Source organism: Saccharothrix obliqua (genome assembly GCF_019375475.1).
Lineage (GTDB): Bacteria > Actinomycetota > Actinomycetes > Mycobacteriales > Pseudonocardiaceae > Actinosynnema > Actinosynnema obliqua.
The window spans coordinates 115,344-229,832 of the sequence record NZ_JAHXGQ010000003.1; the positions used below are offsets into that span (position 1 = coordinate 115,344).

Annotated in this window: 107 protein-coding genes and 1 riboswitch (2 of these 108 running past the window's edge); of the genes, 71 read left to right on the forward strand and 36 right to left on the reverse strand. The window is 72.6% G+C overall.

Annotated elements, in window-relative coordinates:
* A protein-coding gene (locus tag KZQ38_RS10530; RefSeq protein WP_219440660.1) for an AzlC family ABC transporter permease crosses the window boundary here: on the forward strand, nt 1–459 show its 3' portion. 222 nt of this gene lie to the left of the window's left edge; only the last 459 of its 681 coding nucleotides appear in the window; its start codon lies beyond the left edge, outside the window; the stop codon is at nt 457–459.
* Nucleotides 456–764, forward strand: coding sequence for an AzlD domain-containing protein (locus tag KZQ38_RS10535; RefSeq protein WP_219440662.1), 309 nt, complete (start codon nt 456–458; stop codon nt 762–764). The genes KZQ38_RS10530 and KZQ38_RS10535 overlap by 4 nt, the downstream gene beginning before the upstream one ends.
* Here the strand turns inward: KZQ38_RS10535 and KZQ38_RS10540 are convergent.
* Complete coding sequence (locus KZQ38_RS10540) at nt 761–2,599, reverse strand: acyl-CoA dehydrogenase family protein (RefSeq protein ID WP_219440664.1); 1,839 nt, start codon at nt 2,597–2,599, stop codon at nt 761–763. The genes KZQ38_RS10535 and KZQ38_RS10540 overlap by 4 nt on opposite strands.
* A gap of 145 nt (nt 2,600–2,744) precedes the next feature.
* Here KZQ38_RS10540 and KZQ38_RS10545 point away from each other — a divergent pair, with 145 nt between their 5' ends.
* From KZQ38_RS10545 to KZQ38_RS10560, 4 genes are all read left to right on the forward strand, one after another.
* Nucleotides 2,745–4,136 carry an amino acid permease gene (locus KZQ38_RS10545; protein ID WP_219440673.1) on the forward strand — a complete coding sequence of 464 codons (1,392 nt, stop codon included), beginning with the start codon at nt 2,745–2,747 and terminating at the stop codon, nt 4,134–4,136.
* 72 nt (nt 4,137–4,208) lie between these two features.
* The gene (gene pdxT / locus KZQ38_RS10550; protein WP_219440675.1) at nt 4,209–4,814 is read left to right on the forward strand and encodes a pyridoxal 5'-phosphate synthase glutaminase subunit PdxT; all 606 of its coding nucleotides are present in this window, start codon (nt 4,209–4,211) and stop codon (nt 4,812–4,814) included.
* Nucleotides 4,815–4,832: 18 nt separating this feature from the next.
* Nucleotides 4,833–5,585: a YebC/PmpR family DNA-binding transcriptional regulator gene (locus tag KZQ38_RS10555; RefSeq protein ID WP_219440677.1), complete on the forward strand. Its 753-nt coding sequence runs from the start codon at nt 4,833–4,835 to the stop codon at nt 5,583–5,585.
* Nucleotides 5,586–6,080: 495 nt separating this feature from the next.
* Nucleotides 6,081–6,608, forward strand: a complete 528-nt coding sequence (locus KZQ38_RS10560) for a DUF4262 domain-containing protein (RefSeq protein ID WP_219440679.1) — start codon at nt 6,081–6,083, stop codon at nt 6,606–6,608.
* Between the two features lie 435 nt (nt 6,609–7,043).
* Here the strand turns inward: KZQ38_RS10560 and KZQ38_RS10565 are convergent, their stop codons facing one another.
* Entirely contained in the window at nt 7,044–7,577 is a 534-nt protein-coding gene (locus KZQ38_RS10565) for a TIGR03086 family metal-binding protein (RefSeq protein WP_219440681.1), read from the reverse strand.
* 178 nt (nt 7,578–7,755) lie between these two features.
* Between KZQ38_RS10565 and KZQ38_RS10570 the strand changes: the two genes are divergently transcribed.
* Entirely contained in the window at nt 7,756–9,231 is a 1,476-nt protein-coding gene (locus tag KZQ38_RS10570) for a peptide MFS transporter (protein WP_219440683.1), read from the forward strand.
* A gap of 698 nt (nt 9,232–9,929) precedes the next feature.
* On the opposite strand, the gene KZQ38_RS10575 is transcribed toward KZQ38_RS10570, so the two are convergent.
* On the reverse strand, nt 9,930–11,093 hold the full coding sequence (locus KZQ38_RS10575) for a cytochrome P450 (protein WP_219440684.1): 1,164 nt from the start codon (nt 11,091–11,093) through the stop codon (nt 9,930–9,932).
* A gap of 90 nt (nt 11,094–11,183) precedes the next feature.
* On the opposite strand from KZQ38_RS10575, the gene KZQ38_RS37595 reads away from it, so the two are divergent.
* Nucleotides 11,184–12,416 carry a helix-turn-helix domain-containing protein gene (locus tag KZQ38_RS37595; protein WP_257901183.1) on the forward strand — a complete coding sequence of 411 codons (1,233 nt, stop codon included), beginning with the start codon at nt 11,184–11,186 and terminating at the stop codon, nt 12,414–12,416.
* A 3-nt stretch (nt 12,417–12,419) separates the two neighbouring features.
* Here KZQ38_RS37595 and KZQ38_RS10590 read toward each other — a convergent pair whose 3' ends face one another.
* Together KZQ38_RS10590 and KZQ38_RS10595 are read right to left on the reverse strand one after the other, a co-directional pair.
* Nucleotides 12,420–12,839 carry an acyl-CoA thioesterase gene (locus tag KZQ38_RS10590; RefSeq protein ID WP_219440686.1) on the reverse strand — a complete coding sequence of 140 codons (420 nt, stop codon included), beginning with the start codon at nt 12,837–12,839 and terminating at the stop codon, nt 12,420–12,422.
* Nucleotides 12,840–12,916: 77 nt separating this feature from the next.
* A complete protein-coding gene (locus KZQ38_RS10595; RefSeq protein ID WP_219440688.1) occupies nt 12,917–13,507 on the reverse strand; it encodes a TetR/AcrR family transcriptional regulator in 591 nt (196 codons plus the stop codon).
* Between the two features lie 127 nt (nt 13,508–13,634).
* Between KZQ38_RS10595 and KZQ38_RS10600 the strand changes: the two genes are divergently transcribed.
* From KZQ38_RS10600 to KZQ38_RS10630, 7 genes are all read left to right on the forward strand, one after another.
* Nucleotides 13,635–14,222 carry a DUF5753 domain-containing protein gene (locus tag KZQ38_RS10600; RefSeq protein ID WP_219440690.1) on the forward strand — a complete coding sequence of 196 codons (588 nt, stop codon included), beginning with the start codon at nt 13,635–13,637 and terminating at the stop codon, nt 14,220–14,222.
* Nucleotides 14,223–14,259: 37 nt separating this feature from the next.
* Complete coding sequence (locus tag KZQ38_RS10605; RefSeq protein WP_308258338.1) at nt 14,260–15,453, forward strand: PQQ-dependent sugar dehydrogenase; 1,194 nt, start codon at nt 14,260–14,262, stop codon at nt 15,451–15,453.
* A 159-nt stretch (nt 15,454–15,612) separates the two neighbouring features.
* Entirely contained in the window at nt 15,613–16,851 is a 1,239-nt protein-coding gene (locus tag KZQ38_RS10610; protein ID WP_308258339.1) for a glutamate-cysteine ligase family protein, read from the forward strand.
* On the forward strand, nt 16,848–18,179 hold the full coding sequence (egtB, locus tag KZQ38_RS10615; RefSeq protein ID WP_219440695.1) for an ergothioneine biosynthesis protein EgtB: 1,332 nt from the start codon (nt 16,848–16,850) through the stop codon (nt 18,177–18,179). Before KZQ38_RS10610 ends, egtB begins: the two co-directional genes overlap by 4 nt.
* Nucleotide 18,180: 1 nt before the next feature.
* Entirely contained in the window at nt 18,181–18,942 is a 762-nt protein-coding gene (gene egtC / locus KZQ38_RS10620) for an ergothioneine biosynthesis protein EgtC (RefSeq protein ID WP_219441781.1), read from the forward strand.
* Entirely contained in the window at nt 18,939–19,913 is a 975-nt protein-coding gene (gene egtD / locus KZQ38_RS10625; protein ID WP_219440697.1) for an L-histidine N(alpha)-methyltransferase, read from the forward strand. Before egtC ends, egtD begins: the two co-directional genes overlap by 4 nt.
* 147 nt (nt 19,914–20,060) lie before the next feature.
* A complete protein-coding gene (locus KZQ38_RS10630; RefSeq protein WP_219441783.1) occupies nt 20,061–21,617 on the forward strand; it encodes an alpha/beta hydrolase in 1,557 nt (518 codons plus the stop codon).
* Here the strand turns inward: KZQ38_RS10630 and KZQ38_RS10635 are convergent.
* The gene (locus KZQ38_RS10635; RefSeq protein WP_219440699.1) at nt 21,551–22,699 is read right to left on the reverse strand and encodes a hypothetical protein; all 1,149 of its coding nucleotides are present in this window, start codon (nt 22,697–22,699) and stop codon (nt 21,551–21,553) included. The genes KZQ38_RS10630 and KZQ38_RS10635 overlap by 67 nt on opposite strands.
* A gap of 86 nt (nt 22,700–22,785) precedes the next feature.
* Entirely contained in the window at nt 22,786–25,599 is a 2,814-nt protein-coding gene (locus KZQ38_RS10640) for an aconitate hydratase (protein WP_308258340.1), read from the reverse strand.
* Between the two features lie 214 nt (nt 25,600–25,813).
* On the opposite strand from KZQ38_RS10640, the gene KZQ38_RS10645 reads away from it, so the two are divergent.
* A complete protein-coding gene (locus KZQ38_RS10645; RefSeq protein WP_308258341.1) occupies nt 25,814–26,497 on the forward strand; it encodes an ABC transporter ATP-binding protein in 684 nt (227 codons plus the stop codon).
* The gene (locus KZQ38_RS10650) at nt 26,494–27,141 is read left to right on the forward strand and encodes a hypothetical protein (RefSeq protein WP_219440705.1); all 648 of its coding nucleotides are present in this window, start codon (nt 26,494–26,496) and stop codon (nt 27,139–27,141) included. Before KZQ38_RS10645 ends, KZQ38_RS10650 begins: the two co-directional genes overlap by 4 nt.
* A gap of 222 nt (nt 27,142–27,363) precedes the next feature.
* On the opposite strand, the gene KZQ38_RS10655 is transcribed toward KZQ38_RS10650, so the two are convergent.
* The 3 genes from KZQ38_RS10655 to KZQ38_RS10665 form a co-directional block, all read right to left on the reverse strand.
* Nucleotides 27,364–28,782: an FAD-dependent monooxygenase gene (locus KZQ38_RS10655; RefSeq protein WP_219440707.1), complete on the reverse strand. Its 1,419-nt coding sequence runs from the start codon at nt 28,780–28,782 to the stop codon at nt 27,364–27,366.
* A 97-nt stretch (nt 28,783–28,879) separates the two neighbouring features.
* A complete protein-coding gene (locus KZQ38_RS10660) occupies nt 28,880–30,418 on the reverse strand; it encodes a flagellar basal body protein FliL (protein WP_219440709.1) in 1,539 nt (512 codons plus the stop codon).
* Nucleotides 30,415–30,774, reverse strand: coding sequence for a hypothetical protein (locus tag KZQ38_RS10665; protein ID WP_219440711.1), 360 nt, complete (start codon nt 30,772–30,774; stop codon nt 30,415–30,417). Before KZQ38_RS10665 ends, KZQ38_RS10660 begins: the two co-directional genes overlap by 4 nt.
* 131 nt (nt 30,775–30,905) lie before the next feature.
* Here KZQ38_RS10665 and KZQ38_RS10670 point away from each other — a divergent pair, with 131 nt between their 5' ends.
* The 8 genes from KZQ38_RS10670 (at nt 30,906) to KZQ38_RS10705 (ending at nt 39,297) form a co-directional block, all read left to right on the forward strand.
* Entirely contained in the window at nt 30,906–31,679 is a 774-nt protein-coding gene (locus KZQ38_RS10670) for an SIR2 family NAD-dependent protein deacylase (RefSeq protein WP_219440713.1), read from the forward strand.
* A 58-nt stretch (nt 31,680–31,737) separates the two neighbouring features.
* Complete coding sequence (locus KZQ38_RS10675) at nt 31,738–33,267, forward strand: AMP-binding protein (protein WP_219440714.1); 1,530 nt, start codon at nt 31,738–31,740, stop codon at nt 33,265–33,267.
* Nucleotides 33,268–33,416: 149 nt separating this feature from the next.
* The gene (locus KZQ38_RS10680; RefSeq protein ID WP_219440716.1) at nt 33,417–34,724 is read left to right on the forward strand and encodes an NlpC/P60 family protein; all 1,308 of its coding nucleotides are present in this window, start codon (nt 33,417–33,419) and stop codon (nt 34,722–34,724) included.
* Nucleotides 34,725–35,052: 328 nt separating this feature from the next.
* A complete protein-coding gene (gene mobA, locus KZQ38_RS10685) occupies nt 35,053–35,631 on the forward strand; it encodes a molybdenum cofactor guanylyltransferase (protein WP_219440718.1) in 579 nt (192 codons plus the stop codon).
* An 80-nt stretch (nt 35,632–35,711) separates the two neighbouring features.
* Nucleotides 35,712–36,743 (forward strand): AAA family ATPase, encoded by a 1,032-nt coding sequence (locus KZQ38_RS10690; RefSeq protein ID WP_219440720.1) that lies wholly within the window; start codon nt 35,712–35,714, stop codon nt 36,741–36,743.
* Nucleotides 36,740–37,687, forward strand: a complete 948-nt coding sequence (locus KZQ38_RS10695; RefSeq protein ID WP_219440722.1) for a DUF58 domain-containing protein — start codon at nt 36,740–36,742, stop codon at nt 37,685–37,687. Before KZQ38_RS10690 ends, KZQ38_RS10695 begins: the two co-directional genes overlap by 4 nt.
* Entirely contained in the window at nt 37,684–38,649 is a 966-nt protein-coding gene (locus KZQ38_RS10700) for a VWA domain-containing protein (RefSeq protein ID WP_219440724.1), read from the forward strand. The genes KZQ38_RS10695 and KZQ38_RS10700 overlap by 4 nt, the downstream gene beginning before the upstream one ends.
* A 75-nt stretch (nt 38,650–38,724) precedes the next feature.
* Entirely contained in the window at nt 38,725–39,297 is a 573-nt protein-coding gene (locus KZQ38_RS10705) for a DUF5655 domain-containing protein (RefSeq protein ID WP_219440726.1), read from the forward strand.
* Nucleotides 39,298–39,305: 8 nt separating this feature from the next.
* Here KZQ38_RS10705 and KZQ38_RS10710 read toward each other — a convergent pair whose 3' ends face one another.
* The 3 genes from KZQ38_RS10710 to KZQ38_RS10720 form a co-directional block, all read right to left on the reverse strand.
* Nucleotides 39,306–40,190 (reverse strand): TAXI family TRAP transporter solute-binding subunit, encoded by an 885-nt coding sequence (locus tag KZQ38_RS10710; RefSeq protein WP_219441786.1) that lies wholly within the window; start codon nt 40,188–40,190, stop codon nt 39,306–39,308.
* A gap of 74 nt (nt 40,191–40,264) precedes the next feature.
* Nucleotides 40,265–41,623 (reverse strand): sensor histidine kinase, encoded by a 1,359-nt coding sequence (locus KZQ38_RS10715; protein ID WP_219440727.1) that lies wholly within the window; start codon nt 41,621–41,623, stop codon nt 40,265–40,267.
* The gene (locus KZQ38_RS10720; protein ID WP_219440729.1) at nt 41,624–42,280 is read right to left on the reverse strand and encodes a response regulator transcription factor; all 657 of its coding nucleotides are present in this window, start codon (nt 42,278–42,280) and stop codon (nt 41,624–41,626) included.
* A 60-nt stretch (nt 42,281–42,340) separates the two neighbouring features.
* On the opposite strand from KZQ38_RS10720, the gene KZQ38_RS10725 reads away from it, so the two are divergent.
* Nucleotides 42,341–43,078 carry an ANTAR domain-containing response regulator gene (locus KZQ38_RS10725; protein ID WP_308258342.1) on the forward strand — a complete coding sequence of 246 codons (738 nt, stop codon included), beginning with the start codon at nt 42,341–42,343 and terminating at the stop codon, nt 43,076–43,078.
* A gap of 386 nt (nt 43,079–43,464) precedes the next feature.
* On the opposite strand, the gene KZQ38_RS10730 is transcribed toward KZQ38_RS10725, so the two are convergent.
* The gene (locus KZQ38_RS10730; protein ID WP_372452223.1) at nt 43,465–43,842 is read right to left on the reverse strand and encodes a YchJ family protein; all 378 of its coding nucleotides are present in this window, start codon (nt 43,840–43,842) and stop codon (nt 43,465–43,467) included.
* On the reverse strand, nt 43,842–44,021 hold the full coding sequence (locus tag KZQ38_RS10735) for a hypothetical protein (protein ID WP_219440735.1): 180 nt from the start codon (nt 44,019–44,021) through the stop codon (nt 43,842–43,844). Before KZQ38_RS10735 ends, KZQ38_RS10730 begins: the two co-directional genes overlap by 1 nt.
* Nucleotides 44,022–44,054: 33 nt before the next feature.
* Between KZQ38_RS10735 and cutA the strand changes: the two genes are divergently transcribed.
* From cutA to KZQ38_RS10775, 8 genes are all read left to right on the forward strand, one after another.
* Nucleotides 44,055–44,375 (forward strand): divalent-cation tolerance protein CutA, encoded by a 321-nt coding sequence (gene cutA, locus KZQ38_RS10740; protein WP_219440737.1) that lies wholly within the window; start codon nt 44,055–44,057, stop codon nt 44,373–44,375.
* Between the two features lie 72 nt (nt 44,376–44,447).
* Entirely contained in the window at nt 44,448–45,152 is a 705-nt protein-coding gene (gene fabG, locus KZQ38_RS10745; protein WP_219440739.1) for a beta-ketoacyl-ACP reductase, read from the forward strand.
* A gap of 34 nt (nt 45,153–45,186) precedes the next feature.
* A complete protein-coding gene (gene fabI, locus KZQ38_RS10750; RefSeq protein WP_219440741.1) occupies nt 45,187–45,954 on the forward strand; it encodes an enoyl-ACP reductase FabI in 768 nt (255 codons plus the stop codon).
* 79 nt (nt 45,955–46,033) lie between these two features.
* Nucleotides 46,034–47,050, forward strand: coding sequence for a ferrochelatase (locus tag KZQ38_RS10755; RefSeq protein ID WP_219440743.1), 1,017 nt, complete (start codon nt 46,034–46,036; stop codon nt 47,048–47,050).
* A complete protein-coding gene (locus KZQ38_RS36995) occupies nt 47,047–47,520 on the forward strand; it encodes a YcxB family protein (RefSeq protein ID WP_219440745.1) in 474 nt (157 codons plus the stop codon). The genes KZQ38_RS10755 and KZQ38_RS36995 overlap by 4 nt, the downstream gene beginning before the upstream one ends.
* A gap of 29 nt (nt 47,521–47,549) precedes the next feature.
* Complete coding sequence (locus tag KZQ38_RS10765) at nt 47,550–48,347, forward strand: Rv1486c family protein (RefSeq protein ID WP_219440747.1); 798 nt, start codon at nt 47,550–47,552, stop codon at nt 48,345–48,347.
* Between the two features lie 240 nt (nt 48,348–48,587).
* Complete coding sequence (locus tag KZQ38_RS10770; protein ID WP_219440749.1) at nt 48,588–49,973, forward strand: sigma 54-interacting transcriptional regulator; 1,386 nt, start codon at nt 48,588–48,590, stop codon at nt 49,971–49,973.
* A complete protein-coding gene (locus KZQ38_RS10775; protein WP_219440751.1) occupies nt 49,970–51,898 on the forward strand; it encodes a vWA domain-containing protein in 1,929 nt (642 codons plus the stop codon). The genes KZQ38_RS10770 and KZQ38_RS10775 overlap by 4 nt, the downstream gene beginning before the upstream one ends.
* Here the strand turns inward: KZQ38_RS10775 and ctaD are convergent.
* Nucleotides 51,895–53,658, reverse strand: coding sequence for an aa3-type cytochrome oxidase subunit I (gene ctaD, locus KZQ38_RS10780; protein ID WP_219440753.1), 1,764 nt, complete (start codon nt 53,656–53,658; stop codon nt 51,895–51,897). The two genes, KZQ38_RS10775 and ctaD, sit on opposite strands and share 4 nt — an antisense overlap.
* 837 nt (nt 53,659–54,495) lie before the next feature.
* Here ctaD and mshC point away from each other — a divergent pair.
* Nucleotides 54,496–55,734 (forward strand): cysteine--1-D-myo-inosityl 2-amino-2-deoxy-alpha-D-glucopyranoside ligase, encoded by a 1,239-nt coding sequence (mshC, locus tag KZQ38_RS10785; RefSeq protein ID WP_219440755.1) that lies wholly within the window; start codon nt 54,496–54,498, stop codon nt 55,732–55,734.
* Between the two features lie 43 nt (nt 55,735–55,777).
* Here the strand turns inward: mshC and KZQ38_RS10790 are convergent, their stop codons facing one another.
* Nucleotides 55,778–57,583 carry a S8 family peptidase gene (locus tag KZQ38_RS10790; protein ID WP_219440757.1) on the reverse strand — a complete coding sequence of 602 codons (1,806 nt, stop codon included), beginning with the start codon at nt 57,581–57,583 and terminating at the stop codon, nt 55,778–55,780.
* A gap of 222 nt (nt 57,584–57,805) precedes the next feature.
* Nucleotides 57,806–58,294: a GbsR/MarR family transcriptional regulator gene (locus tag KZQ38_RS10795; RefSeq protein WP_219440759.1), complete on the reverse strand. Its 489-nt coding sequence runs from the start codon at nt 58,292–58,294 to the stop codon at nt 57,806–57,808.
* A gap of 92 nt (nt 58,295–58,386) precedes the next feature.
* On the opposite strand from KZQ38_RS10795, the gene KZQ38_RS10800 reads away from it, so the two are divergent.
* Complete coding sequence (locus tag KZQ38_RS10800; protein WP_219440762.1) at nt 58,387–59,274, forward strand: ABC transporter ATP-binding protein; 888 nt, start codon at nt 58,387–58,389, stop codon at nt 59,272–59,274.
* Nucleotides 59,271–60,872, forward strand: a complete 1,602-nt coding sequence (locus KZQ38_RS10805) for an ABC transporter permease (protein WP_219440764.1) — start codon at nt 59,271–59,273, stop codon at nt 60,870–60,872. The genes KZQ38_RS10800 and KZQ38_RS10805 overlap by 4 nt, the downstream gene beginning before the upstream one ends.
* Here KZQ38_RS10805 and KZQ38_RS10810 read toward each other — a convergent pair.
* Nucleotides 60,869–61,987, reverse strand: coding sequence for an MFS transporter (locus KZQ38_RS10810; protein WP_219440766.1), 1,119 nt, complete (start codon nt 61,985–61,987; stop codon nt 60,869–60,871). The genes KZQ38_RS10805 and KZQ38_RS10810 overlap by 4 nt on opposite strands.
* 46 nt (nt 61,988–62,033) lie before the next feature.
* Nucleotides 62,034–62,930 (reverse strand): PAC2 family protein, encoded by an 897-nt coding sequence (locus KZQ38_RS10815; protein ID WP_219440768.1) that lies wholly within the window; start codon nt 62,928–62,930, stop codon nt 62,034–62,036.
* A gap of 219 nt (nt 62,931–63,149) precedes the next feature.
* Between KZQ38_RS10815 and KZQ38_RS10820 the strand changes: the two genes are divergently transcribed.
* Nucleotides 63,150–63,803, forward strand: a complete 654-nt coding sequence (locus tag KZQ38_RS10820; protein ID WP_308258343.1) for an HAD family hydrolase — start codon at nt 63,150–63,152, stop codon at nt 63,801–63,803.
* A gap of 36 nt (nt 63,804–63,839) precedes the next feature.
* Here the strand turns inward: KZQ38_RS10820 and KZQ38_RS10825 are convergent, their stop codons facing one another.
* From KZQ38_RS10825 to KZQ38_RS10840, 4 genes are all read right to left on the reverse strand, one after another.
* Nucleotides 63,840–64,610 carry a CbtA family protein gene (locus tag KZQ38_RS10825; RefSeq protein ID WP_219440772.1) on the reverse strand — a complete coding sequence of 257 codons (771 nt, stop codon included), beginning with the start codon at nt 64,608–64,610 and terminating at the stop codon, nt 63,840–63,842.
* Nucleotides 64,611–64,621: 11 nt separating this feature from the next.
* Nucleotides 64,622–64,807: a CbtB domain-containing protein gene (locus tag KZQ38_RS10830; protein WP_219440774.1), complete on the reverse strand. Its 186-nt coding sequence runs from the start codon at nt 64,805–64,807 to the stop codon at nt 64,622–64,624.
* 32 nt (nt 64,808–64,839) lie between these two features.
* A riboswitch (cobalamin riboswitch) is annotated at nt 64,840–65,015 on the reverse strand.
* A gap of 63 nt (nt 65,016–65,078) precedes the next feature.
* Nucleotides 65,079–65,744: a (2Fe-2S)-binding protein gene (locus tag KZQ38_RS10835; RefSeq protein ID WP_219440776.1), complete on the reverse strand. Its 666-nt coding sequence runs from the start codon at nt 65,742–65,744 to the stop codon at nt 65,079–65,081.
* 19 nt (nt 65,745–65,763) lie between these two features.
* Nucleotides 65,764–66,945: a GNAT family N-acetyltransferase gene (locus KZQ38_RS10840; RefSeq protein ID WP_219440778.1), complete on the reverse strand. Its 1,182-nt coding sequence runs from the start codon at nt 66,943–66,945 to the stop codon at nt 65,764–65,766.
* Nucleotides 66,946–67,023: 78 nt separating this feature from the next.
* On the opposite strand from KZQ38_RS10840, the gene KZQ38_RS10845 reads away from it, so the two are divergent.
* Together KZQ38_RS10845 and KZQ38_RS10850 are read left to right on the forward strand one after the other, a co-directional pair.
* Nucleotides 67,024–67,461, forward strand: coding sequence for a GNAT family N-acetyltransferase (locus KZQ38_RS10845; RefSeq protein ID WP_219440780.1), 438 nt, complete (start codon nt 67,024–67,026; stop codon nt 67,459–67,461).
* A 59-nt stretch (nt 67,462–67,520) separates the two neighbouring features.
* Nucleotides 67,521–67,784 carry a phosphoribosyl-ATP diphosphatase gene (locus KZQ38_RS10850; protein ID WP_219440783.1) on the forward strand — a complete coding sequence of 88 codons (264 nt, stop codon included), beginning with the start codon at nt 67,521–67,523 and terminating at the stop codon, nt 67,782–67,784.
* Nucleotides 67,785–68,165: 381 nt separating this feature from the next.
* Here the strand turns inward: KZQ38_RS10850 and KZQ38_RS10855 are convergent, their stop codons facing one another.
* On the reverse strand, nt 68,166–69,035 hold the full coding sequence (locus KZQ38_RS10855) for a RecB family exonuclease (protein WP_219440785.1): 870 nt from the start codon (nt 69,033–69,035) through the stop codon (nt 68,166–68,168).
* A gap of 90 nt (nt 69,036–69,125) precedes the next feature.
* Between KZQ38_RS10855 and KZQ38_RS10860 the strand changes: the two genes are divergently transcribed.
* Nucleotides 69,126–70,256: a site-2 protease family protein gene (locus tag KZQ38_RS10860; RefSeq protein WP_219440787.1), complete on the forward strand. Its 1,131-nt coding sequence runs from the start codon at nt 69,126–69,128 to the stop codon at nt 70,254–70,256.
* Here the strand turns inward: KZQ38_RS10860 and KZQ38_RS10865 are convergent.
* Both KZQ38_RS10865 and KZQ38_RS37000 read right to left on the reverse strand, forming a co-directional pair.
* Complete coding sequence (locus tag KZQ38_RS10865) at nt 70,231–70,881, reverse strand: response regulator (RefSeq protein ID WP_219440789.1); 651 nt, start codon at nt 70,879–70,881, stop codon at nt 70,231–70,233. The genes KZQ38_RS10860 and KZQ38_RS10865 overlap by 26 nt on opposite strands.
* Nucleotides 70,878–71,981: a sensor histidine kinase gene (locus KZQ38_RS37000; protein WP_219440791.1), complete on the reverse strand. Its 1,104-nt coding sequence runs from the start codon at nt 71,979–71,981 to the stop codon at nt 70,878–70,880. The genes KZQ38_RS10865 and KZQ38_RS37000 overlap by 4 nt, the downstream gene beginning before the upstream one ends.
* 108 nt (nt 71,982–72,089) lie before the next feature.
* Between KZQ38_RS37000 and KZQ38_RS10875 the strand changes: the two genes are divergently transcribed.
* The 3 genes from KZQ38_RS10875 (at nt 72,090) to KZQ38_RS10885 (ending at nt 73,738) form a co-directional block, all read left to right on the forward strand.
* A complete protein-coding gene (locus KZQ38_RS10875) occupies nt 72,090–72,647 on the forward strand; it encodes a hypothetical protein (RefSeq protein ID WP_219440793.1) in 558 nt (185 codons plus the stop codon).
* Entirely contained in the window at nt 72,640–72,840 is a 201-nt protein-coding gene (locus KZQ38_RS10880; protein ID WP_219440795.1) for a hypothetical protein, read from the forward strand. Before KZQ38_RS10875 ends, KZQ38_RS10880 begins: the two co-directional genes overlap by 8 nt.
* 70 nt (nt 72,841–72,910) lie before the next feature.
* The gene (locus KZQ38_RS10885) at nt 72,911–73,738 is read left to right on the forward strand and encodes a tRNA (adenine-N1)-methyltransferase (RefSeq protein ID WP_219440797.1); all 828 of its coding nucleotides are present in this window, start codon (nt 72,911–72,913) and stop codon (nt 73,736–73,738) included.
* A 45-nt stretch (nt 73,739–73,783) separates the two neighbouring features.
* Here the strand turns inward: KZQ38_RS10885 and KZQ38_RS10890 are convergent, their stop codons facing one another.
* Nucleotides 73,784–74,590 carry a hypothetical protein gene (locus KZQ38_RS10890; RefSeq protein ID WP_219440799.1) on the reverse strand — a complete coding sequence of 269 codons (807 nt, stop codon included), beginning with the start codon at nt 74,588–74,590 and terminating at the stop codon, nt 73,784–73,786.
* A gap of 230 nt (nt 74,591–74,820) precedes the next feature.
* Here KZQ38_RS10890 and arc point away from each other — a divergent pair, with 230 nt between their 5' ends.
* Nucleotides 74,821–76,617, forward strand: coding sequence for a proteasome ATPase (gene arc / locus KZQ38_RS10895; RefSeq protein WP_219440801.1), 1,797 nt, complete (start codon nt 74,821–74,823; stop codon nt 76,615–76,617).
* A 406-nt stretch (nt 76,618–77,023) separates the two neighbouring features.
* Here arc and KZQ38_RS10900 read toward each other — a convergent pair whose 3' ends face one another.
* Nucleotides 77,024–77,665: a response regulator gene (locus KZQ38_RS10900; protein WP_219440803.1), complete on the reverse strand. Its 642-nt coding sequence runs from the start codon at nt 77,663–77,665 to the stop codon at nt 77,024–77,026.
* Nucleotides 77,665–78,774 (reverse strand): sensor histidine kinase, encoded by a 1,110-nt coding sequence (locus KZQ38_RS10905; RefSeq protein WP_219440805.1) that lies wholly within the window; start codon nt 78,772–78,774, stop codon nt 77,665–77,667. The genes KZQ38_RS10900 and KZQ38_RS10905 overlap by 1 nt, the downstream gene beginning before the upstream one ends.
* A 119-nt stretch (nt 78,775–78,893) precedes the next feature.
* On the opposite strand from KZQ38_RS10905, the gene KZQ38_RS10910 reads away from it, so the two are divergent.
* From KZQ38_RS10910 to KZQ38_RS10925, 4 genes are all read left to right on the forward strand, one after another.
* Nucleotides 78,894–79,799, forward strand: a complete 906-nt coding sequence (locus KZQ38_RS10910) for an ABC transporter ATP-binding protein (RefSeq protein ID WP_308258344.1) — start codon at nt 78,894–78,896, stop codon at nt 79,797–79,799.
* A complete protein-coding gene (locus KZQ38_RS37005) occupies nt 79,796–80,563 on the forward strand; it encodes an ABC transporter permease (RefSeq protein WP_219440809.1) in 768 nt (255 codons plus the stop codon). Before KZQ38_RS10910 ends, KZQ38_RS37005 begins: the two co-directional genes overlap by 4 nt.
* Nucleotides 80,564–80,664: 101 nt before the next feature.
* Nucleotides 80,665–81,732 carry a glycoside hydrolase family 5 protein gene (locus tag KZQ38_RS10920; protein WP_219440811.1) on the forward strand — a complete coding sequence of 356 codons (1,068 nt, stop codon included), beginning with the start codon at nt 80,665–80,667 and terminating at the stop codon, nt 81,730–81,732.
* Between the two features lie 129 nt (nt 81,733–81,861).
* Nucleotides 81,862–82,773, forward strand: a complete 912-nt coding sequence (locus tag KZQ38_RS10925; protein ID WP_219440813.1) for an aldo/keto reductase — start codon at nt 81,862–81,864, stop codon at nt 82,771–82,773.
* Here KZQ38_RS10925 and KZQ38_RS10930 read toward each other — a convergent pair.
* Together KZQ38_RS10930 and KZQ38_RS10935 are read right to left on the reverse strand one after the other, a co-directional pair.
* Nucleotides 82,745–83,035, reverse strand: coding sequence for a DUF6191 domain-containing protein (locus tag KZQ38_RS10930; RefSeq protein ID WP_257901274.1), 291 nt, complete (start codon nt 83,033–83,035; stop codon nt 82,745–82,747). The genes KZQ38_RS10925 and KZQ38_RS10930 overlap by 29 nt on opposite strands.
* Entirely contained in the window at nt 83,032–83,526 is a 495-nt protein-coding gene (locus KZQ38_RS10935; RefSeq protein ID WP_219440817.1) for an NUDIX domain-containing protein, read from the reverse strand. Before KZQ38_RS10935 ends, KZQ38_RS10930 begins: the two co-directional genes overlap by 4 nt.
* Nucleotides 83,527–83,642: 116 nt before the next feature.
* On the opposite strand from KZQ38_RS10935, the gene KZQ38_RS10940 reads away from it, so the two are divergent.
* The 5 genes from KZQ38_RS10940 to prcA all read left to right on the forward strand — a co-directional run bounded on the left by KZQ38_RS10940 (nt 83,643) and on the right by prcA (nt 89,638).
* The gene (locus KZQ38_RS10940; protein WP_219440819.1) at nt 83,643–86,117 is read left to right on the forward strand and encodes an FtsX-like permease family protein; all 2,475 of its coding nucleotides are present in this window, start codon (nt 83,643–83,645) and stop codon (nt 86,115–86,117) included.
* Nucleotides 86,118–86,169: 52 nt separating this feature from the next.
* Nucleotides 86,170–87,663 (forward strand): depupylase/deamidase Dop, encoded by a 1,494-nt coding sequence (dop, locus tag KZQ38_RS10945; RefSeq protein WP_219440821.1) that lies wholly within the window; start codon nt 86,170–86,172, stop codon nt 87,661–87,663.
* Between the two features lie 85 nt (nt 87,664–87,748).
* Entirely contained in the window at nt 87,749–87,943 is a 195-nt protein-coding gene (locus KZQ38_RS10950; protein WP_219440823.1) for a ubiquitin-like protein Pup, read from the forward strand.
* A 34-nt stretch (nt 87,944–87,977) separates the two neighbouring features.
* The gene (gene prcB / locus KZQ38_RS10955) at nt 87,978–88,829 is read left to right on the forward strand and encodes a proteasome subunit beta (RefSeq protein WP_219440825.1); all 852 of its coding nucleotides are present in this window, start codon (nt 87,978–87,980) and stop codon (nt 88,827–88,829) included.
* A 32-nt stretch (nt 88,830–88,861) separates the two neighbouring features.
* Nucleotides 88,862–89,638 carry a proteasome subunit alpha gene (gene prcA, locus KZQ38_RS10960; protein WP_219440827.1) on the forward strand — a complete coding sequence of 259 codons (777 nt, stop codon included), beginning with the start codon at nt 88,862–88,864 and terminating at the stop codon, nt 89,636–89,638.
* A gap of 147 nt (nt 89,639–89,785) precedes the next feature.
* On the opposite strand, the gene KZQ38_RS10965 is transcribed toward prcA, so the two are convergent.
* Together KZQ38_RS10965 and KZQ38_RS10970 are read right to left on the reverse strand one after the other, a co-directional pair.
* Nucleotides 89,786–90,682 carry a bifunctional helix-turn-helix transcriptional regulator/GNAT family N-acetyltransferase gene (locus KZQ38_RS10965; RefSeq protein ID WP_219440829.1) on the reverse strand — a complete coding sequence of 299 codons (897 nt, stop codon included), beginning with the start codon at nt 90,680–90,682 and terminating at the stop codon, nt 89,786–89,788.
* Nucleotides 90,683–90,699: 17 nt separating this feature from the next.
* Nucleotides 90,700–92,124 (reverse strand): bifunctional phosphatase PAP2/diacylglycerol kinase family protein, encoded by a 1,425-nt coding sequence (locus tag KZQ38_RS10970; protein WP_372452224.1) that lies wholly within the window; start codon nt 92,122–92,124, stop codon nt 90,700–90,702.
* A gap of 80 nt (nt 92,125–92,204) precedes the next feature.
* Between KZQ38_RS10970 and pafA the strand changes: the two genes are divergently transcribed.
* From pafA to KZQ38_RS11025, 11 genes are all read left to right on the forward strand, one after another.
* Nucleotides 92,205–93,563, forward strand: coding sequence for a Pup--protein ligase (pafA, locus tag KZQ38_RS10975; RefSeq protein ID WP_219440831.1), 1,359 nt, complete (start codon nt 92,205–92,207; stop codon nt 93,561–93,563).
* A 49-nt stretch (nt 93,564–93,612) separates the two neighbouring features.
* Entirely contained in the window at nt 93,613–94,650 is a 1,038-nt protein-coding gene (locus KZQ38_RS10980) for a WD40/YVTN/BNR-like repeat-containing protein (protein WP_219440833.1), read from the forward strand.
* 247 nt (nt 94,651–94,897) lie between these two features.
* Complete coding sequence (locus KZQ38_RS10985) at nt 94,898–95,881, forward strand: helix-turn-helix transcriptional regulator (RefSeq protein WP_219440835.1); 984 nt, start codon at nt 94,898–94,900, stop codon at nt 95,879–95,881.
* Complete coding sequence (locus tag KZQ38_RS10990; RefSeq protein ID WP_219440837.1) at nt 95,878–96,858, forward strand: helix-turn-helix transcriptional regulator; 981 nt, start codon at nt 95,878–95,880, stop codon at nt 96,856–96,858. The genes KZQ38_RS10985 and KZQ38_RS10990 overlap by 4 nt, the downstream gene beginning before the upstream one ends.
* An 18-nt stretch (nt 96,859–96,876) precedes the next feature.
* Nucleotides 96,877–97,143, forward strand: coding sequence for a bacteriophage holin (locus tag KZQ38_RS10995; protein WP_219440839.1), 267 nt, complete (start codon nt 96,877–96,879; stop codon nt 97,141–97,143).
* Nucleotides 97,136–97,483 carry a Sec-independent protein translocase subunit TatA gene (tatA, locus tag KZQ38_RS11000; RefSeq protein WP_219440841.1) on the forward strand — a complete coding sequence of 116 codons (348 nt, stop codon included), beginning with the start codon at nt 97,136–97,138 and terminating at the stop codon, nt 97,481–97,483. Before KZQ38_RS10995 ends, tatA begins: the two co-directional genes overlap by 8 nt.
* Nucleotides 97,484–97,518: 35 nt before the next feature.
* A complete protein-coding gene (gene tatC, locus KZQ38_RS11005; RefSeq protein WP_372452225.1) occupies nt 97,519–98,499 on the forward strand; it encodes a twin-arginine translocase subunit TatC in 981 nt (326 codons plus the stop codon).
* Nucleotides 98,496–99,368 (forward strand): diacylglycerol/lipid kinase family protein, encoded by an 873-nt coding sequence (locus tag KZQ38_RS11010; RefSeq protein ID WP_219440842.1) that lies wholly within the window; start codon nt 98,496–98,498, stop codon nt 99,366–99,368. Before tatC ends, KZQ38_RS11010 begins: the two co-directional genes overlap by 4 nt.
* Nucleotides 99,369–99,421: 53 nt before the next feature.
* Entirely contained in the window at nt 99,422–102,184 is a 2,763-nt protein-coding gene (locus tag KZQ38_RS11015) for a DEAD/DEAH box helicase (RefSeq protein WP_219440844.1), read from the forward strand.
* A gap of 103 nt (nt 102,185–102,287) precedes the next feature.
* A complete protein-coding gene (locus KZQ38_RS11020; protein WP_219440846.1) occupies nt 102,288–102,977 on the forward strand; it encodes a DUF4333 domain-containing protein in 690 nt (229 codons plus the stop codon).
* 107 nt (nt 102,978–103,084) lie between these two features.
* Nucleotides 103,085–104,293, forward strand: coding sequence for a GNAT family N-acetyltransferase (locus tag KZQ38_RS11025; RefSeq protein ID WP_219440848.1), 1,209 nt, complete (start codon nt 103,085–103,087; stop codon nt 104,291–104,293).
* A gap of 1,314 nt (nt 104,294–105,607) precedes the next feature.
* Here KZQ38_RS11025 and KZQ38_RS11030 read toward each other — a convergent pair.
* On the reverse strand, nt 105,608–106,546 hold the full coding sequence (locus tag KZQ38_RS11030; protein ID WP_219440850.1) for a 5'-3' exonuclease: 939 nt from the start codon (nt 106,544–106,546) through the stop codon (nt 105,608–105,610).
* Nucleotides 106,547–106,663: 117 nt separating this feature from the next.
* Here KZQ38_RS11030 and KZQ38_RS11035 point away from each other — a divergent pair, with 117 nt between their 5' ends.
* The 3 genes from KZQ38_RS11035 (at nt 106,664) to KZQ38_RS11045 (ending at nt 109,120) form a co-directional block, all read left to right on the forward strand.
* The gene (locus KZQ38_RS11035; RefSeq protein ID WP_219440852.1) at nt 106,664–107,794 is read left to right on the forward strand and encodes a M24 family metallopeptidase; all 1,131 of its coding nucleotides are present in this window, start codon (nt 106,664–106,666) and stop codon (nt 107,792–107,794) included.
* Nucleotides 107,791–108,240 (forward strand): Lrp/AsnC family transcriptional regulator, encoded by a 450-nt coding sequence (locus KZQ38_RS11040; RefSeq protein ID WP_219440854.1) that lies wholly within the window; start codon nt 107,791–107,793, stop codon nt 108,238–108,240. Before KZQ38_RS11035 ends, KZQ38_RS11040 begins: the two co-directional genes overlap by 4 nt.
* A 421-nt stretch (nt 108,241–108,661) precedes the next feature.
* The gene (locus tag KZQ38_RS11045; RefSeq protein ID WP_219440856.1) at nt 108,662–109,120 is read left to right on the forward strand and encodes a hypothetical protein; all 459 of its coding nucleotides are present in this window, start codon (nt 108,662–108,664) and stop codon (nt 109,118–109,120) included.
* Between the two features lie 273 nt (nt 109,121–109,393).
* On the opposite strand, the gene KZQ38_RS11050 is transcribed toward KZQ38_RS11045, so the two are convergent.
* The gene (locus KZQ38_RS11050; RefSeq protein ID WP_219440858.1) at nt 109,394–110,146 is read right to left on the reverse strand and encodes an aminotransferase class IV; all 753 of its coding nucleotides are present in this window, start codon (nt 110,144–110,146) and stop codon (nt 109,394–109,396) included.
* Nucleotides 110,147–110,223: 77 nt separating this feature from the next.
* Between KZQ38_RS11050 and KZQ38_RS11055 the strand changes: the two genes are divergently transcribed.
* The 3 genes from KZQ38_RS11055 to KZQ38_RS11065 form a co-directional block, all read left to right on the forward strand.
* Nucleotides 110,224–111,177 carry a GlxA family transcriptional regulator gene (locus tag KZQ38_RS11055; RefSeq protein ID WP_219440859.1) on the forward strand — a complete coding sequence of 318 codons (954 nt, stop codon included), beginning with the start codon at nt 110,224–110,226 and terminating at the stop codon, nt 111,175–111,177.
* A gap of 13 nt (nt 111,178–111,190) precedes the next feature.
* A complete protein-coding gene (locus KZQ38_RS11060) occupies nt 111,191–111,814 on the forward strand; it encodes a DJ-1/PfpI family protein (RefSeq protein WP_219440861.1) in 624 nt (207 codons plus the stop codon).
* 137 nt (nt 111,815–111,951) lie between these two features.
* On the forward strand, nt 111,952–114,489 hold the 5' portion of the coding sequence (locus KZQ38_RS11065; protein WP_219440864.1) for a tetratricopeptide repeat protein. Its footprint extends 666 nt past the window's final position; only the first 2,538 of its 3,204 coding nucleotides appear in the window; the start codon lies at nt 111,952–111,954; the stop codon falls past the right edge of the window.

The window sequence follows — 114,489 nt, forward strand, 5'->3', positions numbered from 1 at the left end:
TTGGCCGGGCTCGTGCTGAACGCCCGCCACCTGCCGTTCGGGCTCGCGGTCGGCGACGTGCTGGGTCGCGGGCTGCTCGCCCGCGTGGTCGGCAGCCACCTCCTGATCGACGAGACGGTCGCGTTCGCCATCGCCGAGCGCGACCCGGCACGGGCGCGGGCCGCCTACTGGTCGTGCGGCGTGGCGTTGTTCGCCGCGTGGAACGTGGCCGTGGTCGCCGGCGCGCTGGTCGGCCAGGCGATCGGCGACCCGGGCGCGTTCGGCCTGGACGCGGCGTTCCCCGCGGCCCTGCTCGCGCTCACGCTGCCCGCCCTCAAGGACCGCCGCACCCGCGACGCCGCCCTGCTCGGGTCGGCGATCGCGCTGGCCGCCACGCCGTTCCTGCCGCCCGGCGTGCCCGTGCTGCTCGCGCTCGGCGGCCTGGTCGCGGCCCTGCGCCGGACGGAGGCCCGGACGTGACGCTGACCGCCGTGCTGGTGCTCGCCGCGGGCACCTACGCGTTCCGGCTCGCCGGGCCGCTGCTGCGCGACCGGCTCCGGCTGCCGGACCGGGCCGGTGAGCTGATGTCGACGTCGGCGACCGTCCTGCTGGTCGCGCTCGTGGCGACCGCCTCGCTCACCAAGGGGCAGGGCTTCGCCGGGTGGGCGTTGCCGATCGGCGTGCTGGTCGGCGGCGTCGCGGCGTGGCGCAAGGCGCCGTTCGTGCTGGTCGTCGTCCTGGCCGCGGCGACCACCGCGGCACTCCGCTTCGCCGGGCTGCCCTAGCCGAGGATCGGCGCGGCCAGCCGGCTCTCCGGCACGCCGAACGCGTCCACCAGCCGCCGGGCGTGGGGCCGCAGCTCGGCGCACAGCTCGTTCACCGCCTGGGTGACCGCCTTCGACCGCGCGGGCGTGAGGCGGCCGTGCTCCAGGAACCACGCCCGGTCCGCCTCGATCACGCTCAACGCGTACAGGTCGCACACCTTGTCCAGCAACGCGGTCGTCGCCTCGTCGCCGCACCGGTCCACAGCCGCGACGAACGCCTCCAGCACCACCCGGTCCACATGCGTCCGCGCCGCGTGCAGCAGGTGGTCCTGCGCGGCGTTGAACACGTCGAACGCGTTCGCCTCCGTCGCCGCCCGCAACCGCCGCGCCAGGCCCTCCAGCACGTGCCGCTCGCGGTCCTCGAACTGGCGCAACTGCCAACCCCGGTCCCGCAACGCGTCCGAACTGCCGCCGACCAACCGGTCCACGATGGCCCGCGCGGCGGTCCGCTCGATCACCACGCCGACGAACTGGTCGGCCACGAAGCGCGCCATGCCCCACGGGTCCAGATCACCCACGTGGTCCCGGTAGCTGGTCAGCAGTCCTTTCGCGACCAACTGGAGGAGGACGGTGTTGTCGCCCTCGAACGTCGTGAAGACATCCGTGTCCGCCTTCAGGTCCGCCAACAGGTTCTCGGAGAGGTACCCCGCGCCACCGCACGCCTCCCGGCACGCCTGGATCGTCGCCGTCGCGTGCCACGTGGACACCGCCTTCAAGCCGGCGGCACGTGATTCCAGCTCCCGCTGCGCCCGGTCGTCGGACACGTCGTGCAGCGCGGACACCAGCTCCTCCTGGGCGAAGTGCAACGCGTAGGACGTCGCCAACGCGGGCAGCAACCGCCGCTGGTGGGCCAGGTAGTCCAGGACGACGACCTCCTCGCCGCTGCCGGGCCGCGTGAACTGCCGCCGCGCGAGCCCGTACCGGATCGCGATGGTCAACGCCCGCTTGGTCGCGCTGCCCGCACCGCCGGCCACGCTGATCCGGCCACGCACCAACGTCCCGAGCATCGTGAAGAACCGCCGCCCGTCACCCTCGACGGGGCTGGAGTACCGGCCGTCCTCGGACACCGCCCCGTAGCGGTCGAGCAGCGCCGAGCGCGGCACCCGCACGTGGTCGAACCACAGCCGCCCGTTGTCCACGCCGTTGAGCCCCGCCTTGGGGCCGCAGTTCTCGATCCGCACGCCCGGCAGGGGCGCACCCGACTCGTCGCGGATCGGCACCAGCAACGCGTGCACCCCGTAGGACCGCCCACCGGTGACCAACTGCGCGAACACCACCGCCATCCGCCCGTCACGGGCCGCGTTGCCGATGTAGTCCTTGCGCGCCTCGTCGTCCGGCGTGTGCACGACGAACTCCCGCGTCTCCGGGTCGTACGTCGCCGTCGTCCGCAGGCGCTGCACGTCCGAGCCGTGCCCGGTCTCCGTCATCGCGAAGCACCCCGGCAGCTCCAGGCTCATGATCGCCCGCAGGTAGCGGTCGTGGTGCTCCCGCGTGCCCAACGCCTGCACGGCGCCGCCGAACAGGCCCCACTGCACACCGGCCTTCACCATCAACGACAGGTCGCCGAAGCCCAACGCCTCGAACGCGACCACCGACCCGCCGATGTCGGCCCGACCGCCGTACTCGACCGGGAAGCCGATCCGGGAGTACCCGCCCGCGGCCAGCACCCCGAGCTGTTCGAACACCTCCGCCCGGTCCGGCGCGCGCTCCGCCGGCAGCTTCGCCAGCAGGTCGATCGAGGATCGGCGCAACTCGGCCCAGCGGCCGTCGAGCAGGTCACGGAGTGCGTCAGCCATGACCATGCCTAACACAAGCGCGGCCGAGCCACCTTTCGGTGTCACACCCCGCGCGCAAACCCGAACCGCGTGTGACACTCATAACATCAAATCTTCCTCAAGCATGAAACGCGGGCAAACCCACAACCACTAACGTTCGGCCACCATGAATGAGCAGAGGGCAACGGAGCCGGACGCCGACGGCTACACCAAAGCGCTCACGAAGCGCCAAGTGCAGATGATCGCCATCGGCGGCGCGATCGGTGTCGGGTTGTTCCTGGGCGCGGGTGGGCGGCTCGCGCAGGCCGGACCGTCACTCGTCCTCGCCTATGCCGCGTGCGGTGTGGCCGCTTTCTTCGTGATGCGCGCGCTGGGCGAGTTGGTGCTGCACCGGCCGACCGCGGGCAGTTTCGTCGAATACGCGCGCGAGTTCATCGGACCGTGGGCCGGTTTCACCTCCGGGTGGATGTACTGGGTGAACTGGGCGATGACCGGCATCGCCGAGATCACGGCAGTGGCCATCTACGTGCACCGATGGCTGCCGGACCTGCCCCAGTGGGTGACCGCCCTGGTCGCGCTCGGCGCGCTGGTCACCATCAACCTCCTGTCGGTGAAGCTGTTCGGCGAACTGGAATTCTGGTTCAGCGTGGTGAAGGTCACGGCCATCGTCGTGTTCCTGTTCACCGGTCTCGCCCTGGTGATCGGCAGCGCGGACATCTCCGGTCACCAAGCGGGCGTGCACAACCTGTTCGACAACGGCGGTGTGTTCCCGGTCGGGATCGGTATCGCCCTGATGACGCTCCAGGCAGTCGTCTTCGCCTACTCCGCCATCGAACTCGTCGGCATCGCCGCCGGTGAAACGGCCAATCCGCGCGAAGTGCTGCCGAAGGCCATCAACGGCGTCGTGTACCGCATCGGCATCTTCTACGTCGGTTCCGTCCTGCTGCTCGCGATGCTGTTGCCGTGGCACCTCTACAGCGGTGCCGAGAGCCCATTCGTCACGGTGTTCTCGGCGCTCGGCATCGGTGGTGTCGGTGACGTCATGAACGCGGTCGTCCTCACCGCCGCGCTGTCCTCGTGCAACTCCGGCCTCTACTCCACGGGCCGCATCCTGCGCTCCCTCGCGCAGAAGGGCGAGGCTCCCGCGTTCGCCGGTCGGATGAACTCCCGGCACGTCCCGTACGGCGGCATCCTGTTCACGTCCGTCGCCTACCTGGCCGGCGTGGTGCTGAACTACATCGTGCCCAAGGAGGCGTTCGACATCGCGATCGCGATCGCTTCCCTGGGTGTCGTCGCGACGTGGGCGACCCTCATCGTCTGCCAGCTCAGGCTGCGGCAGGCCGCGCTGCGCGGCGAACTCACCAGGCCCGCTTACCGGATGCCCGGCGCGCCTTACACGGGTTACGCGACGCTCGGGTTCCTCGCCCTGGTCATCGTGCTGATGGCGTTCGCGGGCACCGCCGAGCGCATCGCGTTCTGGTCCATCCCCGTACTGGCCGTCGTGCTGTTCGCGGGCTGGCGAGCCGTCCGCCCGCACCCGTCCCGAGTGGGCCGCTGACCACCGCACGGCACCGGCAGCAGCACCGTTCACCTACGCTGATGGGGTAATTCACCAGGGAGGAAACGAGCTGTGTCCGTCGTAGGTGTCCTCGCCCTCCAGGGCGACGTCCGTGAGCACCTCGTGGCGCTGGCCGAGGCCGATGTGCTGGCCCGCCCGATCCGCCGCCCCGAGGAACTGGCCGAGGTGGACGGCGTCGTGCTGCCGGGTGGCGAGTCGACGGCGATCAGCCGGCTGCTCGCGACGTTCGAGCTGCTGGAGCCGCTGCGTGCCCGGATCAAGGAGGGGATGCCCACCTACGGCTCGTGCGCCGGCATGATCCTGCTCGCCGACCGGGTCCTCGACGGGCGGCCCGACCAGCACCAGCTGGGCGGGCTGGACATCGTCGTGCGGCGCAACGCGTTCGGCCGGCAGGTGGACTCGTTCGAGGCGGAGCTGGACTTCACCGGGGTGGGAGACGTGCACGCGGTGTTCATCCGCGCCCCGTGGGTGGAAAGCGCGGGGGAGGGCGTGGAAGTGCTCGCCAAGGTCCCCGAATCCGCCGAAGCGGGGGACGCCGCCGGTAGGATCGTCGCGGTTCGGCAGGGGCACGTGCTCGCCACCTCGTTCCACCCGGAACTGACCGGCGACGGGCGCGTGCACCGCCATTTCGTGGACATGGTCCGTGCCGCGGGCTGAGCACCAGACGGAGGAGAAATGAGCGGCCACTCAAAGTGGGCGACCACCAAGCACAAGAAGGCCGCAATCGACGCCAAACGCGGCAAGCTGTTCGCGCGGCTCATCAAGAACATCGAGGTCGCGGCCCGCACCGGCGGGAGCGACCCGGACGGCAACCCCACCCTGTACGACGCCATCCAGAAGGCGCGCAAGAACTCCGTGCCCCTGGACAACATCGAGCGCGCCCGCAAGCGCGGCGGTGGTGAGGAAGCCGGCGGCGCCGACTGGCAGACCATCATGTACGAGGGCTACGGACCCAACGGCGTGGCCGTGCTGGTCGAGTGCCTGACCGACAACCGCAACCGCGCGGCCTCCGAGGTCCGCACCGCGATGACCCGCAACGGCGGCAGCATGGCCGACCCGGGCTCGGTCTCCTACATGTTCACCCGCAAGGGCGTGGTGATCGTGCCGAAGGGCGACCTGGCCGAGGACGACGTCCTCATGGCCGTCCTGGACGCCGGCGCGGAAGAGGTCAACGACCTGGGCGAGAGCTACGAGGTGGTCAGCGAGGCAGGCGACCTGGTAGCAGTCCGCAAGGCCCTCCAGGACGCGGGTTACGACTACGAGAGCGCGGAAGCCAACTTCCTCCCGTCGGTCTCCGTCCAACTGGAAGCCGAGGGCGCCCGGAAGATCTTCAAGCTGATCGACGCGCTGGAAGACTGCGACGACGTGCAGAACGTCTACGCCAACTTCGACGTCTCGGACGAGGTCATGGCGGAAGTAGACGCCTAACCCGGCGCTGGAGCGCCTACCCGATGCCGGAGCGCCTAACCCGGCGCCAACCCGGCGCCGGAGCGGCAAAGCCGGTACCCGAAGCGGTGCCGGCGCTCGGACCGGTGCCGGTACCCGAACCGGTGCCGGCGCTCGAACCGGTGCCGGCGCCCGGACCGGTGCCGGCACCGAAGCTGGTGCCGGCGCTCAGCTTCGGCCAGGTGCCTCAAGTCCGGCGGGCGGGGTCGGACGGACGTTGGGGAATGGTCCATGCGGCCACGCCGCACACCCCACCCCGCTGCGTGTCATCCCCGTATGGCCTGCGCGCCAGCGAACCGCGCTCGTTCCCAGGGCGCAAACACGCACTTCGTTTGCGCCCTGGGAACGAGGGTGGTTGTCTTGACCAGGCCATACGGGGATGACACGCAGCCCGCCTTTGATCGTCATCCTTGGCGGCCTGCCAAGCGGCGAGCGTCCGTCCTTGCACCGCCCCACCCGACCCCCACCCCCCACCCCATGCACAATGGCCCGGTGTCGAGTCCCGCGCTGAACCCCCAGGAATCGAACCTCCGAGACTGGCTGTTCGACCAGGCCGAACGCCACGGCCACGCGGTCGTCACCGTCCCCGAGGACGCCGAGGGCGCGGGTTACTCCTTCTCCGTGGGCGCGTGGCGGAGATTCGGCGTGGCGGAGGCGGTGGTGCTCGGCCTGCCGACCGAGATGGCGCAGGTCCTCATCCGGGCCTACGTGGACCGCGCCAGCCGGGGCGAGCGCTTCCTCCCGGGCAAGCTCTACCACGACTTCTTCGACGGGGTCCCGATCACCTTCGAGCGGGTCTTCAAGGGCTTCTACCCGGAGTTCTTCGGCAGCGCCTTCCTCCTCTACGGCAAGGGCGACTTCCCGGCCGTGCAGATCATCATCCCGACCGCCGACGGCCAGTGGCCGTGGCACCCGAACGCGCCCGCCGGTTTCGCGGACTGGCAACTGGTGCTCACCGAGAGCGGCCTGCCGGAGAGCTGGACGCCGGGGCACAACGGGCCTTGAGCCGCAGGTCGGCCCGCCGAGGTTGTCCGGCGATCGTTGTCAGCCCGAACACCGTCGACACCGGACAACCGGACCGCGCTATCAAGTAGTGGTGCGAGCGTCGGGGGACTTCGCACAGCCGCAAGGGGGAGCACGTCCCGTTCTCGTGAAGGCGGGGAGCTTCGCGGGGACGGGACGTGCCGGCTTGGCCGCGGGACGCGCCCCGTCCGCGGTCAAGGAACAGGTCGCAGGGGGGACCTCGGATGGGTCCCCCCTGCGACAAAACCGCTGGGTTCTCCTGCGACAAATCGGGGTACAGCGCAGAAGCGCCCAGCAGCCACCCGGCACCACAACCCCAGCACCACAACGCCCCAGCACCACTGACAGACCTGACCGCGGAAGCACCCGCCCCCTACCGCAGCACCCCCACCCACCTTGACCAACACACCCACACGATCACGGCTGACGCCCGAGCATCCCGACCAACCGGTCCTGCGCGGAGGCGTCGTCGGGCACCGCCACCGGCGGACCGAACACCCCGCTCCCCGAGAACGAGTCGAAACGCTCTTCGGCGTACCGCAGCAGCGTCGCGGCGAGATCCGGGTCGAGCCGCTCATCGGCGCCGATGGCCCGCGCCAGGTCCCACGCGTGCACGCCGAGGTCGAGCGTCATCTGCCACCCGTACTCGACGGCCGGCGTCTTCCCCCAACTCAGGTCCACGTGGCGCAGCAGCGCGTTCGGCGCGATCCACGCCTCCCGCGCCGCCGCCGCGGCCAGGACCCACGACCGCAGCGGGTCGCCGCCGAGCTGGTCACCGTCGAACCGGTCGCCGACCTGCGCCAGGGTGCAGCCCGCCAACAACTCGGGCGCCCAGAGCTGCTCGCGCACCAGGTGGTCGACCAGGTCGTGGACGGACCACCCCGCGCAGGGTGTGGACGAGTCCCACTGGTCGGGGCGCACGAGGCGCACCCGGGTGTCGAACTCCGTCATCGCGCGTCCGTGCGCCTCGATCAAATCCACCTCACGAGTGCATCAAACCTCGCACCGGGCCGCACCCCGAGCGTGTGCGGTCGGCCACATGCCCGCCGTGAATTTCATCCAGTACACCCGTACGGCGTAACGTGACCCGGCACGCCGCGGGTGACATCGTTGACACCAGGAGGAACCAGTGAGCGCCACGAGCGCGGCTTCCGCCCCCCAACGGGGGTTCTTCGGGCATCCCCGAGGGCTGTCCACGCTGTTCTTCGCCGAGTTGTGGGAGCGTTTCTCCTACTACGGGATGAAGGCGATCCTCGCCTACTACCTGTACCGCTCGACGGCCGAAGGCGCGCTGGGCCTCGACAAGAGCTTCGCCCTGTCGCTGGTGGCGATCTACGGCGCGGCCGTCTACATGTCCGGCGTGGCGGGCGGCTGGCTGGCCGACCGGGTGCTCGGCGGGCAGCGCTCCGTCTTCTACGGCGGCGTGCTGATCATGTTCGGCCACATCGCGCTCGCGCTGCCGATCGGCCTCACCGGCGTCTACACCGGTCTGCTGCTGATCGTCCTCGGCACCGGCCTGCTCAAGCCGAACATCTCGACCGTCGTCGGCGGGCTGTACGCGCAGGACGACACGCGCCGCGACGCCGGGTTCACGATCTTCTACATGGGCATCAACCTCGGTGGCTTCTTCTCGCCGCTGGTGTGCGGGTGGCTCGGCGAGGAGGTCGACTGGCACTTCGGGTTCGGCGCGGCGGCGGTGGGCATGGCGCTCGGCCTGGTCGCCTACCGCTTCGGGCGGCGCAACCTGGGTGACTCGGCGGCCGTGCCGCCGAACCCGCTGCCCGCCGAGGAGCGCGGGCGCGTGCTCGGCCGGATCACGGCGGTCACCCTCGGCATCGTCGTCGTGGTGGGGGTGCTCGTCGCCACCGGCGTGATCGGCGCAGAGGGCGTGATCAACCTGATCAGCATCGCGTCCGTGCTGCTGCCCATCGGCTACTTCGTCGTGATGATGCGCAGCCCGAAGACCACGAAGGTGGAGCGGTCGCGGCTGACGGCGTACATCCCGCTGTTCATCGCCGCCGCGATGTTCTGGCTGCTGTTCGAGCAGAGCGCGACGGTCATCGCGGCGTTCGCGGACACCCGGCTCGACCGGCACTTCCTCGGCCTGGACATCCCGCCGTCGTTCATCCAGTCGATCAACCCGGTGATGATCATCCTGTTCGCGCCGCTGTTCGCGCTGCTGTGGGTGAAGCTCGGGAAGCGGCAGCCGACGACGCCGCGCAAGTTCGGCATCTCGCTGCTGCTGGTCGGCCTGTCGTACGTGCTGCTGATGATCGCCAGCGGCGGCGACCCGGAGGTGCGTGCCGCGTTCCTGTGGATCATCGTCATGTACGCGGTGATGACGTCGGGCGAGCTGCTGCTCTCCCCGGTCGGCCTCTCGGTGACCACCAAGCTCGCGCCGCGGGCGTTCGCCTCGCAGACGATGGGCCTGTGGTTCCTCGCGTCCGCCGCCGGCCAGGGCATCGGCGCGATCGTCGTCCGCTTCTACAGCGACGAGAACGCCCAGGCGTACTTCGGCGTGCTCGGCGGCCTCTCGATCGTGCTCGGCGTGCTGCTCGTGCTGGGCGCGAACCGGATTCGCGCGCTGATGCACGGCGTGGACTAGCACCTGCTCGGGAAGCGCGGTCGACCCGCCACGGCGGCGGTGCGGCGGCTCGACCGCGCTGTGCCCCACAGGATGCCGGACGTTCCTGTGGTTCACCTGATGGTTTCGCCGGTTCAAGCCATGGTTTCCACCATCGGGTGATCTCCGGTGGCGACCGGGAACCGGGCAGCCCCGCGACGGCCGCCGCCGCACCCGACCCGCCGCCCGCAGGTCCGGGAACCTGCCGGAACAACCCGCGCAACGCCGCCGCGCCCTCCACGCGCGAGGTTCGCGCCCAGGCAGTAGTGGATGCCCGCGGAGAACGACAGGTGCTCGCGCCCCGCGGGTCGTCCCGGCCGGAACCGGTGCGGGTCACGGCGTTGCCGATCAGGTTCACCGTCGTCTCGAAACCGGCCACCAGCAGCAGTTCCGTGGTCGCGTCCACGGGTGACAGCTCGCCCGCGGGCAGGACGCCGAACCGGGGGTCGCGCAGCAGCGAGTCGCAGAGCCGGTGGAACGCCATCAGGTGGAGACCCATCCGGCTCCTCACCACGTGCCCGGATGGCCTCGTACTCCGGGTAGGGGTCGCGATCGGGGCTCATCCCGAACAGCCTCGCGGCGGGGTCGCCGAGTAACGCCTGCGCCCGGACGGTGGTCCGGGCCAGGAACAACAGCGTTGCGTTCTTCAGGGACATGCGCCCACGTTGGCGGGCGAGGGCTCAGGAAGACAACCGGACCGGCAGCGCGGCCAGTCGCCACGTCCCCCCGTCCGGCGCGTGCTCGGGCGTGCCCGCCAACGCCATACCCGGGAACCGCTCCAGCAACGCCGCCAGCGCGACCTCCACCTGCATCCGCGCGAACCCGGCGCCCAGGCAGAAGTGGGGCCCGAACGAGTAGCCGAGGTGGCCGCCCTCCCGGCGGCGCAGGTCCAGCCGGTCCGGGTCGGTGAACACCCGCGGGTCCCGGTTGGCCGACACCAGCGCGGTGATCACCGGTTCGCCGGGCCGGATCACGTGGTCGGCGAACGGCACGTCCTCGGTGGCGTAACGCGGTGCGGTGAGCAGCTGCGGCCCGACCCAGCGGGTCAGCTCCTCCACCGCGCGCGGCAGCAGCGCCGGGTCCGCGCGCAGCGCCGCGAGCTGCTCCGGGTGCGTCAGCAGTGCTTCCACGGCGTTGGCGAGGAGGTTCGTCGGGGTCTGGCCGGCCAGCACCAGGTGCCACACGAGGGTCACCAGCTCCGTCTCGTCGGCGACCTCCTCGGCGTCGAGGAGAACGCTGATGAGGTCGTCGGCGGGGTCGGTCCGGCGGCGCGCCACGGCGGCCAGCGCGCCCTCGACGACACCGGGGATGGCGGCCGTGAGCCGTTGCCCGAACCCTCCCGCCACGGCGGCGCCGTACTCGTGCCACCGCGGGCGGTCGGCGTCCGGGATGCCGACCAGCGCGCAGATCACCTCCATGGGCAGCGGGCGGGCGAAGCGGGCCAGGAGGTCGACCTCGCCCGCGGACGGCAGCTCGGCGAGCAGCGCGTCCACGATCCGCTCGACGTGGGGGCGGAAGTCGGCGGCGCGGCGGGCGGTGAACGCCGGCGCGGCCCGCCGTCGTCGGGCGGTGTGCTCGGGGCCGTCCATCTCGGACATGGTGCGCATGTACTTCAGGCAGTGCTCGGGGATGCCGGGCGGGCGGCGGAAGGTCGCGGCGTTGACCTCGAACCGCGCGTCGCCGAGGACGGCTTTCACGTCGTCGTAGCGGGTGACCACCCACGCGTCGGGCATTCCGGGCACGCGCATCCGCGCCAGTCGGCTCTCCTCGCGTGCCTTGCCGTAGGCGGTGAACGGGTCGAACAGGACGGCCGGGTCGGTGGGGTCGATCACGGGCAGGTTCACGCGGTGCTCCAGATGTTCTGTCCAGATGTTCTTATCATCTGAGTGTGGACGTTATCGTTGATCGAGGTCGGCCGGCAAGGGCGGAGAGGGATGGCGCGCAGGGCGGAAACGCAGGAACGCAACCGGGTCCGGGTGTTGGCGGCGGCGCGCGAGGAGTTCGCCGAGCGCGGGTTCCGGGATGCCAAGGTCGACGCGATCGCCGAGCGGGTCGGGCTCACCAGGGGCGCGGTGTACTCGAACTTCCCCGGCAAGCGGGCGCTCTACCTGGCAGTTCTCGCGGCCGAGGCGGAAGCGGCCCACCCTCCCGCCTCGTTGGGCACCGCCTCGCCGGGCACCGCCTCATCGGGCACCGCCTCATCGGGCATCGCCTCACGGAGCACCGCCTCGCCGGGCACCGCCTCACGGAGCACCGCCTCATTGAGCACCGCCTCATTGAGCACCGCCTCATCGAGCACCGCCTCATCGAGCACCGCCTCGCCGAGCACCCCCTCATCGAGCACGCCGGGCACCGCCCTGGGCGAGTTCGCCCTGGCGTGGCTCAGCGCCCAGGCGACCGACCCGTGGCTGGGTCGCGACCTCTTCCCGGAACTGGCCGCCGAAGACCTGCGCCGCCCCTACGAGCAGCTGCTCAAGCTGCAAGCCCTCCTGCTCGGCCTGGCCCTGGAACGCCTGACGCCCCACCCGAACCGCCCCGGCGACCCCCCCACGCGCTCGGTCCGCCAAGCGACCGCGATCCTGAGCGCCCTGCACGGCGCGCACCACGCGGCGGCCACCGCGCCGGGGTTCCTCCAGCCGTACGACGTGGTCAGCGCGTGCGAGCACCTGGCGACCCTGACCCTGAACGACTACTGGGCCCCGCCCGACGACACCGCGCCCGTCCGCACCGCCGACGAACCGTGGACACCGCCCGCGGCCACGGATCTGGTCACCAACTCGCCCTTCGTCGCCACCGACGGCGTGGTGGCGGTACTCGGGCTCAACCGCCTGGCCGTCGCCGAGGAGGCGATCCGGCGCGACGCGCCCACCACGGTCGTGATCGTCACCGGTCGGCCGGCGGAGCTGGGGCCGCTGGCCCGGCTCAGCGTCGCGGGCGTGTGCGGGCCGCTGCGCCGCGCCTTCCCGGCACACGCGCACCCCGCCGTCCGGGTGGTGTGCGACGAGACGGGCGCGTTCGCCCGCGCCGCGGGCGTCCCGGCGGTCAGCGACGAGACGGAGACCGCGGTCCGGGTCCGCGACGGGCGGATCGTCGCGCGGGCGGACGGGTTCGCCGCCTGCCACGCGGTGGCCGAGCCCAACGCGGCGCCCAACGCCGTGCCCCGCTGAGCCCTACCGGCCGCGCGTCGGCTGGAACAGCCGGCGGAAGTCCTCCGGGATGGGCGTGCCCCGCAACTCCGGCGTCCCGAACGCCACGTACCGGGTCCACGCGGCGGCGACCGGGACGCCGTTCACGTCCGCGTCGAAGCCCATGGTGAGCGTGGTGGTGCCGAGCGAGCGGACCCGGACGCCGATCCGCAGCAGGTCGTCGAACCGCGCGGGCTTGAGGTACCGGACGGACGTCTCGGCCACGACGAAGTCGATGCCGTGCTTCTCCAGCTCCTGGTAGGAGCCGAGCAGCGACCGCAGCGCCTCCACCATCGCCGCCTCGAAGAAGACGGGGTAGCGGGAGGCGTGCACGATCCCCTGGCGGTCGCAGTCGACCGGGCGCACCCGCACCCGGTGCACATGGGCAGGACGCGGGTCAGCCATGCCGGTGATCCTATGGCGTCACCCGGTCGTGTCCCGACCGGCGCACCGCAGTCACCCCGAACCGCCTACCAGCAAGATCAGCTCGACCGGCGGTGCCTGCGGACGGTCTCCTCCACGAGGTCGAGCACGGGTTCCAGGTCGTCGGCGGGCAGGCCCATCGCGAGGTGCGACACGAGCCCTTCGAGCACCAGTTCCAGGAAGGAGGTCAGCACGTCGATGTCCACGTCGTCACGCAGGTTGCCCGCTTCCCGCTGGCGCGCGAGGCGCTGCCGGGTGGCGTCGGTGAGCTGCCGCGACCGCTCGGCCCACCGGTTGCGGAACTCGGGGTCGGTGCGCAGCCGCCGGGACACCTCCAACCGCGTGCCGAGCCAGTCGGCGGGGTGCTCGGCGTCCGGTCCGGGCGCGGCCAGCAGGTCGCGCATCACCTGCACGAGACCCTGCCGCGCCACGACGTCGGCCATCCGCAGCGCCTCGTCCTCGGCGAGCGCGAGGAACAGCGACTCCTTGTCGCGGAAGTGGTGGAAGATCGCGCCCCTGGACAGGCCGGTAGCCTCTTCCAAGCGGCGCACGGTGGCGCCCTCGTAGCCGTGGCGTGCGAAACACGCGCGTGCACCGTCCAGGATCTGGCGGCGGCGGGCATCGAGGTGGTCCTGGCTCACCCTGGGCACCGGTCGATGTTGCCAGGGCCGGCGGTGGAAATCCAATCCGTACGTACGGATTGAGGACGTCCACTTTGGAGTGGTTCCGCCCGTTCCGGCTCGAAGTGGTGAGGGCGCGTCACTACGGTGGCGCACCGTGGAAGACATCGGTCCGGGCGCGCTCCCGCAGGTGGGCGGCGTGCGGCGGGGTATCGACCTGATCGACCTGGTGCGGCTCGCGCACTACGACCCCGCCGACCCGGAGGGCCCGGACGCGTTGAGCACCGCCGAGCGCCGGGCGACGGAGATCACGGCGTACGACACCCTCACCGTGCCCGCGCTGCTCCAGGCGCCCGCGTACGCGCGGTCGCTCGGCACGGACCCGGACCGGGCGGAGGTGTTGCGCCGCCACCTGCCGCCCGCGTGCGAGTTCTTCGTGCACGAGACGGTGCTGCACGCGTGGTCGGGCGACCCGGCGGTGCTCGCGGACCAGCTCCGCCGGCTCGGCGCCGGGCCCGCGGTGCGGCTGGTGCCGTTCGCGGCGGGCGGGCGGGCCGCGTTCCGGCGCTCGTTCACCCTGCTCTCGTTCGCGGTCGGCGGTCCGGCGGTGCACGTGGAGGCGTTGTCCGAGCGGCCCGAGGTGGTGGCGCGGTACCAGGCCGCGGTGGAGGTCCTGCGGGTGTGCGCGCTCGGGGTGGCCGAGTCGCGCGAGGTGTTCCAGCGGCGGGCGGAGCGCTTGGCGTGACGGGCGCACCACCCCTCCGACGACGGGGAGCGAACCAGTGACCAGGAACGCGCTGCGCGCGATCGCCGCGGTGACCGCGCTGGTCGTCCTCTCCGCGCCCGCCGCGGCCGGGCGGCAGCACACCGGCCTCTTCCGCGTGCCCGTGCCCGGCGAGGTCCGCGCGATCGCGGAGGACGTGGACATGCCGTGGGGCATCGCGTTCCTGCCGGACGGCTCGGCGCTGATGACCGAGCGGGACGCGATGACCGTCCGCCGGCTCACCCCGTCCGGCGGGCGCACCGACCTCGGCCGGGTGCCCGGCGCGGAGGGCACCGGCGGCGAGGACGGCGTGCTGGGCATCGAGGTGTCGCCGGACTTCGACCACGACCACCACGTGTTCGTCTACCTCACGGCGGCCGACGGCAACCGGCTCGTGCGGGCCACGCTGGAGGGCGAGTCGCTCACCGGCTGGACCACCCTGTTCTCCGGCGTGCCCAGGGGTCGCTACCACAACGGCGGCCGGCTCCGGTTCAGCCCGGACGGACGCCACCTGTTCGTGTCCACCGGAGACGTGCAGATCGACGCGTACGCGCAGGACCTGGACAACAACGCGGGCAAGATCCTGCGCCTCTACGCCGACGGCTCGATACCGGAGGACAACCCGTTCCCCGGCAAGGCGGTCTGGAGCTACGGGCACCGCAACGTGCAGGGCCTCGGCTTCGACTCGGCGGGCAGGCTGTGGGCGTCCGAGTTCGGCAACGCCGACCACGACGAGGTCAACCTGATCGAACCGGGCGGCAACTTCGGCTGGCCCGCCTGCCAGGGCACCACCGGCGACTGCGCGGGCACGGTGCTGCCGAAGCGGACGTGGTCCACGTCGGCGGCGTCGCCCAGCGGTCTGACGATCGTCGACGACCACGTCTTCGTGGCCACCCTGGTGGGCCAGCGCCTCTACCGGTTGCGGATCGACCCGCTGTCGAACCTGGTCGACGAGCGGGCGTTCTTCCAGGGGTGGTACGGGCGGCTGCGCACGGTCGAGGCGACCCCCGACGGCGACCTCTGGCTGGCCACGTCGAGCGACAAGGACGGCACACCGGGCAACGACCGGGTGCTGCACGTCGCCGTCCACCCGGACGACGACTGGTTCCGGTTGCCCGCCACCGGTTTCCCGGTGGGGACGGTCCCGGCCGTACACCGGCGCGGCAGCGGCAGGTGCGCGCACCCCCGGCCGGAGTGCGGTTCCGGCGGGTGAACGCCGGGGGGTCGTTCGCCCGAACGGCCCGTGACGTCGCCGCGGACGTGCGGTGACCACCGGATGTCGCTGATCCGTAAGGGTTTCAACTGGGTGCGACTGTCGGTCCCCCCGTGTAGCGTCGAAAAACGACGAGGATGATCACGGGGAGTGTGCACAGTGACTGCATTACGTAGTGCCCCGGCTCAGGGGCCGACCCCGGCGGTTTTCCGAGACCGTGCCGAAGCGGAGGCGTACGTCGCCTCCGTCTGCTTCAAGCACGGGCCTCCGCGACTGCTCGGTGTCGAACTCGAATGGACCGTCCACCACCGGGAAGACCCGGCGAAACCGCTCGACGCGAGCGCTCTCGCCGCGGCTCTGGGAAAACACGCACCACCGACCCTGGTGCCCGACAGCCCGCAACACCCGCTGCCGGGCGGCACGCCGCTCACCGTCGAACCGGGCGGCCAGGTCGAGATATCCACGCCGCCGAGCGGTTCGCTGACGGACCTGCTCAAGACCGTCGCGGCGGACATCGACCACCTCATCGGCCTGCTGGAACCCGCGGGCCTCGTGCTCGGGCACCGCGGCGCGGACCCGTTCCGCCCTCCCCGCCGGATGCTCCAGGTACCCCGCTACGCCGCCATGGAGCACGCCTTCGCGCCCGTCGGGCCCGAGGGCATCGCGATGATGTGCAGCACCGCCGGGCTCCAGGTGTGCCTGGACTTCGGCCACGAATCCGATCTGCCCGCCCGCTGGGCCGCCGTGCACGCGCTCGGGCCCGTGCTCAACGCGTTGTTCGCGAACTCGCCCGGCGTCGGCGGCAGGCGGACCGACTGGTCCAGCGCCCGGATGCGCACGCTCTTCGCCACCGACCCGGTGCGCACGCGGCCCGCGGCCGTGTGCGCGAACCCGGCGGAGGCGTGGGCGCGGCGCGTCGTCGACGCACCGGTGATCGTGGTGCGGAGACCGGGCAACAACTGGGTGCCGCCACGACCGCTCACGTTCGCGGAGTGGGTGGACGGCGGGCTGGGCGCCCGGCCGACCGCCGACGACCTCGACTACCACCTCACCCTCCAGTTCCCGCCGGTCCGACCGCGCGGGTACCTGGAGGTTCGGTACCTGGACACGCCGCCGGACGGTGGCTGGCTGCCGCCGGTCGTGCTGATGGCGGCGTTGTTCAGCGACCGGGCCGTGGTGGACGAGGTGCTGGCGGCCACCGAGCCCGCCGCGGGCCGCTGGCTCGCGGCGGCCCGCAACGGCCTGGCCGACCCGGTGCTCGCCCGCACGGCGCGTGCCGTGGTCGAGCTGGGTTGCGCGGCGCTGCGCAACACCGACCTGTCGGTCGGCCAGACCGACGCCATCGCGGAGGACCTGCACCGCACGCTCGCTGAGAAGACCGGAGGGGGCCGTTCATGACCGGCATCGACCACAACACGGGTACGGAGGAGATCCGGGACCGCGTCGCCGCCCAGCTCACCCGCGCCCGCGAGCGCAGCCGGGCGCTCACCGACGCCGTCGACGACCACGACCTGGTGCGCCAGCACTCGAAGCTGATGTCGCCGCTGGTCTGGGACCTCGCGCACATCGGCAACCAGGAAGAGCTGTGGCTGGTGCGCGACGTGGGCGGGCGTGAGCCCGTGCGGCAGGACATCGACGAGCTGTACGACGCGTTCAAGCACGCCCGGTCCGCGCGGCCGGAGCTGCCGCTGCTCGGACCGGCGGAGGCCCGCGGTTACGTGGGCGAGGTCCGGGAGAAGGTGTTCGACGTCCTGGAGACGAGCCCGCTGGAGGGCCGTCGCCTGCTCGACGGCGGGTTCGCGTTCGGCATGATCGTGCAGCACGAGCAGCAGCACGACGAGACGATGCTCGCCACGCACCAGCTCCGCGTGGGACCGCCCGTGCTGCACGCGCCACCGCCGCCGCCCGGCGGACCGACCGGTCCCGCCGAGGTGCTGGTGCCCGGTGGGCCGTTCACCATGGGCACGTCCACGGAGGCGTGGGCGCTGGACAACGAGCGGCCGGCGCACCAGGAGCACACCGCGCCGTTCTTCATCGACACCACGCCGGTGACCAACGGCGCGTACGCGAACTTCATCGCCGACGGCGGCTACGCGGACGCGCGCTGGTGGTCCGCCGCGGGGTGGGCGCACGTGCGGGAGGCGGGGCTGGTCGCGCCCCGCTTCTGGGAGCGCGACGGGGACCGGTGGGCGCGCACCGCGTTCGGCGTGACCGCGCCGATCGACCCGGAGCAGCCCGTGGTGCACGTCAGCTACTACGAGGCCGAGGCGTACGCGAAGTGGGCGGGCAAGCGGCTGCCGACCGAGGTGGAGTGGGAGAAGGCCGCCCGCTTCGACCCGGTGTCGGGCCGGTCGCGGCGTTACCCGTGGGGCGACGAGGACCCCACGGAGGCGCACGCCAACCTCAACCAGCGGCACCTGTCGCCCGCGCCCGTGGGCGCGTACCCGGCGGGCGCGTCGCCGTTGGGCGTGCACCAGCTCATCGGCGACGTGTGGGAGTGGACCAGTTCCGACTTCCACGGTTACCACGGGTTCGAGGTGTTCCCGTACGCCGAGTATTCGCAGGTGTTCTTCGGCCCGGAGTACAAGGTGCTGCGTGGTGGGTCGTTCGGCAGCGACCAGGCGGCGGTGCGGGCCACGTTCCGCAACTGGGACTACCCGATCCGGCGGCAGATCTTCGCCGGGTTCCGCTGCGCGCGGGACGCGTCCCCGGGTGAATCGGCCTGACGTGTGCCGCCACCTGGGTTACCTGGGCCCCGCCCTGCCCGTGTCCGCCCTCGTGTACGACGCGCCGCACTCGTTGGTGCGGCAGTCGTACGCGCCGGCGGACATGCGGGGCGGCGGCACGGTCAACGTGGACGGCTACGGCGTGGGGTGGTACCCCGCGCCGGGCGGTCCCGCGCTGCGCTACCGGCGGACCGGGACGCTGTGGTCGGACGAGAACCTGGCGGCGCTCAGCCGGGTCCTCGTGTCCGGCGCGGTGCTCGCGGCCGTCCGCTCCGCCACCGTCGGGATGCCGGTGGTGGAGACGGCGTGCGCCCCGTTCACCGACGGGACGTGGCTGTTCAGCCACAACGGCCGGGTCACCGACTGGCCGGGCTCGGTGGCCGACCTCGCGAAGTCGTTGCCGGTCACCGACCTGCTGACGCTGGACGCGCCGACCGACACCGCCCTGCTGTGGGCGTTGGTGCGGGCGCGGCTGGCCGCGGGGCCACCCGCCGACGCCGTCGCGTCGGTGGTGTCCGAAGTGGCCGCCGCCGCGCCCGGCTCGCGGCTGAACCTGTTGCTCACCAACGGCTCCGTGCTCGTCGGCACGACCTGGACGCACTCGCTGTGGGTGCGTTCCGGCGACGGCGCGGTGACCGTGTCCTCCGAACCGCTGGACGACGACCCGCGCTGGCGGGAGATACCCGACGGGCACGTCGTCACGGCGGCGCTCGGCCCGGACAACGCGACCACAGTGGACGTTCGACCGATAGGACGATCATGACCGAGCCAGTGCTGGACGTGCACCTGACGCCGGAGGACGCGGCGATCGCCCTCCGCGCCGAGGCGCGGGCGGGGTTGACCGCGCGGCCGAAGTGGCTGTCGCCGAAGTGGTTCTACGACGCCGCGGGCAGCGAGCTGTTCGAGGAGATCACCCGCCTGCCGGAGTATTACCCGACCCGTGCCGAGCGGGAGATCCTGGACGCGCGTGCGGCCGAGATCGCCGCGACGACCGGCGCGCACGCCCTGGTGGAGCTGGGCTCCGGCTCGTCGGAGAAGACGCGGCTGCTCTTGGACGCCCTGCGCGCGCACGGTTCCCTGCGCGAGTTCGTGCCGCTGGACGTGTCGTCCAGCGCGCTCACCGAGGCGGCGCGGCAGATCCTCGCCGACTACCCCGGCCTGCGCGTGCACGGCGTGGTCGGCGACTTCACCGAGCACCTGGGGCTGCTGCCCGGCGCGTCGCCACGCGTGGTGGCGTTCCTCGGCGGCACGATCGGGAACCTGATCCCGGAGGAGCGCGACAAGTTCTTCGCCTCGGTGCGGGACGTGCTGGAGCCGGGGGAGTGGCTGCTGCTCGGCACCGACCTGGTGAAGGACCCCGAGGTGCTGGTGCGCGCCTACGACGACGCGCGTGGCGTCACGGCGGAGTTCAACCGCAACGTGCTGCGGGTGGTGAACCGGGAGCTGGGCGCGGACTTCGACCCGCTCGCGTTCCGGCACGTGGCGTTGTGGAACGCCGAGCACGAGTGGATCGAGATGCGGTTGCGGGCGGTCCGCCCGGTGCGGGCGCACGTGGCCGCGCTCGACCTGGACGTCGAGTTCGCCGAAGGGGAGGAGCTGCGGACCGAGGTGTCGGCGAAGTTCCGCCGGGACGGCGTGGAGCGCGAGCTGGCCGCCGCCGGGTTCGAACTCCACCACTGGTGGACGGACTCGGCCGGGCGATTCGCGTTGTCACTCGCCCGAGTCGTTGGCTGACTCTGCGTGTAGGAGTCATCCAAACTGCGGATGTTTTCCACTCCTTCGGGTGGGACTCTCGCGTTGACGGCACCGTGTCGAGGGGCGGTGCTGGAAACGTGAGGAGCACCAGCCGTGAAGTCTGCGAGCAGAGCGCTGGTCGTCGCGATGGTCCTGGGCACCGCCGTGTCCGGCCTCGCGGCGACCGGCACCGCCGCCGCCCGGCACGACCGGGGAGCCGCACCGGTGCGGTGGGAGAAGTGCGCCGAGGACGTGCTGGGCCTGGTCCCCGTCGAGCTGCGGGACCGGGTCACCTGCGCGAACCACCCCGTGCCGCTGGACCACCGCGAACCACGCGGCGAGAAGATCACCATCGCGATGTTGAAGCTGCCCGCGACCGATCCGGCCAACCGGATCGGCTCGCTGTTCCTGAACCCCGGTGGCCCCGGTGGTCCCGGGCTCTACCACCCCGTGCGCGCCGGCTCGTTCCTCCAGCCGGAGGTCCTGCGGCGGTTCGACCTGATCGGGTTCGACCCGCGCGGCGTCGCCCGCAGCGCGCCGCTGCGGTGCTTCCGGACCCAGGAGGAGGCCGACGAGGTCAACGGCCGGATCCTGCCGCTGCCGCTGACCAGGGCCGAGATCCGCGGCACCATGGACGCCACCGAGGACTACACCGACGCGTGCCGCCGCAACGCGGGTCCGCTGCTCAAGCACATCTCCACCGAGGACGTGGCACGCGACCTCGACCTGTTCCGCGCGGGCGTGGGCGACAAGAGCCTCAACTTCGTCGGCTTCTCCTACGGCACGCTGCTCGGCGCGACCTACGCCAACCTGTTCCCGGAGCGGTCGCGCGCGCTCGTGCTGGACGGCAACGTCGACCCGGCGCTGCGCACCTCCGACGGCCCGGAGTACGACCGGCAGCGCGCGCAGGGCTTCGAGCTGGCGCTCGACGCGTTCCTGAAGCGCTGCGACACCGAGGGCGAGAAGTGCGCCTTCAGCGACGGCGACCCGCGCGCGAAGTTCGACGCGACCCGCGACGCGCTGCGCGGGGGACCGGTGACGTTGCCGTCCGGTGAGGTGGTGACCCTGGCGGACTTCAGCAGCCGGGTCGGTGGCGCCCTGTACTCACCGGCCGTGTTCAAGGCGCTCGCGGCCTGGTTGCGGGCCGTCCACGACGCGGCGCTCCCGTCCGCCGCGACGCGGGCCGGCGCGCCGGTGCTCGACGTGCCGTCGGCGACCAAGCGCGGCCTGGCCGACATGCGCGTGGGGATCGCGCCCGCCGCGGAGTACGTGGACGACGACGCGTACTTCGGCGTGAACTGCTCCGACAAGCCGTTCCCGCGCAACCCGGAGCGGTACCCGGCGGTGGCCGCGCGGTGGGAGCGCGAATCACCCACGTTCGGCCGCGGTCAGGCGACGGCGGACCTGCTGACCTGCGCGTCGTGGCCGGTGCCGCACCCCGACAGGTACGCGGGCCCGTGGCACAAGCGCACGCCGAACCCGGTGGTGGTCGTGGGCAACTACTACGACCCGGCGACGCAGTACCGGTTCGCGCAGCGGATGGCCCGCCAACTGGGCAACGCGCGGCTCCTCTCGGTGGACTCGTTCGGGCACTGCGTCCTCGGTGACAGCGCGGGCGTGGACACCGCGGTCACCGACTACCTGGTGAACCTCAGGGTCCCGGCGGACGGGCAGGTCTTCCAGCCCGACGTCCAGCCGTTCTGAGCGGCGGTGCGGCCGTCGCGCACCCACGCGACGGCCGCACCGGCCACCACCACCGGTTCCGGGCGGCCCGGCAGGTACCAGGCGGCGGCCAGGTGAGCGGCGGCGACCGCGAGCACCAGCAGGTCACGTGTCCGCCAGGCCCACAGCGCCAGCCCCATCGCGACGACGACCGCCAACACGCGCGACATGTGCACCTCGGCGGTCATCGTGACCGCGACGGCGGTCACCGCGCTCATCTCGTGGTTCTCCAGCGTGAACTCCGCGTAGGGGAACCAGCCGAACGCATCGGGCGGGTTCAGCGGGCGCGCGTCCAGCGTGGCCGTCACCAGCCCCAGGCCCGTCGCCAGCAACGGGAACCACGCGCCGGGCCGGTGCGCGTGCCGGTCGTGCGCGGCCAGCAGCAGGGCGGCGGCCAACGCCACCAGGACCGGGAACGGCTGCGGCTCGAACCACGCCGCCACCCCGAACACGGCCGTCGCGGCGGCCAGCCGGGGACTCCGCCACGCGCCCGCGAGCGCGGTCAGCACGACGACCCCGGCCGGCGGCCCCTGTTCCCACACCGCGCTCAGCAGGCCGACCGCGACCAGCGCCGCCCACTCACGCCGCCGGCCCAGCAGCACCGCCGCGCCGGCGAGCAGCACGGCGGCCACCGCGTAGGGCAGCACGACCGGCAGGTCCGGCGCACGGGTGAAGTCGTCGGCGCTCGCCCACGCCGGCTCGGTCGTGCGGTACGCCGGGGCCTCCGGCCGCCACGCCCGGAACGGCCGGTCCGCCAACCAGAGCGAACCGAGCCACCCCACCAGGACGACCAGGCCCGCCGTCAGCAGCGGGAACCACGCGCCGGGCCGGCGTGCGTGCAGGTCGTGCGCGGCCAGCACCACCGCGCCCGCGAACGCCACCGCGGCGGGCAGCGGCGACACCCCGTAGACCACCGCGACGGCGAACACCGCGTCCGCCGCGACCAGCCGCGCGTCCCGCAGCAGCCAGGCCGCGCCGAGCAGCGCCACGACGCCCACCAGCGGCCCGTACTCCCACAACTCGGCCAGCAGGCCCGATAACACCAACGGCAGCCAAGCCACCACCGACTCACCCCTCGCGGATCCGGCGACAGACGGGCGAAGGGCCGCCCACCGGGGTGGTGGGCGGCCCTTTCGCGTTCGATCGGCTACTAGCTGCGGACCATCTTGCGCAGCACGTACTGCATGATGCCGCCGTTGCGGTAGTAGTCGGCCTCACCGGGGGTGTCGATGCGGACGACCGCGTCGAACTCCACCTTCGCGCCGTCGCCCTTGGTGGCGACCACGTGCACGGTGCGCGGCGTCTCGCCGTTGTTGAGGGCGGTGATGCCGGTGAAGTCGAACGTCTCCGTGCCGTCCAGGCCGAGGTCGGCGGCCGTGGAGCCCTCCGGGAACTGGAGCGGCAGCACGCCCATGCCGATCAGGTTCGACCGGTGGATGCGCTCGAACGACTCGGCGATCACGGCACGCACGCCCAGCAGCGAGGTGCCCTTCGCGGCCCAGTCGCGCGACGAGCCCGAGCCGTACTCCTTGCCCGCCAGCACCACCAGCGGCACGCCCGCCTCGGCGTAGGCCACCGACGCGTCGTAGATGGTGGTCTGCGGCGCGCCCTCGGTCAGGAAGTCGCGGGTGAAACCGCCCTGGACGTCGTCCAGCAGCAGGTTGCGCAGGCGGATGTTCGCGAACGTGCCGCGGATCATCACCTCGTGGTTGCCGCGCCGCGAGCCGTAGGAGTTGAAGTCCTTGCGCTCCACGCCGTGCTCGGTCAGGTACTTGCCCGCGGGCGAGTCGGCCTTGATCGCGCCGGCCGGGGAGATGTGGTCGGTGGTGACCGAGTCGCCGAGCAGCGCCAGCACGCGTGCGCCGCTGATCTCGGTGACCGGCTTCGGCTCCATCTCCATGCCCTCGAAGTACGGGGGCTTGCGCACGTAGGTGGACTGGGCGTCCCACTCGAAGGTGTTGCCGGTCGGCGTGGGCAGCGACTGCCAGCGCTGGTCGCCCGCGAACACGTCCGCGTAGCCCTTGGTGAAGCCCTCCGGGGAGATCGCGGACGCGACGACCTCGGAGACCTCCTGCGGCGACGGCCAGATGTCGGCCAGGTACACCGGCTCGCCGTTCTGGTCGGTGCCCAGCGGCTCGGTGGTGATGTCCTTGTCCATCGAACCGGCCAGCGCGTAGGCCACCACCAGCGGCGGGGACGCGAGGTAGTTCATCTTGATGTCGGGGTTGATCCGGCCCTCGAAGTTCCGGTTGCCGGACAGCACCGACACGGCGGCGAGGTCGCCGTGGCCGATGCCCGCCGAGATCTCGTCCTGGAGCGGGCCGGAGTTGCCGATGCACGTGGTGCAGCCGTAGCCGACCAGGTGGAAGCCCAGCTTCTCCAGGTACGGCAGCAGACCCGCGCGCTCGTAGTAGTCCATGACGACCTTGGAGCCCGGCGCGAGGGTGGTCTTCACCCACGGCTTGCGGTCCAGGCCCTTCTCCACGGCCTTCTTCGCGAGCAGCGCCGCGCCGATCATCACCGACGGGTTGGACGTGTTGGTGCACGAGGTGATCGCGGCGATCGCGACCGCGCCGTGGTCCAGCTCGAACTCGTTGCCGTCCACGGTCACCTTGACCGGGTTGGACGGGCGGCCCTGCGCGCCCTCGGCGGCGGTGTGCACCACGCGTGGCGCGCCGCCCGCGTCGCCGTCGGCCACCGCGGTCGGGTCGCTGGCCGGGAAGGTGTCCTCCACGGCCTCGTCCACGTTGGACTTGGTGTCGTCCTCGGTGTTGGTCACGTACGCGCCCAGCGCCTGCCGGAACGCGGCCTTGGCGGCGGTCAGCTCGATGCGGTCCTGCGGGCGCTTCGGGCCGGCGATCGACGGGACGACCGTCGACAGGTCCAGCTCCAGCGTCTCGGAGTACACCGGCTCGCGGGCCGGGTCGTGCCACAGGCCCTGCTCCTTGGCGTACGCCTCGACCAGCGCGAGCTGCTCGTCGGTGCGGCCGGTGAGCTTGAGGTAGTCGATGGTCTCGGCGTCGATCGGGAAGATCGCGCAGGTGGAGCCGAACTCGGGGCTCATGTTGCCGATGGTGGCGCGGTTGGCCAGCGGCACCGCGCCGACGCCGGAGCCGTAGAACTCCACGAACTTGCCGACCACGCCGTGCTTGCGCAGCATCTCGGTGATGGTCAGCACCAGGTCGGTGGCGGTCGCGCCGGCGGGCAGCTCGCCGTTCAGCTTGAAGCCGACCACGCGCGGGATCAGCATGGAGACCGGCTGGCCGAGCATGGCCGCCTCCGCCTCGATGCCGCCGACGCCCCAGCCGAGCACGCCGATGCCGTTGACCATGGTGGTGTGGGAGTCGGTGCCCACCAGCGTGTCCGGGTACGCCTGCCCGTTGCGGACCATCACCACGCGTGCCAGGTGCTCGATGTTGACCTGGTGCACGATGCCGGTGCCGGGCGGGACGACCTTGAACTCGTCGAACGCGGTCTGGCCCCAGCGCAGGAACTGGTAGCGCTCCTTGTTGCGCTGGTACTCCAGGTCCACGTTCAGCTCGAACGCGTCCGGGCGGCCGAAGATGTCGGCGATCACCGAGTGGTCGATGACCAGCTCGGCGGGCGCGAGCGGGTTGACCTTCGCCGGGTCGCCGCCGAGCTGGGTGACGGCCTCGCGCATGGTCGCCAGGTCCACCACGCACGGCACGCCGGTGAAGTCCTGCATGACCACGCGGGCCGGGGTGAACTGGATCTCGGTGTTCGGTTCGGCGGACGGATCCCACTTGCCCAGCGCGCGCACGTGGTCGGCGGTGATGTTCGCGCCGTCCTCGGTCCGCAGCAGGTTCTCCAGCAGGATCTTCAAGCTGTACGGCAGCCGCTCGGCGCCCTCGACCGCGCTCAGCCGGAACACCTCGTACGAGGAGTCCCCCACGGTGAGCGTGCCGCGGGCGCCGAAGCTGTCCTTGCTAGCTGGTGCAGTCACGTGAAACTCCATCTGGTGACGCGCGAAGTCGGTTTGGGAACTGCTGGTGAGTCTTCCGCACCCTGGGGCGCGGCGCCCTCTCGCCCTAAACAGTACGCGTGTCCTGTATTCGGCTTCAAGCCGGCCCCACGTAGCTCGGGGGATCATCACACCCGTGGTGCGCCTTGATCGAATCGGTAAGCGCTACGGGCGGGGCCCGTGGGTGCTGCGGGACGTGACACTGGTGGTGGAGCCGGGTGAGCCGGTCGTCGTCACGGGCGGTAACGGCACCGGTAAGTCGACCCTCCTGCGGATCGCCGCCGGGTTGAGCAGGCCCTCGGCGGGCCGCGTGACCCGGCCGCGTTCCGTCGGCTACCTGCCCGAGCGCTTCCCGACCGGCGTGAAGCTGCCCGCCCGCGACTACCTGCGCCTGCTCGCGGGCGTGCGCGGCGTGGCCGCCCGGTGGGACCTGGTGGAGGCGCTGGGCTTCGTCGGCGACCCGGACGCGCCGATGGCCACCCTGTCCAAGGGCAACACCCAGAAGATCGCGCTGGCCCAGGCTCTGACCGCGACCGACCTGCTGGTGCTGGACGAGCCGTGGTCCGGCCTGGACGCCGCGGCGGGCGCCGTGCTCGTCGACCTCGTGGCCGCGAGCGGGTGCGCCGTGCTGGTCACCGACCACCACGGCCACGACCTGCCCGGTGCGCGCCGCGTGCCGCTGGGTGCGGGGCCTGGAGGCGTCGTGGTCGAACTCGACCGGGTGGGCGAGGCGCTGGCGCGGATCGCGGCGCTGGACGGCGTGCGCGACGCCCGCGCGGTCGGCGGCGGCGCGCGGGTGGAGGTCGAGCCCGGCCACAGCGACCGGTTGCTGGCCGAGGCGCTGCGGCTGGGCTGCTCGGTGCGGAGCGTGCGGTCGTGAGCTACCTGGTGCGGTACCTGCTCGCGGACGTGCTGCGTGGTCAGCGCTTCCTGCCGCCCCTGCTGGTGTACGGGGCGGTGCTGGCGATGTTCAACGCGGGCGACGCGGGGCCGCCGTTGTCCGCGTACGCGGGGTCGTGCGCGTTCCTCTACCCGGCGGCCGTCTGGTTGACGGTCGTGATCGCCACCTCCGAGGACCCGGTGCGGCGGGCGGTGACCGTCGTGGCGGCGGGTGGGTGGGGGCGTGCGCAGGCGGCCGTGACGTTGCTGTCGTGCCTGGCGGTCACGGCTGTGGCGCTGGCGGCGGCGGTCGTGCCGCCGCTCGTCCAGCCGCGGCCCTATCCGGTGGCGGTGGTCGTGCTCGGGTTCGCCGCCCTCCTGGTGTGCGGGCTGACCGGCGTGGGCGTCGGCGTGCTCTGCGCGCGCCCGGTGATCACCCGGCACGGGTGGTCGGCACTGACCGCGGCGGCGCTGGCGGTGGCCGCGTTCCTGTTCGGCCAGGTGCCGCCGATCGGGAACGTGCTGGGTGCGCTCGGGCGTGAGCACGACCTGGTGCCGAACCTCGTGGTGTCGGGGGTGTGCGCGGTCGTGCTGCTGGTCGCGTCGACGGTGGTCTCGCGCACCCTCGGCCCACGCCGGGATTAGCGCCTCGGGCGGACGTCGGCCCGGGGCCGGTCCCAGACCTTCGGACCCCGCCTGCGCGGGGAAGACGCGGCGGCGGGGATCTCGGCCGCACGGCGCAGCGGACCACCCCCGCCTGCGCGGGGAAGACACTTGTTGACCTGTGACTTCACCGCGAGCGGGGTGGGTTTCGGTCGGTTTGTCATCGTCTCGCCATGAGCCGTGAGCGCCGTTGCCGGGCACGCCCTACCCCAGCACCTGGTCCAGGTAGGCAACCACGACCGACGCATCGGCTGTGGTCAGTGCCACGTGACCGTCCGGCCGCACCAACACCAACCCGGGCGCGACCACGCCGTAACCCGCCTCCACGTGACCCGCCACGTCGACCACGGAGTACGTCCGCACGTACGGATGCGCGTCCCGCACCATCGCCAAGGCGTCATCCACCCCCAAACCCAGCACGACGAACTCCGGGCCGCGCAGCAGATTGAACACCGTGGTCGGCGTGCCGTCTGACAACTCGCACGGCGCGTCCGGCGCGCGGTCACCCGCCCGTTCGCCGACACCCGCCAACGGACCACCCCGGTAGCTCACGCCCAACTGGAACACCTCCTCCGGGCGCGTGCCCGGTCGCACGTCGGGGTCTGCCACCTGGCGGTGCAGGTCGCTCGACAGCCCCAGCACGCGTGCCGCGACCGGCAGGCGCTCGGCCTCGTAGGTGTCCAGCAGTTCGGCACCCGCGCCGGTCAGCACGGCGGCCAGCTTCCAGCCCAGGTTGTAGGCGTCCTGGATGCCGGTGTTCATGCCCTGCGCGCCCGCGGGGGAGTGGACGTGCGCCGCGTCGCCCGCCAGGAACACCCGCCCCACCCGGAACCGGTCGACCATGCGCACGTTGGCCCGGTACAACGACATCCACGTCGCCTCCCGCACCACGACGTCATCCCGCCCGGTGCGCTCACGCACCAGCGCGCGCAACACCTCCAACGACGGCTCCACGTCCGCCTGCGCCTGGAGCTGGTACAAATCCGTGCCGGGCAACGGGCACAGGCCGATCATCCCGGCGGGCGAGTGCGGCCACGTGTGCCAGTGGTCGCGGTCCAGGCCGGTCAGCCGCACGTCGCCGACCACCATCCGCTGGTCGTCCCACGTCTCGCCGGCGAACCCGACACCGAGCGCCTTGCGGACGGAACTGCGCCCGCCGTCGCAGCCGACCAGGTACGCCACGCGCACCCGGTCACCGCCCACGACAGCGGTCACGCCGGTCGCGTCCTGCTCGAACCCGCTCACCTCCACGCCGTACTCCACCGCGCCACCCAGCTCCGCGAGCCGCGCCCGGAGCATGGCCTCCACCCGGAACTGCGGGATCAGCACGGTGCTCGGGAACGGCGTGGCGGGCGTCGGTACGCGCCCCTCGTGCGGGTCCCACTCGGCCACGACCCGCGCGCCGTCATAGGCCCGGAACCGCGGGCGGTCCGCGACCAAGACCTCCACGCCCAGGTCGTGCAGCACCTCGACCGAGCGCGGTTGCAGCCCCTTGCCGCGCGAGCCGGGGAAAGGACCGGCGGCGCGGTCCACCACGCGGTGGTCGACACCCCGGCGCGCCAGGTCGACGGCCAGGGCGAGGCCGGTCGGACCGGCACCCACGATCAGCACTTCTGCGTCCATGGCCCCACTGTCACCGCCGCGCGTGTCAACCACGTGTCAGACCCCGGGCACGCGACAGCCCCCGCCGGCACACCGGCGGGGGCTGTCGCGCGTGGTGTTACTTGGCGAGCTTGAGCAGCTCGTCGATGTCCTTGGGCTCCAGACCACGCATCAGGGTCAGGAACACCTCGCTGTAGGTGCGGAACGGGCTGACGTACCACTTGCCGTCCACTTCGGTCACGACGACGCCGAGACCGTCCTTCAGCACCTGCGAGCCGACGCGGGCGATCACGTCCACCGCGGCGGGCGGCGTGTTCCGGCCGCCCTGCTGCTGGACGAGCTGCGCGATCTCGTCGGCGCACAGCTTCTGCGACCGGCCGTCCGCCTTCACGGTGTAGCAGTCGCCGTCCCGGGAGACCTCGCCCTTGCTGCCCTGGATGTCCACGACGACCTTGCGGATCGTCAACTGCTTGCCGCCCTTGACGTCCTTCTCGTCGGTCTCCAGCTCGACCAGCTTCGCGCCGGTGCTCGGCACCCGGCCGACCTGGTCCACGATCACCGGGCCGACGTCCTGGAGCACGCCCATCTCGTCCGGCGGCAGCAACGCGATGACGCCCTTGATGTCACCGGCGAGCGCCTTCTCCACGATGCCCTTGGCCGCCGCCGCGGCGGAGTCCGCGCCGGCCGGCGCGATGCCCTGCGCGGGCCACTTGAGGTCTTCCTCCTCCAGCGCCGCGTTGGCGATCGTGTAGAACAGCGACGGGTACCACTCGTCGCCGACCTTGATCGTCGCGATGCCGATCGGCTTGCCCTTGCGCTTCTCCTTCTCCTTGGCGAAGTCGAGCGTCTCGGTCTCGGGCTCCTGGTCGAGCTTCGCGCCCAGCGCCTTGACCAGCTTGTCGGTCAACGGGATCTGCTTGACGTCCGACGTGACGGTGATCCGGCCCTCGATCACCTTGTTGATGGTGATGTGGTCGTTGACCTTCTCGGCGGCGGCCTCGTCGAACTTGACGCCCTCGCTCTTGATCTGGACGCCGCTGATCTTCTGCGGGTCCGCGTCCTGCTTCAGGATCTCCAGCCGCTTGGCCTCGCTGACGGTGGCCTCGGTGTAGTCCTTCGACAGCTTCGCCTCGGCGGGCGCCAGGCCGTTCATGATGCCCAGCACGTCACCGCTGCCCAGCGCGCTCAACAGGTTGTTCGCGGCGACCTGCGGGGTGTCGGAGCCGGCGGCGACGGAGTCGGAGTCGCGCAGCGCGCGCACCGTGAAGAAGGTGCCCGCCGCCAGCACGACGACGGCGACCAGCGCCGTGATGACCAGCCCGGTCCGCTTCTTCTTCGGCGGTTCGCCGCCCGGGTAGCCGAACGGCTGCTGCCCGTAGGGCTGCTGGCCGTAACCCTGCTGCGGGAAGCCCTGCGGCCCGGTCTGCGGGAAACCCTGCTGCGGGAAGCCCTGCTGCGGGAAACCCTGCTGCGGCTGGGGTCCCGTCTGCGGGAAACCCTGCTGCGGGAACCCTTCCTGCGGGAAACCCGGCTGCGGGTAGCCGCCCGGCTGCTGGCCGTGACCCGGCTGCTGCTGCGGGTAGCCGCCCTGCTGCGGCTGGCCGTACGGGTTGTTCTGCGGTGGCCATTCGCCTCCGCCGCCACCTGGGTAGGTCACGGTGCTCCTCCTGGACTGATCGCTGTGCGGGTGTTCGCGGTGAGCACGGTGATCGCCCCCGCGATCCCCAGCACGGCACCACCGAGGGTGACGACCGGTCCGGTCAGGCTGATCCCGACCATCGCTCCCTCGTTGCCCCCTTGGACGGCGGCAAGGGTCGCCACCGTTCCCGCGATCGTGCCAAACAGCAACGCCAAGCACGCGGAAATTCGAGGAAGACGGAACAACCAGAGCACCACGCAGCACACGGCCAACGGGGTCAGGGCCACCCAACCCACCCGGACCAGCTCGCCCGCCGCACCGTCCAAGCCCGCGAAACCACGCAGCGCGAGCACCTGGTAACTGTCCCTGTCCACGGTCCCGGAACGCAGCCACGGCAGGAAAGTCCCCACCACGGTTGTGACCAAGCCGACAACCCCGACCACCGCACCCCATGTCCTGCGCACGTGGCCATGCTCGCAAACCGGTGGCGTGGAATGGTGGGGGAATGGACGCACGGGGCGTGATGGCCGCGGCGCGGCGGATCACCGTGCTGACGGGCGCCGGGGTGTCGACCGAGTCCGGCATCCCCGACTTCCGCGGCCCGGGCGGGGTGTGGACGGCGCTCGGGCGCGAGTTCGACCTCGACGGCTACCTGGGCGACCCGGCCGTGCGGCGGGAGGTGTGGCGGACCCGGCTCGCGCACCCGGTGTGGACGGCCGAGCCGAACGCGGCGCACCGGGCGCTGGCCCGCCTGGAGCACGACGGTCGCGTGCGGGCGCTGCTGACCCAGAACGTCGACGGGCTGCACCAGCGCGCCGGGTCGTCGGCGGTGGTCGAGCTGCACGGGTCGCTGTGGGGGACGGTGTGCGTCGAGTGCGGTGCGGTCGGGTCGATGCCGGCGGCCCTGGACCGGCTCCGCGCGGGCGACCCCGATCCGCGGTGCCTCGTGTGCGGCGGTGTCCTGCGGTCGACCACGGTGGCGTTCGGCCGGCCGTTGGACCCGGACGTGCTGCGTGCGGCGCGGGCGGCGGTGCTCGACTGCGAGGTGCTGCTGGTGGCGGGCACCTCGCTGCTGGTCGAGCCGGCGGCCGGGTTGGTCGGCCTCGCGGCGGGTGTCGGCGCGGCCGTGGTGATCTGCAACGACGAGGCGACGCCGTACGACGGGGTGGCGGCGGCGATCGCGCGGGGACCGGTCGGGGTGTCGTTGCCGGAACTGGTGGCGGTGCCCGTGGTGGCCGACGGGCCGCTCCGGACGTGGGGCGACCCCAGCACCTGGTGAGCGCGACCCCGAGCGACGCGGTAGCCACTCCCCGTGGTCGGGGATAACGTCACGGTGCATGCGCGTACCACTTACCGTCGCTGATTTCCTCGACCGTGCCGCGCAAGTCTTCGCGGACACCACCGCCACCGTGGACGAGCCCGACCAACCCGCGCCGCCCGTCCCCACCACCACCTACGCCGCGTTCGCCGACCGCGTCCGCGCCTGGCAGGCGGGCCTCGACGCCCTCGGCGTCGGCGAGGGCGAGCGGGTCGCCGTCGTCAGCCCCAACTCCGCCCGGCTGCTCGAACTGCTGCACGCGGCGCCCGCGAGCGGACGGGTCTGCGTGCCGGTCAACTTCCGCCTGAAGTCCGACGAGGTGTCCTACATCGTCGAGCACAGCGGCGCGTCGGTGCTCTTCGTCGACCCCGGGCTGGACCTCCCGGGCGTCACCGCGCCGCACCGGTTCACGCTCGGCGACGAGAGCGACGCCCTGCTCCGCTTCGACACCGAGCCGCGCCCGTGGTCGTCGCCCGACGAGGACGCCACCGCCACCCTCAACTACACGTCCGGCACGACGGCCCGCCCCAAGGGCGTCCGGATGACCCACCGCAACATCTGGCTCAACGCCGTCACGTTCGCCCTGCACGCCCGCGCCTGGGAGCGCGACGTCTACCTGCACGTCCTGCCGATGTTCCACTGCAACGGCTGGGGAATGCCCTACGGGCTGGCGGGGCTGGGCGTGCCGCAGGTGGTGCTCCGCAAGGTCGACGGGACCGAGATCCTGCGCCGCGTGCGCGACCACGGCGTCACGTTGATGTGCGGCGCGCCCGCCGTGTGGAACGCCGTCCTGGACGCCGCCCGGTCCTGGGAGGGCGAGGTGCCCGGCCGGGGCCGGGTGCGCGTCGTCTGCGCCGGTGCGCCGCCGCCGAGCCGCACCATCGCCCGCGTCGGCGACGAACTCGGCTGGGAGTTCCTCCAGCTCTACGGCCTGACCGAGACGTCGCCGCTGCTCACCTTCAACCGCACCCGGCCGGGGGACGACGACCTGCCCGCCGACGAGCGCGCGCGCAAGCTGTCCCGGGCGGGCGCGCCGGGCATCGGGGTGCGGTTGCGGATCGCCGAGGACGGCGAGGTGCTGGCTCGCGGCAACCACGTCATGGCCGGGTACTGGCGGAACGAGGAGGCGACCGACGAGGCCGTCGCGGACGGCTGGTTCCACACCGGTGACGGCGGGTCGCTCGACGACGAGGGCTTCCTGACCATCTCCGACCGCAAGAAGGACGTGATCATCACCGGCGGCGAGAACGTGTCGTCCATCGAGGTCGAGGACGCCCTGTTCACGCACCCGGCGGTCGCGGAGGCGGCGGTGATCGGGGTGCCGCACGAGAAGTGGGGTGAAACGATCAAGGCGCTGGTCGTGCCCGCCGCGGGCGCGTCGGTGACCGAGGCGGAGCTGATCGCGCACTGCAAGGCGCGGCTCGCCGGGTTCAAGGCGCCGACGTCCGTCGAGTTCCGGGACGCCATCCCGCGCACCGCCACCGGCAAGGTCCAGAAGTTCCGGCTGCGCGAGCCCTACTGGGCGGAGCGGGAGGGCGACGCAAAGTAGATCAAGGACTCCCCGGTGTGACCCATGTGGCTGAAGTTCTTGCGGGGTCAATTGGAAACCTTGGTGTTGAAGTGGCACAGTCTCGGAACGTGACCGGGTAGCGCCATTCGGTGTAATCCGGGTGGTCCGAGCGGGCGGGGAGGCTTGTCGTGGCGCGATGGGTGGCGGCCGTGGTCGTGGCGCTGGTGCTGTTCCCGGGTACCGCCTCGGCGGTGCCGCCGCCCCCGCCGAACCCGAGCGACGACCAGATCACGGCGGGCCGGGCCGAGGCCGACGCGAAGGCCGCGCGGGTCGGTGAGCTGACCGGGCAGCTCACCGCGGCGGAGGCCGAGCTGCGCAGGCTCACCGACGACGTCGCCTTCAAGATGGAGCTGGCCAACAAGGCACGCGTCGACCTGGAGAACGCCCAGCACGAGGCGGTCCGGGCCAAGGAGGACGCCGACGCGGCCCGCACCGAGGCCGACGCCGCCGGCCGGGCCGTCGAGGAGTCCCGCGCGGAGCTGGACGACTTCGCCGCCGCGAGCTTCCAGCAGGGCAGCACCATCGGCTCGCTGTCGGCGTACTTCGGCGCGTCCAGCCCGGAGGACCTGCTGGCCCGCGCGCAACTGCTCGCCGCGGTCGGCGACTCGGGGCTGAACGCCCTGGACGACGTGGAGCGGGCGCGCTCGGAGCTGGCCAACAAGGACTCCGCCGCCCGCGCCGCGCTGGACCTGGCGAACGAGAAGCAGGCCGCCGCCGAGCAGGCCCGGCGCGACGCCGACGACGCTCAGCAGTCCGCCGTGCGGGCACAGCAGGCGCAGGCCGGTCAGGCGGCGGCGATCGAGGGCGACCGGAGCCGGGTCGAGGGCGAGCTGACGCAGGCGTTGACCGCCGTGCAGGGGTTGGAGGGTCAGCGCGCGCAGTACAACAGCTGGCTCGACGACAAGCGGCGCGAGGAGGAGGAAGCGGCCCGGCAGGCGGCGCTCAACGCGGCCCAGCGCCCGGCGCAGCAGCCGAACCGGCCGCCCGCCCAGCAGATCACCCCGCCGCCGAGCGGTGGCGGCGACGTGGAGACCGTGATCGCCCGCGCCATGGCCAACCTCGGCGTCCGCTACTCGTGGGGCGGCGGCAACTACAACGGGCCGACCGTCGGCATCCGGGACGGCGGCGTGGCCGACTCGTACGGCGACTACTACAGCGTCGGCTTCGACTGCTCCGGGCTGATGATGTACGCGTTCGCGGGCGCCGGGGTGTACCTGCCGCACTACAGCGGTTACCAGTACAACGCGGGCTACCAGGTGCCGTTGGCACAGGCCCAGCGGGGCGACATGCTGTTCTGGGGTCCCGGCGGCGGCACGCACGTGGCCCTGTACCTGGGCGACGGGATGATGATCGAGGCGCCGTACTCGGGCTCGTCGGTGCGCGTCGCCCCGGTCCGTTACGGCGGGATCATGCCCTACGCCGTCCGCCTGCTCTGACCTGCGGATTCCAGAATCCTTCAGGAATCGTTGCGGCCCCGTCCGCCATTCTCGGTGGTGCGGCCGGACCGATGGGGGAAGGCGGAACGGCCGCACCGGGCGGTGTCCCGAGGGGTGGGGCGCGGCACGAGTGGTCAACTGGGGGCGACGGGTGCCGTCGCGACCGCGACGGCACCCGCCGACCACTCGGGGCCCGGTCGCCACCGCGGACCGGTGGCCGCCGATCGACTGGGGGTTCGGCGGGCGCCCGGTCCGCGCCGGGCGGACGAGGGGGTGGCCGGGGGCCGGGGGGACCGGTGCCCCGGCCCGGCGGGCGGCCGGCGCGACAATGGGTCCTGAGCGTGCGGGAAGGGCGGTGTCCGTGTCCGTTGGCGGGACCCCGGGGGTCGAGTGGGATGCCGTGGTCCTCGCCGGAGGACGCGGCAGCAGGCTGGGTGGCGTGGACAAGGCGGCCGTCGTGGTGGGCGGTCGCACGTTGCTGGCACACGCGCTCGACGCCGTGCGCGCCGCCGGGCGGGTGGTCGTCGTCGGCCCGGCCAAGGACGTGCCGGGCGTGTTGTGGGCACGCGAGGAACCGCCCGGCGGTGGGCCGCTCGCCGGGCTCGCGGCGGGTCTCGCGCACGTGCGCGCGCCGTGGGTCGCGGTGCTCGCCGTGGACCAGCCCGGCGTCACGGCGTCCACAGTGGAGCGGTTGCTGGCCGCGGGTGGACCCGCCGTCCTGGTGGACGGGGAGGGCCACCGGCAGTGGCTCGCCGGTGTGTGGCGGACGGCGGCGTTGCGGGCCGCGCTGCCCACCGTCCCGAGTGGCTCGTCGATGCGGTCCGTGCTCGGCCCGCTCGACCCCGCGGGGGTGCCGGCGCTGCCCGGCGAGGCGCACGACGTGGACACGCCGGCGGACCTCCGCTGAGCCGACCCCCTTCACAAGCGTCACACCGGGGACAGGGAAGACTTGCGCACCGTCGCACAACCCTGTCGTAGGAGGACCTGTTGTCCGAGCCCGCCGCCGAGGCGCCCAACACGCCGGCTCGTGACGCCCAGTTGCTCGAACGCACCGTGTTCGAGGTCAAGCGGGTGATCGTCGGTCAGGACCGGTTGGTCGAGCGGATGCTCGTCGGCCTGCTGGCCAAGGGCCACCTGCTGCTCGAAGGCGTGCCCGGCGTGGCCAAGACGCTCGCCGTGGAGACGTTCGCGAACGTGGTCGGCGGCTCCTTCTCCCGCGTCCAGTTCACCCCCGACCTGGTGCCCGCCGACATCCTCGGCACCCGCATCTACCGGCAGGCCAGCGAGAGCTTCGACGTGGAGCTGGGTCCCGTCGTGGCCAACTTCGTGCTCGCCGACGAGATCAACCGCGCGCCCGCCAAGGTGCAGAGCGCGATGCTGGAGGTCATGGCCGAGCGGCACGTGTCGATCGGCGGCCGGACGTTCCCGATGCCGACGCCGTTCCTGGTGCTCGCCACCCAGAACCCCATCGAGAACGAGGGCGTCTACCCGCTGCCCGAGGCGCAGCGCGACCGCTTCCTGTTCAAGATCCAGGTCGAGTACCCCTCGGCCGAGGAGGAGCGGGAGATCGTCTACCGGATGGGCGTCGAGCCGCCCGTGCCGCACCAGGTGCTCAGCCCGGAGGAGCTGCTGCGCCTCCAGGGCGTCGCGTCGCGGGTGTTCGTGCACCACGCGCTGGTGGACTACGTGGTGCGCCTGGTGATCGCGACCCGCGCGCCGAAGGAGCACCAGCTCAACGACGTGGCCGGCTGGGTCGCGTACGGCGCGTCGCCACGCGCCAGCCTCGGCATCATCGCCGCCGCCCGCGCGCTGGCCCTGGTCCGGGGCCGCGACTACGTGCTGCCGCAGGACATCGTGGACGTCGTGCCGGACGTGCTGCGCCACCGGCTCGTGCTGTCCTACGACGCGCTGGCCGACGGCGTGCCGCTGGACCACATCATCACGCGCGTGCTCCAGACCGTGCCGCTGCCGCAGGTCTCCGCCCGGCCGCAGGCGCCGCAGCCCGCGGGTAGGCCGTGACCTCCGAAGAGCCCGCCGAGCGGCCGAGCTGGGCGCCGCCGGTGCTGGCCGGGGGCCGCGTGGAGGCCGCGCTGCGCACCCTGGAGCTGGACGTCCGCCGCCGGCTCGACGGCCTGCTCCAGGGCAACCACCTCGGCCTCGTGCCCGGTCCCGGTTCGGAGCCGGGTGAGGCCCGGCCCTACCAGCCCGGTGACGACGTGCGGCGGATGGACTGGGCGGTCACCGCCCGGACCACGGTGCCGCACATCCGGGAGACGGTCGCGGACCGCGAGCTGGAGACGTGGCTCGCGATCGACCTGTCCCCGTCGCTGGACTTCGGCACGGCGGTGTGCGAGAAGCGCGACCTGGTGGTCGCCGCGACGGCCGCCGTGGCGCACCTGACCAGGGGCGGCGGCAACCGGATCGGCGCGCTGGTGTCCACCGGCGAGCAGGTCGTCCGGGTGCCCGCGCGTGGCGGCCTGGCGCACGCGCGCGGCCTGGTCCGCCGGGTCGCCGAGACGCCACGCGCGCCGGAGGGCACCCGCGGCTCGCTCGCGGCGCTGCTGGAGCAGTTGCGCCGACCGCCACGCAGGCGCGGCCTCGTGGTGGTGCTCTCCGACTTCCTCGGCGAGACCGACTGGCAGCGCCCGCTGCGCGCGTTGTCGGCCCGGCACGACCTGGTGGCGGTCGAGGTGGTCGACCCGCGTGACATCGACCTGCCCGAGGTCGGCACGGTCGTGCTCGCCGACCCGGAGAGCGGGCGGCAGCGCGAGGTGACCGCGTCGCCGCTGCTGCGCCGCGAGTTCGCGGCGGCGGCGGCCGAGCACCGGGCGGCGGTCGCCGCCGGGCTGCGGCAGGCGGGCGCCGGGCACCTGGTGCTGCGCACCGACTCGGACTGGATCGCGGACACCGTCCGCTTCGTGGTGGCCCGCAAGCGCCGCTGGTCGGGAGGGGTGGCCGGATGAGCCTGTCGGGTTTCACCGCGCCGTGGTGGTTCCTGCTGCTGATCGCCGTCGCGGCGGTCGCGGCGGGCTACGTGGTGGTGCAGCGGGTGCTGCGCAAGCGGGTGCTGCGGTTCGCGAACCTGCCCATGCTGGAACGGGTCGCGCCGAAGCGGCAGGGCTGGTGGCGGCACGTGCCGGCGGCGGTGCTGCTGGTGGCGTTCATCCTGCTGACGGTCGCGCTGGCCGGTCCGACCGCGGAGCAGAAGGTGCCGCGCAACCGGGCGACCGTGATGCTGGTGGTCGACACGTCGCTGTCGATGAAGGCCACCGACGTGCGGCCGTCCCGGCTGGAAGCGGCGCAGGTGGCGGCGAAGTCGTTCGCGGACGGCCTCACGCCCGGCATCAACCTGGGGCTGATCTCGTTCGCCGGTTCGGCCACGGTGCTCGTCGCGCCGACCACCGACCGGGGCGCGGTGACGCAGAGCATCGACGCGCTGAAGCTCGCCCAGTCCACCGCGACCGGTGACGCGATCGTCGCGGCGCTGGCGGCGATCGACTCGTTCGGCAAGATCGTCGGCGGCGCGGACGGCCCACCGCCGGCGCGGGTCGTGCTGATGACCGACGGCAAGGAGACGGTCGGCACGCGGCGCGCGTTCGACGCGGCGGAGGACGCCAAGAAGGCGGGCATCCCGATCTCCACGATCTCCTTCGGCACGGAGGACGGCGTGGTCGAGATCGAGGGCCGCCGGCAGGAGGTGCCGGTGGACGACGACTCGATGAAGGAGATCGCGCAGCTGTCCGGCGGCGAGTTCTTCAAGGCGGCCAGCGCCGAGGAGCTGCGGCGGGTGTACGACACGCTGGGCGAGCAGATCGGCTACGAGAAGAAGCAGGCCGACGCGAGCCGGCCGTGGGTGGTGCTGGGCACCGTGCTGGGCCTGGTGGGCATCGCCGGCGCGCTGCTGCTCGGGCAGCGCCTGCCCTGATCGGCGCGCGGTGGTGATGATCACCCGGGTGGCGCTTCCCGGGCGGCGCCCGCCGGTTCGCGGGAGGATGCGGGCATGACCGAGGTGTCGAACTGGCGCGAGATGGTCGACTGGTCGGTGGGCCTGCTGCGGCGCAGCACCGGGGAGGGCGTGCCGGAGTGGAACCGCCGGGTGCTGGAGTCGGGCATCGACACCGAGCTGGAGCTGCGGACCTGGCTGCGTGAGCGCGAGGTCACCGGCTACGCGCAGCTCCTGCTGGTCATGGAGCGGTTCGGCTACCCCGAGTTCATGACCGCCTCGTCGAACGAGCTGGTCGACCGCCAGTACGCGGACCGGCCCGAGCTGCGGCCCATCCTGGACCGGCTCCTCGCGGAGGCCGCGCTGCTCGGCCCGATGCACGTCCAGGCACGCCAGACCTACGTGGCGCTGGTGTCGCCGCGCCGCACGTTCGCCATCGTCAAGGCCACCACCCGCACCCGCGTCGACCTGGGGCTGCGGCTGGTCGGTCGCGGACCGGGCGGGAAGCTGGAGGGCGCGACCGCGCTGGGCAACGACACCATCACGGTGCGGGTGCCGATCGCCAGCGCGGACGACGTCGACGACGAGACCGTCGGCTGGTTGCGCGCCGCCTACACCGGCAACCGGTAGGGGCTCTTTCAGCCGTGCAGGTCGCGGTACGTGGCGGCGGCGCCGGGGTGCAGCGGCAGGCCGGTCGTGCCGATGAGGCTGCGCACGTCCAGGAACTGCGTGCCCAGCGCCTGCGCGGGCACCAGCGCCGCCGCGCGCGACACCAGGGTGCGGGTCACCGACGCGGCGACCGCGTCCGGCAGGGAAGCCCGGCACACCAGCAGGTTCGCCACCCCGACCGTCGGCACCTCGCGGGTCGAGCCGTACACGCCTGCGGGGACGGGCACCTGCTCGTAGACCGAGCCGTGGGCCCGGCGCAGCCCGCTCAGCAGCTCGTCCAGCGGCAGCAACCGGATCGCGGGCAGCCGGGTCAGGACCGGCGTCGGCACGCCGCCCGACCACAGCAACGCGTCGATCCGGCCGTCCGCCAACGCCCGCGCGGCCTCCGCGAGCCGCAGGTGCTCGACCCGGACGCGGGTGAGCCCGGCGATGGCGAGCATCCGCTCGCCCGACAACGACGCGCCGGAACCCGCCGCGCCCAGGGAGATCGTGCGGCCGGCGAGGTCCGTCAGGCGTCGGGCCGGGTCGTCGGAGCGCACCACCAGTTGCAGGTAGTTCTCGTACACCCGGCCCAGGGCGCGCAGTTCCGGCGCGGGGTCCGCGCGGGCCGCCGCGTCGGCGAGGGTGAGCGCGACCTCCGCGCCGCCGGACGACAGCAGCTCCAGGTTCGCGAGGCTGCCCTGCGTCTCCACCACCCGCGCGCCCAGCTCGGGCGCGAGCTGACCGACGAGGAGGGTGGCGAAGTCGTAGTAGATGCCGCCGTTCTCGCCCGCGGCCACGCGCAGCTCGCCGGCCGGGTCGCTCGCACCGCACCCGGCGGCCAGCAGGCCGAGCAGGAACACCCGCCGCTTCACGGCGTCGGCGTGGCCGGGTTGTCCGACCGGGGACGCCTGCCGGCCCGGGGCGTCGGTGCGGCCGAGCGGCGGCTTCACAGCGCCGGCTCCAGCGGCAGCACGACCCGCGCCACCAGACCGTCCTCGGCGGACAGTTCGAGCACGCCGCCGTGCGCCCGCACCAGCCGATCGGCGATGGCGAGACCGAGCCCGGTGCCCGGCCGGTCGGACCGGCCGCGCCAGAACCGCGACGTGGCCAGGGCGAGTTCCGCCGCGGTCAGGCCGGGCCCGGAGTCCGCCACCCGCACCCAACCGACCCCCGCCGCCCGGTCCGCGCCCACGGTCACCCGCACCTCGCCGCCGCCGTGCTTGAGCGCGTTGTCCAGCAACACGTCCAGCACCTGCGCCAGTTCCGACTCCGGGCACCGCACCAGCACCGCGAGGACGGGCGCGGCGGGCGGCGGCACCTGCCAGAAGTCCGCCCGGTCCGCCGCCACCGCGCCCGCGTCGGACAGCTCCGGCTCGCGCCCGCCCGCCGCGACCTCGGTCGCCGTGCTCTCCGCCGTCGCCAGCGCCAACAGCCCGTCCAGCAACGATTCCAGCCGCTCGATCTCCGCCACGCCCGCCTCGTAGGCACGCACGCCACCGGGCGCCACCTGACCACCCAACGTGTCCATGCGCAGCCGCAACGCCGCCATCGGGTTGCGCAGCTGGTGCGACGCGTCCGCGATGAGCCGCCGCTGCTGGTCGGCCGCCTCGGTCACGGCGTCGGACATCCGGTTGAACGACTCCGACAGCTCCCGCAGCTCCGGCGGGCCGCTGCGTTCCGGCACGTGCGCGCGCCGCTCGCCCGCCGCCACCGCCCGCACCCCGACCGCCAGGTCCGCCAGCGGTTTCAGCAGCCACCGCGCCACCGCGAGCACCAGCAGCACCGAACCGACCCCGGCGGCCAGCGCGCCGCCGAGCACCCACAGCCAGCGCCACGCGACGTCCCGCGCCGCGTGGTCCACCGACGCGCGCAGAACCACCGCGCCCGCCACCCGCGTCCCGGTGCCGACCGGGCGCGCGAACACCACCGTGCCGGACGACCACGGCACCACCGTCGGCACCGGCGGCACGGGTTGGTTGCGCAGCGCGGCGTCCAGCACGTCCGCCAACGCCGGGTCGTCCGCGGCGATACCGGCCTGCGCCACCGGCTGCCGCCGGGCGTCGACCACGGCCACCGGCTCGTCGTACAGGGCGACGTACGCCGCCACCTCGTCCACCAGCGCCGCGCTGTCCCCGGTCGTCCGCGCCTGCTGGGCGAGCGCGGCGAACCGGTCCAGGTCGGCCGTGCGGTCGAACACGAACCGCTGCGTCCTCTCGGCGGCCGTCGCGGACAGCAGCGGCACCGCGAACGCCGTCACCGCGGCGGCCGAGAACAGCAGCAGCACGAGCAGCAGCCGCCGGCGCACTCAGGCACCGAGCCGGTAGCCGAAACCGCGGATCGTCGTCACCAGGCCGGGCCGGTCGAGCTTCGCGCGCAGCCCGGCGAGGTGCACGTCCAGCGACCGCGACACCGCCAGGTACGCGTCGCCCCACACCTCGTCCATCAGCTGCTGCCTGCTCACCGCCGTGCCCACCCGACCCGCCAGCGCCGCCAGCACGTCGAACTCCTTGGTGGTGAGCGGCACCGGCCGGCCGCCCGCGGTGACCCGGCGGGCGCCCAGGTCGATCTCCACGTCCGCCACCCGCACCAGCCGCTCGGCGGGTCCGACCCGCGCGGCACGGCGCGCGACGGCGTCCATGCGGGCCAGCAGCTCGCCCAGCCGCACCGGTTTCACCAGGTAGTCGTCCGCGCCCAGGCGCAGCCCGCGCACCGTGGACCGCTCGTCGCCACGCGCGGTCAGCACCAGCACGGGGGTCTGCGCGACCTTGCGGATCTTGCGCAGCACCTCCAGCCCGTCCGCGTCGGGCAGCCCGAGGTCGAGCAGCAGCAGGTCGAAGTCGCGGTGGTGGCGCAGCGCGTCCGCGCCCCGGCCGACCCGCCGCGGGCGGTGGCCGTGCGCCTCCAACGCCTCCACCAGAGCGTTGGCGACCCCGTCGTCGTCCTCCACCAGCAGGACCCGCACAGCCGGCTCCTTCCCCGAGTGGTAGCGGCGATTATGGCGCGCGCGGTGTAGACAGTGCTGGTGAACTTCGACGACCGCCTGCCGGCGGCGCAGTTGGACGAGGCCAGCGAGGCGTTGGAGCAGTTGGCGGGCGTCCTCGCCGGCGAGCAACCACTGCCCGACGTGTTGCAGCAGTTGGCGGAATCCGCCTCCCGGGTCATTTTGGACGCGGAGAACGTGTCCGTCACCGTCATCGACGCCGAGGGCGCCTCCACCGTCGCCGCGACCGACAAGAAGGTCGTGGAGATCGACGCCGACCAGTACGAGGCCGGGCAGGGGCCGTGCCTGGAGGCCGTGCGGACGCAGCGCCCGGTGCGGGCGGCGGTCGGGCACGCGCGGACGCGGTGGCCGGAGTTCGCGGCGGCGGCCGAGCGGGTCGGCGTCCGGGCGTACCTCTCCGCGCCGCTGGTGGTGGAGGGTGACGTGCTGGGCTCGCTCAACCTCTACAGCTCGGTCGAGGCGGCGTTCGACCCGTTCGACGAGGCGTTGCTGAGGCTGTTCACGACCGCCGCGTCCACGTCCATCACGGGGTTCCGCCGGTACGAGCGGACCCGCGGGCTGGTGGCGGGCCTGGAGCGGGCGTTGGAGTCGCGGGCCGAGATCGACCAGGCGAAGGGCGTGCTGATGGCGGCGCACGGGGTCGACGCGACCGAAGCGTTCCGCCGGCTGGTGGAGGAGTCGCAGACCCACAACACCAAGCTGCGGGTGGTCGCGCGCAACCTGCTCGACTCGGTGCGCAGACCCGGGCCGGTGCCGTAGGAGCTGTCCTCGAAGCCGGAACACGCCCCGCGCCGACCCTCCCGCCCGCGGGAGCGGTCAGCGGGGCGCTAATTTTCAGGCAGGCTTCCTGAAAGTTTCGTGGCCCGGCGCGCCGCCGCCGGGCCGCCGGAGACGCGAGGCCGCAGCCTCCGGGATCACCCCGGCCGGAGCGGGTAGGACGGTGGTCGGGCGTTATCTTTCAGGCAGGCTTCCTGAAAGTTTCGCGGGGCGGCGGCCTCCGGACCGCCCCAGTTGGTACGGGAGCCGGTGGTGGGGGCGGGGCGCTAATTATCAGGCAGGCTTCCTGAAAGTTTCGTGAGGCCGCAGCTCCCAGGAGCCGCCCCCGCCAGCGCGGGAAAGGCGATCGCCATCTTTGAGGACAGGCCCTAGACCGGCTCGACGTACAGCCAGCGGCCGTTCTCGCGGACGAACCGGCTGTGCTCCCGCAGCTCGTCACGCCTGCCGCGCCACCGGTAGATCGCGCGGAACTCCACCGTGCCGGTCGTGTGGAACAGGCCGCCGTCGGTGCGGTCCAGCACCTCCAGCCGCAGCCAGCGCTGGTCCGGGTCCAGGTCGAGGGTCGCGGGCCGGGTCGACGGGTGCCAGGTCGCCAGCAGGTAGTCGGCCTCGCCGAGCGCGAACGCCGAGTAGCGGGAGCGCATCAACGCCTCGGCGGTGGCCGCGGTGCGCCGCCCGGAGTGGCACGCCCCGCAGCACTCCTCGTACGGCTCGCCCAGGCCGCACGGGCAGGCGGTCATCGCCATCACTCGTCGACGTCGCACGCCGTGCGGTCGGACCGGTTCCAGCGCAGCCACCGCAGGGCGGCCTCCGCCTCCCGGTCACCCGCCGCCGCGGCGGCGGCCAGGTCGGCGTGCGCCTGGTACCGCTCCTCGGGTGCGGCTTCCGGGTTGGTCAGCAGGGCCACGGCCGACTCGGTGTCCACGCGACCAGGATAGGGGGCGGCTAGCCTGCCGGCATGAGCGACAACCACGCCGTCGTGATCACCACCACCGACAGCGAAGCCGCCGCCGACGCGCTGGCACGCGCCGTCGTGGACGCCCGCCTGGCCGCCTGCGTGCAGATCAGCGCGCCCGTGCGCAGCGTGTACCGCTGGGAGGGCGAGGTGCGGTCCGAGTCGGAGTGGCAGCTGTGGATCAAAACCGCCTACGACCGGTTGGACGAGCTGACCGGGTTCATCCGGGAGCACCACACCTACGACACCCCCGAGGTGCTGGCGCTGCCGGTGCTCGCGGGCAGTTCCGACTACCTCGCCTGGATCACCGAGCAGACGCGCTGAGGCCACTGCCGGCGCGCCGCGCGGCAGGAGATAGCCTCCCACCGCATCAACCAGCGGCGATGGGAGCACGGCGTGTCGAGGTCCGTACTGGTCACGGGCGGGAACCGGGGGATCGGCCTGGCGATCGCGCGGGCGTTCGCCGCGCAGGGCGACAAGGTCGCGGTCACCCACCGCGGCTCCGGCGCGCCGGACGGCCTGCTCGGCGTGAAGTGCGACGTCACGTCGGCCACCGCGGTGGACGCGGCGTTCACCGAGGTCGAGGCCGCCCACGGGCCGGTGGAGGTGCTGATCGCGAACGCGGGCATCACCGACGACACCCTGCTGCTGCGGATGACCGACGAGCAGTTCACCCGTGTCGTGGACGCCAACCTGACCGGCGCATTCCGGGTCGCCCAGCGCGCGTCGAGGGGGATGCTGCGCAAGCGGTACGGCCGGATCGTGTTCATCTCCTCCGTGGTCGGCCTGCTCGGCGGCGCGGGCCAGGTGAACTACGCGGCCAGCAAGGCGGGCCTGGTGGGCGTGGCCCGCTCGATCGCCCGTGAGCTGGGCACCCGGAACATCACCGCGAACGTCGTCGCGCCCGGCTTCATCACCACCGACATGACCGACGCGCTGCCCGAGGAGCGCCGCAAGCAGATCCTCGCGCAGGTGCCCGCCGGCCGGTACGGCACCACCGACGAGATCGCCGCCGCCGTCACCTTCCTGGCCTCCGACGCCGCCGCCTACATCACCGGCGCGGTGCTGCCGGTCGACGGCGGCCTCGGCATGGGTCACTGAACCAACCACAACAACTCGCTCGGAGGAAACACACGTGACGGGTCTGCTCGAAGGCAAGCGACTGCTGGTCACCGGTGTGATCACGGACGCCTCGATGGCGTTCCACGTGGCCAAGGTCGCCCAGGAGCAGGGCGCGCAGGTCGTGCTCACCGGCTACGGCCGGCTGAGCCTGGTGGAGCGCATCGCGAAGCGGCTGCCGCAGCCCGCCCCCGTGGTGGAGCTGGACGTGCAGAACCAGGAGCACCTGGACACGCTCGCCGACCGCGTGCGCGAGCACGTCGACGGCCTGGACGGCGTCGTGCACGCGATCGGCTTCGCGCCGCCCTCGTGCCTGGGCGCGCCGTTCATGGACGCGCCGTGGGAGGACGTCGCCACGGCCATGCACGTCTCCGCCTACTCGTACAAGGCGCTGGTGCAGGCCACGCTGCCGCTGCTGGGTCGCGGCTCGTCCGTGGTCGGCCTGGACTTCGACGCCCGCCAGGCGTGGCCCGCCTACAACTGGATGGGCCCGGCGAAGGCGGCGTTCGAGTCCATCAACCGGTACCTGGCGCGTGACCTGGGCCCGCAGGGCATCCGGGTGAACCTGGTCTCGGCCGGACCGGTCCGCACCATGGCCGCCAAGTCCATCCCGGGTTTCAAGGACCTGGAGGCCATGTGGGGCGAGAAGGCGCCGCTCGGCTGGGACGTGGACGACGCGGTGCCGGTCGCCAAGTCGGTGTGCGGCCTGCTGTCCGACTGGTTCCCGGCCACCACCGGCTCCATGGTGTTCGTCGACGGCGGCGTGCACTTCCTGGGGCTCTGACCACCCCACCGGGTCGGCGTGCGGTCGATCACGCCGACCCGGTTGTGCGGTCCCGGGAGGACGGCGCGAGGATGTCCGGGTGAGTTACGACGCGCTGCTCTGGCTGTCCTTCGGGGGACCGGAAGGACCCGAAGACGTACGACCCTTCCTGGAGAACGTGACCCGCGGGCGAGGTGTGCCGCCCGAACGCCTGGACGAGGTCGAGCAGCACTACCAGCACTTCGGCGGCGTCTCGCCGATCAACGCGCTCAACCGCGCCGCCATCGAGGCCGTGACCGGGCTGGTCGACCTGCCGGTGTACTTCGGCAACCGGAACTGGCACCCCATGGTCGAGGACACCCTGGCCGAGATGAAGGCGGCCGGTGTGCGGCGCGCGCTGGTGTTCCCGACCAGCGCGTACGGCGGCTACTCCGCGTGCCGCCAGTACGACGAGGACATCCTGCGGGCCCGCGCGGCGGTGCCGGACGCGCCCGAGCTGGTGAAGCTGCGCCAGTTCTTCGACCACCCGCTGTTCGTGGCGTCGTTCGCGGACGCCGTGCGCTCCGCCGCCGCCGGGTTCACCGACTACCGCCTGGTCTTCACGGCCCACTCGGTGCCGGTGTCGGCGGACCGGGCCGCCGGGCCGCCCGAGGAGGGCGGCCACCGGTACTCCCGCCAGGTCGCGGAGGCGTCCCGCCTGGTCGCGGAGGCGGTCGGCGCGGTCGAGTACGACGTGGTGTGGCAGTCCCGGTCCGGTCCGCCGGAGATCCCGTGGCTGGAGCCCGACGTCGTCGACCACATCGACGTCCTGCACGGCAAGGGCGTGGCGAACGTCGTGCTGTGCCCGATCGGGTTCGTGTCCGACCACCTGGAGGTGGTGTGGGACCTGGACACCGAGGCCCGGGACCGGGCGGTCGAGCTGGGCATGGGCTTCGCGCGGGCGGCCACGCCGAACGGCGACCCGCGGTTCGCGCGGATGGTCGCCGAGCTGGTCGCCGAGCACACGGCGGGCGCCCAGCCGCGCAAGCTGTCCGCGTTCCCGGCCGCCGGGTGCACGGTGAACGGCGCGCTGTGCGCACCGCTGTGCTGCGAACCCGCGAAGCGACCGGTGCGGTGAGCGTCGACTTCAGCTGGTCGCCCCGGTCCGGTGACTGGGGCGACGCGCTGCGGACGGCCGTGCCGCTGTTCCGGTGGGCGCCGTGGTTCGGCCTGGTGCTGGGCGGGTTCGGCGTGGTCGTGTTGTTCCTCGGCATGACGTGGGCCGGCGTGTTCGGCATCGCGTTGGGTGTGATCATCATCGCGTTGGTGCCGGTGGGCACGGCGGTGAACTTCCACAACCACCCGCTCGCCGCGAAGACCGTGACCGGGACGGCGGACGAGCACTCGCTGCGCATGGCGGTCGGCGACGCCGCGCGCAGCGAACTGGCCTGGGCCGAGCTGCCGAGCTGGTCGGAGACGCCGCGGGTGTTCGTGCTGCGGACGGCGACCAGCGCGATGTACGCGGTGCCGCACCGGGCGTTCCAGGGCGCTGATGACGTCGACCGGTTCCGCTCGCTGCTGGTGGCGCGGGTCGGACCGGCCGCCTGAATCCACGCCGGCCCGCGTAACCTTCGATCGTGTCCTGTGCGAGTGCGACGCTGGTCGTGTGGACGTCGGCCTGGCTGCATGGTGCAGCCGCGGCCGACGACGTCCTCGACGCCCTGGGGTTCTGGGCCGAGCAGCACGAGGTGGTGGCCGACGACGACGGCACGGCCACCGCGCTCGACCTGCCCGGTCCCGACGAGCGGCCGGTCGGGTCGGCCCTCCTGCTGGCGGCGTTGCGGCGGGCGGACGCCGCGACCGCGCGGCTGGTGCTGCCCGTGCCCGGTGACGTCCGCGGGTTGGGCGGGCGCGGGCCGTTGAGCCAGTACGCGTTGCGCGCGGGTCAGGCGGCGGTGCTGCCGGAGGTCGGCGTCGGGCTGGTGCCGAAGCTGGTGGCGGACGGCGTGCTGCGGTGGACGGTGTTCGACCTGCCGGGCGCGGCGGTGGCCGAGCACGTGCCGATCGGGGAGGCCGAGCACGGTCTCGCGTCGGCCATGCGCGAGGCGGCGACGGCGCTGGTGACGCTGGACGTGGCGCGGCACCGGCCCAACGTGCGCGCGGAGATCGCCGAGCTGTCCGCGGAGCACTCGAAGCTCGCCTGGCCGCCGGGTATGCCGCCCCGCGCGTTGCGCGTGTTGCAGCGGGCCGCGGAGGTGGCGGCGATCCTGGCCGTGGCGGCGTCGGACGCCCCGGGAGGCGCCATGTCGGCCTCCGCCCAGGCCGCCCGCGACGAAGCCCTCCGCCCGCTCTCGGAAGCCGTGCGGCGCGCCCGCCTGGCGGCCGTGGACGAGGCCGTGCGCGTCCTGTCCGACCAGGCCGCGGGCCGCCACTAGGGCCTGCCCTCGAAGCCGGAGCGCGACCGGGACCGCCCCCGCCGGCGCGGGACAGGACGGCGGCCGGGCAGGCCACTAATTTTCAGGCAGGCTCCCTGAAAGTTTCGCTCGGCTCCGCGCCCGCCATCCGGGCCGCAGCTCCCCGGGAGCCGGCGGCGGCCTGCCCGCTCGTCCGCCGAACCGCGTTCCTGGAGTCGCTCCACGTCGACCGACGCGCGGTACTTGCGTAACTTCGGAGTGGTGACCTCTGTACTCCCCACGACGGTGGGCGAACTGCGGGCGGCCGGGTACGCGCCGCGCGGTGTGAAGGCGGAACTGCGGGAGAACCTGCTGGCCGCGCTGCGTGCGGGGCGGGACCCGTGGCCCGGCATCGTCGGCTTCGAGCGAACCGTGTTGCCGCAGTTGGAGCGCGCGATCCTGGCCGGGCACGACGTGGTGCTGCTCGGCGAGCGCGGCCAGGGCAAGACCCGGCTGCTGCGTACCCTGGTCGGCCTCCTGGACGAGTGGACGCCGGTCATCGCGGGCGCGGAGCTGAACGAGCACCCACTGGACCCGATCACCCCGGAGTCGAAGCGCCGCGCCGCCGAGTCGGGCGACGACCTGCCGGTGGCGTGGCGGCACCGGGACGAGCGGTTCGCGGAGAAGCTCGCCACCCCCGACACCAGCGTCGGCGACCTGGTCGGCGACGTCGACCCGGTGAAGGTGGCGCAGGGCCGCAGCCTCGGCGACCCGGAGACCATCCACTACGGGCTGCTGCCACGCAGCCACCGGGGCATCATCGCCGTCAACGAGCTGCCCGACCTGGCCGAGCGCATCCAGGTGTCGCTGCTGAACGTGATGGAGGAGCGCGACATCCAGATCCGCGGCTACACCCTCCGGCTGCCGCTGGACGTGCTGCTGGTGGCGACCGCGAACCCCGAGGACTACACCAACCGCGGCCGGATCATCACGCCGCTCAAGGACCGGTTCGGGGCGGAGATCCGCACCCACTACCCGTTGGCGGTGGCGGCCGAGGTGGCGCTGGTCCGGCAGGAGGCGGACCTGGTGGCGGAGGTGGGCGACCACCTGCTGGAGGTGATCGCGCGGTTCGTGCGGCACCTGCGCGAGTCGTCGTCGATCGACCAGCGCTCCGGTGTGTCGGCGCGGTTCGCGGTGGCGGCGGCGGAGACGGTGGCCGCGTCGGCGTTGCGCCGCTCGGCGCTGGTCGGTGAGAGCCCGGCGGTGGCGCGGCCGGTGGACCTGGACTCGGTGCCGGACGTGTTGCGCGGCAAGCTGGAGTTCGAGGCGGGCGAGGAGGGTCGCGAGCGGGAGGTGTTGACGCACCTGCTGCGCCGGGCCGTGGCGGACGCGGCGCGGTCGCTGTTCGCGGGCCTGGACCTGCGCCCGTTGGTGGAACTGGTGTCCGACGGGCACCCGGTGGCGACCGGCGAGCGGGTGCCGGCGGCCGAGGTGCTGGCGGCGTTGCCGGAGCTGCCCGTCCTGCACGAGGTGGCGGCCCGCGCCGGTGCCGGCCCGAAGGACCCGGCGGGCCGGATCGCGTCCGCGGTGGAACTCGCGCTGGAATCCCTCTACCTGAACCGTTTGCTCGCCAAGGACAACGACGACGACCGGGCGGTCTACGGGTGAGCACCTACCGGTACGGCCGCTACGTCGACGGCCCCGACCCCCTCGCGCCGCCCGCCGACCTGAGGGCGGCGATGGACGAGCTGGGTCGCGAGGTCATGGAGGGCGCTTCGCCCGAGTCGGCGCTGCGGGAGCTGTTGCGGCGCGGCCTGCCGGGCACGCGCGGCCTGGACGACCTGACGGCCCGGCTGTGGCAGCGGCGGGCCGCGATCGGCAGGCGGCACCGGTTGGACGGCACGCTCCAGGAGGTCCGGCGACTGCTGGACGAGGCGGTCGAGGCGGAGCGCGCCGCGTTGTTCCCCGACCCGGACGACGACGCCCGGTTCCGGGAGGCGCTGCTCGACGCGTTGCCGCCGGGCACGGCGGCGGCCGTGCGGGAGCTGGCCGAGTACGACTGGCGCTCGCCGCAGGCCCGCGAGTCCTACGAGCGGATCCAGCAGCTGCTCGGGCAGGAGCTGCTGGACCAGCGCTTCCAGGGCATGAAGCAGGCGATGAGCAACGTCAGCCAGGCCGACGTGCGACGCATCCAGGACATGTTGCGGGACCTCAACTCCCTGCTCGCCGCCCATGCGCGGGGTGAGGACACGACGCAGGCGTTCCAGGACTTCATGCGTGCGCACGGCGAGTTCTTCCCGGAGGACCCGCGTGACGTCGAGGAGTTGGTCGACGCGCTCGCGGCGCGTTCCGCGGCGGCGCAACGGGTGTTGAACTCGATGACCGAGGAGCAGCGGCAAGAGCTGGGTGCGTTGTCGCAGCAGGCGTTCGGTGATTCCGGCATCGGCGCGCAACTGTCCACTTTGGACGACTTGTTGCAGGGCCTGCGGCCGGGTGAGGACTGGACCGGCTCGGCGCGGTTCCGGGGTGACCGGCCGCTGGGGCTGGGCGAGGGCGCGCGGGCCATGGCGGACCTCGCCGAGCTGGACGCGCTCGCCGAGCAGTTGGCCCAGTCCTACCCCGGTGCGCGCCTGGAGGACATCGACGTCGAGGCGCTGACGCGTCAGCTCGGCGCGGACGCGGGTGTGGACGCGCGTCGCCTGGCCGAGCTGGAACGCGAGCTGCGGCAGCAGAACCTGCTCGAACGCGCGCCGGACGGTTCGCTGCGGTTGACCCCGAAGGCGTTGCGGCGCTTGGGGGAGACGGCGTTGCGGGGCGTGCTCGACGGCGTCCGCGAGCAGGGCAGGCGTGACGACACGCGGGCGGGCGCCGCCGGCGAGCTGGTGGGCAGCACCCGGCCGTGGCGGTTCGGCGACACGGAGCCGTGGCACGTGCCGCGCACGGTGACCAACGCCGTGCTGCGGTCGGGGACCACGCGGTTGGACGTGTCCGACGTCGAGGTCAGCGAGACCGAGCAACGTTCCCGGGCCGCCGTGGCGTTGTGCGTCGACACGTCGTGGTCCATGGTGCAGGACGGCCGTTGGGTGCCGATGAAGCGCACCGCGTTGGCGCTGCACCACTTGGTGCGCACCAGGTTCCGCACGGACGCGTTGGAGCTGATCACGTTCGGCAGGCACGCGGAGACGGTGGACATCGGGCAGCTCACCGCGTTGGAAGGGGTGTGGGAGCAGGGCACCAACCTGCACCACGCCCTGCTGCTGGCGGGCAGGCACCTGCGTCGGCACCCGGACGCGCAGCCCGTGGTGCTGGTGGTGACCGACGGCGAGCCGACCGCGCACCTGGAACCGGACGGCGAGGCGGAGTTCAACTACCCGCCGCTGCCGCGGACCCTCGCCAAGACCATCGCCGAGGTCGAGGGCATCGCGAAGCTGGGTGCGTCCGTCACGGTGTTCCGGCTGGGCGACGACCCGCGGCTGGCGCGGTTCGTGGACCTGGTGGCCCGGCGCAGCGGCGGTCGCGTCGTCGCGCCGGACGAGGACGGGTTGGGCGCGGCGGTGGTGAGCGACTACCTGAGGTCGCGCCGGCGGCGTTAGTCGGGTTTGTTGTTGCGGTCGGTGGGTGCGAGCGCGGTCTCCGTGGCGTCGTCCGGCGGGACGTTGCGCTTGCCCGGCCGTGCCATCGAGAAGTGCGATTCGTCGCGCATCCGTTCCACCATGTGCGGGTAGTGCAGCTCGAACGCGGGGCGCTCGGAGCGGATGCGGGGCAGTTCGGTGAAGTTGTGCCGGGGCGGTGGGCTGGAGGTGGCCCACTCCAGGGAGTTGCCGAAGCCCCACGGGTCGTCGCGGTCGGCGGGGTCGCCGTAGCGGTAGCTGCGGAAGACGTTCCACACGAACGGCAGCACCGACGCGCCGAGCAGGAAGGCCCCGATGGTGGAAATGGTGTTGAGCAGGGTGAAGCCGTCGGTCGGCAGGTAGTCCGCGTACCGGCGCGGCATTCCCGCGTTGCCCAGCCAGTGCTGGATCAGGAACGTCAGGTGGAAGCCGAGGAACGTAGTCCAGAAGTGCAGCTTGCCGAGCGGTTCGTTCAGCATCCGCCCGGTCATCTTGGGGAACCAGAAGTAGATGCCCGCGTAGGTGGCGAACACGATGGTGCCGAACAGCACGTAGTGGAAGTGGGCGACCACGAAGTACGTGTCGGTGACGTGGAAGTCCAGCGGCGGGGAGGCGAGGATGATGCCGGTCAACCCGCCGAGCAGGAACGTGATCAGGAAGCCGATGCTGAACAGCATGGGCGACTCGAACGTGAGCTGCCCCTTCCACATGGTGCCGATCCAGTTGAAGAACTTGATGCCCGTCGGCACCGCGATCAGGAACGTCATCAGCGAGAAGAACGGCAGCAGCACCGCGCCGGTCGCGAACATGTGGTGTGCCCACACCGCCACGGACAGGGCGGCGATCGCGAACGTCGCGAACACCAGGCCCTTGTAGCCGAACAGCGGTTTCCGGCTGAACACCGGGAAGATCTCGCTCACGATGCCGAAGAACGGCAACGCCACGATGTACACCTCGGGGTGGCCGAAGAACCAGAACAGGTGCTGCCACAGGATCACGCCGCCGTTGGCGGGGTCGAACACGTGGGCCCCGAGGTGCCGGTCCGCGGCGAGACCCAGCAGGGCGGCGGTCAGGATCGGGAACGCGATGAGGATCAGCAGGCTGGTGACGAAGATGTTCCAGGTGAAGATCGGCATCCGGAACATGGTCATGCCGGGGCCGCGCAGGCAGCACACCGTCGTCACCATGTTCACGCCGCCGAGGATCGTCCCGAGGCCGCTCACCGTCAGGCCCATGATCCACAGGTCGGCGCCCGCGCCGGGGGAGTGGATGACGCTGGACAGCGGCGTGTAGGCGGTCCACCCGAAGTCCGCCGCGCCACCGGGTGTCACGAAGCCGAGCACCGCGGTGATGCCGCCGAAGAGGTACAGCCAGTAGGAGAACGCGTTGAGCCGGGGGAACGCCACGTCCGGCGCGCCGATCTGGAGCGGTAGGACGAAGTTGGCGAAGCCGAAGAGGATCGGGGTCGCGTACAGCAGCAGCATGATCGTGCCGTGCATGGTGAACAGCTGGTTGTACTGCTCGGTGGAGAGGAATTGCAGGCCCGGCCGGCCCAGCTCGGCGCGGATCAGCAACGCCATCAGGCCGCCGATCATGAAGAACGCGATCGACGTCGACAGGTAGAGCATCCCGATCTTCTTCGGGTCCGTCGTCTTCAGCAGGTCGAGCAACACCGCGCCCTTGGATCGGCGTCGAGCCGCTCCCGGGTGGGTGATCACGGGTTCCGGCTTGAGCGCGGTCATGACCGCCCGCCTCCCTGGTAGCGACGACGTGGGCCAACCCACATGCTCCTCCGGGACCGGTGGGGCGGCAATCGCTGCGGAGCCCGCCGTCCGGGCCGTTACGTGCGGTGACTCGCCGCGAACGACCGCGGAATCCGTTCCACCCGACCATTTCCCAGGTCGCGGGCCGGTGCCGGCCACGCGCGCAGCGGCCCCCGGGTTCCCCGCCGGCGGTGACGGCCGGTCCCCCGATCACGCTCCGCACTCGCCGGCCGCCGACAACAACTATCAGGCAGGCTTCCTGATAGTTACGTAACTATCAGGAAGCCTGCCTGATAGTTCCAGCCGCTGGTCCCAGCCGCCCAGGGGCAGGTTTCTTTCAGGGAGCCTGCCTGATAGTTCCCGCCGACACGCCAAACCCAACACGCCCACCCACCCGAGCCTCCGGCCGCACGCGCGCCCCGCAGGCCCCATGGGGCCGATGTGCACCGGGCGACGCCGCGCGCCGAGCCTGCTGGGCCTCGCGTTCCGCGGCACCGATATCCCGCGGCCCGCCGCCGCGCGCCGACCCTGCCGGATCCCGCGTTCCGCGGCACCAGCACCCGCGGCCCGCCGGCATTGCGACCCCGCGACCCTGCCGCGACCCCCACACCGAGCCTGCCGCGACCCCGCAGCACCGCTGCGCGCCGACATCGCCGCGACCCCGCCAGGCACCGGCACCCCGCGACCCCGCTGGCCACCGATGCCTTCGAGCACCGACACCGCCGGGCACCGCGACACCGGCGGGACTACGTCCACCGGGCACGCGTGTCCCGCCAGGCGGACGGGGCCTTGGGGACGCGAGTTAGGGTCGGGGACATGCAGACCTGGTCTTCCACCCCTGTCCCGCGGGTAGCGGGCGAGCCGCGGCCGCTGCGGCTGTACGACACGTCGACCGGCGAGGTGCGCCCCACGGCCCCCGGTGACACCGCCAGGCTGTACGTCTGCGGCATCACGCCCTACGACGCGACCCACCTGGGTCACGCCGCCACCTACCTCGCGTTCGACCTGGTCCACCGGGTGTGGCTGGACAACGGCCACCAGGTGCACTACGTCCAGAACGTCACGGACGTGGACGACCCCCTGCTGGAACGCGCCGAACGCGACCACGACGACTGGGTGGTGCTCGGGATGCGCGAGACCGCCCTGTTCCGGGAGGACATGGTCGCCCTCCGGGTGCTGCCTCCCCGCGAGTACGTGGGCGCGGTGGAGTCCGTGCCCGAGGTCGTGGAGGCCGTCGCGAAGCTGCTCGCCGACGGCGCCGCCTACCGGGTGGACGACCCGGAGCACCCGGACGTGTACTTCGACCACACCGCGACCGGCCGGTTCGGCTACGAGTCCAACTACGACCAGGACACCATGAACCGGTTCTTCGCCGAGCGCGGCGGCGACCCGGACCGGCCCGGCAAGCGTCACCCGCTGGACGCCCTGCTGTGGCGCGCGGCGCGTCCCGGCGAACCCTCGTGGCCGTCCGAACTGGGCCCCGGCCGACCGGGCTGGCACATCGAGTGCAGCGCCATCGCCCTCAACCGCCTCGGCGCGGGCTTCGACGTGCAGGGCGGCGGCTCGGACCTGGTGTTCCCGCACCACGAGTTCAGCGCCGCGCACGCCGAGGCGCTGACCGGCGAGCACCCGTTCGCCCGGCACTACGTGCACGCGGGCATGATCGGCCTGGACGGCGAGAAGATGTCGAAGTCCCGGGGCAACCTGGTCTTCGTGTCCAAGCTGCGCGCGTTGCACGTCGACCCGGGCGCGATCCGCCTGGCGTTGTTCGCGGGCCACTACCGCGCGGACCGCGCGTGGACCGACGACCTGCTCGCACAGGCCCAGGACCGCCTGGACCGGTGGCGGCAGGCGGCCCGGTTGGAGACCGGACCGTGTGCCGAGCAGACCGTGGCCCGGTTGCGCGACCACCTGGGCAACGACCTGGACACGCCCAAGGCGCTGGCCGCCCTGGACGCGTGGGCCGACCAGGCGCTCACCACCGGCGGCGACGTCGCCGCCGCGCCGGCGTTGTTCCGCGACGCCGTGGACGCCCTGCTCGGCGTCGAGCTGTAGACCCCGGGGCGGGGCCGCCCGCGAACGGACGGCCCCGCTCGGGTCACGCGTCGAGCGTCCAGCTGTCGATGCGACCGGTGTCCATGTAGGCCGCGTCGCGCACGCGCAGCTTCCACTGACCCGCGGCCTGCTTCGCCGAGGCGTCCACAGTGAAGGTCTTGCTGATGTTGTCGGCGCTGCCGCCTGTCCGGTTGTGCAGGTTGTAGACGGTGCCGTCCGGCGCCACCAGGTCGACGACCAGGTCGGCGATGTAGGTGTGGACGATGTTCACCGTCACCTGCGTGGTGGCCGACGCGGCGCCCGTGCAGTCCAGCGTGATCGGGCTGTTCACGTCGCTGTTGTCGCCGATCGCCACGTCGGTGTCGTTGGTGACCGCGTCGCAGCCGCCGGGCGACTTGACCGTCCACGTGAACGTGACACTGGCCTTCTTGCCCGCCGCGTCGGTGACGGTCGCGGTCACGGTGTAGGTGCCCGCGGTGGTCGGCGCGCCGGTCACCTGGCCGGACGCGCTACCGGTCAGGCCGGTCGGGAGACCCGTGAACGAGAACGTGTACGGCGGGGTGCCCTCGGTGGCGCTGACGGTGAGGTTGACCGCCTGGCCCACGTTCGTGCTCTGGTTGCCCGGGTTGGTGATCTTCGGGTCGGTCGGCTGCGGGGTGTTCTCGATGAACAGCAGCTTGTTCGGCGACCCGGTGCCGGGGTTGCTGATCTTGCCGTTGGTGGCGGCGTTCACCAGCGCGGTCTCCACCTGGGCCGGGGTGGCCGAGGGGTTCGCCGACACGTAGATCGCCGCGGCGCCCGCCACGTGCGGGGACGCCATCGAGGTGCCGCTGATGGTGTTGGTCGCGCTGTCGCTGGAGTGCCAGGTGGACGTGATGTCCTGGCCCGGGGCGAAGATGTCGGTGCAGGTGCCCCAGTTCGAGAACGACGCCTTCTGGTCGGAGCGGTTCGACGCGTTGGTGCTGATCGCCTCCCGCACGCGGGCCGGCGAGTAGTTGCACGCGGTCTTGTTGTCGTTGCCGGACGCGACGGCGAAGGTGATGCCCGCCGCGACCGCACCGCGCACCGCGGTGTCGGTGGCGCTGTCCGCGGGGCCGCCGAGGCTCATGTTGCCGACGGCCGGCTTCACGGCGTTGCGGGCGACCCAGTTGACGCCGTTGACCACGCTGGACGAGCTGCCGGAGCCCTGGCAGTCCAGCACCTTGACCGCGACCAGCTTGACTTCCTTGGCCACGCCGTAGGAACGGCTGCCGACGGTGCCCGCGACGTGCGTGCCGTGGCCGTGGCAGTCGGTGTTGTTGCTGTCGATGGTGTTGGTGCCCCAGGTGGCGCGACCGCCGAACTCCTGGTGCGAGGTCCGGATGCCGGTGTCGACCACGTACGCCCGCACGTTGCTCGCGGTGTTCGGGTACGTGTAGCTGTTGTCCAGCGGCAGGTTCGGCTGGTCGATGCGGTCCAGGCCCCACGACGGCGGGTTGGTCTGGGTGCCCTCGACCTGGATCTTCAGGTCGGCCTGGACGAAGTCGACGCGCGGGTCGGCCGCGATGCGGCGGGCCTGCTGCGCCGTGAGCTGGGCGTGGAAGCCGTTCAACGCGTCCTGCCAGGTCGCGCGGACCTGGCCGCCGTACCTGGTGACGAGCGAGTCCGCGGCCGACGCGGACAGGGCTCTGGGCGAGGCCGAGTCGCGCAGGGCGACGATGTAGGACCCGGCGATCGCGTCCGGGCTGTCGGCGCTGAGCACCTGGCCCTCCGCGGCGGCCACACCGGCGTTGCCGAACGCCAGCGCGGCGGCCGACACCGCGGCCAGGCCGAGCACGGCCGTCCTTCTGATCAATCGGGTGTCTCCCATGACAGGGTGCTCCCTTTTCGGGACAGGGTCGCCCGGTCGTGCCGCCGGGGATGTGGCGGACGACGGGCGTGCAGGGATATGTGGACGTTCGCGCGAACGGGTGGTGCCGACCTGGTCACATGCATGGTCGGGACAAAAACACCCGACGAGTAGCGCCGTTGGGCGTAATCCGGCGCACCGTACGGCGTCGCGCCGGCGAAACCGCTGGTTAACAATGGTTTGTCAGGAGTTAAAGCGCTCCGCGCGGTACGTGCGCCAACGCCCGAGCAGCGTGGGCAGCTCCTGGTGCATGAACTCGAAGAAGGCGAGCGTCTCGGCGATGCGCTGTCCGGCGGGCGTCCCGTCGCCCAAGACGTGGATGCCCTCCTTGAGCGGACCGTCCCAGCGGCCCATCGCCTGTTCGCGGCGGAACAACGCCTCGTACCAGACGTCGTCGTAGACCCGGTACACGTCGCGCCGGGAGCCCGCCTCGCGCTCGCGGCTGACCATGTTGACCTGGGCGAGGTAGCGGACGGCGCCGGAGATCGCGGCGGGGGAGACCCGGAGCAGGTCGGCCAGCTCGGCGGCGGTCATGGTGCCGTCGTCGTCGGTGAGCAGCGCGACGAACACGCGGGCCGGCATTCGCGGCATACCCGACTCGGCGAACGCCGACGCGAAGCGCTCGATGAAGCGCAGCACTGCCTGGTTGTCCCGGTCCGTCGCTCTCGTCACCGCAGAATCATCCCTTCCGTCCCCCGACCGAGCGTAACTTTATACGCTTCCTTAACTTCACGAGTTTGTGAAATGTCTGTAGCTTACCGGCCATGAGCGCGGCGATCTCCGTATCGGGGCTGGTCAAGACCTTCGGCCCGGCACGGGCACTGGACGGGCTGGACCTGACCGTCCGCACGGGTGAGGTGCACGGTTTCCTCGGACCGAACGGCGCGGGCAAGTCGACCACCATCAGGGTCCTGCTCGGCCTGCTGCGTGCCGACGGCGGCTCGGTCAGCCTCCTCGGCGGTGACCCGTGGCGGGACGCGGTCGCGTTGCACCGGCGGCTGGCCTACGTGCCCGGCGACGTCAACCTGTGGCCCAACCTGACCGGCGGCGAGGCCATCGACCTGCTCGGCAGGCTGCGCGGCGGCCTGGACGAGAAGCGGCGCGCGACGTTGCTCGACCGGTTCGAGCTGGACCCGCGCAAGAAGGGCCGCGCCTACTCCAAGGGCAACCGGCAGAAGGTCGCCCTGGTCGCGGCGCTGGCCTCGGACGCGGAGCTGCTGATCCTGGACGAGCCGACCTCCGGCCTCGACCCGCTGATGGAGGCGGTGTTCCAGGAGGCCGTGGAGGAGGAGCGAGGTCGGCGCACCGTGCTGCTGTCGAGCCACGTGCTGGCCGAGGTCGAGGCGTTGTGCGACCGGGTGAGCATCATCCGCGCCGGCCGCACCGTGGAGACCGGGACCCTGGCCGACCTGAGGCACCTGACCCGCACCAGCGTGTCGGCCGAACTCGCGCGCCCGCCGGCGGACCTCGGCGCGCTGACCGGTGTGCACGACCTCGTGGCGGACGGGCCGCGGGTGCGGTTCGAGGTCGACACCGACCACCTGGACGCGGCGCTGCGCGTGCTCGTCGCGGCCGGCGTGCGGACGCTGACCAGCCGGCCGCCGACCCTGGAGGAGCTGTTCCTGCGCCACTACGAGGCGGTGCGGTCATGACCGCCCTGGTCGGTGCGGGCAGCCTGATCCGGCTGGCGCTGCGCCGCGACCGCGTCCTGCTGCCCGTCTGGGTGGTGGGCCTGGTGGGCGTCACGCTGGCCACCGCGTCCAGCCTGGGCGAGTTGTACGGCACCGAGGAGCTGCGGCGGCAGATCGGCGCGACGGCCGGGACCAACCCGGCGTTCCTGGCGATGCTCGGCCCGGTGCACGACCACACCACCACCGGCGGCATCCTCGCCTGGAGGTGGGGTGTGTTCGGCGCGTTGCTCACCGGGCTGATGGCGATGCTCCTGGTCACCCGCCACACCCGGGCCGACGAGGAGACCGGGCGGCTGGAGCTGGTCGGCTCCGTGGTCACCGGCCGGCACGCGCCGCTCGCGGCGGCGGTCGCCGTGGCGGCACTGGCGAGCGCGCTCATCGGCGTGCTGGTCGGCTCGGGCCTGGTGGCGCTGGGCGAACCCGCGGCGGGTTCGTTCGCGCTCGGCCTGGCATTCGCGGCGGTCGGATTGGTGTTCACCGGTGTCGGCGCGGTCGCGGCGCAGCTCGGCGGGAGCGCGCGAACCGCCAACGCGGTGTCCGGCGCGGTGCTCGGCGGCGCGTACCTGCTGCGGGCCGCGGGCGACGCGGCGGGGGACGCCGGGCCGACCTGGCTGACCTGGTTGTCGCCGATCGGCTGGCTGGAGCAGGTGCGCGCGTTCGCCGACGACCGCTGGTGGGTGCTGCTGCTGCCGGTGGTGTCGGCGGTGCTGTTGCTGGGCGTGGCCGCCGTGCTGCTGACGCGGCGCGACCACGGCGGCGGCCTGGTGCCGTCGCGGCTCGGCCCGGCCCGCGCCCCGGCGTCGTTGCGCGGCCCGTTCGGGCTGGCCTGGCGGTTGCAGCGGGGGATGGTGATCGGTTGGGCGCTGAGCCTGCTGGTGCTGGGCGCGGTGTACGGGGCCGTGGCGCGTGGCGTGGAGGAGATGCTGGCGACCAACCCGGCGCTGGCGCGGGTCGTCGCGCAGCTCGGCGGCGCGGGCGCGGTGGTGGACGTCTACCTGGCGACCGTCCTCGGCATGATCGGCCTGTTCACCTCGATCTACGCGGTGCAGGCGACGTCGCGGGCGCGGGCGGAGGAGTCGGACTCGCGCGCCGAGCCGGTGCTGGCCACGCCCGTCCGGCGGGTGTCGTGGGTGGTGAGCCACCTGGTGTTCGCGACGCTGGGCGCGGTCGTCGTGCTCGCCGCCGCCGGTCTCGGCGCGGGACTCGTGCACGGCGCGCGGACCGGCGACGTCGGCGGGCAGGTCGTCCGCCTGGTCGGCGCGGCGCTGGTGCACGCGCCCGCGGTGTGGGTGGTCGCCGGGATCGCGCTCGCGTTGTTCGGCCTGCTGCCGAGGCTGACGGCGGTGAGCTGGGCGTTCCTCGTGGTGTTCCTGGTGCTGGGACAGCTCGGCCCGCTGCTGCGGCTCGACCGGTGGGTGGTGGACCTGTCGCCGTTCACGCACGTGCCCAAGGCTCCCGGCGCGGAGGTCACCGCGACGCCCCTGGTGTGGCTGACCGTCGTGGCCGCGGCCCTGGTCGCGGTCGGGATCGCGGGGTTCCGCCGCCGCGACGTGGGCTAGCGCCCCGACCGGCGGAGCAGGCCCGGCGGCAGCAGCAGGACCAGCGCGGCGGGCGTGAGGAACGCCGCCACCGGGCTCAGGTGGTAGAGCGGCACGAACGCCATCGGCGACACCGCCGCGCCGAGGAACCGGAACGACTGCAACACCGACACCGCGCCGCCCCGGTTGCCACCCTCCCCGCCCAGCACCAGGGCGGTCAGCCCGACGATCAACCCCTGCGAGAACGCGCCCGCCGCCGCCCACAGCACGCCCACCGCCACCAGGCTCGGCAGGAGCCCGATCAACGCCAGCAGCACCGCGCCGACCGCGCTGCCGAGCAACGCGCACCGGCGTGGTCCGATGTGGTCGATCAACCACCCGGTCAGCCGAGCGCACGCGATACCCGCCGCGCCGAACCCGGTGAGCACCAACCCGCGCTCGCCCGCACCCAGCCCGAAGTCGTCGCCCAGCCGCAACGCCACCAGGAACGACACCCCGCCCAGGCAGCCCCAGCCGATGAACGCCGCCGCCGCGGGGCGCAGCACGTCCGGCCGCCACGCGGTGCGCAGCTTCGGCCGCTCGGCGCTCGGCGGGCTCCCCGGCACGCCGAGCACGGCCAGCAGCACGGCCACCACCGCCGCGCCGACGAACGCCCACCGCCACGACGCCTCCGCCGCCAGCCCGCCCACCAGCGGCGCGGACGTCTGCCCCGCCGCCTGCATGGACGCGAACACGCCCAATGACCGGCCGAGCCGTTCCTTGGGCGTCACCGCCGCGATGGCCGCCATGAGCAGGGGAGTGGTGAACGCGTTCGCCGCCCCCTGCACGGCCCGACCGGCGAGCAGCACCGGGAACGCCCACGCCACCGCGCACAGCACCGACGCCGCCGCGTAGACGACGTAGGCGATCCACACCACGCGCCGCGCGCCCCACCGCTCGCCGAGCGTCCCGGAGACCAGCATGAAGCCGGCGAACGGCAGCAGGTACCCGGTGAGCGTCGAGGCCGCCGAGCCCGCCGAGACGCCGAAGTCGCCACCGATCTCCGGCAGCACCGACGACGTCACCGCGCCGCCGAACGGCCCCAGGAACCCGCCCGCGTACAAGCCGACCACGGACAGCCGTCGCACGTCCCCCATGGGGCGAAGTCTTCCCCAACGGGCAGCGTCGAACGTGAGGAGGGCTCTAGATCCCGGCCGGGCCGCGCCCCGGACCTCGACCGCGCCGCCTCAGGTACCGCTCGAACTCGGCCGCGATGGCGTCACCGCTCGCCTCGGTGATCTGGATTTCGGCGTCGCCGCGCTCCTCCAGCGCCCGCACGTAGTTGCGGACGTCCTCGTCCTCGTCGGCCATCTCGCTGACCGTGCGCTCCCACTCCTCCGCCTGCTCGGGCAACGCGCCGAGCGGCACCTCCACGTCCAGCACCTCCTCGACGCGGTGCAGCAGCGCGAGCGTCGCCTTGGGCGACGGCGGCTGGGACACGTAGTGCGGCACGGCCGCCCAGAACGAGATCGCCGGCACGCCCGCCTGCACGCACAGGTCCTGGAAGACGCCCACGATGCCCGTCGGCCCCTCGTAGCGGGAGTGCTCCAACCCGTACTTCTGCGCCGCCGCCGCGTCGTAGGCGGTGCCGGTCACCGGCACGGGCCGGGTGTGCGGGGTGTCCATGAGCAGCGCGCCGAGCGTCACCACGGTGGTCACGCCCAGGTCCTCGATGTGGCCGAGCAGCTCGCCCGCGAACTTCCGCCACCGCATGTTCGGCTCGATGCCGTGCACCAGCACCACGTCCGTGGCCGAACCGGGCGGGCGGCACACCGACAGCCGGGTCGTCGGGAATTCCACCCTCCGGGTGATGCCATCCACCATGCGAACCGAGGGGCGGGTCACCTGGAAGTCGTAGTAGTCATCCGGATCGATCTCCGCGAGGGGCGTCGCGTCCCAGGTGAGTTGCAGGTGCTCGATCGCCGTGCTGGCTGCGTCGCCGGCGTCGTTCCACCCCTCGAACGCCGCCACCATGATCGGGTTGGTGAGCGGTTTCGCAGGGTCGAAGGGGGTCTTGGCGGCCTGGTCCGGATCGGTCACCGGGCCAGCCTACGACCACCGCCGCACACCCGACGCCGTAGGCATGGCCCATGCCGGCCCGTCGCGTCGTCACGAGGCCGTGAGGTGTGGTGGAGGAGACCTCGTGAGCACCGTTCACCCACTGCCGCGCCACCTACGATGGACGTGATCGAGGTGCGCTTCCCGGGACCGCGGCGCCCCGCCCGACACCGGGCTCGCGCGACGGCAGAAGGGGGTCGGGTGAGCGTCGACGCGGTGCTGTGGGACATGGACGGCACGCTCTTGGACTCGGAGAAGCTGTGGGACATCCCGCTCTACGAGTTCGCGGAGAAGCTGGGTGGCGAGTTGTCCCTGGCGACCAGGCAGGCGATGGTCGGCTCGAACGTGCCGACGACCATGGCGTTGTTGTTCGCCGAGGTGGGTGTCACGCCCACCGATGACGAGGTGGCGGACGGCGCGGCGTGGATCATGCGGCGCACCGAGGAGGTGTTCCGGGCGGGGCTGCCGTGGCGGCCGGGCGCGCGGGAGGCGTTGCGGGAGGTCCGGTCGTCGGGCGTGCCGATGGCGTTGGTGACGTCCACCGAGCGGGGCCTGACCGAGGTCGCGCTGGACACCATCGGCCGCGACCTGTTCGACGTGACGGTGTGCGGTGACGAGGTGGGTGGCCGCAACAAGCCGCTGCCCGACCCGTACCTGCGGGCCGCCGAACTGCTCGGCGTCGACGCCGCCCGCTGCGTGGCGGTGGAGGACTCGCCGACCGGCGTGGCGTCGGCCGTCGCGGCGGGCTGCACCGTCCTGGTGGTGCCGTGCGACGTGCCGGTGCCGCCCGGTGAGCGCCGCGTGTTCCGCGAGTCGTTGGTGGGCGTGGACCTGGACGTGCTCAAATCGCTGTGAACGGGGTGGGGCGGCGGACCGCCGCCCCACCCGGTCTCAGGCGGCGACCGCGGCGGTCCGGGCGCGCCGGGCCGCCGGGTCGACCAGCAGGCCGAACACGACGCCCAGGCCGAGCCACAGGGTGGCGGTCTCGGCCAGCGACGCCAACCGGAACTCCCACAGGACGTCGCTCGGCATGTCCGCCGGCACCGCGTCCGGTGGCGCCGGGAACACCAGCAGGATCACCACGAACGCCGCGACCACGGCCAACGCCACCACGGCGGCCCGGACCGGCCCGCCCAGGTGCGCCAACCGGGACGCGAGCCCGCTCGCACCGACCACCACCAGCAACCCGGCCGCGATGACGCCCAGGTAGAGCACCGTGCGGTAGTCCACGGTCCCCGGGTCACCCACCGCGGGAGGGTTGGCCGGGTACTTCACCGCGGGCAGCAACGCCGCCGCGCCGAACACCGCGGCGGCGAGCGCGACGCTGCGGCCGAACGGCGGCCGGCCGGCGAACCAGCGCCGCGACCCGGCGTACGCGGTCGCGAACAACGCGCCGACGGCCAGGCCGACGATCACCGCCGCCAGCACGCCGCCGAACACCTGCGTGCCGCGGCTGAACATCTCGCCGTGGTCGTGCCCGCCCGCCTCGGCGGGTTCGGCGGCGGCCCGCGCCTCCTCGACGGCCAGCGCCGCCCGGATCGGGACCTCCACCACGAACAGCCCGACGAGTCCCGCGAGCAGGCCGGCGACGCCGCCCGCGGCGACACCACGCAGCAGCACACCCCGGAAACCGATCACCCCGGTGTCCACGTTGTCGCTCATCGGCGCGCGCCTCAGTGGCACGGGACGCCGAGGGCGTGACGCCCGTCGTGGAAGAACTCGTGCAACGACTCGGCGGCGTGGCCGAGCGCGACGCCGTTCTCCTGGAGCACCAACCAGGTGATCAGCAACGCGACCAGTGCGACGGCGTACGCCCACCGGGGCACCGCAACGGACAGGGGATGCGCGGGGCTCGTCATGACGGCCTCCTCCATACCTCGTGGAAGGTCAACAACAGCAACGCGCCGCAGCCGGTCTCCTGACTCCCGGATCAACGCCGTCCCCGCGTCTTCCCAGCCGCACCGCGCGGCCAGTGACGTGCTCGGCGGGTTGGCTCCCCGGTCACAGTGGCGAGGACCGCGCCGGATTCGCACCGGCTTCCCGTCCACTGCGGCGCTGCGAACGTAAGCGCCGATCAGTGGAGGGCACAACCGACCAGACGAGTTGTCGTGCCCTCACGCACCGTGGAGGTCAACGCGGCGACAACGGGCAATCACCACACGTCCCGCCGCCGTCGAGGCGGTAGTAGAGGCAGCAGCTGTTCCTGCGGAACACCACTTCGCCGGGGAACGGCACGAACACCCCGGAACCCGTCAGCGGCGGCTCGTCGAGCAGCCGCGTGCCGAGCGAGAGGCAGTCGTCCACCGAGGCCACGCCGCTGCGGGCCACGGTGCGCAGCGCACCGCCGATCGAGGAAGCGGCGTTGCCCCACAGCAACCCGCGCGCCACGGGCACCACCGCCCGGATCGCCGCCACGACGGGCGTCAGCGATTCGACGATCCCGACCCCCGAGCCGGGTTCGGCTATCCGCACCCGGAGCCCGTCGCTCCCGTACCGCCACCACACGTTGCCGGGTCGGATGTCCGGCACGACGCCGCCGACCGCGTGCGCGGCGACCGTCGGGCAGAGCAGGCGGGCGGTGTAGCTGAGGAAGAACAACGAGGCGGAAACCCGCGCCTCGCCGCTCCGGTACCGCTCACCGATCGCGGCGAGCGCGCCACGCAGGACGACGTCGTCGGACAACTCGTCCCCCGACCGCCACCCCGCGTCCCGCGGGCGACCGACCTCCAGGGCGAAGAACGGGCTGATGCCGCGGATGCGGCGCAACGTGGCGAGCACTCCGGCGAAATCGGACATGCGCCCCAGTCTGCCGGTGTCAGGGCACGTAGAAGGTGATCAGGTCGGCGGTCACCGGTGGGAAGAGGGTCTGCAGCAGGTCGGCGTTCGGACCCGGGTACACGTCGGCGTGCCGTGCGGTCAGGCCCGCCAGCCCGTGCGGGCCGAACAGGAGCGAAGCCACCAGGTCCGGGGGCACGCCCGCGCCGCCCGCCGCGGCAGGCGCCTGCATCGTGCCGCCGCCGACGACCGGCCCCACCCGGCCCGCCCGCAGCGGCATCCGGACGTGCGAGCGGTAGAAGGACAGCACCGCCTCGCCGTCGTGGTCGGCGAACGGCGACCCCGCCAGGCGGGCGTCGAGCACCGGGCGCAGGTGGTCCAGCAACGCCACCGGGTCGGGCACCCGCACGTAGTAGGCGCCCGCGTCCGGCGGCGCGGGCGCGAGCAGGGGTTCGAGCGCGTCGCCCGCGACCGTGCCGGGCCGTTCGGTCGCCGTCGTGGCGCGGGTGTGGCGCAGCAGGGCGTGCACGGCCGCCGCGTCGACCGCCGCCACCTCGCTGAGGTGGTCGCCGGATTCGGACGGGGTGGAGCGGCCGGTGCCCACCGGCTCGCCACCTCGTTCCACCAGCCACTGCGTGCTGCCGTCCCGCGCCACCAGCCAGCGCCACAAGGCGGCCGAGTGCGGCAGCCGCAGGTTCGACCGCGCCTGCTCGGCCTCCTGCAACCGGGCCATCGCCGGGATGTCGGCGACCGTCGCCGGCCGCACGGTGTCCGCGCTGCCGGGAGCGGCGCGCACCAGGTCGCGGTTGGCGGAGAGCGGGATGGCGTAGGTGTAGCCGAACTGCCGGTAGAAGTACGGGATGCCCAGCATCACGTTCACCAGGTGACCGCGGGCCGCCGAGCGCTCGTGCGCCCACGCCATCAACGCGCGGACCAGGCCGCGGCCCTCGTGGGCGCGGTCGGTGGCGACCAGCTCCACCTGGCCGGCCGGGATCGCCACGCCGTCGAGGTTCAGGGTCTCGTCCAGCAAGGTCGCCGTGGAGACCACCCGGTCACCCGCCACGACCACCGCGCAGGACTCCCAGCCCGCGTCGGGGTCCGTCACGACCAGCCGGTGGTCCACCGCGTCCTCGGGTTCGCCGCGGTCGGCGAGCAGCGCGCCGATGCCGTCGAGGTCGCGTGGCTCGGCGGTGCGGAGCACGAGTCCTTCGGGAAGCGCCACCGGGACAGTGTCGGCGTGACCACGCCGTCGCCACCACCTGTTTTCCGGTTCGGCGTGCCGTGCCGCAGAATGCGGATCATGCCGTGGTTGCCGCCCGACTTCGTCCACCCCACCCGCGTCGAGCTGGGCACGGGCCACCACCTGCGCCCGATCCGCGAGTCCGACGCCGACAGGGACTACCCGGCCGTCATGGGTTCGCGGGAACGGCTCTGGTCGATCTTCGGCGACCGGTGGGGCTGGCCGCCGGCGACGATGACGCCCGAGCAGAACCGCGCCGACCTCGCCCGCCACGAGCGCGAGGCGGAGGCGCACGAGTCGTTCAACTACGCCCTGTTCGACCGGGCCGAGACCGCGTTGCTGGGGTGCGTGTACATCGACCCGGCCGAAGACGCGTTGATCTCGTGGTGGGTCGTCGACGAGCACGCGGGCACCGACCTGGAGCGTGCCCTGGACGCGTTCGTCCCGGAGTGGATCAGGCGCGACTGGCCCTTCACGAGCCCGCGGTTCGGCCTCTGACCCGGCGCACCCCCTTCCGGTTTTGGCGTCCGTTCGGGGGGATGGGAGGATCAGCGCCCGTGAAGACCTTCGACGAGCTGTTCGCCGAGCTGAGCGAGCGCGCACGCACCCGCCCCGAGGGCTCCGCCACCGCCGCGGCACTGGCGGACGGCGTCCACGCGCAGGGCAAGAAGGTGCTGGAGGAGGCGGGCGAGGTCTGGATCGCCGCGGAGCACGAGTCCGACGACCGCCTCGCCGAGGAGATCTCCCAGCTGCTCTACCGCGTGCAGGTCCTCATGCTGGGCCGCGACCTCACCCTCGAAGACGTCTACAAGCACCTCTGACGCCACCGGCCCCACCGCAGCCGCGGGGCCGCCGCACCACCGCCACGCACCGCCGGCCCGATCGCGCCCCGCCGCGCCCGGCACGCAGCCACGCACGGCCCGGCCGCGCCGCTCGCCGCCCGGCCGCGCCGCTCGCCGCCCGGCCGCGCCCGGCACGCAGCCACGCACGGCCCGGCGGCCGCGCCGCTCGCCGCCCGGCCGCGCCCCTATCCGGCCACCGCGCTGCCGCCGCCCAGCGCTCGACCGCGCCGCTGCCGTGTCTCCGCCGCACACCGCCCGACAGGGCGCCGCCGTCTCGCCGCGGCGCGGCCCGCCCATCGCCAGGCGCGCCGCTGTCACCCGGTCGCCGCCCGCGCCGCCGGCCCCGTCCGTCCCGTTCGGCTAATCGGCGCGGTCCAGTGCGGTCTCCTGGCCCGCGTCCGGCGACGGCCAGCCGGGGTAGGGCGGGGGAGTGCCGTCGAACGCCGGGCACAACGCCTTGTGGTCGCAGTAGTCGCACAGCCGGCCGGGGTTGGGGCGGAAGTCGCCGGATTTCGCCGCGCGCAGGATCGCGTCCCAGATGGCCTCCAGGGTGCGCTCGAACCGGCTCAGCTCGGCCTCGTCCGGGGTGTACGCGAGCGCCTGCCGGTCCGCCAGGTACATCAGGCGCAGCTGGCGGGGCACCTCACCGCGCAACCGCCACAGCACCAGCGCGTAGAACTTCATCTGGAACAGCGCCTTGGCCTCCCCGACCTCGCGCGGCGCGGCGCCCGTCTTGTAGTCGACCACCCGGATCTCGCCGGTCGGCGCCACGTCCACGCGGTCGACGTAGCCGCGCAGCAGCACACCCGACGGCAGCTCCCACTCCACCAGCAGCTCCCGGGCGTCCGGGTCGAACCGGCGCGGGTCCTCCAGCTCGAAGTAGCCGTCGAGCAGCCCCTGCGCCGACTCCAGCCACGCGGTCTGCTCGCCGTCCTCCGCGTCCGCGAACAGGTCGGCGAACTCGGGCCGCTCGGCACGCACGCGCTCCCACGCCGGGCCCACCAGCTCCCGCGCCCGCTCCGGCCGCCGCTCGGCGGCGGGCAGCGCGAACAGGTCCTCCAGGACGGCGTGCACGACGGTGCCCCGGACCTGCGCTCTGGTCGGCTTCTCGGGCAGCCGGTCGACCGCCCGGAACCGGTACAGCAGCGGGCACTGCTTGAAGTCGCCCGCTCGGGAGGGCGACAGGGCGGGCCTGCGGACGGGGCGCTCGGTGATCGTCGGCACTGCCATGCCCGAAACGATAGGGCAGACCCCCGACAAGATCGGCTCGCCGCCCGCGCGGTCACAGCGCCAACACACGTCAGCACCTAGGCTTCCGCCGTGGTGACGAGGGAGAGCTGGCGGCGGCAGGCGGGTCGGGACGGCGGGCTGCCGCTGTTCCGCGCCGCCGGGATACCGGTGCTGCTCGCGCCCTCCTGGTGGCTCGGCTCGGCGGTGATCGTGGTGCTCTACGCGCCGCTCGTCGGGCAGCTCGCACCCGGTCTCGACGGCACGGCGAGCGTGGTGCTGGCCGCCGCGTTCGCGGTGTTCCTGGGCCTGTCCGTGCTGGCCCACGAACTCGGTCACAGCCTGGTGGCGCTGCGGCTGGGCCTGCCGGTGCGCCGGCTGCGGCTGTTCCTGCTGGGCGGGGTGTCGGAGGTCATGCGCACGCCGGGCAAGCCCGCCCACGAGGGGCTGATCGCCGCCGCCGGCCCGGTGGTGTCGATCGCCCTGGCCGGTGCCTTCTCGCTGGGCGCGATGGCGATACCGCACCCGGACGCGGTGTGGTTGCTGATCGCGCAGACGGCGTTCGCCAACGCCGCCGTCGCCGCGTTCAACCTGCTGCCCGGCCTGCCCCTGGACGGCGGGCGCATCCTGCGTGCCGGCGTGTGGGCGGCGACCGGGCGGCGCTTGGCGGGCACCCGTGCGGCGGTGGCCGGCGGCGGTGTCGTCGCGGCGGCGCTGGTCGGGTGGGCGCTGTGGGGGCTCGCGGACGGCAGCGAGGACCGCTGGCTCCGGTTCGCCGTGTGCGTGCTGACCGCCTGGTTCGTGGTGGCGGGCGCGCGTGGCGAGCTGGTCGACGAGCGCCGGCGCACCTGGCCGGACGGCCTGACGCTGGGCGAACTGGTGCGGCCCGTGCTGCAACTGCCCGCCGAAAGCCCCGTGTCCGGCGCGTTGACGGTCTCCGCCGGGCGCGGCGTGGTGCTGGTCCGGGCGGACGGCGTCGCGGCCGGCCTGCTGGACCGCGAGCAGGCGGAACGCCTCGCCGCGACGTCGCCGCACGCGCCCGCCGAGCAGGCGGCCGTGCCGATCCGGCCGGAGACCGTGCTGCTGGCGAGCGAGAGCGGCGCCGAGGTGGTGGAGCGGGTCCGCGGCACCGCCGCCTGGGAGTACCTGGTGGTCGACCTGGAGGGACGGCCCGCGGGCGTGCTGCGCCGCGCCGACCTCAAGGCCGCGCTGGACCGCCGCTGAGCAGCCCGGCGTCCTGCGCGAGGATCGCCGCCTGCACCCGCGACCGCAGCCCCAGCTTGGTCAGCACCCGCGACACGTGCGTCTTCACGGTCGTCTCGCCGATGTGCAGCTTTCGCCCGATCTGGTGGTTCGACAGCCCTTCGCCGAGGCACCGCAGCACGTCCACCTCGCGGTCGGTGAGCGCGTCCAGCGCCGGCGGCCTGCCGCGTGGCGCGGCCGAGGCGAACTCACGCATCAGCCGCCGCGTGACGCTCGGCGCGAGCACGCCGTCACCGGCCGCGACCTGGCGCACGGCGTCCACCAGCGCGGGCGCCTCGACCGATTTCAGCAGGAAGCCCGCCGCACCCGCGCGCAGCGCGCCGTGCACGTACTCGTCCAGGTCGAACGTGGTCAGCACCAGCACCTCGCACACGCCGACGAGCTGCCGGGTCGCCTCGATGCCGTCCACGCCGGGCATCCGGATGTCCATCAGCACCACGTCCGGCCGCAGCTCGCGGGCCAGTCGCACGGCCGTCGCGCCGTCACCGGCCTCGCCGACCACCTCGACGCCCTCCGCGCCGCCGAGGATCATCACCAGGCCCGCGCGGATCGCGGCGTGGTCGTCGGCCACCAGCACGCGGATCACAGCGGCAGCTCCGCGCGCACCACCCAGCGGTCGCCGTCCCGGCCCGCCTTGACCACACCGCCGACCGCGTGCGCGCGCTCCGCCATGCTCACCAAACCCGTCCCCGATCCTTCCGCGTCGTCGCGCGCCCGGTTGCGCACGACCACCACCAACCTCCTGACCTGCCGCTCCACCCGCACCGTCGCGTCCGAGCCGTGCTTGAGGGCGTTGGTCAACGCCTCCTGGAGGATGCGGTAGGCCGCGACGTCCACCGCCACCGGCAGGTCCTGCACCTGGTCCATCGCGAAGTCCACGGCCAGCCCGCCCGCGCGGGCCGAGTCGACCAGCCGCTCCGCGTCCGCCAGCCGGACGGCCACCGGCGCGTCCACCGGGTCGTCGGCCCGCAGCACGTCGATCATGGTCCGCATCTCGGCCAGCGACTGCACGCTGTTCTCCCGCACGGACTTCAGCACCGTGCGCACGGTCTCCGAGTCGGCGGGCATGGACAGCACCGCCTCCGACTGGATCGCGATCGCCGACAGGTGGCCCGCCACCACGTCGTGCAGGTCGCGGGCCATGCGGTTGCGCTCGGCGGCCACCGCCGCCCGCCGGTCCAGCTCCGCGATGCGGGCCACCTGCTCGGCGCTGTCCCGGTGCTGACGCACGTTCGTCGCCCACCACACGGGCACGCAGATCAGCGAGAACACCTGGAGCCCGGCGTAGAGCGAGGTCCGCCAGTCGCCCAGCACGGCGACCAGCAGGGTCACGCCGAGCGTGCCCGTGGCGACCACGGCCACGAGACCGCGGTGCAGGCCGTGCGAACCGTGCAGCGCCGCCGCGAACAGGACGTCGATGAACACCAGGATCACCGGCATGGTCAGCCCGCCGGCCAGGTCCAGCGCCACCGCGGCGGACACCACCACGATCGACAGGGCGGGCGCGCTGCGCCGGAACGCGGCGCCCGCGCACGCCAGGGCGAGGACGGCCAGGCGCGTCTGGAAGTCGGCCGAGCGCTCCCCGCCCGCGAACACCAGGTCCAGCTTGAGCTGGAAGATCACCGTGCCCAGGGCGAAGTACCCGACCGCGACCAGGACGTCGCGCTTCGACGGGCGGATCTCCACCCCTGAATCACAGCACAGGCAGTCGGTGGCGGCGTCCTACGAAGTGATGACCACCGGTCGATCCGCTCGCCGACGCGCCGGGGCGCGCCCGAACGACATGATCGGACCGTGGTCGAACCGCTGGTTGTGCTCATCGTCGCGTGCGAGATCGGTTTCTGGGTCGTGCTGGGTGCGGGCTTGTTCACCCGGTACGTGCTGCGGAAGCCGAAGGTCGGCGCGGCGCTGCTGGTGTGCACGCCGCTGGTGGACGTGGTCCTGCTGGCGGCGACCGTCGTCGACCTGCGCTCGGGGGGTGAGGCGCAGACGGCGCACGGCCTGGCCGCGATCTACCTGGGGGTGAGCATCGCGTTCGGGCACAGCATGTTGCGCTGGGCCGACCAGCGGTTCGCCCACCGCTTCGCGGGTGGTCCGCCACCGGTGAAGCCGCCGAAGGAAGGTGCCGCGCGGGTGCGTCACGAGTGGCGCGAGTGGTTCAAGTTCGTGCTCGCCTGGGCCATCGCGTGTGCCGTGATGCTGCTGCTCAGGCACGTCGTGGCCACCCCGGAGCGCACGGAGGCCCTGTCGGGGCAGATGGGCGGGATGACGCTCGTCGGCGCCGTGTGGCTCGTCGGCTGGCCTGTGTACTACACGGTCAAGGAAGCTGCTCGGAGGGGGATCAATGCGTGAGGTAGTGGGGATCATCCTGCTGGTGCCGCAGGGGATCGTGCCCCTGGTGCTGATGGCGCTGGACGTGGACTCCAAGAGCTGGTTCATCGCGATGCACCTGCCGGACTGGGCGCGAATACCCGCGGCGGTCGTCCTCATGCTGATCGGCGCGGCGTTGACGATCACCGGGGTGCGTGCGGAACGAGGCCGCTGAGCAGGCGCGCGGGGCCTTCTGCGACCATCGTGCGCCGTTGTACGCACGTTCGTCCAGGAGGTTCCCCGCGGTGAGCACCGCCAGTGGTCCGTTCCAGCCCGGAGACCGGGTGCAGTTGACCGATCCGAAGGGGCGGCACTACACGATCGTGCTCGAACCGGGCAAGGAGTACCACACCCACCGGGGCGCGTTGTCGCACGACAAGTTGATCGGTCAGCCGGAGGGGTCCGTGGTGACGTCCGCGGGTGGCACGTCGTTCCTCGCGTTGCGCCCGCTGCTCCCGGACTACGTGCTGTCCATGCCGCGGGGTGCGCAGGTGATCTACCCCAAGGACGCCGCGCAGATCGTGATGTACGGCGACGTGTTCCCCGGTGCCCGGGTGTTGGAGGCCGGTGCCGGGTCGGGCGCCCTGACGTGCTCGCTGCTGCGCGCCGTGGGGGAGAAGGGCAGCGTCACGTCCTACGAGGTGCGTGACGACCACGCGGAGCACGCGGTCCGCAACGTGGAGCAGTTCTTCGGCGAACGCCCCGGTAACTGGTCGCTCACCGTGGGTGATGTGGCGGAGCACGAGGGCGAGGTGGACCGCGTGGTCCTCGACATGCTCGCCCCGTGGGACGTCCTGCCGGCCGTGGCGCGCAGCCTCATCCCGGGCGGCGTCCTGGTGGTGTACGTCGCGACCACGACCCAGTTGTCGAAGGTCACCGAGGCGATCCGGGAGCAGCAGCACTGGACGGAGCCCCACGCCTGGGAGACGCTCGTGCGGCCGTGGCACGTGGTGGGGCTGGCGGTGCGCCCGGAGCACCGGATGATCGGGCACACGGCGTTCCTGCTGACCACCCGCCGACTGGCGGACGGCGTGACCCCACCCCGACCGCAACGCCGCCCGTCAAAGGGCTGACCAGCAAAAACGGCCCGCGCGCCAGCGCGGGCCGCCCGGCCACCGTCACTTCTGCTCGCAGGCCACCCAGCCGTCGTCCGTCTTGAGGAACGGCACCTTGTTGGACAGGTCGTCCTTGATGAACTCCTTGAGTTCGTCCGGCACGCCCTCCAGCTTGATCGCGATCTCCGCCTCGGCGTGCGTGGAGTCCTTCTCGGTGACGTTCTTCACGCTGGCGACCATCTTGATGTTCTTGGCCGCCTCCTGCATCTTCTTGGCCTTCTCCTTGAACTCCGGAGGCAGGCTGTCGAGGTTCTTCTCCAGGTCCTCGTTGATGGCGGACGGGTCGTACGCCTTCTTCAGGTCGTCGATGTCCTTCTGGTTCTCGGCGCAGGTCAGCGACCGCAGCTTCTCGTAGTCCTTGTTCGAGATGGCCGTGGCGAAGCTGTCGGCCGCGTCCTTGGCCGTCCCGTTGCCGCCGCCGAGCGTGAACACGAGGGCCAGGACGACGCCGATCACCAGGATGCCGCCGCCGGCGAGGATCCAGGGCAGGGGGCTCTTCTTGCGCGGCGCGCCGTAGGGGTCGCCGAAACCACCCGGTTGGCCGTAGCCGGGCGGGTACTGGCCGGGCTGGCCGTAGGGCGGCTGCTGGCCGGGCTGGCCCGGCTGCCCGGGCCCCGGCTGCTGGAAGCCGCCCGGGGGCGGGCCGTAACCGGGCTGGGGTTGCCCACCCTGTGGGAAGCCGGGAGGCGGCGGCGGGTACCCGCCGGGCTGCTGGCCGGGACCTGGCTGGCCGCCGAATTGGCCTGGTTGCTGGCCAAATTGACCCGGCTGCTGACCGTACGGACCCGGCTGCTGCGGCGGGACGGACATCACGTTCTCCTAGAACTTTCCGCTGGTGGCAGAGGACACTGCCCGGAACGACTCGTACTAGGACGCACGGTAGCGGGTCGGCGGTTCCGTCAGGCACCGGTATGGAGCAGTTCATCCGGCCGAGAGGGGGGAATGTGTGATCACACAACCCCCGGGAACCCCGCGGGTGGCCGCTTTTGTCGGTGATCGCCGGTACCGTTGTCGTACGAACACGGGAGGAGGGTGCCGACATGCAGCACGGTCATCCCGGCAGCCAGCCCGATGAGGGCGGCGAGCTGAACAAGGGCAACAACTCTGGTGAGCTGACAGCGCAGATCAGGTTCCTGGAGGACGAGATCGCGTTGCTGCGCCGCAAGTTGACGGAATCCCCACGACACGTCCGCCTGCTGGAGCAGAGGTTGGCGGAGGCGACGGAGCGCGTCAGCCAGCTGACCGAGCGCAACACGAAGCTCATCGACACCCTTCGAGAAGCACGGAGCCAGCTCCTCGCGCTGCGCGAGGAAGTGGACCGCCTCGCTCAGCCACCGAGTGGTTACGGCGTGTTCCTGGCGCGGTTCGAGGACGGCACGGTGGACGTGTTCACCTCCGGCCGTCGGATGCGGGTCTCGGTGTCGCCGGCGGTGGAGGCGGCGTCCCTGGTCCTCGGCCAGTCGGTGCGCCTGAACGAGGCGTTGACGGTCGTCGAGGGCGGCGGTTTCGAGCGGACCGGCGAGGTCTGCACGCTGCGCGAGGTGCTGGAGGCCGACGCGGACCAGTCCATCGGGCGGGCCCTGGTCGTCGGGCACGCCGACGAGGAGCGCGTCGTGTGGTTGGCGCAGCCCCTCATGGACGCGCCGCTCAAGGCGGGCGACTCGCTGCTGGTCGACTCGAAGGCGGGCTTCGCCTACGAGCGGGTGCCGAAGGCCGAGGTCGAGGACCTGGTGCTGGAGGAGGTGCCGGACGTCAAGTACGAGGACATCGGCGGCCTCTACCGGCAGATCGAGCAGATCCGCGACGCCGTGGAACTCCCGTTCCTGCACGCCGACCTGTTCCGCGAGTACCGCCTGCGCCCGCCGAAGGGCGTGCTGCTCTACGGCCCTCCCGGCTGCGGCAAGACCCTCATCGCGAAGGCGGTGGCGAACTCACTGGCCAAGCAGGTGGCCGCCGCGCGCGGCGAGGACCACCGCGAGGCCAAGAGCTACTTCCTCAACATCAAGGGCCCCGAGCTGCTCAACAAGTTCGTCGGCGAGACCGAGCGGCACATCCGCCTGATCTTCCAGCGCGCGCGGGAGAAGGCGTCCGAGGGCACCCCGGTGATCGTGTTCTTCGACGAGATGGACTCGATCTTCCGGACCCGGGGCAGCGGCGTGTCGTCGGACGTCGAGACGACCATCGTCCCCCAGCTCCTCAGCGAGATCGACGGCGTGGAGGGCCTGGAGAACGTCATCGTGATCGGCGCCTCCAACCGGGAGGACATGATCGACCCGGCCATCCTCCGCCCGGGACGCCTGGACGTGAAGATCAAGATCGAGCGCCCGGACGCCGAGGGCGCCAAGGACATCTTCAACAAGTACCTGACGCCCGACCTGCCGATCCACGCCGACGACCTGGCGGAGTTCGGCGGCGACCCGGCGGCCTGCATCGACGGCATGGTGCAGCACACGGTCGAGCGCATGTACGAGGAGTCCGAGGACAACCGCTTCCTGGAGGTCACCTACGCCAACGGTGACAAGGAGGTCCTGTACTTCCGGGACTTCAACTCGGGCGCGATGATCCAGAACATCGTGGACCGGGCCAAGAAGGCGGCCATCAAGAGCCTCCTCGACACCAAGCAGCCGGGCCTGTCGGTCCGCCACCTGCTGGACGCGATCGTGGACGAGTTCGCGGAGAACGAGGACCTGCCGAACACGACGAACCCGGACGACTGGGCCAGGATCTCCGGCAAGAAGGGCGAGCGCATCGTCTACATCCGCACCTTGGTGACCGGGAAGAACCAGGAGTCAGGCCGCGCCATCGACACGGCGACCAACACCGGCCAGTACCTCTAGCCACACACGCACGCAACACACACTCAACACTGAACACAGAGCACACCCAGGAAGCCCCCGCCCAGCCACACAGCGGGGGCTTCCGCTTGCAACCGTGCGGAAGCCCCGCACACCAGTCCCCCCGTCGTGTTCTCCCCGTATGGCCTGCGCGCCAGCGAACCGCGCTCGTTCCCAGGGCGCAAGCACGCTTTTCGCTTGCGCCCTGGGAACGAGGGTGGTTGTCTCTGACCAGGCCATACGGGGAGAACACGACGGCGCTTTGACAGTTCTCCTTGGCGGCCTGCCAAGCGGCGAGCGTCGCTTTTAACCCACCGCTCACCCCACCCGCTCACCCCACCCGCTCACCCCACCCGCTCACCCCACCCGCTCACTCCACCCGCTCACTCCACCCGCTCACTCCACCCGCTCACCCCACCGAAACCACCCCGGACTCGTACGCCACGATCACGAGCTGAGCCCGATCCCGAGCCTGGAGCTTGTGCAGCAACCGCCCCACATGGGTCTTCACCGTGCCCATCGAGAGGTGCAACTCCCGCATGATCTCCGCGTTGGACAACCCCCGCGCGATCAACGTCAACACCTCCCTCTCCCGCTCGGTGACCCCTTCCAACTCCACCCCCCGCCGCTCCGGCCGGCGGGCGAACTCGGCGATCAACCTCCGCGTGACCGACGGCGACAGCAACGCGTCCCCGTCGGCAACCACCCGCACCGCCGCCAACAACTCCGCGGGCGGCGTGTCCTTCAGCAGGAACCCTCCCGCCCCCGCGCGCAGCGCCGAGTACACGTACTCGTCCAGGTCGAACGTGGTCAGGATCAACACCTTCGCCGCGGAGAAAGCAGCGATCTCCCGCGTAGCGGCGATCCCGTCCATCACGGGCATCCGGACGTCCATCAACACCACGTCCGGCGACGTCTCGCGCACCACGGCGACCGCCGCGGCGCCGTCCCCGGCTTCACCCACGACCCGCAACCCGGGCTCCGAATCGATCAACACCCGGAAACTGCCCCGCAGCAGCGCCTGATCGTCGACCACCACAACGTCGACCATCAGAAGGGAACCTCGGCAGCGACCCGAAACCCGCCCCCACGAACCGGCCCGGCGGAGAACGTCCCGCCGTACACGGCGACCCGCTCACGCATCCCGATCAACCCGTGCCCCCCACCCCCGACCAACACCCTCTCCCCGGGCCCGTCGTCCACCACCACGATCCGCACCACGTCCCCCTCCCTCGACACGGTCACCGAGCACCGCGCCGGGGCGGCGTGCTTGACCACGTTCGTCACCGACTCCTGCACGATCCGGAACACCGTCAACGCCACTCCGTCCGGCAGCTCCGACCCGCCGTCCACGACCAGCCGCACCGTCACACCGGCCATCGCGGCCCGGTCCACCAGCCCGTGCAGGTCCCCGATCCCGGGCAGGGGCGCCAACTCGGCCCCGTCCACTTCCCTGAGCACGCCCAGCAACCGCCGCATCTCGACCAACGTCCCGCGACTGGTCGTCTCGATGACCCGCAACGCTTCCCGGGCCTGCTCCGGCTGCGCGACGGCCACGTGGTTGCCGATCCCCGCCTTGACCGTGATCAGCGCCAGGCTGTGCGCGACCACGTCGTGCAGTTCCCGCGCGATGCGCAACCGCTCCTCGGTCACCGCCCGTGCCATCTCTTCCGCGACCGCCCGCTCCGCGTAGGTGCGCCGAACACGCGTGGACCGCCCCAACGCCCATGCTCCGGTGAGGAACAACGTCACCGCGATCGCCAACCCGATGTCGTCCGGCCACGGTTCCGCGATGAACACGGCCACCACTCCCATGACCAGTGCGCACAACAACGCCGCGACCGACCGACCGCGTGGCAGTGACACCGCCACCATGTAGATCGCGAACGCCGACGGCCCGAAGGGCTCCAACGTGATGTGCAGGACCGTGGCCACGGTCTGCGCGGTGACCACCACACCGGCCACCGCCAACGGCCACCGCCGACGCACGGCCAACGGCAGCCCCACCAACACCGCCAGCCCGTACCCGAACCACAGGGGCACGTTCTCGGCTTGTCGGTCCGCGAACTCCCGGTACACCAGGACGACCACCACGCCGGCGACCATGTCCAGGGCGAACAGGTATGCCGTCGGCAGCCACCGGGCCAAGCGCGTTGTCACGCGCCGACGGTATCCGCCCGCCCCACCCCTCACATCGAACCCAGGTCCGATCCCACCTCCCACCAACAGCAGACCGCCGTCCGATCCGCGACCCACCCCTCACCGGCCACTCTCGTCCCGTGATCGAAGTACGCGACCTCATCAAGCGCTACGGCGGCTCAAGGGCCGTCGACGGCCTCAGCTTCGAAGTGAAACCCGGCTACGTGGCGGGTTTCCTCGGTCCCAACGGCGCCGGCAAGTCCACCACGATGCGGGCGATCCTCGGCCTGGACCGCCCCACCAGCGGTGAGGCTCTGGTGAACGGGAAACGCTATGCCGACCTGGCACACCCGATGCGCCAGGTGGGTGCCCTGCTGGACGCGGGAGCGGCGCACGGGGGACGCCGCGCCTACGACCACCTCCGCGTTCTCGCGCGCAGCAACGGGATCGACCGGTCCCGCGCCGCGGAAACCCTGGAGCAGGTGGGTTTGGCGGGTGCGGCGAACAAGCGGATCGGCACGCTCTCCCTGGGGATGCGCCAGCGGTTGGGCGTGGCCGCCGCGCTGCTCGGCGACCCCGGTGTGCTGATGTTCGACGAGCCGGTCAACGGCCTGGACCCGGAGGGCATCCGCTGGATCCGCCACCTCATGCGGGACCTGGCGGCCGAGGGGCGGACGGTCCTGGTCTCCAGCCACCTGATGAGTGAGATGGCGCTGACCGCGGACCGGGTGGTGGTCATCGGCCGGGGCAGGCTCATCACCGAGTCGTCCATGAAGGACTTGAGCGACCGGTTCCGCCGCGACGTCCTGGTGCGCTCGGCGGACCAACCCGCCCTGGCCCGCGCGCTGGAGCAGGCCCGCGCGGCGGTGGTCTTCGAGGACGACGCGATCGCCGTCCGCGGGCTCACCGCCCGGCAGGTCGGTGAGGTCGCCGCGCGGCAGCAGATCCCGCTGCACGAGCTGACGCCGCGCTCCGCGTCCCTGGAGGACGCCTACCTCGAACTGACCGATGACAGCGTGGAGTACCGGACGGAGGCGACCCGATGACCGACGTGCTCGCATCGGAGTTCCTCAAGCTCCGCACCGTCCGCTCCACCACGTACCTCGTCCTCTCCATCGCCGCGACGCTCGCCGCGGCCGTCCTCGTCGCGTACCTCATGACCTCCGACTACGACCGGCAACCACCCGAGGTGCAGGCCGCCTTCAGCGCCGCCGACCCCAACGCGGTGGTGCTCCCGTTCGGGCAGTTCGTGCTGGGCGTCCTGGGCGCGCTCGCGGTCACGTCCGAGTACGGCAGCGGCATGATCCGCACGGCGCTGGTCTCCGTGCCGCGGCGGCGGGTGCTGCTGTCGGCGAAGGTCGTCGTGGTGGGTGCGGTGTCGGCGGCGATCGGTGTCACGGCGACGTTGCTCGCCTACATCGCCGGCGAGGTCATCACCGGTGACCGGCCGGAGCCGATCTCGGCGTACGGCTCGTTCTCCGACGCGTTGCCGACGTTGCTCGCCAACTCGGCTTCGCTGACGCTCATGGGTCTGGTCGGCCTGGGGCTGGGCTTCCTGCTCCGGTCCACCGCGGGCACGCTGGTCACCCTCTGCGGTCTCCTCTTCGTGGCGCCGACGATCGCCCTCTTCCTGCCGCCGCCGTGGGACGGCCGCCTGTACTCCGTGATGCTGCCGCTCCTGGCCCCGCAGCTGGCGGGTGGCCTCCCGAACGCGCCGCTGTCGCCGGCGGGCGCGGGGCTGGCCATGGTGGCGTACCTGGTCGTGACGCTGGGCGGGGGCCTGGTGGCGCTCGTGCGCAGGGATTCCTGAGCCCTTGACGGACGCGCGGCGTGGTCGTTAGTGTCCAGCGATAGTTTGGAAAGTTTCCTGACTAATTAGTGATCCGCCGCCCTGACCCCGAGAGGACAACCATGGCAAGGCTCCGGATCGCGCTGGCCCTGGCGGCCACGCTCGCCGTCTCGCTCACCCCGGTCACGGCAAACGCCGTCACCGCGAACGCGAACACCACCACCGCCATCACCACCGCCGCCCTCCCCGCGGGCTCACCCGCCGCCGTCAACGGCCAACTCAAGGTCTGCGGCGTGAAGCTCTGCAACCAGCACGGCAAACCGATCCAACTGCGGGGCATGAGCACGCACGGCATCCAGTGGTACGCGCAGTGCGTCAAGAGCCAGTCCTTGGACGCGCTCGCCAACGACTGGAAGGCCGACGTCCTCCGCATCTCGATGTACGTCCAGGAAGGCGGGTACGAGACCAACCCGCGCAAGTTCACCGACCTGGTGCACAACTACATCGAGGAGGCGACGAAGCGCGGCCTGTACGCCCTCGTCGACTGGCACCAGCTCACGCCGGGCGACCCGAACCACAACCTCTCCCGCGCCAAGACGTTCTTCAAGGAGATCGCCAACCGGCACAAGGACAAGACCAACATCATCTACGACATCGCGAACGAGCCCAACGGGGTGTCGTGGTCGAAGGTGAAGTCCTACGCGGAGAAGATGGTCCCGGTGATCCGCGCCGAGGACTCCGACAGCCTGGTCCTGGTCGGCACGAACGGCTGGTCGACGTTCGGCGTGTCCGACGGCAAGGACCCGCAGGAGGTGGTGAACAACAAGATCAACGCCTCCAACATCATGTACACCTTCCACTTCTACGCCGCTTCGCACCACGGTGAGCACTTCAACGCGCTGTCGAAGGTCGCCGACCAGGTGCCCGTGTTCGTCACCGAGTTCGGCACCCAGAACTACGACGGCGACGGTGCGAACGACTTCTCGTACTCCCAGAAGTACATCGACCTGATGAACGCCAAGAAGATCAGCTGGGTCAACTGGAACTTCTCCGACGACGAGCGCTCCGGCGCGGTCTTCAAGACCGGCACGTGCGACGGCACGTCGTTCGCCGGCACCTCGAAGCTCAAGCCCGCCGGCGTCTGGGTCCGCGACCGCATCCGCACCGCCGACGACTTCCCGACGTCCTGACCGCACCGGGCAGCCACGGGCAGCCACGGGCAGCCACGAGCAGCCACGAGCAGCCACGGGCGGCCACGGGCCGCCCCGGGCAGCCACGCCGACCGGCGGGCCACACGGCCCGCCGGTTACCGTGGTGACGTGCCGGAATTCGCCCTGGGACTCGCCGCGCTGGGCCGTCCCGCCTACATCAACCTCGGCCGCGAGGACGCGCTTCCCGCGGACCGCGACGTGGACGCCATGCGCGCCGCGTGCCACGAGGTCCTGGACGCGGCCTACGCGGCGGGCATCCGGCGCGTGGACGTGGCCCGCTCCTACGGCCGCGCGGAGGAGTTCCTGGCGGAGTGGCTGGCCGCGCGCGGCCACCGCGACGTCCGCGTGTCCAGCAAGTGGGGTTACGAGTACGTGGCGGGCTGGCGGCGCGATGTGGCCGTGCACGAGGTCAAGGAGCACTCGCTGGACCGGTTCAGCCGGCAGTGGGAGGAGACCCGGGAGCTGCTGGGCTACCAGCTGGAGCTGTACATGGTGCACTCCCTCACCGAGGACAGCGAGCTGTTCGGCGACGCCGAGCTGCTGGCGGCGCTGGGCGCGGTCCGCGATTCCGGCGTCCGCCTCGGCTTCTCCGCGTCCGGCCCGCACCAGGGCGAGACCATCCGCCGCGCGGCGGACCTGGAGGTCGAGGGCCGCCGCCTGTTCGAGGCGGTCCAGGCGACCTGGAACGTGCTGGAGCCCTCCGCCGGCCCGGCGCTCGCGTGGGCGCACGACACCGACATCGAGGTGTTCGTGAAGGAGGGGCTGGCCAACGGCAGGCTCGCCGTCGACCCGCCCGCACCGATCCGGCACCTGGCCGACGAGCGCGGTGTCGGCCCGGACGCCGTCGCCCTGGCCGCCGTGCTCGCGCAGCCGTGGGCGGACGTCGTGCTGTCCGGCGCGGCGAGCGTCGAGCAGCTGCACGCCAACCTGCTCGCCCGCGACATCACACCGGACCTGCCGGACCTCGCCGAGGACCCGGGCGACTACTGGGCTACTCGGGCCGCGCTGCCCTGGGCGTGAGCCGGACGGCGCCGGAGTCGAGGTCGATCGGGCCGCGCGGCGGGGCGCCGTCCTCCTCCTCGTCACGCATCATCGACTCGGTCTGCCGCTGGTCCAGCTCTAATTGCTTGCCCCCGTAGAACAGCGTGGTGAACTGGTCCATGCCCGCCTGTGCGACCACCGGGTGGCCCCGGCGGCGACGCACCCAGCGCCACACCCGTTCGCCCGCCGCGAGGGCGAACAACAGCACGGCGAGACCGGGTATCGACATCGCGAAGATCATGCCCACGACAACCACTCCAGGATCAGGGCCCGGCCGTCCGGCACCACCGGCGACTCGGGGTTCTCGGCTTCCGCACGCACCGCCTCGACATCCACCCACGCACCCGACGCGACTTCCTCGGGTTGCAGCGTGAACGGGCCATCGGAGCGCACCTCGTAAACGTGCGCGTGGTAGCGGATGGTTCCGTCCTGGAACGTCGTCCGGAAGCGGAACTCGGGTCGCGCCACGACACCCAGCTCCTCGGCCAGCTCACGTGCCGCGCACTCGTCGGGCGACTCACCCGCCGCGACGACCCCGCCGCACGTCGGGTCGTACAGGCCCGGGTAGACGTCCTTGGTGTCCGTGCGGCGGTGGACGAACAAGCGCCGCCCGTCGAGCGACCGCACGACGATGACGGCGCACGCGTGCCACAACCCCTCGGCACGCATCCGCTCCCGCGTCGCCCAGCCGGCCGGTTCCCCGTCCGGCGTCACCACCAGCACCCGCTCCACCGCGCCCCCTCATCGAAGATCCACCCCGAGTAGTACGCCTCAGTGATACCTCGGGCCGACGCCCGCCGACGACCCCCGTTCCTACCGTCGTGGCGTTCGCGTCACGAGGAGGAGTTGTGCCCACATCCCTGCGGCTCGCGGCAGCCGAGTTCCGCAACCGACCCGGCCGCGCCGTGCTGCCCGGCGTCGCGCTGGTGGTCGGCGTCGCGTGCCTGCTGGCGTCGCTGATGCTCAGCGACGCCATGGTCCAGGCGACCCGCGAGGGCACACCGGTCGTGCCGCCGCAGGCCGACCTCGTCGTGCGCACCGTCCCGTACTCGGGCGTCGAGTTCGACCGGGCGGTGGCGGACCGGGTGGCCGCCGTGCCGGGCGTGCGCGAGGTCGTCCCGGTCCACGTGGTGCGGGCGGACCTGCTGCTCGCGGACGGCCGGGCGGGTGAGCGGCGGGCGCGGGCCGACGTCGAGTCCGAGCGTGAGGGGCTGCGCCGCGTGCCGATCCTGGACGGCCGCACGCCCGCCCGCGACGGTGAGATCGCGGTCGACCGCGTCACCGCCTACCAGCACGGGCTCAGCCCCGGTTCGGCGGTGCGGGTGGCCGACGCCGCGGGTGATCCGGTGGACGTCGTGGTCCGCGGTGTCACCAAGCGCGGCGCGCAGGCCGACCAGCCGCTGATCGTGGTCGGCGAGGGTCTGGCGGCACGCCTCGGCGGCGAACCGGACATCGTCGCGCTGAACGTCATCGGCGGCGACCGGGAAGCGGTCGCGCAGGCCGCGGGTGCCGGGTTCCGCGCGGACACGGCGGCCGTGGTGCGCGCCGAGCCGGTGAACAACGAGATGGCGATCGTGTTCCTCCCGTTCAGCATCCTCGCGCTGGCCACGTCGGTGTTCGTGGCTTCGGCGACCTTCCGCGCCGTGTACGCGCAACGCCAGCGGCACACGGCGTTGCTGCGGTGCCTGGGCGCGCACCGCGGGCCGCTGGTCGTGGCGAACCTGCTGGAAGCGCTGCTCACCGGCGCCGTGGCGGGCGTGGTGGGCTCGGCGCTCGGCGGGACGGTGGCGTGGCTGCTGGCCAGGCTCTTCGACGCCACGGGGATGTCCGCGATCTTCGGCGCGGTCGAGCTGAACCCGCCGGTGCTGCCCACGTCCGGCCAGTTCCTGATCGGCGTGTCGGTCGCCGCCGTGCTCAGCGCGTTCGCCGCGGTCCGCCCGTCGCTGGCCGCCGCGCGGATCCCGCCGCTGGCCGCGCTGCGCACGTCCGAGGGCGCGACGCCGGACCGCTCGGTGGTGCGCCGCCGGCGCGTGCTCGGGCTGGTCGTCGTGGGCGGCGCGGCGGTGCTCGCGGTGCTCGGCGTGTTCGCGAAGGGCTCGGCCCTGGCGATCTTCCTGATCCTGTTCTCCGGCATCGCCGCCGTCGCGGGCCTGTTCGGCGTGCTCGGGCCGGTCGTGGTGCCCGCGCTGGGCCGGGTCTTCGGCGGGGTGGCCAGCCGGTTCGGCGGCGCGCAGTGGAAGCTCGCGTCCGCCGAGGTCCGGCGCGTGCCGCAGCGGTCGGCGTCGGTCGCCATGCCGCTGCTGCTGGCCGCCGCCATGATCACCTACTTCGCGGTCACCGTCGGCTCGGCGCAGAAGCTGGAGGAGGAGTTCAGCAACGCGCCCCGGCCCGACGCCGTGATCGCCGACGCGGGCGGGCGCCCGCTGGACCCGCGCGCGACGGCCGCGGCCGACCGGCCGGAGGTCTCCGGGCACGTCGTCATGCACAACACCGAGGGCAGCCAGCTCGACAGCCGCGGTGAGCGGTACACGACGCGCGTGGCCGGCGTGGACGCCGACGAGATGCGCCGGTGGTTGGCCGCGCAGGGCGTCGAACGGCCCGAGTTCGGAGCGGGGACCGTGCTGCTGGAGGAGTACACGGCACGCAACCTCGGGGCGACGCCGGGCGAGCCGGTCACCCTGGAGGGGCTGCCCGGCGGGCCGCGCACGGCCACGTTCGCCGGCACGGTGCCCGACACGCTCGTGGAGAACGCCGACGCGATCCTGCCGGACACGTCCCTCGCACCCGCGTCGAAGGTCCTCGTGGCGTTCAAGCCGGGCACGGACCCGGCGGCGTTCCAGAACGCGGTCCGGGCGTCGTTGTCCTCCGAACCGACCGTGCTGGTGCGGACGAAGGCGGAGACGACCGCACAGAATCAGCGCAACCTCGACCTGGGGATCATGATGCTGATGGTGCTGCTGGGGCTGTCCGTGGCGGTCGCCGTGACCGGTATCGGCACCGCGCTCACCATCTCCGTGCAGGAACGCCGCAAGGAGATGGCGCTGCGCCGCGCGCTCGGCGTCACCAGGGGCGGCCTCCAGGGCGGCGTGATCGCCGAAGCGGTGTTGTTGTCGCTGGTGGGCGTGCTCGGCGGTGGTTTGTTCGGGTTGCTGTACGCGGAGCTGACGCTGCTGGCCGTGGGCGTCTACGCGCTGCCCGGCGCGGACCTGGTCCCGTTGCTGGTCGGCGGGCTGGGCGTGGTGGTGCTGGCGGTCCTCGCGGCGTTCGGGCCCGCCCGCGGCGCGGCACGCATCCGACCGGCGGCCGGCCTGGCCGCGGGGTGAAACGCGACCACGACCGCCCGGAATGTCGGCGGCACGTCGTAGGCTGCGACCTATGCGGCGGATCATGGGAACCGAAGTCGAGTACGGCATCGCGGTGCCGGGTGACGCTACGGCCAACCCGGTGCTCACCTCGACACAGGTGGTGCTCGCCTACGCGGCCGCCGCCGACATACCGCGGGCGCGGCGCGCGCGCTGGGACTACGAGGTGGAGTCGCCGCTGCGGGACGCGCGGGGTTTCGACCTCGGCGCGCCCGGCGGCCACCCCGGCGACGGCGACGTGGAGGACCTGGGCGCGGCCAACGTCATCCTGACCAACGGCGCGCGCCTGTACGTCGACCACGCGCACCCGGAGTATTCGGCGCCCGAGGTGACGAACGCGCGTGACGCCGTGATCTGGGACAAGGCGGGGGAGCGGGTGATGGAGGAGGCGGCCCTCAAGGCCGCCACCGTCCCCGGCCAGCCCCGGCTCCAGCTCTACAAGAACAACGTGGACGGCAAGGGCGCCAGCTACGGCACCCACGAGAACTACCTGATGCAGCGCAGCACGCCGTTCACGGCGGTCATCGCGGGCCTCACGCCGTTCTTCACGTCCCGGCAGGTCGTGGTGGGCTCGGGCCGGGTCGGCGTCGGCGCGTCCGGCGAGGAGGCGGGCTTCCAGCTCTCCCAGCGCTCGGACTACATCGAGGTCGAGGTCGGCCTGGAGACGACGCTGAAGCGCGGCATCATCAACACCCGCGACGAGCCGCACGCCGACGCGGACAAGTACCGCCGCCTGCACGTCATCATCGGCGACGCGAACCTGGCCGAATACTCGACGTACCTCAAGGTCGGCACCACGTCGCTGGTGCTGGACATGATCGAGGCGGGCCGCCGGTTCGACGACCTGCGGCTGCTCGACCCGGTGCGCGCCGTGCACCAGATCAGCCACGACCCGACCCTGAAGACGCGGGTGGAGCTGGCGGGCGGGCGCAAGTTCACCGGCCTGGACCTCCAGTTCGCCTACTTCGAGCGGGCGTCGGAGTTCGTGGAGCAGGAGGGCATCGGCGACCGCGACGTGCTGCGCGTGTGGGGCGAGGTGCTGGACGCGCTGGCGCGTGACCCGCAGGAGTGCGCGGACCGGCTCGACTGGCCCGCGAAGCTGCGGCTGCTGGAGGGTTACCGGGCCCGGGACGGCCTCGCGTGGGGCTCGCCGCGGCTGCACCTGGTCGACCTCCAGTATTCGGACGTGCGGCTGGACAAGGGCCTGTACAACCGCCTGGTGGCGCGTGGCTCGATGAAGCGCCTGGTCGGCGAGGACGAGGTGCGCGCGGCCGTCGTCACCCCGCCGGAGGACACCCGCGCCTACTTCCGCGGCCGGTGCCTGGAGCGCTACCCGGCCGCGGTGGCGGCGGCGTCGTGGGACTCGGTGATCTTCGACCTGGGGCGCGAGTCGCTGGTCCGGATTCCCACCCTGGAGCCGTTGCGGGGCACGAAGGCACACGTGGGTGCGTTGCTGGAGGCGTCGGAGACCGCCGAGCAGCTGGTGGAGGCGCTCACCCGCGGCTGATCAACACCACGCGAGTGGCAGGCACCGGATGTCGCACCCGGTGGGTAGGGTTAACGCCGAGGACCGGAGAAACGGGGAGGTCGACATGGCCCAGGAACAGGTCCAGAAGCAGGGCGGCGGCGACGGGGACGAGCCCGGCGACGGCGCGGGCGCGGCGGGCCAGGAGCGCCGGGAGAAGCTCGGCGAGGACGTGGACGCCATCCTGGACGAGATCGACGACGTACTGGAGGAGAACGCCGAGGACTTCGTCCGCGCGTACGTGCAAAAGGGCGGCGAGTAACAGCCACCGGCCGGAGTAGGAGAAGAACAAACCCATGGATCACAGCTCGACCGGGAATTACTACCCGGCCGCGTCGCTGTCCCCGGCCTACCTCCGGCCGGGGTCGTCGTTCGCCGACTTCCTCCGCGCCGAGGCCCCCGAGCTGCTGCCGTCCGCACGGCGGTACCCGGAGGGCGCGGCCGTGCAGGCCCCGCACGGGACCACCATCGTGGCGCTCACCTTCAAGGGCGGCGTGGTGATCGCGGGCGACCGGCGGGCCACGATGGGCAACACCATCGCCCAGCGCGACATGAAGAAGGTGTTCATCACCGACGACTACTCGGCGGTGGGCATCGCCGGCACGGCGGGCATCGCGATCGAGATCGTGCGCCTGTTCGCGGTCGACCTGCGGCACTACGAGAAGATCGAGGGCGTCTCGCTGTCGCTCGACGGCAAGGCGAACCGGCTCTCCGCGATGATCAAGGGCAACCTGGACGCGGCGATGGCGGGCCTCGCCGTGGTGCCGTTGTTCGCGGGCTTCGACCCGGAGGCCACCGACCCGGACCGGGCCGGGCGGATCGTGTCCTACGACGTGACCGGCGGCCGGTACGAGGAGTCGCTCGGCTACCAGGCCGTCGGCTCGGGCTCGCTGTTCGCGAAGTCCGCGTTGAAGAAGCTCTACGACCCGGACGCGGACGCCGAGGCGGCCGTGCGGACCGCCATCGAGGCGCTGTACGACGCGGCGGACGACGACACCGGCACCGGCGGACCGGACATCGTCCGGAAGATCTACCCGGTCGTCGTGACCATCACGGCCGCCGAGGGCGCGGTGCACGTGCCCGAGGACCGGACGGCCGCGCTGGCCGAGGCCGTCGTGGCCGCCCGCCGGTCCAGCCCCACGGGCTGACCCCTCCCCACCGAGCACCAGGAGCCGCACCAGTGACGATGCCGTTGTACGCCTCCCCCGAGCAAATCCTCCGGGACCGCTCGGAGTACGCCCGGAAGGGCATCGCGCGCGGCCGCAGCGTGGTCGTGCTGCGGTACGCCGATGGCGTGCTGTTCGTGGCGGAAAACCCGTCTTCGACCCTGCACAAGGTGTCGGAGATCTACGACCGCATCGGTTTCGCCGCGGTCGGTCGGTACAGCGAGTTCGAGAACCTGAGGCAGGCGGGCATCCGCTTCGCGGACATCCGCGGCTACCAGAACGACCCGCGCGACGTGACGGGGCGGTCGCTGGCCAACGTGTACGCGCAGACCCTGGGTTCGGTCTTCAGCGAGCAGATCAAGCCGCTGGAGGTCGAGATCTGCGTGGCCGAGGTGGGGCGGACGCCGGAGCACGACACGCTGTACCGGTTGACCTACGACGGCTCCATCGTGGAGGAGCCGCAGTACGTCGTGATGGGCGGGCAGGCCGACGCCACGGCTGCCGCGTTGAAGGACGCGTACACCGAGGGCCTGCCGCTGGCCGAGGCCGTGCGGGTGGCGGTGAAGGCGTTGAGCGCGGGCAGCACCAGCACCGGTAACGGCAAGCCGGACCTGCTGGACCAGGCCAAGCTGGAGGTGGCCGTCCTGGAACGCGACCGCCCCCATCGGGCGTTCCGCCGCATCCTGGGCACGGCCCTCACCCCGCTCCTGGCCGTGTCGCCCCCCGCGGAGGCGGAGGGTGAGGAGAAGCCCGTGACCGACGTGGACCTACCTCCGAACGACGAGAAGTAAGCCCCCAAGGCCCCCTGGCACTCCGCCAGGGGGCCTTCTCACTCCCACTCCCAACCGCCCCGGCCAGGGAGCCTGAAAGCTCCGCTCAGGGGCGAGGCAGGTGTGGGGCACCCGGACCCGGCTGGTCCGGCGGGAAGAGGCGGGCGGTTACAGCTCCAGGGCCCAGGTCTCCTCGACCACGTCCCGCCCCCACTTGCGCACCGGGCGCGCGTCGACCGGCGTGAAACCGACCCGCCGATAGATCCCCCGCGCGACCTCAACCTCCGACACGGTCTCCAACACCACCCGCCGGTACCCCGTCCGCCGAGCGAACCGCACGCACTCCTCCACCAACCGCTTCCCGATACCGAGCCCACGCGCCTCCGGCTCCACCAACAGCAACCGCAACTGCGCCACCTCGGCATCCCGGCGCACGCAGAACACCGACCCCACGGCCTCCCCGTCCACCTCGGCTATCCACCCCGCCGACCCCTCCGAACCGCCCGCGTACTCGGCGACCACCTGCGCGACCAGAGCCTCGAAGGTCACGTCGTACCCGTACTCCAACGCATACCGAACCCCGTGCCGCTGCACGACCCACCCCAGGTCCCCGGGCTGCAACGGGCGCAGGAGGTAGCTACGGGGCCTCTCGCCGAGGATGCGCTGAATCTTGCGCATAGCACCCACAAGCTCCGCGTGGTCGGACGAAGGCACGCGCTCCAGCAACGCACCGATCTCGGCATCGGACCGGGCGTTCAGATCACCCATCACCGCGCGCCCGCGCTCCGTCAGCGCGACAACGTGCCGACGAGCATCCACGGGGGAGGGGCTGCGCGTGACCAACCCGTCCCGCTCGAACCGCCCCAGTATCCGGCTGAGGTACCCGGCGTCGAGACCGAGCGCGCCTTTCACGTCCTCCACCCCCGCGGCCAGCTCGAACAGCACCCGCACCTCGGTCAACGAGTACGGCGAGCTGAGGTACGCGCTGTCCAACACCCCGATCACGCCGGTGTAGAAGCGGTTGAACGCGCGGACGGCGACAGTTGACTCCTCCAACGAAACCATTGACGGAGTCAACCACATCAAGGTCGGTAGATGTCCAGCGCCGCCGATCGGGCGCGGAACTCGAACGTGGAGCCGGTGGGGCCGACCTCACCGTCCGTGGCGATGGCGACCGCGCCGTCGAGCACCCGCACGTCCAACCGGCTCGTCTCCAGGTGCCGGTACGTGCGGCTCCGGTTCAACGAGCCCAGCAGCGCACCCACGAAGAACCGCGTCCGCGAGAACCGGGTGTCCGCGCGGATGTACCGGACGTCCATCAGCCCGCGGTCCAGGGCGGGGCGCATGGTGGGTGCGAAGCCCTTCGGCCGGTACGGCCCGTTGCCGACGAACAACACCCACACCAGGTGCGGCTCGCCGTTCAGCTCCACCCGCATCGGCCGGGACGTGCGCAGCACCCTGGCCAGCGCGATCGCCGCCGCCGGCCACTTGCCCCAGCGCGCCTGGAGCTTCTCGCGCAACCGGACCATGTCCGGATAACCCCCGAGGGACGCCGTGTTCACGAACCACCGCGGCCCCTCGCCGTCCACGTCCACCGTCGACAGGTCGACCCGCGCGCCCTCACCGCCGGCAACCGCCTTGGCCGCGTCCGCCAACCCGTTCAGGCCGACGTCGCGGGCGAAGTGGTTGAGCGTCCCCGCCGGCACCAGCACCATCGGCAACCCGTGCTCGGCCGCCACCGCCGCCACGGCGGCCACGCTGCCGTCACCGCCCGCCACGCCCAACGCGCGCGGGTTGTGGTCGGCGATCACGCCGTCCAGGTCGTCGATCGCCACCAACCGCGCCTTCGGCCACTCCTTCGCGATCTCCTCCGACGGGTCGCCGCCCACGCCCGAGTTGGCGTTCACGACCACCACCAGGCCCTCGCCGTCGGGCAACGCGGGCAAGTCGGCGCGGTCACGCGCGGACGCCGCGTCCTCCCGCCCGATCGGCCACCAGCGCCTGGTCAGCAGCCCCGCACCGACCCCGATCAGGGCCCCCGCGGCGACGTCGGACGGCCAGTGCACGCCCGTGTGCACGCGTGAGTACGCCACCGCAGCCGCGACCGGCGCGACCGCCAGCCCCAGCGCGGGCGACTCCATGGCGACGGCCGTGGTGAACGCCGCCGCCGACGCCGCGTGCCCGGACGGGAACGACGACGACGTGGGCCGCCTGGTCAGCCGACGCGGCACGGGCAGCAGCTCGGCGGCCGGCCGGCGGCGCGGGAACAGGCGCTTCGCCACCAGGCTCGCGCTGAAGCTGGCGCCCGCGATCGCGGCCACGCCACGCAGCCCGGACCGGCGCGGTCCGCCCTTGCGCAACGCCAGCACCGCGGCCGCGCTCAGCCACAGCGCGCTGTGGTTCGCGGCCTTCGAGAGGCTCTTCATCCCCTGGTCGACCGGCGTTGCCGGCAACTGCCCGCAACGCCGCATGAGGGCCTGGTCCAGGCGGTTCACTCGTCGCAGCACACGAGAACGTTATCCGCGAAAACCGCGCGCCGCCCGATTGGATCACTGAGGAAACCACCGGATGCGCCTACTGTTGAGGGATGCAGCGGCGGATCTTCGGCATTGAGACTGAGTTCGGGGTGACCTGCACCTTCCACGGGCAGCGCAGGCTGTCCCCGGATGAGGTCGCGCGGTATCTGTTCCGCCGGGTCGTCTCGTGGGGCCGTTCGTCGAACGTGTTCCTGCGCAACGGTTCTCGGCTCTACCTGGACGTGGGGTCGCACCCCGAGTACGCGACCGCGGAGTGCGACGACCTCGCCCAGCTGGTGACGCACGACAAAGCGGGCGAGCGGATCCTGGAAGACCTCCTGGTCGACGCCGAGCGCAGGCTCGCCGACGAGGGCATCGGCGGCGACATCTTCCTGTTCAAGAACAACACCGACTCGGCGGGCAACTCGTACGGCTGCCACGAGAACTACCTGGTGGCACGGGCGGGTGAGTTCTCGCGCATCGCGGACGTGCTGCTGCCGTTCCTGGTGACGCGGCAGCTCATCTGCGGCGCGGGCAAGGTGCTCCAGACGCCCCGCGGCGCGGTCTACTGCCTGTCGCAGCGCGCCGAGCACATCTGGGAGGGCGTGTCGAGCGCCACCACCCGGTCGCGGCCGATCATCAACACCCGGGACGAGCCCCATGCGGACGCCGAGCGGTACCGCAGACTGCACGTGATCGTCGGCGACTCGAACATGTCCGAGGTGACGACGCTGCTCAAGGTGGGCAGCGCCAACCTGGTCCTGGAGATGATCGAGCAGGGCGTCCAGTTCCGGGACTTCAGCCTGGACAACCCGATCCGGGCGATCCGGGAGATCAGCCACGACCTGACGGGTCGGCGCACCGTGCGGCTGGCGGGCGGCAAGGAGGCGTCGGCGCTGGACATCCAGCGCGAGTATTACGAGCGGGCCGTCGAGCACGTGGCGAAGCGCGCGCCGGACCCGATGGCGGAGCGGGTGCTCGAACTGTGGGGCCGGACGCTGGACGCGGTGGCCTCGGAGGACCTGTCCAAGATCGACCGCGAGATCGACTGGGCCATCAAGTACCGGCTGATGGAGCGTTACCAGGCCAAGCACGACATGGACCTGTCGAACCCGCGGATCGCCCAGCTCGACCTCGCCTACCACGACATCCGGCGTGGTCGGGGCATCTTCGACCTGCTCCAGCGCAAGGGCCAGGTGGACCGGGTGACCGACGACGGCGAGATCGAGGCCGCCAAGGACACCCCGCCGCAGACCACGCGGGCCAAGCTGCGCGGTGACTTCATCGCCGCCGCGCAGGCCGCGGGCCGCGACTTCACGGTGGACTGGGTGCACCTGAAGCTGAACGACCAGGCACAGCGGACCGTGCTGTGCAAGGACCCGTTCCGGGCGGTGGACGAGCGGGTGGAGCGGCTGATCTCCTCGCTCTAGTCCGTCCAGCCCTGGCGGCGCGGAGGGCTCTTCAGGAGGCTCACACCTCATGAAGAGCCTTCTCCTCGTCGCCGTGGTGGCCGCCTCCCTGCTGGTCGCTTCGCCCGCCGTGGGGGCGCACGACCTCACGTGGCAGCTCCGGCCCACCAACACCGACGCACGGCTGCGTGGGCTGTCGGCGGTCAACTCGCGCGTCGCGTGGGTCAGCGGCAGCAAGGGCACCGTGCTGCGCACCACCGACGGCGGTCGGTCGTGGGTCTCCGTGTCGCCACCGGACACCGCCGACCTGGACTTCCGGGACATCGAGGCGTTCGACGCCCGTACGGCCGTGGTGCTGTCCATCGGGCCGGGTGGCAGCTCACGCGTGTACCGCACCGCCGACGGCGGCCACACCTGGGGGGAGACGTTCCGCAACGCCGACCCCGACGCGTTCTACGACTGCGTGGCGTTCTTCGACCGGTTCCGGGGGCTTGCGGTGAGCGACCCGGTGCACGGCCGGTTCCGGGTGCTCTCGACCCGTGACGGCGGCCGGAGCTGGCGTCAGGTGCCGGAGGAGAACTTCCCGCCCGCGTTGGCGGGCGAGTTCTCGTTCGCGGCGAGCGGGCAGTGCGTGACCACGGCGGGCGCGCGGGACGCGTGGCTGGCGACCGGCGGCGGCCCGCGGGCGCGGGTGCTGCACTCCGGCGACGGCGGCCGGCACTGGTCGGCGGTGGACGCGCCGCTGCTCAGCACGGCTTCGGCGGGGGTGTTCGCCGTGGCGTTCCGGGACCCGCGCCGCGGCGTCGCGATCGGCGGCGACTTCGCGAACCCGTCCGGCGCGGTGGCCAACCTCGCGGTGAGCCGGGACGGCGGCCGGAGCTGGTCGGCCGCGCCCGCGTCGCCCGCCGGCTACCGGTCGGGCGCGGCGTGGCACGGCTCGTCGGTGGTGGCGGTGGGTCCGACCGGCAGCGACGTGAGCCGGGACGGCGGGCGGACGTGGCGGCGGTTCGACGGCGGCAGCTTCGACACCGCGGACTGCCCGGACCACGCGGACACGTGCTGGGCGGCCGGTGAGCAGGGCCGGGTCGCGGTGCTGACCAGGGCGTAGGCGTTCGTGCCTGCCCATCCCGCGCAAGCCGCGACCGGGGATCGGGACGTGCCCGGTAGGGGCCGGCCCGCCTGGTGAGGCCCCCTGATCAGGGAACCGGGCGCTGGGGAGGCGGTCCCGGCCGAGGGGCGCCCTCGGCCGGGATGCCACGGCGTTTGCCGGGGCGGGAGCCGGCGGATGGACCACTCGCCGGCGTTCGGGCGGGGATGGCCGTCAACCCGCCATCCGTCGGGGTTAGGGTTCTCCGGTGGCCATCGCACGTGCCGAACGGCTCGTCAACCTGGTGCTGTGTCTGCTCTCCACCCGGCAGTACCTGACCGCCGAGCGCATCCGCTCCATCGTCCCCGGCTATTCGGACGCCGTGACCGACGAGGCGTTCTTCCGCATGTTCGAACGCGACAAGACCGAGCTGCGCGACCTCGGCGTGCCGCTGGAGATCGGCCGCAACATGGGGGTCGAGGGGCCGGACGGCTACCGCATCGCGCGGCGCGACTACGAGCTGGGCGACATCGACCTGGAGCCCGACGAGGCCGCCGCCGTGGCGCTGGCCGCCCGGCTGTGGGACTCGCCGCAGCTCACCGGCGCGGCGCACGGCGCGTTGATCAAGCTGCGCGCGGCGGGCGTGGACGTCGACCAGGACGTGCACGTGGCGGTCGAGCCCAAGGTCCGCACCAGCGAACCGGCCTTCCCGCCGCTGCTCGCGGCCGTGCAGGAGGGGCGCGTGGTGGAGTTCGACTACCGCCGCCCGGTGCCGGTGGAGGTGCGGCGGCGCACCGTCGAGCCGTGGGGCGTGGTGGCCTGGCGCGGGCGCTGGTACCTGGTCGGCCACGACCGCGACCGGCGCGCGCCGCGTTGCTTCCGGCTGTCCCGGATCGTCGGCGAGGTGGCGGCGCTCGGCAAACCGGGCGCGGTGGAGCGGCCGGAGTCGGTCGACCTGCTCAGCTTCGTCGCCCGCAGCCAGCCGGCCACGCAGGACGTGCCGACCGCCCGGCTGTGGGTCGCGAAGGGGCGCGCGCAGGGCGTGCGCCGACGAGCGCGGCACGTGGGCGAGCGGGAGTTCGACGGGGAGGTGGGCGACCTGCTGGAGATCGACCTGCGGTTCCCCGACTCGGCGGCGGGCTGGATCGCCGGGTTCGGCGCGGACGTCGTGGTGCTGGAGCCGGAGCTGCTCGCCAAGACCGTGCGGGAGAAGCTGCTGGGCGCGCTGCGCGGGGCGGGGGTGCGGGCATGACCTCGGCCAACTCCTCGGCGGACCGCCTGCCCCGGCTGCTCGCGCTGGTCCCGTACCTCCTCGCGCGGCCCGGCATCCCGATCGAGGAGGCCGCCGCCGACTTCGCGGTCACGCCCCGGCAGCTGCGGCGCGACCTGGAACTGCTGTGGATGTGCGGCCTGCCCGGCTACGGCCCGGGTGACCTGATCGACCTGTCGTTCGAGAGCGACACCGTCACCGTGACGTTCGACGCGGGCATGAGCCGGCCGCTGCGGCTGACCGCCGCCGAGGCCACCGCGTTGCTGGTGGCGTTGCGGGCGCTCGCCGAGACGCCGGGCGTGGTCGACACGGCGGCCGTGCGCCGGGCCGTGGCCAAGATCGAGGCCGCGGTGGGCCAGGCGCGGCCCGCCGGTGTCGCCGTGGGCCTGGCCATGCGCGAGGCGCCGGAGACCGCGCGCGTCCGGGACGCCGTCGCCGACGGCGTGCTGCGCGGGCGGGCGTTGCGCCTGCGCTACTACACGCCCTCGCGCGACGAGATCACCGACCGCGTGGTCGACCCGATGCGGATGTTGCTGGTGGAAGGCCGAAGCTATCTCGAAGCGTGGTGCCGTCTCGCCGACGGCGTTCGGCTGTTCCGGTTGGACCGGATAGACGCCGTCGACGTGCTCGACGAGGCGGCCAGCCCGCCGCCGCACGCCGAGCCCACCGACACCTCGGAGGGCCTGTTCCGCCCGGACCCGTCCCAGCGGACGGCCGTGCTGGTGCTGGAGCCCGACGCCCGGTGGGTGGCCGAGTATTACCCGGTGGAGGGCCTGGTCGAGCTGCCGGACGGCCGTGCGCGGGTGCTGATGCGCTACGCCGACCCGGCCTGGATGGTGCGGTTGTTGCTGAACCTCGGTGGTGAGGCGCACGTCGAGCAGCCGGCCGAACTGGTCTCCGAAGTCGCCCGCCAGGCCGCCGCGGCGTTGCGCCGGGCGGATCACCTCCCGGCAACCTAGGCCCGCTACGGTGATGTCGTGCCGTATTTGCCGAGCCTGGTGTTGTTGCTGGTCGGGATGGTGTTTTTGATCGTCGTCCTGGTCAAGGTCAGCCGAGCCTTGCGCCGCTTCCGCGCCGCAAGCACTCTGGTAGGCGACAGGGTCGGCGACGGCGTCGGTTTGCTGCGGGCGCGGTACGCCGCGCTGGGGGTGGCCTTCGCCGAACGGCGTCCGGACCGGGCCCGCAAGGGCGAACCCCGCGTACCATCGACGGACCGGGGGATGAAGGAGGACTACCGTGGGTAACCTCGGAGCTACTGAGCTGATCATCATCGCTGTGGTGATCATCCTGCTCTTCGGGGCGAAGAAGCTGCCCGACATGGCGCGCTCGCTCGGTCGTTCGGCCAAGATCCTGAAGGCCGAGACCAAGGGCCTGCACGAGGACGACGACCAGTCGAAGGGCGCCGCCCAGCAGAACACGGTGGCGCAGCCCGCGCCCCAGCAGCTGCCGCCCGCCCAGCCGCCGGTCGCGCCGCAGCAGCCGCAGGTCGCCCAGCAGCCGGTCGTCCAGCAGCCGGTCGCGCAGCCCCAGGTCGCGCAGCCGATCGAGCAGACCACGCAGAACCTCGGCAACAAGCAGAACTGACCAGCCCGAACTAGACCAGAAGGACGGTCCACACCGTGGGGGCAAGTCCCGTCGGGTGGTGGTCGCAGCGCCGGGAGCGCCGCAGGCTGACGAGCCGGCGGAGCAACCCCGACGGCACGATGTCGCTGAAGGACCACCTGTACGAGCTGCGGCACCGGCTCGGCATCGCTCTCCTGGTGATCGCGGCCGCCGCGGTCTTCGGCTGGTTCTGGTGGGAGTGGCGCATCTTCGGCCTGCCCAGCCTGGGCGACGTGGTGATCGCGCCCTACTGCGGCATCCCGGTCGGCCAGCGCCTCACCCAGGGCGACGCGAGCTGCCAGTTGCTCCAGACGCAGCCCTTCGAGGTCTTCATGATCCGCCTGAAGGTCGGCGCGGGCGCGGGCATGGCGATCAGCGCCCCGCTGTGGCTGTACCAGGTGTGGCGGTTCATCGCGCCCGGCCTGTACTCGAAGGAGCGCAAGTTCGCGCTGGTCTTCGTGGGCTGCGCCTCGGTGCTGTTCATCGCCGGCGCGACGCTGGCGTTCTACGTCGTCCCCGAGGGCCTGTCGGTGCTGGTCGGGTTCGGCGACGAGAAGTTCCTCACCGCCTTCACCGCGCGTGATTACATCAGCTTCGTCATGGCGTTGCTGCTGATCTTCGGCGTGAGCTTCGAGCTGCCGCTGGTCGTGGTGATGCTCAACCAGGTGGGCGTGCTCACCTACGACAAGCTGCGCCGGTGGCGGCGGGGGATCCTGTTCGCGTTGTTCGTGTTCGCGGCCATCGCGACACCGGGCACCGACCCGATCTCCATGATCGCGCTCGCGATCGCCCTCGCCCTGCTGTTCGAGCTGGCGATCCAGATCGCGCGCGTGCACGACCGGCGCGCGGCGCGCAAGCGCAAGGAGGAGGGCTGGGACGACCTCCCCGACGACGAGGCCGCGCCGTTCGACTACACGCCGACCTCCGTGGAACGGCCGGACGACGACTCCGTGGTGCAGAAGGAGCCGCACCGGGTGCGTTACGACGACGCCACGTGACGCGGGCGGCGCTGCTGGTCTGCCCCACGTCCGGCCGGGGGCGGGCCGCCCGGGTGGCGGGCAGCGTGGCGGCACGCCTGCGCACCGCCGTGGACTCGCTGGACCTGCACGTGGCGTCCTCCGCGCGGGGCACCGCCGAACTCGCGCGCCGGGCCGTGGCCGACGGCGTGGACGTGCTGGTGGTGCTCGGCGGTGACGGCGGCGCGCACCTGGGCGTCCAGGCGTGCGCGGGCACGTCCACCGCGCTCGCCGTGGTGCCCGCGGGCACCGGCAACGACCTGGCCACCGCCCTGGGCACCACCTCGGTCGAGGACGTGGTGCGCGCGTTGTGCGCGGGTCGGCGGCGCTCGTTGGACCTGGGTCGGGTCGGCGGCGGGCGGTGGTTCGCGACCGTGCTGTGCGCTGGTTTCGACTCGGCGGTCAACGAGCGGGCCAACGCGATGCGGTGGCCCGCCGGACCCCGTCGCTACGACCTCACGATCCTCGCCGAACTCGCCGCCCTGCGCCCAGGGCCGCTGGTCGTGGAGACCGAGCGGGACCGTCTGGAGCTGGACGCGCTGATGGTCGCCGTGGGCAACACGACGAGCTACGGCGGCGGTATCCCGGTGTGCCCGGACGCCGACGTCACCGACGGCCTGCTGGACGTGACCGTGGTGTCCGCCGCGCCCCGCCGGGCGCTGCTGCGCGTGCTGCCGACGTTGCGCACCGGGCGGCACGTCGACCACCCGGCGGTGCGCACCCTGCGTGCGCGGTCGGTGAAGCTCATCGGCCCCGCGTGGGTCGCCTACGCCGACGGCGAGCGCCTGCACGGCCTGCCGGTCGAGGTGGAGTGCAGGCCCCGCGCGTTGACCGCCGTCGCCCACGCGTAGCGCGCTCCGGTATCAAGAGCGATTTTGTCGGTCTGATGTGACAGCCTGGAAGGGTGTCACGCACTTCGCGGTCCCCGGCCGACTCCTACGCGGACTCCCGCCGCCGCTCCAGCCGGCCCAAGCTGACCGACTTCCTCACCGTGCTCTCCTTCGAACTCGACCCGTTCCAGCAGCGAGCGTGCGAGGCGCTGGAGGACGGGCACGGCGTGCTGGTGTGCGCCCCGACCGGCGCGGGCAAGACCGTGGTCGGCGAGTTCGCCGTCCACCTGGCCCTGTCCGAGGGCCGCAAGTGCTTCTACACCACGCCGATCAAGGCGCTGTCCAACCAGAAGTACGCCGACCTGGTGTCCCGGTACGGCAGCGACAAGGTGGGCCTGCTGACCGGTGACACGTCGGTGAACGGCAACGCGCCCGTGGTGGTGATGACCACCGAGGTGCTGCGGAACATGCTGTACGCGGGCTCGTCGACGCTCAACGGCCTCGCGTACGTCGTCATGGACGAGGTGCACTACCTGGCCGACCGGTTCCGCGGCCCGGTGTGGGAGGAGGTCATCCTCCACCTGCCGGAGTCCGTGCGGCTGGTCAGCCTGTCCGCCACGGTCAGCAACGCCGAGGAGTTCGGCGAGTGGCTGGTGGAGGTGCGCGGCGACACCACCGTCGTGGTGGACGAGCACCGGCCCGTGCCGCTGTGGCAGCACATGCTGGCGGGCGGCCGGATGATGGACCTGTTCGCGGGGGAGGGGCCGGACGGCCACGCCCGGATCAACCCGCAGCTGCTGCGGCACACCGACGACCTGTCCCGCTTCCACGTGCCGTGGAGCCGGGCCCGCGGCAACAAGGACCGGGGCCGCGCGCCCCGCGGCTCCGGGTTCAAGCCGCCGTCGCGGGTGGACGTCGTGCAGCGGCTGGACGGCGCCGGCCTGCTGCCCGCGATCGACTTCGTGTTCAGCCGGGCGGGCTGCGACGCGGCCGTGGCGCAGTGCGTGCGCGCCGGCCTGCGGCTCAACACCGAGGACGAGGTGGACGAGATCCGCGGGATCATCGAGGAGAAGACCCGCGACCTGCCGCAGAGCGACCTCATGGTGCTCGGTTACTGGGAGTGGCGGGAGGCGTTGGAGCGGGGCATCGCGAGCCACCACGCGGGCCTGCTCCCGGCGTTCAAGGAGACCGTGGAGGAGCTGTTCGTCCGCGGTCTGGTGAAGGTCGTTTTCGCCACCGAGACGCTTGCCCTGGGCATCAACATGCCGGCGCGCACGGTGGTCCTGGAGAAGCTGGTCAAGTACAACGGCGAAGCACACGTCGACCTGACCCCCGGCGAGTACACGCAGCTCACCGGGCGCGCGGGGCGGCGCGGCATCGACGTCGAGGGGCACGCGGTCGTCGTGTGGCAGCCCGGCGTCGACCCGAAGGCCGTGGCCGGGCTCGCGTCGACCCGCACCTACCCGCTGCGCTCGTCGTTCCGGCCCGGCTACAACATGGCCGTCAACCTCGTGCACCAGCTCGGCGCGGCGGCGGCGCGGGAGATCCTGGAGCAGTCGTTCGCGCAGTTCCAGGCCGACCGGTCGGTGGTGGGCCTGGCGCGGCGCATCGAGCGCAACCGGGAGGCGCTCGACGGGTACGCCGAGGCGATGTCGTGCCACCTCGGCGACTTCACCGAGTACGCGTCCCTGCGCCGCCGGGTCGTCGACCGGGAGAAGGCGCTGGCCAGGCAGAACACCTCGGCCCGGCGCGCGGAGGCGGCGGCGTCGCTGGAGCGGCTGCGCAAGGGCGACGTGATCGCCGTGCCGTCCGGGCGGCGCTCCGGCCTGGCGATCGTCATCGACCCGGGCCTGGAACCGCTCGGCGAGGCGCGCCCCCTGGTGGTGACCGAGGACCGGTGGGCGGGCCGGCTGTCGTCGGCGGACTTCCCGGCACCGGTGGAGGTGCTGGGTCGCGTGCGGCTGCCCCGGCAGGTGGACACGCGGTCGCCCAAGTCGCGCCGCGACCTGGCGTCCACGCTGCGCAACACCGGCATCGTCGCGCCGTCGGTGCGCAGGCGGCGGGCCACCGCCGACGACGACGCCGAGCTGGCGACGTTGCGCCGGGCGCTGCGCGCGCACCCGTGCCACGGCTGCGAGAAGCGCGAGGAGCACGCCCGGTGGGGCGAGCGGTACCACCGGCTGCTGGCCGAGACCGAGCAGCTGGAGCGCAAGGTCGCGGCCACCACGCACTCGCTGGCCCGCGAGTTCGACCGCATCCGGGGCCTGCTGCGGGAACGCGGCTACCTGCACGAGGAGGAGTCCGGGCCGGGCGAGGAGGTCACCGAGCACGGCAAGCGGCTGACCCGGCTCTACAGCGAGTCCGACCTGCTGGCCGCCGAGTGCCTGCGCCACGGCGTGTGGCGCGGGCTCGACCCGGCGGAGCTGGCGGCCGTCGTGTCGTCGCTGGTGTACGAGGCGCGGCGGGACGGTCCGCTGGAGACCAGGCTGCCGCCGGGCCGCGTGTCCGACGCGATGACCGCCACGGCCCGGCTGTGGGCCGAGCTGGAGGACGACGAGCGGCGGCACAAGCTGGACCGCACGCGGCAGCCGGACCCGGGTTTCGCCTGGCCGGTGTACCGGTGGGCACGTGGCGAGTCGCTGGAGAAGGTGCTGGGTTCCGCCGAGGCCAGTGGCACCGAGCTGGGCGCCGGCGACTTCGTCCGGTGGTGCCGCCAGGTGGTCGACTTCCTGGACCAGATCAGGGACGTCGTGGGTGGCGGTGACCAGGTCGGCGCGACCGCCCGCAAGGCCGTCGACGCGCTGCGCCGCGGGGTGGTGGCGATGGCCACGGTCTGAGAAAGCTTTGCGGGGTGGCTGGGTGCGCCCGCCGCTCCTGTGGTTTGATCGCGCCCGCAAGCCTTGCACACTCATTTCCCAGACTGACCGTCGGAGGCCGAGCATGACCAGTCCGTACGGACCGTCCGGAGGGAACGACCCGCAGCCGCAGTGGGGCCAGCAGCCCTACGGTGGTGGGTACCCCGGCACGCCGTCGGGTGGTTTCCCCGCTCAGCAGCCCGGCTACGGGCAGCCGGACCCGTCGCAGCAACAGCAGCAGCCGCAGTGGGGCCAGCAGCCCCAGCCGCAGCAGTACGCGCAGCAGTACCCCGGCGGGTACGACCCGGGCCAGCAGCAGCAGAACCCGTACGGCCAGCCCGGTTACGGCCAGGCCGACCCGTCGCAGCAGCAGCAGTGGGGCCAGCAGGGCCAGTACGGGCAGCAGCAGAACCCGTACGGGCAGCCCGGTTACGGCCAGCAGCAGCCGCCCAAGAAGTCCGGCGCCGTGCTGTGGGTGGTCGTCGCGCTGGTCGTGCTGGTGGTCGCGGCCGTCGGCATCACCGGTTTCGTCACGCCGGGCTTCTTCAAGAAGAAGATCTTCGACAACGCGTCCGTGCAGAGCGGGATCGTGCAGATCCTCAAGGACGACTACAAGATCTCCGACGTGGAGGGCGCGACCTGCAACGGGGAGAACCCGGTCGAGCCGAACCGCACGTTCACCTGCAAGGTCAAGATCGGCGGCAAGGACAAGGACGTCAAGATCACCGTCAAGACGGCGGACGGCGAGTACGAGGTCGGCCAGCCCACGGGCTGATCCGAGAGCGCTGGGAGGCCACCCCGTCGAGGCGGGGTGGCCTTCGTGTTTCCCGCCGCCGGTGAAACAGGTTCGCGCGCGGGCCGTTCTGCGGGGAGGATCGGGAGGTGACCGATCTCGACATCCGCGTCCTCACCGACGACCAGTACCGCGCCGCGCACACCCTGTTCCGCGGCACCCTGCACCACGGCCCCGCCAACGACGAGCGCTGGGCGTCGGTGGTGAGTTCCTACGAACCGGGGCGGGCGTGGGGTGCGTTCGCCGGGGACGAGCTGGTCGGGACGGTGATGTCGTTCCCGTCCGCGATCGCCGTGCCCGGTGGCGCGGTGCTGCCCATGGCGGCGGTGTCGCGCGTGGGCGTGCGGGCCGACTGGACGCGGCGCGGCGCGTTGACCGCGTTGCAGCGGGCGCAGCTGCGGTCGTTCCTGGAGTCCGGCCAGGTGGTGTCGACGCTGCGTGCGACCGAGGGGGTCATCTACGGGCGGTACGGCTACGGCGTCGCGACCCGGTTCCGCCACGTGCGGGTCCGGCGGGCGGGTGCGAAGTCGCGGCTGCCCGTCGCCGGGCGCGTGCGGCTGCTGGAGCGCGAGGCGGCCGTGCCGGTCGTGCAGGCCGTGTACGAGCGCGTCGCACCCCGCCGCCCCGGCACCGCCGCGCGTTGGCAGGGGTGGTGGCAGGTCAACGTCGTCCAGCCGCCCGAGGACGAGAACCTGAAGTTCGCCGTCGCCTCCGGGCCGGACGGCGACGACGGGTTCCTGGTGTACAAGGTGACGCCGGGGTCGCACGAGGCGGGCAACGAGCGGCCGGCCGTGCTGACGGTGCTCGACCTGTGGACCGCGACGCCGCGGGCGTGGGCCGACCTGTGGGCGTTCACGCTCGGGGTCGACCTGGTGGACGAGATCGACGCCGTCGGGCGTCCCGTGGACGAGCCGCTGGACTGGCTGCTGGTGGACCGGCGGGCGGCGCGGGTCGTCAGCGAGGTGGACGAGACGTGGCTCCGGGTGGTCGACGTGGAGGCAGCCCTGAGCGCCCGCGCCTACCGGTCCGGGGATCCCGTGGTGATCGGCGTCCGGGACCGCGTGCTGCCGGAGAACGAGGGGGCGTACCGGATCACGGCCGAGGGCGCGGTGCGGACCGGTGAGGAGCCGGACTTCGTGGTCGACGTGGAGGTGCTGGGTGCGGCGTACCTGGGCGACGTGACGTTCCGGTCGTTGGCGCTGGCGGGCCGGTTCACGCCGACGTCGCGGGAGGCGGTCGACCGGGCGGACGCGTTGTTCGCCGTAGACGAGGCCCCTTGGTGTGGCACTTACTTCTAACCAGCGATTCCACTCCCACTTTTAGGGGACCGACGGTCGCCTAAAAGTGGGAGTGACACCGCCCGCTAGCGAAAAACAAGAACACACCCACCGCCGCCCCAAACACTTCCCCAGCCACTCCGCAGCCGCCACTCCGCAGCCGCCACTCCGCAGCCGCCTCCCGTGACTGCCGCCCGCGACCGCTGCCCCGCGACTCCCGACCTGATGCGGCACGCTCGAAGCCGTCGCCCAGCCGCCGAGCCGGGGCCGCCGCGAGCCGCCGGGGCCAGGGCCGCCGAGCCAGGGCCGCCGCTTTGCGTCTGCCGCCTCGGAGCTGCTTGCCCCGCAGCCGCCGCCCCGCAGCCGCCCGGCTTGAACCGCTGGGCCGCGGCTGCCGAGCCGCACCGCCAACCCGCAGTTACCGAGTCCCGGCTGCGACCTGCAATCGAAGCCCTGCGGCTGCCGCTCCGCGGCCACCGAGCCGTCCGCCTCGGCCTGCAACCGGCGAGCCTCCGCCGCCACACGGCCGTTGAGCCGCTGCCGTTGAGCCGCGGCCACCAGCCCAGCGTGTGCAACCTCCGCTGCCTCAGCCACGCGACCACACCGCCCTGCCAACCCTCGCGGCGGTAACCCCGCAGCCGCCCGCCCACTGCGCCCGCCCACTGCGCCAGCCAGCCGCTCCCGTTGCTGCGACCCCGGTGCCGGCTCCGGCGGCCCGCAGCCTGGTGCCTCCCTCGCCACCGCGCCCCAACGTCGCGCCCGCCCCGCCGTGCCCGCCCCGCCGTGCCCGAATGCCGGCACCCGCCGCTCCGTGCCCGAGACCGCTGCCGCAGACCCGCTGCCGCAGACCCGCTGCCGCAGACCCGCTGCCGCGGACACCCCCGCCGCGGACACCGCTGCCGCCGCTGGTGGCCCCCAACGACCGACTCCGCGCCGCAACTCCCGCCGCGACCGATCCGCCCCCGCGTCCCGCCGAACCAACCTCGCGCCAACCAACCCGGCACAGCCCGCCCCGTACTGGAGCCGTGATCGAGTCAGCCACCTCAGAGCCGCCGTGGCTGGATGGCCCTTCGCTGGCGGCTCGCCCGATCGGGTCATGCAACTCCCACCTTCAAGGGACCGTCGGTCACCTATCGAGGGAGAGACTGCGCCCGATGGGATGGCCACAGGCGGCTAGCCCGAGAGGTGCGCAAGACCGTGCGCAGCAACACCGTGCGCAGCAAGACCAGATGCGTGAAACCCCGCCGGAGATCAGCCTGCGGAGATCAGGCGCGGAGATCAGCCCTGCCGACATCAGCCGCCCGACGTCAGCCGCCCGACGTCAGCCGCCCGACATCAGCCCGCCCGACGCTCCATGGCCGACAGCAGACGGGGCAGGGAGCTGCCCAACCCCCACCTCCTGGTCAGCTCCGCCACCCGCTCCGGATCCACAGGCGCGGTCGGCACGACGTCCGCCCGGTCCACCACCACGTCCGCGTCCACCGCCACGTCCACGACCGTGGGCGCCACCGCCAGGTACTCTTGCGCGTTCAGCAACGCGGTCCGGGCACGGGCGGTCAGCTTGCGGTCCCGACCGTCGTGCACGGCGGCCAGCACGGCGTCCAGCGAGCCGAACTCCGTGATCAGCTTGGCGGCCGTCTTCTCGCCGATCCCGGCGACGCCCGGCAGCCCGTCCGACGGATCACCCCGCAGCACGGCCATCCCCGCGTACGCCCGCCCGGCGTCCTCCAAAGGCAGCCCGTACTTGGCGGCCACCTCGGCCGGCCCCATCAACTCGGCCTTCGCCCAACCCCTCCCCAGGTACAGCACGCGCACGGGCGTCGGCACCTCGCGCACCACCTGGAACAGGTCGCGGTCACCGGTGATGACCTCCACCGGGTCCGCGGCCTCCCGCGCGGCGAGGGCGCCGATCACGTCGTCGGCCTCGTAGCCGACCGCTTCGGCGGTGGCGATGCCCACCGCGTCCAGCACGTCCAGGATGATCGGCACCTGCTGGGTCAGCGCGTCGGGCACCTCCTCCTCGCCTTCGGCGGCCACGCGGTGCGCCTTGTACGACGGCAGCGCGGCCACCCGGAACGCGGGCCGCCAGTCGGCGTCGAGGCAGGCGACCAGCCGACCCGCCCCGCGGTCCGCGATCACCTTGGCGATGGTGTCGACGAAACCACGCACCGCGTTCACCGGTGTGCCGTCCGGCGCGGTCATCGACTCGGGCAGCGCGTAGAACGCCCGGAAGTACAGGCTGGCGGCGTCCATCAGGACGAGCGGGCTACTCACCCCGCGAAGCTTGCCAGACGGCACCGACAACACCGGTCGGTGACCGGCCGTGCGCGGCGTGTGCACAGGTCGGCGGGGTGGCGTGCGGGGGCACCGGCAGGACTAGGCTCAGCAAGCATGTCGACCCATGTTGGACCCATTGACGTGGAAGCCCTCCGCGCGCGGCTGGACAAGGCCGCCACCGCGGCCACCGCCGCCGGAGTGGACGCCCTGCTGATCACCCCCGGCTCGGACCTGCGCTACCTGATCGGCGCGGGCGGCTCGTCGTTCGAGCGCCTGACCTGCCTGGTGCTGCCGGTCGGCGGCACGCCCGTGCTGGTGGTGCCGAAGCTGGAGCAGCCGGGCTACGCGGGCGTCCCGACCGGGGACCTCGGTGTCGACGTGGCCACGTGGGTGGACGGCGAGGACCCGTACGCCCTGGTCCGCAAGGCCCTCAAGGGCACCGGCCGGGTCGCCGTCGCGGACATGATGCCGGCACTGCACAACCTGCGGCTGCGTGCCGCGATCGGCGGCGAGCAGGTGCTGGCCGGCCCGGTCCTGCGCGAGCTGCGGATGCGCAAGGACGCCGCCGAGGTCGCGGCGCTGCGCAAGGCGGGCGCGGCGATCGACCGCGTCCACGCGCGGGTCGGCGAGTGGCTGCGGCCGGGTCGCACCGAGGCCGAGGTGGGCGCGGACATCGCCGCCGCCATCGTGGCCGAGGGCCACGAGCTGGCGGAGTTCGTCATCGTCGGCTCCGGCCCGAACGGCGCCTCGCCGCACCACAGCCTCTCCGACCGGGTGATCGAGGCCGGTGACGTGGTGGTGGTCGACATCGGCGGCCCGGTGGCCGAGGGCTACAACTCCGACTCCACCCGGACGTACGTGCTGGGCGAGCCGCGCGACAAGGACGTGTGGGACACCTACGCCGTCCTCCAGGCCGCGCAGCGGGCGGCCGTCGAGGCGGTCAAGCCGGGCGTGACCTGCGAGGCCGTGGACGCCGCCGCCCGCGAGGTCATCGCGGACGCGGGCTTCGGCGAGAACTTCGTGCACCGCACCGGCCACGGCATCGGGCTGGACGTGCACGAGGAGCCCTACATCGTGGGCGGCAACGACCTGCCGCTGGAGGCGGGCATGGCGTTCAGCGTGGAGCCCGGCATCTACCTCCCGGGCCGGTGGGGCGCGCGGATCGAGGACATCGTGATCGCCACGGAGGACGGCGTCGAGTCCGTCAACAACCGACCCCACGAACTGGTGGTGCTGCCCGCGTGACCAACCTGGAGCCGATCGACCGGGCGATCCTGCGCGAACTGGCGGCGGACGGCCGGTGCAGCTTCACCGACCTCGCCGAGCGGGTGGGCCTGAGCGTGTCGGCCGTGCACCAGCGGGTGCGGCGGCTGGAGCAGCGCGGCGTGGTCCGCGGCTACGCCGCGCGGCTGGACGGGGCCGAGGTCGGCCTGCCGCTGACCGCGTTCATCTCGCTCACCCCGATCGACCCGGCGGCTCCGGACGACTACCCGAAGCGGCTGGAGCACCTGCCGCAGATCGAGGCGTGCTACTCGGTCGCGGGGGACGCCTCGTACGTCCTGCGCGTCCGGGTGGCGTCGCCGGCCGCCCTGGAGGAGCTGCTGCGGCAGATCCGCGAGGTGGCGAACGTGTCGACGCGTACCACCGTGGTGTTGTCCACGCCGTACGAAGACCGCCCACCGGCCGTCTAGAGCACCCGATGAGGGGGGAGCGCACGCCGTGCGCTCCCCCCTCATCGCGTTCTGTGGTTGATCAAGCCGGGGGTGCTGTGTGCGCACCGCAATCCCCGAAAGTGGCTCCCGTGTCACCGAACGGGTGATCAAGTGGTCGAGGTTGCCAGGTGGAATCCACTCCGCTTGGCCTCCATCCCAGCTGAACTGCGCTTACCGGTATGGGTCCTGCGCGTGATGATTACCGTGACGATAGCGAAAATCACTAAATAGGGTGACGTGCCGCCTCAATGTGGTTATTCGACTCGTTTAGCGGGATCTTCACCGATAACCTCTCGGTGGTTCGACACCTGAGTGTGATCGCCAGGGATTGTCGGGCGTCCGCAGGAATCCAAAGGAGAAACCTACAGTGTTGAAGAAAGCCGGTATCGTGTGTGCCGGGGTGGCCAGCATGTTCATGATCGGCGGCGCGGGCATGGCCTCCGCCGGTGAGGTCGAGGGCCACCACGACCTGGCGCCCAACAAGGTCACCCAGAAGAACTCGCTCATCGGTCTCAACGACATCAGCGTGGCCGACGGTGCGCTCAACAACGTCGCGCAGTGCGTCACGGTCACCAAGCCTCAGGTCCAGGTGCCCATCGCGCTCGTCCAGGTGCCGATCCAGGCGCAGGACATCGAGCCGGCCGTGACCCTCCCGGAGATCAACCTGCTGGGTGGTCACAACGGCGACACCACGACGGTCACCGAGACCAACGAGCAGAACGGCATCAACAACTGCGCCGGCGGCAACGGCAACGGCGCGGGCCACAACGACGACGGCGTGGGCGGCCACGGCACGCTGGTCAGCAGCGCCCAGGGCGGCGACATCGAGACCGAGGCCGGCAACCACCGCCGTCGCTGAGCGTCCCCGTCGGAGGTACCCGGCCCCACCGCTGCGCGGTGACGCCAACCAAGGGTGCCACCGGTAGGGCACGGGAGCCGGGCCCTCGGGTGAGGTGCACCGGCCACCCGTTGCCACTGCGGGCCACCCCGGAACACGGGGAGCGGCCCGTGCCCGGCGAACACCGGTTCTCCCCGGCGGAAAATCCGGGGAGAACCAGGTGATCGGGAATCGCGGTCGTTGAACCGAGTCCCGCCGACCGGCCACCGCGCCGGTCGGCGGGATTTTCCGAAATCACTCAACCAGGTCCCACGGGACCGCGTCGTAAGCCGCGTGCACCCGTGCCACGGCCTCGTCATCCACTTCGAACTCCACGTCGTCCACGCCGGCGACCGGCACGACACCGATGGAATTGGTGAGGAACGCCCCCCGGTAATCACGCAGGTCCGCCAACCGCACCACGGCCCGCCGCCCCGGCAGCACGCTTTCCAGCACCTGCATGGTGATGCCGTGCAGCCAGTCCGCGTCCGCCCACACGACGCCCGTGTCGTCGAAGAACCCGATGTTGGCGATGGACGATTCCACCACGACGCCGTCGCGCGTGGTGAGCAGCGCGTCGTCGTAACCGGCGGCCTGCGCGCGGTTGCGGTGCAGGCTCTGCCCGAACCCGCCGAGGTGCTTCACGTGCGGCAGCGGGCGCTGGTAGTCCACCGACACCAGGCGTTGCGGCGTGGCGGGCGGCGTGTGGGGTTCGCGCACCGCCACCAGCACGGCCGGCTCCTCCGGCCCGAACACGACGATCCGCACGGACGCGTCGCGGACGTCGTCGGCGAGCGCGTGGGACAGCAGCTCCCGCACCCGCGTGCCGTCCAACCCCGCCCCGTACAGCTCCCGGTGCGCCGCGTCCAGGCGGCGCAGGTGCCGGTCCAGCCCCCGCACCCGGCGGTCGCGCACCTGCATCGCCGTGAAGTGCCCGTAGTTGCCGAGCGCGGCGGGCGCCAACTGCTCGGCCGTGGCCGTACGGCCGTCGATCTCCAACCTCAGCACCGGTCGACCGTAGCGTGGCAGGAACCGAGGGTCACGGGTCGTTGCCGCCGGCCGTGCGGCGTGGGGAGGGTGGAGGAGTGGAACGCGAGGTGTTGATCGTCGGCTTCCCGGGTGCCGCGTTGCTCGACGTCGCCGGACCCGCGGACGTGTTCGGCGCGGCGGCCAAGGCTCGTGGCGGCTACCGGGTGCGGATCGCGGCCGTGGGCGGTGACTTCGACGCGTCGGGCGTGCGGCTCGCCGCCGAGGACCTGCGTGACGTGACCGGGCCGGTGGACACGCTGGTCGTGGTCGGCGGGCACGGGTTCGAGGAAGCCGCGCGGGACGTGGAGCTGGCGGAGCACCTGCGGCGACTGGCCTCGGGCTCGCGACGGGTGGCGTCGGTGTGCACCGGCACGTTCCCGCTCGCGGCGGCCGGGCTGCTGGCTGGCGCGCGGGTCACGACCCACTGGGCGTACTGCGCGCGGCTCGCCGCCGAGCACCCGTCGCTGGAGGTGGTGCCCGACGCGATCTACGTGTGCGACGGGCGGGTGGCGACGTCGGCCGGTGTCACCGCGGGCATCGACCTGGCGCTGGCGTTGCTGGAGCAGGACCACGACGCCGCCCTGGCGCGGCTGGTGGCGCGCTGGCTGGTGGTGTTCATGCAGCGGCCCGGTGGCCAGTCGCAGTTCAGCGTCCGCGCGCGGGTGCCGCCGGTGCGCGAACCCGGCCTGCGCGCGTTGCTCGACGCCATCGCCGAGGACCCGGCCGCGCCGTGGACCGTCGACCTGATGGCCCGGCGGGCGGCGATGAGCCCGCGGCACTTCGCCCGCGTGTTCCCGCGCCGGGTGGGCGTGCCGCCCGCCCGGTACGTGGAGCGGGCGCGGGTGGAGGCGGCGGCGGGTGCGTTGGAGTCCGGCGACGAGGGCCTGGACGTGGTGGCCCGGCGCAGTGGTTTCGGCTCGGCGGAGACCATGCGCCGCGCGTTCCTGCGGGTGCTCGGCGTGACGCCGGGCGGGTACCGCGACCGTTTTCGCACGACCGGAGTGGCGTGAGAGGGGAAGACCGGTGGAACTGGCTTTTGTGCTGTACCCGAACCTGACGGCGCTGGACCTGATCGGTCCGTACGAGGTGCTCGGCCACCAGGAGGGCGTGCGCGTGCGGTTCGTGGCGGCGACCCGCGACCCGGTGACGGCGGACGCGGGCCTGGTGATCACGCCGAGCGCGACGTTCGACGAGGTGGACCGCCCGGACGTGGTCGTGGTGCCGGGCAGCGGCACGTGGCAGGCCCCGCTCGCCGATGGCGTGGTGGCGCGGTGGCTGCGCGCGGTGCACCCGACCGCGACGTGGACGACGTCCGTGTGCACCGGGTCCACGTTGCTCGCGGAGGCGGGCATCCTCGACGGGCGGCCCGCCACCACGCACTGGGCGGTGCGGGACGCGTTGGCCGCGCGGGGCGCGGTGGTGCGCACGGACCGGGTGGTGCGTGACGGTGACGTGATCACGGCGGCGGGTGTGTCGGCCGGGATCGACATGGCGCTCACCCTGGTGGGGTTGATCTGGGGCGACGACCGGGCGCGGTTCACGCAGCTCGCGGTGGAGTACGCGCCGGAGCCGCCGTACGACTCGGGCTCGCCGGAGACCGCCCCGCCCGAGATGGTCGCCCTGGCCCGCTCGCTGATGCGGACCTGAGGGGCGAACCACGGGGGTGGGGCGGGTAACAACCTGGTGTGCCACCGGGATGTCGTGTCGACAGACCGCCGCGGTGGCGTAGTTTCTGCGCGCCACCACCATCCCGGTGGACTCGTCGCAGCAAGGGTTGTGAGCCAGTGGACGTCGGTGCCCCGCACGGGATCCGGTTCCGCTTCGAGGCGGGGCTGCTCCGCGCCGTGCTGCTCGACGTGCACGGCAAGCCGCCGTTGGTGCTCGCGGAGCACGGCACGGCGGGCCACAGCACGCGGGACCTCACGGAGGAGCGCTCCGGGTCGGCGATCCGCGCGGAGCTGCGCCTGCGGTTCGAGCTTCCCTCACCCGCGTGGTGGCGGCTCGACGTCGGCGCGTCGGGGGTGGCGACCGCGGACGGGGTGGCGTTCACCCTGCCCGACGAGGTCGTGCTGCACGTGGCGAGTGCGGCACCGGTCGCCGCCGTGCCCGGTGGGGCGGAGGTGCGGTTCCCGGCGGGGCCCGGCGAGCTGACGCTGGCGGTGGTCAGCACGCCGCTGTTCGGCGTCGGTGACACGGTGGTCGTCTGCCGGCCGGACCAGGTGCGGGCGGCGGCGGTCGTGGTGTCGTGCCTGCCCGCGGACCGGTTCACGCCGGTTGTGCCGATCGTTCCGCCGGTGTCCGGAGTGGACGGCGGCCACCACCCGCGGCTGGCCGGGTTGCTGGCCGCGACGGGCGTGCGCCGGGCGGCGTTCCTGTGCGAACCGGACCCCGCGAGCGCCGAGCTGTTCGACGGCATGACCCGGGTCCGGCTCACCGACGACCCCGGGTCGACCACCGCGGCGTGGCGGGCGTTGCGCGCCGGTGAGCCGGAGCCGCTGGACGTGCCGCCGGCCGTCGACCCGACCGCCGCCCTGTTCACGGCGTTGCGGTTGGGCCGACCGCTGCGGTTCACGCCCGACGCGCCGGACCTGCCGTTCGCCGAGCACAACCCGAACGGCGGCGAAGCCGTGCTGGTGGAGGACCACGGCACGGTCGACGCGTTGGTCGCCGCCTGCTACGCGCACCACCGGGACGCACGCCTGGTGATCACACCGCCACCCGACCTGGCCGACGTGCGCCGTGTCGTGGCGCAGGAACAGGAACGGGTCGCCGCCGCCGCACGTGCCATCGGCGACGCGGTGAAGGGCATCGGGTTCGTGGAAGCCCTGTGGCGCTACCTGTCCACCGGTGATCACGACCCCTACGCGGAGGTCGAGGCGGTGGTGACCGCGCAGGTGCCGGCAACGGCTGTGGCCGAGGTCGGCGACCGGCGGCTCACCGCGTTCACCACCGGTCTGCCGTACCCGTTCGTGCGGACCGAAAGCGGGAACTGGGCCCGAAAACCCATCGGGCACGTCGTGGCGGACCCGACCCCGGTGGTGCTGACCGAGCTGCACGCCGCCGGTGCGGCCCGGTCGCCCGGCGCGTTCAGCCTGGTGTTCGACACCGACCCGCACCGGGTGGTGGACGGGCCGACCGGCCACATCGGGCACTTCACGCACCCCGTGGTGCTGTCCGGCGCGGACGCGTCGGTCGACGCGTTGCGCGAGCTGGCCGCCGCCCTGCCGGTGGAGCTGGTCTTCTTCAACACCCACGACGGCGACGGGATCGTGCTGGGTGACGAGGAGCTGTCGGAGCCGCCGCACCTGCCGCACCGGCCGATCGTGTTCAACAACTCGTGTCGCTCGTGGACGGACCTGGCCCGGGAGTTCGGCCGGGCGGGCGCGCGCGGCTACGTGGGCGCGCTGTGGCCGATCCCGCCGAACCTCGCCGCCGGCTTCGCGCGCACGGTCCTGCGGCGGCTGACCACCGAGGAGCTGCCCGCCGCGCACGCCGTGGTCGGCACCGGCACGCCGGGCGGCGTCGAGCGGGCCTACCTGTACGCGGGCACGGTCAACGGCCGGCTGGACGAGTGGCGTGACCGGTCCACAACGGACGGTGCGGCGGCGCTCACCGCGGCGGCGCTGCTGGCGGGTGCGGACGTCGGCGAGGCACGCCGGCCGGTGCTGCGCCGGGCGATGGCCGCGGCACGTGCCGCCGCCGAGCGGGCGGGCGCGACGGATCACCCGGCGTACGCGGACGCGCTGCTGGACGGGCTGGCGGTGGCGGACGACGACGTCGAGGCGGCGGCGTTGCTGGCGCGGCTGGACGACGTGCTGCCCGCGCTCGACCTCCCCGCGGCCGAGGTGGGCGCGCGGTGGGCGCGTCGGCACCGGTTGACCGGTGCGCGGCACGAGGAGCGCGGGGAATACGACGAGGCGTTGGCGGACTTCGAACGGTGCGTGGGGTGGGGCGAGGCGTGCCGGGACCGGGCGGACGTGCTGCTGCGCATGGCGCGGCTGCTCGCCCACCGGGGCAGACCGGAGGAGGCGCGGCAGGCCGCGCTGGAGGCGCGGGACGCGTTCCGGGCGAGCGGTGGCCGAGCCCGGCTGATGGAGGCGATCGGCGTGCTGGGTGAGCTGAGCGGTGACGACCACGAGGCGGCGGCGCGGTACGCCGCCGAGGGGCACGACCTCGCGGTGGAACTGGCGGACCGGCCGCGGCAGGCCGCGTTCAAGCTGGCGGAGTGCGTGCGGCTGCGCCGGGCGGGCGACCCGGCCGGCGCGGTCGAGGCCGGTGCGCGTGCCGCGGAGCTGTTCCGCGTGGCGGGCGACGTGCGGTCG

What these genes read in the sequence shown, in the direction of transcription:
- KZQ38_RS10540 (WP_219440664.1), bottom strand. Translation starts at nt 2,599, where the DNA reads ATGGCTGACGCACTCCGTGACCTGCTCGACGGCCGCTGGGCCGAGTTG.
- KZQ38_RS10545 (WP_219440673.1), top strand. Translation starts at nt 2,745, where the DNA reads ATGAATGAGCAGAGGGCAACGGAGCCGGACGCCGACGGCTACACCAAA.
- KZQ38_RS10555 (WP_219440677.1), top strand. Translation starts at nt 4,833, where the DNA reads ATGAGCGGCCACTCAAAGTGGGCGACCACCAAGCACAAGAAGGCCGCA.
- KZQ38_RS10560 (WP_219440679.1), top strand. Translation starts at nt 6,081, where the DNA reads ATGCACAATGGCCCGGTGTCGAGTCCCGCGCTGAACCCCCAGGAATCG.
- KZQ38_RS10565 (WP_219440681.1), bottom strand. Translation starts at nt 7,577, where the DNA reads ATGACGGAGTTCGACACCCGGGTGCGCCTCGTGCGCCCCGACCAGTGG.
- KZQ38_RS37595 (WP_257901183.1), top strand. Translation starts at nt 11,184, where the DNA reads ATGGCGCGCAGGGCGGAAACGCAGGAACGCAACCGGGTCCGGGTGTTG.
- KZQ38_RS10590 (WP_219440686.1), bottom strand. Translation starts at nt 12,839, where the DNA reads ATGGCTGACCCGCGTCCTGCCCATGTGCACCGGGTGCGGGTGCGCCCG.
- egtB (WP_219440695.1), top strand. Translation starts at nt 16,848, where the DNA reads ATGACCGGCATCGACCACAACACGGGTACGGAGGAGATCCGGGACCGC.
- egtD (WP_219440697.1), top strand. Translation starts at nt 18,939, where the DNA reads ATGACCGAGCCAGTGCTGGACGTGCACCTGACGCCGGAGGACGCGGCG.
- KZQ38_RS10630 (WP_219441783.1), top strand. Translation starts at nt 20,061, where the DNA reads ATGGTCCTGGGCACCGCCGTGTCCGGCCTCGCGGCGACCGGCACCGCC.
- KZQ38_RS10655 (WP_219440707.1), bottom strand. Translation starts at nt 28,782, where the DNA reads ATGGACGCAGAAGTGCTGATCGTGGGTGCCGGTCCGACCGGCCTCGCC.
- KZQ38_RS10670 (WP_219440713.1), top strand. Translation starts at nt 30,906, where the DNA reads ATGGACGCACGGGGCGTGATGGCCGCGGCGCGGCGGATCACCGTGCTG.
- KZQ38_RS10675 (WP_219440714.1), top strand. Translation starts at nt 31,738, where the DNA reads ATGCGCGTACCACTTACCGTCGCTGATTTCCTCGACCGTGCCGCGCAA.
- mobA (WP_219440718.1), top strand. Translation starts at nt 35,053, where the DNA reads ATGGGTCCTGAGCGTGCGGGAAGGGCGGTGTCCGTGTCCGTTGGCGGG.
- KZQ38_RS10700 (WP_219440724.1), top strand. Translation starts at nt 37,684, where the DNA reads ATGAGCCTGTCGGGTTTCACCGCGCCGTGGTGGTTCCTGCTGCTGATC.
- KZQ38_RS10705 (WP_219440726.1), top strand. Translation starts at nt 38,725, where the DNA reads ATGACCGAGGTGTCGAACTGGCGCGAGATGGTCGACTGGTCGGTGGGC.
- KZQ38_RS10730 (WP_372452223.1), bottom strand. Translation starts at nt 43,842, where the DNA reads ATGGCGATGACCGCCTGCCCGTGCGGCCTGGGCGAGCCGTACGAGGAG.
- cutA (WP_219440737.1), top strand. Translation starts at nt 44,055, where the DNA reads ATGAGCGACAACCACGCCGTCGTGATCACCACCACCGACAGCGAAGCC.
- ctaD (WP_219440753.1), bottom strand. Translation starts at nt 53,658, where the DNA reads ATGACCGCGCTCAAGCCGGAACCCGTGATCACCCACCCGGGAGCGGCT.
- mshC (WP_219440755.1), top strand. Translation starts at nt 54,496, where the DNA reads ATGCAGACCTGGTCTTCCACCCCTGTCCCGCGGGTAGCGGGCGAGCCG.
- KZQ38_RS10790 (WP_219440757.1), bottom strand. Translation starts at nt 57,583, where the DNA reads ATGGGAGACACCCGATTGATCAGAAGGACGGCCGTGCTCGGCCTGGCC.
- KZQ38_RS10800 (WP_219440762.1), top strand. Translation starts at nt 58,387, where the DNA reads ATGAGCGCGGCGATCTCCGTATCGGGGCTGGTCAAGACCTTCGGCCCG.
- KZQ38_RS10805 (WP_219440764.1), top strand. Translation starts at nt 59,271, where the DNA reads ATGACCGCCCTGGTCGGTGCGGGCAGCCTGATCCGGCTGGCGCTGCGC.
- KZQ38_RS10810 (WP_219440766.1), bottom strand. Translation starts at nt 61,987, where the DNA reads ATGGGGGACGTGCGACGGCTGTCCGTGGTCGGCTTGTACGCGGGCGGG.
- KZQ38_RS10825 (WP_219440772.1), bottom strand. Translation starts at nt 64,610, where the DNA reads ATGAGCGACAACGTGGACACCGGGGTGATCGGTTTCCGGGGTGTGCTG.
- KZQ38_RS10830 (WP_219440774.1), bottom strand. Translation starts at nt 64,807, where the DNA reads ATGACGAGCCCCGCGCATCCCCTGTCCGTTGCGGTGCCCCGGTGGGCG.
- KZQ38_RS10835 (WP_219440776.1), bottom strand. Translation starts at nt 65,744, where the DNA reads ATGTCCGATTTCGCCGGAGTGCTCGCCACGTTGCGCCGCATCCGCGGC.
- KZQ38_RS10845 (WP_219440780.1), top strand. Translation starts at nt 67,024, where the DNA reads ATGCCGTGGTTGCCGCCCGACTTCGTCCACCCCACCCGCGTCGAGCTG.
- KZQ38_RS10855 (WP_219440785.1), bottom strand. Translation starts at nt 69,035, where the DNA reads ATGGCAGTGCCGACGATCACCGAGCGCCCCGTCCGCAGGCCCGCCCTG.
- KZQ38_RS10880 (WP_219440795.1), top strand. Translation starts at nt 72,640, where the DNA reads ATGCGTGAGGTAGTGGGGATCATCCTGCTGGTGCCGCAGGGGATCGTG.
- KZQ38_RS10890 (WP_219440799.1), bottom strand. Translation starts at nt 74,590, where the DNA reads ATGTCCGTCCCGCCGCAGCAGCCGGGTCCGTACGGTCAGCAGCCGGGT.
- arc (WP_219440801.1), top strand. Translation starts at nt 74,821, where the DNA reads ATGCAGCACGGTCATCCCGGCAGCCAGCCCGATGAGGGCGGCGAGCTG.
- KZQ38_RS10900 (WP_219440803.1), bottom strand. Translation starts at nt 77,665, where the DNA reads ATGGTCGACGTTGTGGTGGTCGACGATCAGGCGCTGCTGCGGGGCAGT.
- KZQ38_RS37005 (WP_219440809.1), top strand. Translation starts at nt 79,796, where the DNA reads ATGACCGACGTGCTCGCATCGGAGTTCCTCAAGCTCCGCACCGTCCGC.
- KZQ38_RS10920 (WP_219440811.1), top strand. Translation starts at nt 80,665, where the DNA reads ATGGCAAGGCTCCGGATCGCGCTGGCCCTGGCGGCCACGCTCGCCGTC.
- KZQ38_RS10930 (WP_257901274.1), bottom strand. Translation starts at nt 83,035, where the DNA reads ATGATCTTCGCGATGTCGATACCCGGTCTCGCCGTGCTGTTGTTCGCC.
- dop (WP_219440821.1), top strand. Translation starts at nt 86,170, where the DNA reads ATGCGGCGGATCATGGGAACCGAAGTCGAGTACGGCATCGCGGTGCCG.
- KZQ38_RS10950 (WP_219440823.1), top strand. Translation starts at nt 87,749, where the DNA reads ATGGCCCAGGAACAGGTCCAGAAGCAGGGCGGCGGCGACGGGGACGAG.
- prcB (WP_219440825.1), top strand. Translation starts at nt 87,978, where the DNA reads ATGGATCACAGCTCGACCGGGAATTACTACCCGGCCGCGTCGCTGTCC.
- KZQ38_RS10965 (WP_219440829.1), bottom strand. Translation starts at nt 90,682, where the DNA reads ATGGTTTCGTTGGAGGAGTCAACTGTCGCCGTCCGCGCGTTCAACCGC.
- pafA (WP_219440831.1), top strand. Translation starts at nt 92,205, where the DNA reads ATGCAGCGGCGGATCTTCGGCATTGAGACTGAGTTCGGGGTGACCTGC.
- KZQ38_RS10980 (WP_219440833.1), top strand. Translation starts at nt 93,613, where the DNA reads ATGAAGAGCCTTCTCCTCGTCGCCGTGGTGGCCGCCTCCCTGCTGGTC.
- KZQ38_RS10990 (WP_219440837.1), top strand. Translation starts at nt 95,878, where the DNA reads ATGACCTCGGCCAACTCCTCGGCGGACCGCCTGCCCCGGCTGCTCGCG.
- KZQ38_RS11020 (WP_219440846.1), top strand. Translation starts at nt 102,288, where the DNA reads ATGACCAGTCCGTACGGACCGTCCGGAGGGAACGACCCGCAGCCGCAG.
- KZQ38_RS11035 (WP_219440852.1), top strand. Translation starts at nt 106,664, where the DNA reads ATGTCGACCCATGTTGGACCCATTGACGTGGAAGCCCTCCGCGCGCGG.